The sequence below is a fragment of the Rhizobium sp. BK538 genome (assembly GCF_014197575.1).
GTDB lineage: Bacteria > Pseudomonadota > Alphaproteobacteria > Rhizobiales > Rhizobiaceae > Rhizobium.
In genome coordinates, this window is record NZ_JACIFT010000014.1 from 1 (window position 1) to 111,521 (window position 111,521).

The window sequence follows — 111,521 nt, forward strand, 5'->3', positions numbered from 1 at the left end:
GCCGGCATCGAGGCCGGCATCTCCTGCCTGAAGCGTGCCTATGGTCTGGCCCGCTGCACCTGGCGTGGGCTCGACCACTTCAAGACTTATGTCTGGTCCTCGGTGGTCGCTTACAATCTCGCCCTCTTCGCCCGCCTCAGACCGAACTGACTCCCATGTCGCCAGCCAAAACCGGACCGGCGGAACGCCGGCAGTTGCCAATGCGCGCATTTCCACCAGAAATCCTGGCCGCCGCAATTAGCACCCATAAGCCACACCGCATGGCTTCAAAGCGGCCACCAAGCGGAACCCAAACGCGCTGCAAGCACTAGAAAACCAGCCGTTTATGGACGGGCACTAGCTAGAAATCCACCACCTTGCCGTCGACGATCGTCACACGACGATCCATACGGGCGGCGAGTTCGTGGTTGTGGGTCGCAATCAGCGCTGCCAAGCCCGATTGGCGCACCAGCGCTTCCAAGGCATCGAAAACATAGCTCGCGGTTTCCGGATCAAGATTTCCCGTCGGTTCGTCCGCCAGCAGCAGACTCGGCGCATTGGCGACGGCGCGGGCAATCGCGACGCGCTGCTGCTCGCCACCGGAAAGCTCCCCGGGGCGATGGGTACCGCGATGGCCGATCCGCATGTAGTCGAGCAGCTGGCCGGCCCGCTCCTTCGCTTCCTTGCGCGGCAGGCCAGCGATCATCTGCGGCATCATGATGTTCTCGATCGCGGAGAATTCCGGCAGTAGATGATGGAACTGGTAGACGAAGCCGATTTCGTTGCGGCGGATCATGGTGCGCTTGTCGTCCGACAAGCCGTCGCAGGCATGGCCATTAATCGTCACCTCGCCGCCGTCGGGATGCTCAAGCAGGCCGGCAACATGCAGCAGTGTCGATTTTCCCGTGCCTGACGGTGCGACGAGGGCGACGATTTCGCCGCTTTTCAACGTAAAATCCGCACCTTTGAGGATCGAGAGCAGCGTCTCGCCCTGGCCATAGTGGCGCTCGACACCGGAAAGCTTGAGAACGGTATTCCGTTTCATGAACAGGGCATTCCTTATTCGTAGCGCAGGGCCTGCACGGGATCGAGCTTGGAGGCTCGCCATGCCGGGAAGATGGTGGCGAGGAAGGACAGTGTCAGCGCCATAATCACAACAGAGAGCGTCTCTCTGAGGCTCATTTCTGCCGGCAGTTGGCTGAGGAAATAGAGCTGCGGATCAAACAGCACCGTGCCGGAAACCCAGGAGAAGAACTCGCGGATTTTCTCGATATTGATACAGACAATGACGCCGAGCAGAACGCCGGCCAACGTGCCGACGACACCGATTGCCGCGCCCGTCATGAAGAAGATGCGCATGATCGCGCCGGAGCTTGCGCCCATCGTGCGCAGGATGGCGATATCGCTGCCCTTGTCCTTCACCAGCATGATGAGGCCGGAAATGATATTCAGCGCAGCAACGAGAACGATGAGCGTCAGGATCATGAACATGACATTGCGCTCGACCTGCAAGGCCGAAAAGAAGGTCTGGTTGCGTTGGCGCCAGTCGGTGATCGCAATCTGGCGGCCGGCCGCGGCTTCCACCTTCGGCCGCATATTGTCGATGTCGTCGGGATTGTCGACGAAGAGTTCAATGGATTGAACCAGCCCCTCGGCATTGAAATAGAGCTGTGCTTCCTCGAGCGGCATGTAGATGATCGTGGCGTCGTATTCCGACATGCCGATCTCGAAAATGCCCGAGACCTTATAGGATTTGACCCGCGGGTTGACGCCCATCGGCGTGATGTCACCCTCCGGTGATATCAACGTGATGCTGTCTCCAGCCTGGAGGCCGAGCTGCTCGGCCATACGCGAGCCTATCAGTACGCCTTGTCCTGCGGCGAAACCAACAAGGTCGCCGGACTTGATGTTGCCGGAGACAGTCTTCACCTTGTCCAGGTCTTCAGGCCGGATACCACGGACCAGCGCGCCCGTCCCGGCTCCGCCCTGCCCCGACGCCAGTGTCTGCCCCTCCACCAGCGGGAGCGCCAATTTTATACCCGGCACGGCAGCAAGTCTGTCGGTCAACGCCGGATAGTCGTTGAACGGCGTATCGACGGGCTGAACGATCATGTGCCCGTTGATGCCGAGAATGCGGGAGATCAGCTCCGTACGAAATCCGTTCATCACAGCCATGACGATGATGAGCGTGGCGACACCGAGCATGATGCCGATGAAAGAAAAGCCGGCGATCACCGAAATGAACGCCTCCTTGCGGCGGGCACGCAGATAGCGCCACGCCACAAGCCGTTCGAAGGCGGAAAATGGCCGGCTGGCCGGCGCCGAGCCGGATTTGGAACCCTGCTGCTGGCTCACCGCTGCATCTGCCATTTTGTCTCCCGCCTGCTCAGCCCAAGAGCTTGTTGATCGCCGCGTCGATGGTCATCGTTTCACGGGCGCCCGTCTTGCGGTCCTTCACTTCTACTTCGCCGCTCGCAACCGCCCGCGGGCCGGCGATGATCTGCAGCGGAACCCCGATCAGGTCGGCGGTCGCAAATTTCGTCCCGGCGCGATCGTCTGTATCGTCATAGAGGACATCCTTACCGGCGTTCGACAGCACCGCATAGATCTTCTCGCAGGCCGCATCGCACGCCGCATCACCGGCCTTCATGTTGATTACGACCGCATCGAACGGCGCCACGGACGCCGGCCAGATGATTCCGTTCTCATCATGCGATGCTTCGATGATGGCGGGAACAAGGCGCGTCGGTCCAATCCCGTAGGAACCCATGTGGACAGTATGTTCCTTGCCATCCGGACCCTGCACTTTCGCGCCCATCGGCTCCGAATACTTGGTGCCGAAGTAGAAGATGTGGCCCACTTCGATGCCGCGGGCGGAGAGGCGGTCGCCTTCGGGAACCGCATTGAACGCAGCTTCGTCATGCATCTCCGATGTGGCTGCATAAAGCGATGTCCACTTGTCGAAGACAGCCTTCAGGCCCTCGACGCTCTCGAAGTCGGTATCTTCGGCCGGGATATCAAAGTTCACGAAGTCCTTGTGGCAGAACACTTCGGACTCGCCGGTGTCGGCCAGGATGATGAACTCATGGCTGAGATTGCCGCCAATCGGGCCGGTATCGGCGCGCATCGGAATAGCGCGTAAGCCGAGGCGGTCGAAGGTGCGCAGATAGGCGGTGAACATCTTGTTGTAGGAGTGCTCTGCATCTTCGCGCGTCAGATCGAAGGAATAAGCGTCCTTCATCATGAATTCGCGCGAGCGCATGGTGCCGAAGCGCGGACGGATCTCGTCGCGGAACTTCAACTGGATGTGATACAGGTTGAGCGGCAGGCTCTTGTAGGACTTCACGTAGGACCGGAAGATATCCGTGACCATTTCCTCGTTCGTCGGGCCATACAGCATCGGCCGATCCTGGCGATCCTTGATGCGCAGCATTTCCTTGCCGTAGGCGTCGTAGCGCCCGCTTTCCTGCCATAGCTCAGCAGACTGCAGCGTCGGCATCGACAACTCGATCGCGCCGGCGCGGTTCTGCTCCTCGCGGATGATGTTGTTGACCTTGTCCAGGACGCGCTTGCCGAGCGGCAACCAGGAATAGATGCCCTGCGACTGCTGCCGGATCATGCCCGCGCGCAGCATCAGCCGGTGAGAGACGATCTCCGCTTCCTTGGGATTTTCCTTGAGGATGGGCATGAAATAGCGAGACAGGCGCATGGCGAATTCCAGAGCTGTTGAGACACCGCAGGTCGCGGAATCGAAGGCGATTACAGATATTGGCAGCGTTCATAACTGCTTCGCGAAAGGAAAGAAACCCGCGACGGGCTCAAGCGGCCTTCCGTTAAAGCATGTTCGCACTTGCGAAGCAGACAAAGTAAGAAAAAGGCGGAATTATAATGGTTTGTACGAAATTCTTATCAACAGAAAAAATTTGCTGGAGTGTAGCAAAAATGCAAAAAAACCTAATGACAAAGCCCAATCTTTGAGCTAGTTTTAGCCCACAAAACAGGCAGGGAGCTCAAATCCCTGTCGATTTCGCGGTCAAGTCTTGGGAGGATCAGATCTTAGGCGCGCTTGTCGCAGCCCCGGCAACGGATAAGGATCACGCGATACTTAAAACAAGGCTTTCAGCCTTGTTTTTTTTTGGCTTTTCGCTGCTCAAGAAAATTCTGGAATAGCTCGCCTGCCGTTACGCAATGCCCGTATCACGTAACGGCACCTCCATGCCGCAACTTCATGACACGTAGTATGACAGCCGCAATCTGCATCCGCCCAAAAACTGGGCAAACGCCCTTAGACGTTCGAAAATGACGGGCCGATCTGCGGCAGGGCGTCGAAGCCCCATCCGAAGTAATTCGAAGCAATATACCAAAGCGCATAGATGATGGCAGAAATGAGCGTTGTCATCGAGAAGACAAAGACAGGCCGGAACCGGGTCGGCGCGCTCGGGACGGTGCCGGGAACGACGTCGTTATCCTCTGCCTGCGTGCGCAGGCCGATCGGGAGCACGGCAAAGAGGGTGATCCACCACACGATAAAGTAGACGGCGAAGCCCTGTAGAAATATCTGCAGCATCGAATTGTCCCGCTAGGCTCTCTGCGGTTATCGCAGTTGCCGTGCTTATAGGCCGAAATACCCGTCAACTCAAAGCCGGTTCAGACCCCTTCCCAACTTTTGCGGGATTTCGGTCACTCTGCCGCAGGCTTGCTCAGACCTGCTCGAGCTCGATCAGGGTGCCGAAGAAATCCTTCGGATGCAGGAAGAGCACCGGCTTGCCATGCGCGCCGATCTTCGGCTCGCCGCTGCCGAGCACTCTTGCCCCGCGTTGGGTCAGCTGGTCGCGGGCGGCGAGGATATCGCCGACCTCGTAGCAGATATGGTGCATTCCGCCGGACGGGTTCTTGTCCAGGAAAGCCGCAATTGGCGATTCCGTTCCCAACGGCTGCAGGAGTTCAATCTTGGTATTCGGCAACTCGACGAAGACGACGGTGACGCCGTGTTCCGGTAGAGCCTGCGGGGCTGAGACGGTTGCGCCGAGTGTGTCCCGATATGCAGCCGATGCGGCCGCAAGGTCGGGAACGGCGATAGCAACGTGGTTGACCCGGCCGAGCATTCGTCAGACCTTCGTAACAAAGACTGTGACGACGGGTTTCTTCCCCCAGGTCTGGTTTGCCGCTGCGCGGATAGCACGGCGAACCGACTCCTGCAGCAGGTCGAGATCCTTGCGGCGAGCCCGCGGAATGCTTTCGATGGCACCAACTGCAGCATCATAGAGCGTGTCTTCCATCTCGTCGCCCTCGTCGTCGTAGACAGGCAGGCCGATTGCAACTAGGTCCGGATCGCCGACGATATCGTAGCGGCTGTCGATCACGACGTTGACGGCGACGTGGCCGACATAGGAGAGCTTCTTACGCTCGCCGATGCCCATTTCGTCAAAATCGCCGATCAGCGCGCCGTCCTTGTAGATGCGGCCATGCGGCGCCTCGTCAATCACCTCGACTGGTCCTGGCGCCAGACGAAGAATGTCGCCGTTGCGCACGCGCGGCACGATCGAGATGCCCGACTGCTCCGCGAGTTCCTTGTGTGCCGTCAGGTGCGTCGCCTCGCCGTGCACCGGCACGACGATCTTCGGCCTCGTCAGCTCGTACATCTTCTGCAGCTCGTTGCGGCGCGGATGTCCGGAAACGTGGACAAGAGCCTCGTTGTCGGTGATCACATGGACACCCTGCTCGATGAGGCCGTTCTTGATATCCTGAATCGCCTTCTCGTTGCCGGGAATAGCGCGCGAGGAAAATACGACGATATCGCCGGAGGCAAGCGCCACGTTGCGCATCTCGTCGCGCGAGAGTTTGGCAAGGGCCGCGCGTGGCTCACCCTGGCTTCCCGTAAGTATGACGACCACTTTGTCGCGTGGAATATAGCCGTACTCGTCTTCTGAAATGAACGGCTTGATGCCTTCCATCAGGCCGATATCGCGGGAAACGTCGACCACGCGCTTGAGCGAACTGCCGAGCAGAAGGACCTCGCGGCCTTCAGCCTCCGCCGCCTCGGCTACTGTGCGGATACGGCCGACATTCGATGAGAACGTCGTCACCGCGACGCGACCCTCGGCATTCTCGATGATCTTGCGCAGGCTCTCCGAGACGTCCTTTTCCGAGGGCGAGACACCGTCGCGCAGGGCGTTGGTGGAATCGCACATCAGCGCCAAGACGCCTTCATCGCCGAGCTGGCGGAAACGCGTCTCGTCCGTCAGCGGACCGAGAGACGGCTCATGGTCGATCTTCCAGTCACCGGTATGGATTACATTGCCGAGTGGTGTGCGGATCACCAGCGACATCGGCTCGGGAATGGAATGGTTGACCGCGACGCCCTCGACACTGAAGGGGCCGGCATTGACGGTATCGCCCGCCGTAAACAGTGTCACCGGAATCTCACCGATGGCCGACTTCTCGAAGTTTCGCTTCGCCTCGAGCAGCCCGGCGGTAAAGGCCGAGGCATAGACCGGGACATTGAGGCCCGGCCATAGATCGGCGAGCGCGCCGTAATGGTCCTCATGGGCGTGGGTGATGAAGATCGCCTTCAGGCTCTTCCGCTCGCTCGCGAGATAGCGAATGTCGGGCAGCACAAGATCGACGCCCGGCAGGTCAGGTCCGGGGAAGGTGACGCCGCAGTCGACCATGATCCACTGGCGATGGTCCGGCGGGCCGTAGCCATAAAGGGCGAGATTCATTCCGATCTCGCCAACGCCGCCCAACGGCAGAAATACCAATTCGTCCTGCTTCGCCATATTATTCTTTTTTCCAATCAACCAAAGAAGACATCGCCGGCAGCAATCGTCATCATCCTGCCTGCGCCAGTATCCAGCATCAACAGGCCATTATCATCAATTCCGGCGAAGTGGCCGGAAATCGACCGGTCCGGCAGGTTCACAGTTATCTTTTCGCCGATACCGCAGGCGACTTGGCGCCAGCGTTCGGTGATTTCGCGCACTCCACGGCCACGATCCCATGCCTCGAGGACTTCGGCCATCGACGCGAAGAGATGCGCGAAAACCTCTTCAGGGGAAGCAGAGCTCCCCTGCTCGCGTAGGCAAGTCACGGGGTAAAGCGGGTTGTCGGGCATGAAAGCGACATTGATGCCGATACCGATGACGAGCGCGTGGCGCCCGTCAGGCAGAGCTTCGGCCTCGACGAGAATGCCGCAGGTCTTCTTTCGCCCGATCAGGATATCGTTCGGCCATTTCACTTCCAGCCGCTCGGCCGTGTGCGGCAACACCTGGCGCACGGCCTGATGCACTGCGACGGCAATCGCCAGCGGCAGCGAGCCCAGACGCTCCATGGGCGCCGGATCGATAAGGAGAAGCGAGGCATAGAGATTGCCCCGCTCGGAAACCCAGGGGCGACCCCGGCGGCCACGGCCGCCGGTCTGCTTTTCCGCCGTGATCCAAAGGAGACCGCGGTCCCCTGCCCGCGCACGGGCAAGGCATTCGCTGTTGGTGGACGATGTCTCCGACAGAGCCTCGTGCCTGAAATCGTCGAGCGATATCCGGCGCCGTGCCTCGGAGTTCATCAAAAGAGCGTCGCAGCAGCAAGCTCGGCTGCGCCGCCGATCGGACCGCCGATGAGGACATAGGCGAGAACGAAGAGACCGGAGACACCGAAGACCAGGCGCAGCGAACCGGACACGCGTGCAAATTCGTCGGTGGCTTCATCGAACCACATTAGCTTGATGACGCGGAGATAGTAGTACGCGCCGACGACCGATGCGAGAATGCCGATGATGGCAAGCGCATAGAGCTTTGCCTCAATTGCAGCGACAAACACGAAGTACTTCGCGAAGAAGCCTGCGAGTGGAGGAATACCGGCCAGCGAAAACATCAGGATGGTCAGCACCGTCGCCATGAACGGATTGGTGGTCGACAGGCCGGCCAGATCGTTGACCTCCTCGACAACCGTGCCGTCCTTGCGACGCATCGACATGATGATCGCAAAGCTGCCGAGTGTCATGACCATGTAGATGACCATGTAGAGCATGACACCCGAGACGCCGGTCTGCGTGCCGGAGGCAAGACCAACCAGCGCATAGCCCATGTGGCCGATCGACGAATAGGCCATCAGGCGCTTGATGTTCCTCTGACCGATTGCGGCGAAGGAGCCGAGCAGCATGGAGGCGATCGAAATGAAGACCACGACCTGCTGCCAGTCGGCCAGAACCGGCTGGAAGGCGGTAATGACGATGCGGGTCATCATCGCCATCGCAGCAACCTTCGGGGCGCTTGCAAGGAAAGCCGTGACCGGGGTCGGCGCACCTTCATAAACGTCCGGCGTCCACATATGGAACGGAACGGCCGAAATCTTGAAGGCGATACCGGCAAGGATGAAGACAAGGCCGAAAATGAGGCCGAGCGAACGCGCGCCGTCAACGGTCAATGCCTGAGCAATCGCAGCGAACTGCGTGTGGCCGGTGAAGCCATAGACCAGCGACATGCCGTAAAGCAGCATGCCCGAGGAGAGCGCGCCGAGCACGAAGTACTTCAGACCGGCTTCCGTGGACTTGACGCTGTCGCGATTGATCGCAGCAACGACGTAGATCGCCAGCGACTGCAGTTCGAGGCCGAGGTAGAGCGAGATGAGGTCGTTGGCCGAAATCATCAGCAGAATGCCGAGCGTGCAGAGCACGAGCAGCACCGGAAACTCGAACTTGTCGAGCTGGTTTTCCCTGGCAAGGCCGAGCGACATGAAGAGCGCCACCATCGAGCCGACCAGCGCCGTGATCTTCATGAAGCGACCAAAGCCGTCCGACAGGAAGACGCCGCCATAAGCAACGCCTTCACTCGGAACGAAGATCAGCCAGAGAGCGGCCGCCGCCAGCACGATCAGCGCGAGAACGCTGACCATACGGCCGGAGCCCGAGAAGACGCCGACCATCAACAACACCAAGGCGCCGACCGCGAGGATCAACTCCGGAATGGAAAGATGCAGGCTTGCGAGAATTGTTTCAGAGGTCATGTCCCAAAAGTCCCGTCATCATTTCATCGACAGCGCAACGTCGTGCGCTGCCTGGACTGCGGCCGTGTAGCTATGGATCAGCTGGTCAACCGATGCAGCGGTCACATCGAAGACCGGAGCCGGATAGACGCCGAAGAAGATGGTCAGTGCAATCAGCGGATAGAGGATCAGCTGTTCACGCCGAGAAAGATCGAGCAGCGCCTTCAGCTTTTCCTTTTCCAGCGCGCCGAAGATGACCCGGCGATAGAGCCAGAGCGCATAGGCAGCGGAGAGGATAACGCCCGTTGCGGCGAAGAGCGCGACCCAGGTGTTGACGCGGAAGACGCCAATCAGGGTCAGGAATTCGCCGATGAAGCCCGAGGTGCCCGGCAAGCCGACGTTTGCCATCGTGAAGACCATCATCGCAACGGCGTATTTCGGCATGTTGTTGACCAGACCGCCATAGGCCGCAATCTCGCGGGTATGGGTTCGGTCGTAGATGACGCCGACGCAAAGGAAGAGAGCGCCCGAGACGATGCCGTGCGACAGCATCTGGAAGATCGAGCCCTGCAGACCCTGCGCGTTGGCCGCAAAGATACCCATCGTCACGTAACCCATGTGGGCAACGGACGAGTATGCGATCAGTTTCTTCATATCGTCTTGCATCAGGGCCACCAGCGAGGTGTAGATGATGGCGATAACAGACAGCGCAAAGACGAGCGGTGCGAAGAACTCGGAGGCAACCGGGAACATACCGAGCGAGAAGCGGATCAGGCCGTAGCCGCCTAGCTTCAGGAGCACGCCGGCCAGGATGACCGAGCCGGCCGTCGGCGCCTGAACGTGCGCGTCCGGAAGCCAGGTGTGAACCGGCCACATCGGCATCTTCACCGCGAAGGACGCGAAGAAGGCAAGCCAGAGCCAGGTCTGCATCTGTGGCGGGAACTGGTAGGCGAGCAGTGCCTGAATATCGGTCGTGCCGGCCTGCCAGTACATCGCCATAATGGCGAGCAGCATCAGAACGGAGCCGAGCAGCGTGTAGAGGAAGAACTTGTAGCTGGCGTAGACGCGATCCTTGCCGCCCCAGACACCGATGATGAGGAACATCGGAATGAGGCCGGCTTCGAAGAAGACGTAGAAGAGAACGATATCAAGCGAAACGAAGACGCCGACCATCATCACTTCCAGGATCAGGAAAGCGATCATGTAGTCCTTCAGGCGCTTCTCGATCGACAGCCAGCTCGCCAGCACGCAGAAAGGCATGAGGAAGGTCGTCAGGATCACGAAGAGCATCGAGATCCCGTCAACGCCGAGATGATAGCTGATGCCGGTGCCCAGCCAGCCATGCTTCTCGATCATCTGGAAGCCCGGGTTCGCATTGTCGAAACCGATCCAGAGGAAGAGCGAAAGGACGAACGTCGCGACCGTCGTAATCAACGAGATGTTGAGGACGTTGCGGCGGCCACTCGGACCGTTTTCATTCATCAGCAGTAGGAGCACCACGCCGACGAGCGGCAGGAAGGTGACCGTTGAAAGAATAGGCCAATCGGTCATCAGAAGGAACTCCCGAGCATCATCCAGGTAACAAGCGCCGCAACGCCGATCAGCATGGCGAACGCGTAGTGATAGAGGTAACCAGTCTGCAAGCGCACGACGCGGTTGGTGACATCGACGACGCGGGCAGCGATGCCGTTCGGGCCGTAGGTGTCGATGACGCCGACGTCACCCTTTTGCCACAAGAAGCGGCCGAGCGCCTTTGCCGAGCGTACGAACAAGAAGTCGTAAAGTTCGTCGAAGTACCACTTGTTCAAGAGGAACTGGTACAAAACCCGATGCTGCTTGGCGAGGACGCGCGGCGTCGACGGCGACTTGATGTACATGTACCAAGCGGTGACGAAACCAACAAGCATGGCGATAAAGGGGCTGAGGCCGACCCACGCTGGAACGTGGTGGAATTCTTCCAGCAGTTCATTGTGCTCGGAGGTGAAGAGCGCACCCTTCCAGAACTCAGCGTATTCCTCGCCGTAGAAACGGCCTTCGAAAAGGACACCGGCAAGAACCGCGCCGGCGGCAAGTAGGTAGAGCGGAACCAGCATGACTTGCGGAGATTCATGAACGTGGTGCATGACTTCGTGCGAAGCGCGCGGCTGACCGAAGAAGGTCAGGAACGCCAGACGCCAGGAATAGAAGCTGGTGAAGAGAGCTGCGATGACCAGAAGCGTGAAGGCAAAGCCTGCGACCGGCGAATGCGACGCGTAAGCCGCCTCGATGATCACGTCCTTGGAGAAGAAGCCCGCAAAGCCGATCGGGGTGAACGGGATGCCGACGCCGGTCAGCGCCAGCGTGCCGATCGTCATCATCCAGAAAGTGACCGGGATGTGCTTGCGCAGACCGCCCATGTAACGCATGTCCTGCTCGCCATCGACGGCGTGGATCACCGAGCCGGCACCAAGGAACAGCAGAGCCTTGAAGAAGGCGTGCGTAAAGAGGTGGAAGATGGCCGCGCCATAAGCGCCAACGCCGAGCGCGACGAACATGTAGCCGAGTTGCGAGCAGGTCGAATAAGCGATGACGCGCTTGATGTCGTTCTGCACGAGGCCGACAGTCGCGGCGAAGAAGGCCGTAATGGCACCGATCGTCGTTACGAACACAAGCGCATCTGGCGAAAGCTCGAACAGCGGCGACATGCGGGCGACAAGGAAGACACCTGCGGTAACCATGGTTGCGGCATGGATAAGTGCCGACACCGGCGTCGGGCCTTCCATTGCATCAGGCAGCCAAGTATGCAGCAGGAACTGTGCCGACTTACCCATTGCGCCCATGAAGAGCAGCAGGCAGGCGCCGGTCAGCGCTTGTGCCTTGTCCAGGTGCATACCGAAGAGGTTGAGAACGATTTCGCCGCCCTCGCCGCCGGCTTCGGCCGGAGCAAAGCTCGCAGCGTTGGCGAAGATGGTATCGAGATTGATCGCGCCGAAGAGCACGAACAGGCTGGAAATACCAAGGATGAAGCCAAAGTCGCCAACGCGGTTGACAATGAAGGCCTTGATCGCAGCGGCGTTTGCCGACGGCTTCTTGAACCAGAAGCCGATGAGCAGGTACGAAGCCAGACCAACGCCTTCCCAGCCGAAGAACATCTGGGCCAGGTTGTCGGCGGTCACCAGCATGAGCATGGCGAAGGTAAAGAGCGAGAGGTAGGCAAAGAAGCGCGGACGATGCGGATCATGATGCATGTATCCGATCGAATAGACGTGTACCAGCGTCGAGACCGTGTTGACGACGATCAGCATGACCGAGGTCAGCGTATCGATGCGCAGCGACCAGGAAACGTCAACGCCGCCGGACTGGATCCAGCGCAGGACCTCGACCTTGATCGGACCACCTTCGTGGTGGCCCATGCCGACCGTAATGAAAACGTACCACGAGAGAACGGCGGCGATGATCATCAAACCGCAGGTAACGTATTCCGATGCCTTGGCGCCGATCGCGCGGCCGAAGAGCCCGGCGATGATCGCGCCAATCAGGGGAAGAAAGACGATAGCTTTATATAAAAACATGAGCCCTCAGCCCTTCATCATATTGACGTCTTCGACGCCGATCGAGCCGCGGTTGCGGTAGAAGACGACGAGAATTGCAAGACCGATGGCCGCTTCAGCAGCAGCAACGGTCAAAATGAACAGTGCAAAAACCTGGCCGACGATGTCGTTGAGGAATGACGAGAAGGCGACCATGTTGATGTTGACCGCAAGCAGGATGAGCTCGATCGACATCAGGATGACGATGATGTTCTTCCGGTTAAGGAAGATGCCGAAGACGCCGAGCGTGAAGAGGATGGCGCTGACCGTCAGGTAATGGGAAAGTCCGATGACCATTGTGTTTGTTCCTTAAGCTCGCGCCTGCCTCAAACGCCCTGCCCCGGCTTGACTTTGACCACCTCAACGGCGGTCGCCGGATTGCGGGCAACCTGTCTGGCAATGTTCTGCCGCTTGATGTGTGTGCGATGCTTCAGCGTCAGCACGATTGCACCAATCATAGCGACGAGCAGCACGAGACCAGCGATCTGGAAGAAGTAGACGTAATTCGTATAGAGAACGTCGCCGAGTGCGGCGGTGTTGGTGCGCTCGGTCAGAGCCGGGATCGGCATCGCGACCGTCTTGGCGATCTCCGGCGAAATGACCGTGCCGCCGACGACAACGATGAGCTCCGCCGCCAGGATCAACCCGATGATCGCACCGATCGGCGCGTATTCGAGAACGCCGGCGCGCAGCTCCGTGAAGTCGATGTCGAGCATCATGACCACGAAGAGGAAGAGAACCGCCACGGCACCGACGTAAACGACGAGCAGGATCATCGCCAGGAACTCGGCGCCAAGCAGCAGGAAAAGGCCGGCCGCGTTGAAGAAAACCAGGATCAGGAAAAGAACCGAATGTACCGGATTCTTCGACCAAATGACCATGAACGCCGACGCTACCGCGACAAAGGCGAAAAGATAGAAAAATAGAGCCTGCAGACCCATGTTGGTGCCTTTTTCATCTTCCCCCGGGCAGCCGGGAGTTTCCCTGCCCGATGAAGCTTCGCGGGACGGGATCCGGCAAAGCCTCGGTGCATGTTGACCGGAAGCCACGCAACGGGCGGCACTCCGGCATTTCAATTTCGATCAACGGTACGGTGCGTCCAGCGCGATGTTGCGCGCGATTTCGCGCTCCCAACGGTCGCCGTTCTCCAGAAGCCGCGCCTTGTCGAAGTAGAGTTCTTCGCGGGTTTCCGTTGCAAATTCGAAATTCGGACCTTCGACGATCGCATCGACCGGGCACGCTTCCTGGCAGAAGCCACAGTAGATGCACTTGACCATGTCGATGTCGTAACGAACCGTGCGGCGCGTGCCATCGTTGCGGCGTGGGCCGGCTTCGATGGTGATCGCCTGGGCAGGACAGATCGCCTCGCAGAGCTTGCAGGCGATGCAGCGCTCTTCACCGTTGGGATAGCGACGCAGTGCGTGTTCGCCGCGGAAGCGCGGGCTGACCGGCCCCTTTTCGAACGGGTAGTTGATTGTTGCCTTCTGCTTAAAAATGTACCGGAAGGTCAGCCAGAACGCACTGACGAATTCCTTCAGGAACAGCGAGCTGACAGCGTTGGACAAGCCTGCCATCTTCAACCTCCAATTTTGCTTGAAACGAGGGCCGGCATGATCATGCCCAACCCGTCAGCTTCAGCACGAATGCAACGATAACGACCATGGCAAGCGACAGCGGAAGGAAGACCTTCCAGCCGAGGCGCATCAGCTGGTCGTAGCGATAGCGCGGCACGAATGCCTTGACCATCGCGAACATAAAGAACACCAGGCACGACTTAAGCGTGAACCAGATTACGCCCGGAACCCAGTTCACGAACCACACGTCGACCGGCGGCAGCCAGCCTCCGAGGAACAGGATCGTCGTCAGCGAGCACATCAATACGATGGCCGCATATTCGCCGAGCATGAACATCATGTAGAGCGAGGAGCCGTATTCGACCATGAAGCCGGCGACGAGTTCCGATTCTGCTTCCGGAAGGTCGAAAGGCGGGCGGTTCGTTTCGGCAAGCGCCGAAATGAAGAAGATGATGAACATCGGGAATAGCGCCAGCCAATGCCAGTCGAGGAACGACGACGGCAGACCGAGACGCGTGCCGAGGCCGGCCTGCTGGGCATGGACGATATCCGTCAGATTCAGCGAACCAACGCAGAGCAGCACGGTGACGATAACGAAGCCGATCGAGACCTCGTAGGACACCATCTGCGCGGCGGAACGCAGTGCACCGAGGAACGGGTACTTCGAGTTCGAAGCCCAGCCGCCCATGATGATGCCGTACACTTCGAGCGACGAGATCGCGAAGATGTACAGGATGCCGACGTTGATGTTGGCGATGACCCAGCCATCTGCCAGCGGCACGACGGCCCAGGTCGACAGCGCCAGAAGCACGGTGACGAGCGGCGCCAGCAGGAAGACCGCCTTGTTGGCGCCGGCAGGAATGACCGGCTCCTTGAAGACGAACTTCAAAAGATCGGCGAAGGACTGGAAAAGGCCCCACGGGCCCACCACGTTCGGACCGCGGCGGAGCTGCACGGCCGCCCAGACCTTGCGGTCGGCCAATAGGATGTAGGCGATAAAGACGAGCAGGCAAACCAGAAGAAGAAGCGACTGACCGACCATAAGGAGGCCGGGCAAGACATAAGTTGAAACAAACGATTCCATAGTCCCTGCCCTTACTCTGCCGCGACTTTGAAGTTATTGCGGGCCAATGCCGAGCACTCGGCCATCACTGCCGAAGCGCGCGCGATCGGGTTCGTCAAATAGAAGTCTTTGACCGGCGACGCAAACCCGGATTTGTTCATCTTGCCGGCTTTTTTCGCAACTGCGGCAATTTTGGCGCTGTCGCTTTCAGCGATCTCGTCGAGCGCTGCGAAATGCGGGAATGCCGCATAGAGCTTTGCACGCAATTCGCCAAGCGAATCAAATGGAAGCTTCTTGCCGAGCACGTCGGAAAGCGCACGCAGGATTGCCCAGTCTTCGCGGGCGTCGCCCGGCGCGAAGCCTGCGCGATTACCCATCTGAACACGACCCTCGGTGTTGACCCAGGTGCCAGACTTTTCGGTATAGGCAGCAGCCGGCAGGATGACGTCGGCATGATGGGCGCCGTTGTCGCCGTGCGAGCCGATGTAGACCGTCAGCTTTGCCTTCTTGGCGGCGAAATCAAGCTCGTCGGCGCCGAGCAGGAAGAGAACGTCCATGGACGCCAGCATCTCTGCAGCGTTGACGCCCTTTGCGCCCGGAACGAAGCCGAGGTCGAGGCCGCCGACACGCGACGCAGCAGTATGGAGGACTGCAAATCCGTTCCAGCCTTCGACAACCGCGCCGACGGTGCCGGCAAGCTTAGCTGCCGTTGCGAGAACGCCAGCGCCATCGGTGCGCGACAGAGCGCCCTGGCCGATAATGATCATCGGCTGCTTGGCATCCGTCAGAACCTTCGTGAAGGCATGGTTGCCGTCGACGAGATCCTTCAGCGTATCCGGGCCAGCGCCGAGATATTCATAGTCATAGCGCAGTTCGCCGGCTTCGCCGATCAAGCCGATCGGGAAGTTGCCGCGACGCCAGCGCTTGCGGATGCGGGCGTTGAGCACGGCCGCTTCGAAGCGTGGGTTGGCGCCGATGATCAGCAGCGCGTCCGCCTGTTCGATGCCCTCGATTGTCGGGTTGAAGACGTAGCTTGCACGCCCGAGCGACGGATCAAGTGCCGTCCCATCCTGACGACAGTCGAGATTGTCGGAACCGAGTGACTTCACCAGCTCCGACAAAGCGTACATTTCTTCGACGGATGCGAGGTCGCCGGCAATCGCGCCGACCTTTTCGCCGCTGGTCGCGGCCACGGCAGCCTTGATCGCACCGAAGGCTTCGCCCCAGGTCGCTGCCTGCAATCGGCCATCCTTGCGGACGTATGGGCGGTCGAGGCGCTGCGTCTTCAGGCCGTCCCAGATGAAGCGGCTCTTGTCGGAAATCCACTCTTCATTGATCTGGTCGTTAACGCGCGGCATCACGCGCATGACTTCGCGGCCGCGCGTGTCGACACGGATGGCGGAACCGAGCGCGTCCATGACGTCGATCGTTTCGGTCTTGCTCAACTCCCACGGACGCGCCGTGAAGGCGAACGGCTTCGAGGTCAGCGCGCCGACCGGGCAGAGGTCAACGACGTTGCCCTGTAGCTCGGAGGTCATCGCCTGCTCGAGGTAGGTGGTGATTTCGGCGTCCTCGCCGCGGCCGATCAGGCCGAGTTCGGAGATGCCGGCCACCTCGGTCGTGAAGCGAACGCAGCGCGTGCAGTGAATGCAGCGGTTCATGACCGTCTTGACGAGCGGTCCGATATATTTGTCTTCGACGGCGCGCTTGTCTTCCTGATAGCGCGAGCTGTCGATGCCGAAGGCCATCGCCTGGTCCTGCAGATCGCATTCGCCGCCCTGGTCGCAGATAGGGCAATCCAGCGGATGGTTGATCAGCAGGAATTCCATCACGCCTTCGCGGGCCTTCTTGACCATCGGCGTGTTGGTGAAGACCTCCGGAAGCTCGCCGTTCGGACCGCCGCGGATATCGCGCACGCCCATGGCGCAGGATGCCTGCGGCTTCGGCGGGCCGCCCTTTACCTCAACGAGGCACATGCGGCAGTTGCCGGCAACCGAAAGGCGCTCATGGAAGCAGAAGCGCGGAACTTCAGCACCGGCTTCCTCACACGCCTGCAGCAGCGTGAAATGATCCGGAACTTCGATCTCGTTGCCGTCAATCTTCAGTTTTGCCATCGTCACTCAGTCCTGTTTTCCGTTTGCCGGATGGCGGCAAACAAACCCACTTTGCAACAGTTTCGCTGCCAGGCCGGATTCTTGTCCCGTTGGCATCGGTGTCGCTCAAATTCTCTGCTCACCCCGAGATCCGGGATCAGCTTTCGGCCTCTGCGGTTTCGGGCCCCTGCCCTTCACTCTTCAGCCTTGACCTTGCTCCGGCCGTTCCGGCCGAAAAACTTACTTTCGTTTGCGCCCCTTGGCGGCGAGCGCCTTTGCCTGCGCTATCCAGCCGTCACGCGCAATGCGCCCATCAAAGCCGAGCTCCGCGTCAATACGTGCCACGTCCTCGTGAGACCAGGCAGCGATGGCGGTGAAGCTGCGAATACCCTTGGCGTTCAAGACCTGCTCGATCTTCGGGCCGACGCCAGAAATCTGCTTCAGATCGTCAACCTTTCGGGCACGCGATGCGGGCTTTGTAACCACCTCGGGCTTTACGTCCGGTTGCCGAGCCGGAACAACCGAAAGCTTGACGTTGGCGGTTGCCTTCTTAGCAGGCGTGGGGTGAACATTCTCCGGCCGGATCTCGACCTCTGGCTTGCCTTCATCGGGCGGCGTTTCGTCAAGTACTGCCGCCAGCTTGCTCGTTGCATCGAGCGCACCCTGCAAGGCTCCGAAAAACGCGCCGGCCATCTGTGTCGAAAAGCCGAAACCGATCGCCGTCGCCGCAGCCATTGCCGCAGCGGGGTTGACCATCACCGGCGGCACGGGCAGCGCGCGAGCGTTTTCCAGCATCTCGGCAGCAAGACGACCGAAGTCGGCCGAGAAATCAGCCGCTCCTTCCTTCTTCATGCTGTCGGACGCCTTCGTCGTCATCGCCCTTACTCTGCAGCCTCAAGAACCGCCCCGTGATCCAGCGCGCTTGCCGTATACTGGTCGATACGCGCTTCGATCTCGTGACGGAAGTTCCGGATCAGACCCTGCACCGGCCATGCAGCGGCATCACCGAGCGCACAGATAGTGTGACCTTCGATTTGCTTGGTGACCTGGAACAGCATGTCGATTTCGCGCTTCTGGGCATTGCCCTTGGCCATGCGCTCCATCACACGCCACATCCAGCCGGTGCCTTCGCGGCACGGCGTGCACTGGCCGCAGCTCTCATGCTTGAAGAAGGCCGAGATGCGAGCGATCGCCTTGACGACGTCGGTGGACTTGTCCATGACGATCGCGGCAGCCGTACCGAAGGACGAGCCGACAGCGCGAAGGCCGTCGAAATCCATCGGGCAGTCGATAATGTCCTTGGCCGGGACGATTGGGCACGATGCGCCGCCCGGGATGACGGCGAGCAGGTTGTCCCAGCCGCCGCGAATACCACCAGCGTGACGATCCACGAGTTCACGGAAGGTGATGCCCATTTCTTCTTCGACCGTGCACGGCTTGTTGACGTGACCGGAAAGCATGAAAAGCTTGGTGCCGACGTTGTTCGGACGACCAATCGAGGAGAACCAGCCCGCACCACGACGCAGGATGGTCGGAGCAACGGCGATCGACTCAACGTTGTTCACGGTCGTCGGGCAGCCATAGAGACCCATGTTCGCCGGGAACGGCGGCTTCAGGCGCGGCTGGCCCTTCTTGCCCTCGAGGCTTTCGAGCAATGCCGTCTCTTCGCCGCAAATATACGCGCCAGCACCATGATGGACGTAGATGTCAATGGGGTAGCCGAGCTTGTTGCTCTTGCCGAGCAGACCGTAGTCATAGCATTCGTCGATAGCAGCTTGCAGCGCTTCACGCTCGCGGATGTATTCACCGCGGACGTAGATGTAGGCGGCGTTCGCACCCATGGCGAAGCTTGCGATGACGCAGCCTTCGATCAGCGTATGCGGATCGTGGCGCATGATATCGCGGTCTTTGCAGGTACCGGGCTCCGACTCATCAGCATTGACGACGAGATAGTGCGGGCGTCCGTCGCTTTCCTTCGGCATGAAGGACCACTTGAGACCGGTCGGGAAGCCCGCGCCGCCACGTCCGCGAAGCCCCGAGGCCTTCATCTCGTTGATGATCCAGTCGCGACCCTTTTCGAGGATCTGCTTTGTGCCGTCCCAGTGGCCGCGGCTCATCGCGCCCTTCAGGGACTTGTCCTTAAGGCCGTAGATGTTGGTAAAGATGCGGTCTTTATCTTGTAACATGCTTCACCTTCTTACCGCGGCTTCTTACCGAAAACCTTGATATATTCCGCTTCGCCGCCCTTGGCGAGCGCCTTGGCCTGCTTGACCCAATCGTCGCGCTCGATACGGCCCTTGAAATTCAGGTAGCCGTCAACCCATTCGCGTTCGGCCTTCTTCCATACCGCGACCTGCGCGAAGGTGAAGATTCCGATCTCATGCAGGGTCGCTTCGATCTTCGGGCCGACGCCGGAGATCATCTTCAGATCGTCAGGCGTCGCGGGCTTTTCGATGCCGGCGGGGCGGTTCTTGTCGCTGAGCGAGGGCTTTGCGGCATGCTCGACCTGCGCAGCCGTGGCGGGGGCCGGCTGCTCTTCAACAGCCTTGACGTTCTTCGCGGCGGCCTTCGGATCAGTCGCCGGCGTCTTCAGCGCAGCATTCGTCTCGGCGTCGGTGCTCTTTGCACGCGCAGCTTCGGACGGCGGGACCGGTGCTGCATCGACCGTTGCAGTCACAGCTTCCGCGACCGTCTTCTTGGCAGAAGCCTTCTTTGCCTTCGGCTCTTCGCTCAGCAGCGTCGTCGGGCCGCCTTCCGGCGAGGAGAAGTGACGATCGATTTGCGGACCAACCTCGATGCTTGCGCCATTGCCGACCTCAAACGCGTCGATGATCTCTTCAAGGCGCTCAGGCGTCAGATCTTCATAAGTATCCTTGCCGATCATGACCATCGGAGCGTTGACGCAGGCCCCGAGACATTCAACTTCTTCCCAGGAAAGCGTACCCTCGGCGTTCCGCTCAAAGGGATGATGATGGATCTTGCTCTTGCAAACCGCCATCAGGCTTTCCGAGCCGCGCAGCATGCAAGGCGTCGTCCCGCAGACCTGGATATGGGCGCGCGTGCCGACCGGGTTCAGCTGGAATTGCGTGTAGAAGGTCGCGACCTCGAGAACACGGATATAGGCCATGTCGAGCATGTCGGCGATCTGTTCGATCGCGGCGCGCGTGACCCAACCATCCTGTTCCTGCGCCCGCATCAGCAGCGGAATGACCGCCGATTGCTGACGGCCTTCAGGATATTTCTTGATCGTCTTTTCCGCCCAGGCAGCGTTCTCGTCATTGAAGGCGAACGCGGCAGGCTGGAATTGATCTTCGGCTAATCGACGAACGGACATTCTTCCTCACGCCTTGTCAGTTTATGGTCCCACACTGCGATGCCGTCAGAGACTTCATCTCGCACGCGTAGGCCGACTGGTTTTTTTGCAAAAACACAACGAACTTGCCGCCGTTCGGAACGGCGGCCTTGATTTCATAGCCCTTGGACAAGAGCTCACCCAGAGAGGCCTTTGCCGCCGGTGGCTGCACCTCGTCCTGGCCCAGCTTCGGCCCCATTCCGCCGACTTCCTGGGCGAAGGCCCCGGAAGCAGCGAAAAGAACGATAGCGACAAGCCGCAACAGCTTCATCAGCGGTCTACCTCACCGAACACGATATCGAGCGAGCCGAGCACGGCTGTCACGTCAGCGAGCATGTGCCCCTTGCAGAGGAAGTCCATCGCCTGCAGGTGCGCGTAGCCCGGTGCACGAATCTTGCAGCGGTAGGGCTTGTTGCTGCCATCGGCGACCACGTAGACGCCGAATTCGCCCTTCGGCGCTTCGACAGCCGCGTAAACCTCGCCGGCCGGCACATGATAGCCTTCCGTATAGAGCTTGAAGTGGTGGATGAGCGCTTCCATCGAACGCTTCATCTCGCCGCGCTTCGGCGGAACGACCTTGCCGTCGATCGACGAGACCGGACCGGTCTTCGCACTTCCCATAAGGCGCTCGACGCACTGCTTCATGATACGAACCGACTGGCGCATTTCGATCATGCGGATCAGGTAGCGATCGTAGCAGTCGCCGTTCTTACCGATCGGAATGTCAAATTCCATATCGTTGTAGCACTCATAGGGCTGCGAGCGGCGCAGGTCCCAGGCAGCGCCCGAACCGCGCACCATCACGCCCGAAAATCCCCACGACCACGCATCCGCCAGCGACACAACGCCGATATCGACGTTACGCTGCTTGAAGATGCGGTTGTCGGTCAAAAGCCCTTCGATATCATCGAGGATTTTCAGGAACGGATCGCACCACTTGCCGATGTCCTCGACCAGTTCCGGCGGAATGTCCTGGTGGACGCCGCCCGGACGGAAGTAGGCAGAGTGCATACGGGCGCCGCAGGCGCGCTCGTAAAACACCATGAGCTTTTCGCGCTCTTCGAAGCCCCAGACCGGCGGCGTCATCGCGCCGACGTCCATCGCCTGAGTCGTCACGTTCATGATGTGCGACAGAATTCTGCCGATTTCCGAGTAGAGAACACGGATCAGCTGGCCACGAATCGGAATCTCGAGCTTCAGCATCTTTTCGACGGCGAGCGCGAAAGCGTGTTCCTGGTTCATCGGCGCGACGTAGTCGAGACGATCGAAATAGGGAACGGCCTGCAGGTAGGTCTTCGTCTCGATCAGCTTTTCGGTCCCGCGATGCAGAAGGCCGATATGCGGATCGACGCGCTCGATGATTTCACCGTCGAGTTCAAGCACGAGGCGCAGAACACCGTGCGCGGACGGATGCTCCGGTCCGAAATTGATCGTAAAATTGCGAACGTTATGTTCAGTCATAGCGACGCGCTCCGCGCTGGCAATTGGCATGAGACGGCGAACAGAGAGGCTTCAAGAAATCCGAGCTCATCTTCACTTCGCCGCCTTCTCGTCTCCCGGCAGCACGTATTCGGTGCCTTCCCAAGGGGACATGAAGTCGAAATTGCGGAATTCCTGCTTCAGCTCGACGGGTTCGTAGACAACGCGCTTGGCAGCATCGTCATAACGCACCTCGACGTAACCGGTTGTCGGGAAGTCCTTGCGCAGCGGGTGCCCCTCGAAACCGTAGTCGGTGAGAAGACGGCGCAAGTCAGCATGACCGGAGAAGGGAATGCCGTACATGTCCCAGGCTTCGCGCTCGAACCACTCGGCACCCTTGTAAACGCCGGTTGCCGACGGCACCGACTCGCCGTCAGCCACGGCGACCTTGATGCGGATGCGCAGGTTCTGCTTCGGCGACAGCAGGTGATATACGACGTCGAAGCGCTTTTCGCGCTGCGGCCAGTCGACACCGCAGATATCGATCATGCTGATGAAACCGCAGCGCGCATCGTCGCGCAGGAACGTCAGCAGCGCCAGAATCGTTTCCGGCGTCGCAGTCACGTTAAGCTCATTGTAGCTGATGGCTGCATCGACAAAGAGATCGCCCCGCATCTCGCGGAGATACGAAGACAGTTCGCTCAAGGCTTCAGTCATGACAGTCCTCCGCCCTTAGCGCTCGATCGTTCCGGTTCGACGGATCTTCTTCTGCAGAAGCAGCACCCCGTAGAGCAGCGCTTCTGCCGTGGGGGGACAGCCCGGCACGTAGATATCGACAGGAACGACACGGTCGCAACCACGCACGACCGAATAGGAATAGTGATAGTAACCGCCGCCGTTGGCGCAGGATCCCATAGAGATAACATAGCGCGGCTCAGGCATTTGGTCATAGACCTTACGGAGCGCCGGCGCCATCTTGTTGGTCAGCGTGCCGGCAACGATCATGACGTCAGACTGGCGCGGCGACGCGCGCGGAGCGACACCGAAGCGCTCCATGTCGTAACGCGGACCGGAGACCTGCATCAGGCCTTCGACTGCGCAGCAGGCAAGACCGAATTGCATCCACATCAGCGAGCCCGTACGGGCCCAGGTGATGAGATCGCGGGTCGAGGTAACGAGAAAGCCCTTATCGGCCAGTTCATCGTTGATTTCGCCGAAGAAGGCGCTGTCGCTGCCGATCGGCTTGCCCGTTGCCGGGTCGATGACGCCTTTCGGGTGCGGCGCGACGAGCGCCTTATCGCTTTGGGCTACTCCCATTCCAGGGCTCCCTTTTTCCATTCATAAATAAAGCCGATGGTCAGCACAGCGAGGAAGACCATCATGGACCAGAAACCAAACCAGCCGATCGCGCCGAACGAAACAGCCCACGGAAAGAGGAAGGCGACTTCGAGGTCGAAGATGATGAAGAGGATCGACACCAGATAAAAACGGATATCGAACTTCATGCGAGCGTCGTCGAATGCATTGAAGCCGCACTCGAAAGCCGAAAGCTTTTCCGAATCGGGCGCCTTGAAGGCAACGGCAAACGGCGCGATCAGAAGCGCCAGGCCGATTACAAGGGCGATACCAATAAAAATAGCGATCGGAATATAGGAACTGAGCAGTCCAGTCATCAGGTTCATCCCTGCTTGCGGCTGCGCCAGGAAGGCACCAGTGGGCAATTGCCCGGCAAGCGAACGTGCGTTGCAACAGAGCCGTCGTTAGCGCAGCCAGCGCCAGGGCGCAAGACTTTTAGAGCACCAATTCGACTGTCGAGGCGCGACATTATCAAGCAGATGCAATGATGTCGCGACAAATCCACACTAGTTGATTCAGACTGCATGTCAGCCCGTCGGATATTGCATGGCTCGCAACAAAGGAGAAAGTCCAAACCAAGAGAGAACTGCGAAAACCGACGCTCGCCCGGGACACCATATTATAGAAAGAGAGAAGAAAATGGCGCGAGTGACGGGGCTCGAACCCGCGACCTCCGGCGTGACAGGCCGGCACTCTAACCGACTGAGCTACACCCGCGCATCGTGGACAGAAGGACCGGACCAAGCGCCACACGGCACTCCATTTTGAAATGGCGCGAGTGACGGGGCTCGAACCCGCGACCTCCGGCGTGACAGGCCGGCACTCTAACCGACTGAGCTACACCCGCATTCATTTCAAGCGATCCGGAAGCTTTCGCGTCCGTGTCAAAGCAGCTTCGCCGCTTCGATGAGCGGCTAACTAAGGGGTTCGCATTTGAGTGTCAAGCAGCTTTGGAGACAAAACGATGACAGTCTGCGAATTGTTTTTGGAGAACGAAAATCCCTAGGCAAATTCAGTGTATTATTAGAGGAGTGCTTGTCGGGCTTGCACAAGCAATCAATCCCCGAGCCCTCACGCTGTACTCGCCGGCGGCTTTCTACAGCTCAGAAATCGCCGAGACGAAAGCCGGGTGAGCAGCTCCATTCAAAAAAATCAAAAAATCTTCACAAACACTCTTGCGGTTTGTCCGCGATCCGCATAGATCACGGCCACCGACGCGGCGGGCCGAACCGGACCGATCTCGCGAGGGCGATTAGCTCAGTTGGTAGAGCGCCTCGTTTACACCGAGGATGTCGGGAGTTCGAGTCTCTCATCGCCCACCATTTCTTTCCTACATACTCATAGTTTGCTGCTGATGATGGCAACGTATCGGATCCGCTCGAGCAGGTGGCGTGCGTTGCGTACCCCCCTCGCTGCGCCAGAGTGCTCATTTACTTCGTTTTAATTGAGCGGGCGCAGTATTGTCCTCATAAGTTGTTTGTCATACGGAGCATGATGTTCCGCGGTGGCTTTCTACATACGTCATTCTTCTGCTTTCCGGCACAGCGCAAGCGGTTGCAGGAAAAGCTTCCAGCATAGCTTGCCTGCAATAGTGACACAGCCGGCCATGGCCGCCGCTCATGTCACCCAGCCTCGTCAGTGGTAAAGACGAAGTCACGTCGGAGAGGGCATCTGGTGCAGTCCAATACGCACACGAATCTAGCCTTTCGCATTGCAACGGTTTTGCAACAACTTGGAATCGAAGGGCTGCCGCGCAACTATGAGCTCGTATTCGAGGCCCTGACTGGCAACAGTCCGGATCTCGCCCGCGAGCTAAGATCACTTGGCCCGGTAAAGACACAGGAGGCCCTGGATGGAATCGGACGCCGTTACCTGCCCCACCACTTCGAAGGCAGCCTGCTCGAGGCCCGTTCCGGCCAGGTGCAGCAGGAACTGCAGAGCATTCTCTCCCTACTCAACGAGGAAAAGTCAGCACTGACGCGCTACGGAAGTATCATCAGCCAAGCGGCCCGCGTCTTTGAAGCCAATGATGTGACAGACACGGCCGCGCTCACGCGATCGCTGCAATCGGTAAGCTCGGCAACACATACTCGCGAGGCGCAAAGTGCAATGCTCGCTTCCAAGGTGGTGGAAAAATCCCAGAAGCTCGAGGAGGTACAGCGCGAGGCCGCCGCGGCAAACGCCGCAAGATTTGTCGATACGTTGACCGGCCTGGGGAACCGTCGGGTATTCAACAAGGAACTCGCCAATGTCTATGAGAAATCAGGACTGCCTGATCTGTGCGGAATCGCCTTTGCGGATATCGACCGCTACGAGACCATTGCAGCCGTTCCAAACCTTCTTGAGCCCGTCCTCAGGAAAATCGGCGAGTTGATCCAGGCGATGTTCGGTGAAAAGGATCTGGCCTGCCGCTTCGATCGGGGGCGCTTCGGTTTCATCTTCCGAACGGCGGACGAGACGGAGATCATGCGGCTTGTCGATAGGCTCCGCGATCGGCTTAGGGGATTGCCGGTGGTGCATCCCGTATCGGGAAAACGGGCAGCGCCAATTTCATTCTCGGTCGGGATATGTATGTCGAAGGAAGCCCGGACGGCTGATGCGCTTATAGCATTCGCCGAACAGGCGCTCGGCATGGCCAAGGCATCGGGCGGAGACAACGTCTCTGTCCATGGTGTGGCCAATGTCTCGCATGTGCCCAAGGACTGGCTGATCTATCGGTAAGATCAGATCGCAGCGATCTGTCGTTGCGCCTCCCGAAGAAGCCTAGCCAACATCGCGTTGCGCTGGCTATAAGGTGGTTCCCGCGGGCCGCAAGGTCCAACAACACACGCATTATCCGAGACATCATCATGAAGACACGCGAGGAACGGCAGGCACAGCGGGCTAGTATGCCGCGCACACAGTTGAGCACGCACCATATGGAAAATGCACGGCTGCTGCCTGATCGGAGCGAATTGCTCTACCGTATCCCGAACGGCGGCATCGGCGTCGAAGTTGGAGCTGCCTTTGGGGAGTATACGGCGGAAATCCTTGAGAAGAATCGGCCTGCACAGCTTTACCTGATCGATCCTTGGAGCATGGACCGCTACAGTTCGGGGCTCGATCAAATCCACAATCAGTTCAAAGACCAGATAGAGAGTGGCCAATTGCACCTGATGCAGGGCACATCGCTCGAAAAGCTCGCCGAATTCGAAGATGACTTTCTCGACTGGGCTTACATCGACACCGATCATTCCTTCGGGCTCACCTGGCAGGAACTCCTGCTGTGCGAGAAGAAAGTGAAACGAACGGGAAGAATCGCCGGGCATGACTTTTGCACCGGCAATGCCGTTAAGCCGATCGTCTACGGCGTCGTCGAAGCGGTCACCAAGTTCTGCAAGGACTATGGCTGGCAATTCGAGTTCCTGACGGTCGAATCGCACGCTCACTTTTCCTATTGCCTGAAGCGCCTCTGAGCCGCTTCAGGCCTTTCCTGCGTATTGCTCGTCGCTGACCTGTCCCATCCAGTCGGCGGCGCTGCCGTCCAGCGCTTCATGGATCGCGATGTGGGTCATTGCGGTATCGGGTCCGGCGCCATGCCAGTGCTTTTCGCCCGGCGCGAACCAGACCGTGTCGCCGGCGCAAATTTCACGAAGGGGGCCGCCCTCGCTCTGCGCCAGCCCCTTGCCTGCGGTGACGATCAGGGTCTGCCCCAACGGGTGCGTATGCCAGGCGGTTCGAGCGCCCGGTTCGAACGTGACGCTGACCACCCTCACCCTTGCCGGGGTTGGCGCGTCCATCAGTGGGTCCTGACGGACCGACCCCGTGAAATATTCTTTCGGCGCCTTCATAGAGGGCCGCGATCCGCAGGGTTTGATCTCCATCGACGTTTCCTTTTCGAGCATGACGATCTGTCCAGGCGACCGTAAGCCAAGCGGCTTCATTGTCCAAGCGACGCATTGCTCGGTCCCAGGCTGCGTGGCCCTGACCACAGCGCCTTGTCACCAATCGGAGACAGGAGCGAATCCGACGATAACCGCGGATAGCAGAGCGCGCTCCGAATCGTGGCGTTCATGTCGCTCCGCAGAAGAAATGGCGGCGCTCCGGCGATGCCGCCCTATCTCAGCTGCAGGCGCTTGCTCCTTGCCTGGGCGACTGCTAGGGCGAGGCATTTCATCACGCGGAGGATTTCCATGAAACAGCATTCTTTCGGCCACCTGCCCCATACCGTCACGAATATCGGCTTCGGCGCATGGCAGATCGGCGGCGCCTGGGGCGATGTCAGCGAAGCCGACGGCCGCGACGCCCTGAATGCGGCGCTCGACGCCGGCATGACCTTCATCGACACCGCCGACGTCTATGGCGACGGCCGATCGGAAAAGATCATTGCCGACGTTCTTGCGAGCCGTGGCGGCGAACGGCCGATGGTTGCGACCAAGGCAGGGCGCCGGCTGAACCCGCATGTCGCCGATGGCTACACCAAGGCCAACCTCGAAGGCTTCATCGATCGCAGTCTCAAGAATCTGCGCGTCGACGGCCTCGACCTCGTGCAGTTGCACTGCCCTCCGACAGAAGTGCTTTATCGCCCGGAGGTCTTCGAAGCCCTGAATGAGCTGCAGAAGGCCGGCAAGATCATGGGCTACGGCGTCAGCGTCGAGAAGGTCGAGGAAGCGCTGAAGGCGATCGAGTATCCTGGCGTCGTCAGCATCCAGATCATCTATAACATCTTCCGTCAGCGGCCCGATCACCTGTTTTTCCAGGAGGCGCGGCGGAAGAACATCGCCGTCATCGCCCGCGTGCCGCTTGCAAGTGGTCTGCTCTCCGGAAAGATCACCCGCGATACGAAGTTTGCGAGCGACGATCACCGCAATTTCAATCGTCACGGCGAGGCATTCGATGTCGGTGAGACGTTCGCTGGCGTTCCCTTCGAGGTCGGCCTGCAGGCGGTGGAGGAAGTGCGCAAGCTCGTTCCCGCTGGCGCGACGATGGCGGCCTTCGCGCTGCGTTGGATCCTGATGAGCGATGCAGTCACCGTCGTCATTCCGGGTGCACGCAATGCCGAACAGGCACGCGCCAACGCGGCGGCGGCAAGTCTCGCGCCGCTCTCGCATGAGGTGATGGACGCCACACGCGAGATCTACGAGCGCCTCGTCGCTCCTTATGTCCACCAGCGCTGGTAAAGCAGCCGCAAGAAAAATGGCCGGGCGTAGACCCGGCCATTCTGTTTCATGCCAATCTCAGTTTGTGCCAACGAGATTGACCTGGAAGAACAGAGTTTCGCCCGAGGAATCATCGACGCCGTCATTGTCCGTGACCGCGTAGGCCTTGCCGGAGGCATCGAAAACGAAGCCCTCGAGCTTGTCGAGGACATAGCCATTGGTGGCGGTCTTCAGCTCCGGAAGGAAGTCGTGGGCTTCAATCTTCTTGACGACCGGCAGTTCGCCACCGAGCTTGGCGGGCTTCAGGTCCGATATCGCTACCTTGTAGAGCTTCTTCAGTCTCGCTGCGTCGCCGACAAGGTTATCGCGTTCGATGATGTAGACGCTATCGCCATGAGCGGAGATTTCGGAGAGACCAATCCAGCCCGCTTCGAATTTGTCGAGCGGATAGCGGACGGCACCCCACTCCTTGCTTTTCGGATTGTAGGAAACAAGTTTGACAAGGCCCTTCTCGTCATCCTTCCACTCGCGCTGGACGGCCATCCAGAGCGTCGCGTCGTCGCCGGAGCCGACGATCGTCACACCTTCGAAGCCGTAGCGGATTTCGTTCGCTGCCAATTCTTTGGGAAGTGAGATCTCTTCCTTGATCTCGCCTTTCGGATTGACGTGATAGAGAGCGTGCGGCACCAGCTTCTCAGTGTTGCCTTCGGACGCCAGCCAGAACCAGCCCTTTTCATCAACGGCCACACCCTCGATGTCGAGCTTCTGTGCCGGTTGGCCGTCGCGCTTTACGGTCAGCGTTTCGGTGATCACGGCCGGCTTCCTGGTTGCGTCGATCGTGTAGATCGTCGGCTGCATGCCGAGGACACTATCGCTGACGGCAAACAGCTGTCCCGACTTTTCCGGAACGGCAGCAAGACCGGAAAGCGCCGCGAAGCCGACCGGGTTGCTATCCTTCTCGGCCGCAACGATCTGCGGATAGGCCGCCTCGCCCTCGGCGAGTTCGTAGAGCATCACGTGCGACCGTGGGCCGCCGTCCTCGCCAAGATCGACTTCGTTGGCGGTCGCGAGGAGATTGCGCGTCGGTACGGCCACAGCGCCTTCAGGTGAAACGCCGGACGGAAGAATCTGGACCAGTTCAGGCTCCGCACCGGTATCCCTGTAGACGCCGACGACAGAGGCGCGCTCTGCGAGCAGGAATATGTATTTCTGGCCTCCGATCGTCGCCACTTCCAGACCTTCCGGCTCGACGCCCTTGGCGGATGAACGCTTGTCCGGATAGTGGCCGATATTGGCGACGGCACGTTCGAAGGAAGCACCGGATTCGTAGAGCACCTTGCCGGTCTTGTCGAAAATCGTGAAACCGCGCGAGCCGCCTTGATAGTCGCCTTCGTTGGCAACGACCAGGCGGTTATTGTCGAGCCACTTCACCGCGTCAGGCTCACGGGGGGTGCCCTTGAGTTCGCCGGTGAACTTCAGGGCACCATCGCGTTTGGTGTCGATGCCGGCCAGATCGACACTGCCAGCGGAGAAGTGCGTCTTCACCGTTGCAGTTGCCGCGTCAATGATGACGATTTCGTTGTTTTCCTGAAGGGTCAGGGCAATCTCGTTCTGGTCGTTGAACGAGACGAATTCTGGTTCCGGATCTTCGGGCGCAATGCCCGCAAGGCCTGTCAGCGTGACGTGCTTGATCGAGCTGCAATCGACCGTGCCGTTCTTGACTTGGAACACGGCGAGCTCGCCTGCCGGCATCTGTGGAATCTTGCCGTCGTTCACCTCTTCGTCACGCTCGTTTTCGATCGCGATCGCGCCGAGCGTCTTGTCCTTGTTGAGTGCGATCGAATCCGGCTGGCCGCCGAGATCGCAGGTGCTCTCGACCTTCTTGGTTGCAACGTCGACGATCGCAAGGCGCCCCGAGGGCTTCGCCCTGCTCTCTGACGTATTGACGGCCACCAGTGCCTTGCCGGCGGCGGACGTCACGGAGGTCGGCTCGCCGTCCATCATCAGCGCGCCCCCGGCCTTCGGCGCCTTGGCGTCTGAGATATCGACAAATCCGATCGCACCGAGCGGGCTATCGCTATAGATCAGCGTCATGCCGTCGTCGGTGGCCGTGATTATTTCCGCCGAAGTGGCCGAAAGCTTGTCTTTTCCCTCGGGCAGGTTGGATGCCACCGGAAAAGTTGCGATGCGGTTGAAAACGGGCTCTGCGGCGGCCGGAAACGCGGCCGTCGTCAGAAGCGCTGCAACGAGCACTGTCTTGCGCGATAGAGTTGTCATGAAATCCCCCATGAATTCAAACAAAGGGGTTTTGCGGGATAGGCATGACACCGGAATGACACTGCCGTCACATTCTGACTGCGCTAGCCGGTCTCCCGTTCCTTCTTCATTTCGTTCCTCATGATGAAGAGCGATGCACCAAGGATCAGCATCGCCCCCAACCACAAATAGCCGGTCGGCGCATAACCAAAGACCAACCAGCCGGCGAAAACATTGAGCGGCAGCTTGAGATCGTCGAAGGGCTGGATGTAGGCGGCATCGGCCGTTGAATAGGCAAGTGTCAAGAAATACTGGGCCATCACGGTGAGGAGGCCTGCCGCAACGAAAAGCAGGAGCGTCATACCGGAAGGGATGCTGAATCCCGCGGCGACCGCCAATCCGCCGTTGATGGGCGTCAGGAGAGCCAGCAGCCAGACGGTGATGGTTTCCGGCCGTTCGACCCCGGTAAGGCTCTTGGTGATCAGCGACGAGGCACCCCAGAGAAGCGCCGAGAGGATTGGAAGGAGCGCCGCCCAACTGAAGCTGTCCGACCAGGGCTGCAGGATGATCATCGCTCCGACGAAGCCGGTGCCAGTCGCCACCCACCGTGCGAGGCCGATGTATTCACCAAGGAAGATGCGTGCGCCCATGATGATGAAGAATGGCGAAGTCATTACCAGGGCGATCGCCTGCCAGATCGGCACGGACGCAAGCCCTGCGACCCAGGTCATCACACCGAAGGCTGCCAAGGCGACACGCACGACGTGACGCCAAGGATAGCGCGTTCGCATTGCTCCAAAGCCGACGCGCCGGAGAAAGGGCAACGAGAAGACCAGCGCAAAGGCATATTGCCAGAAGGCTGCAGAGGCGGAGGGGAAGGCGAGCCTCATCGTCAGCCATTGCGTGACGACATTGAGGATCGAGAAGGCGATGCCTGCAGCGACCATCCAGGCAGCGCCGATCATTGCTCGCGAAGCAGAAAATGTAGGGGAAGTCTGATTCATGTTTTCTTTCCGAAACCAACACAAATCAGGACGCATGAGCGCGATACCGCAGCCAGGACAGAATTCGCCCTCGCCCGCTCCGCTGGTAGTGTGCTGAAGGTTCTGCAAATTCTCTGAAGGAGGCGGTCATGGCAGGCTGGTGATGTTCAACGTCACCTGATTCCCTGGAAGGAACGCCACCATGACCAAGATTGAAGGTAAGACAGCCAGCGCTGCCGTCAAAGACATTTTGCTTTCGAACCCTGATGGGCTGCGCGAGGTGATCCGCACGGTGATGCAAGAGGTGCTGGAGGCGGAGATGGACGAAACACTGGGGGCTGCAAAAGGCGAGCGCACGCCGGAGCGGCTCGGCTACCGCTCGGGCCACTATGGCCGCACGCTGATCACCCGTGTTGGCAAGCTTGAACTGCGGGTTCCGCAGGATCGCTCGGGACGCTTCTCCACCGAACTATTCGAGCGCTATCAGCGCTCCGAGCGGGCGCTGGTGGCAACGTTGGCGGAGATGTATGTGCAAGGGGTTTCGACCAGAAAGGTCAAGGCGATTACCGAGGAACTCTGCGGCCATGCCTTCTCGGCATCATCGATCTCGGCGATCAACAAGCGGCTGGACGAGAGCCTGAAGGCCTTTGCCGAGCGCCCGCTTCAAGAGCCCTTTCCCTACCTGATCCTCGATGCCCGCTATGAGAAGGTGCGTGAGGCCGGCGTCGTGATGAGCCAGGCGGTGCTGATCGCCGTTGGCATCGACTGGGACGGACGGCGGCAAATTCTGTCTGTCGAGATGGCCGGTCGCGAGAGCCGCTCTGCCTGGAAGGACTTCCTCGTCAGGCTGAAAGGACGCGGCTTGAGGGGCGTCGAGCTGGTGGTCTCCGACGATCATGCCGGTCTCGTCGCGGCGATCGGCGAGGTGATCCCGGAGGCCGCCTGGCAACGCTGTTACGTTCATTTCCTGAGGAACGCCCTCGATCACCTGCCACGCAAGCATGGTGACGACTGTCTGCAGGAGCTGCGATGGCTCTACGATCGGCGCGACCTCGACGAAGCCAAGACCGACCTTTCTGCCTGGCTTGCCAAATGGTCGGCCCGGTATCCGCGTCTGACCAGTTGGGTCGAGGAGACGATCGAACAGACGCTGACCTTCTTCCGATTGCCACGCCAGCATCACAAGCACTTGAAGTCGACCAATATGCTTGAACGCCTCAACGAGGAAATCCGGCGCAGAACCTACGTCGTGCGCATCTTTCCAAATACCGAGAGCTGCTTGCGCCTCGTAAGGGCGCTCGCAGTCGAAACCCACGAAAACTGGATGGAGGCAAACCGCTACATCAACATGGATGACCTACGCGAGCACAAGAAACTCGCTCTGCGTCAAGCCGCATGACCAGCCGCATGACCGCCCAATTTTGCAGAACTTGACGCACACAACCGCTCCGCTCATTCTCTTTCATCCGGACTGTAACCGTCGGCTCCGGAATTGCACCGGATCTGCTGACCCTTTCGACACCGGCCAAAAGGCGCTCGCGGACTTGAGCCGAGGCCCTTACCGCCGGTGGGGACTTTCACCCCGCCCTGAGAACAGTATTTTCGTAAGACATACCTCGCGTGCCGACAAGTCCGCGAAATACAAAAAGGGTCCGGCCGTGGCCGAACCCTTCGAAACTTGCACCGCCGGTCTCGTTGCCCGGCCGACAAGCAAATTCATATCAGCCGTTAACGGCGTCCTTCAGGCCCTTGCCGGGCGTGAACTTCGGCACGTTGCGAGCCGGAATATCGACTTCAGCGCCGGTGGACGGGTTGCGGCCCTTCGTGGCTGCGCGATGGGAGACGGTGAAGCTACCAAAACCAGCGAGGCGAACGTCGCCCTTGCCCTTCAGTTCAGCCTGGACGACTTCGAAAACAGCATCAACTGCGGAAGCAGCGTCGGTCTTCGAGAGTCCTGCCTTTTCGGCAACTGCGGACACGAGTTCATTCTTGTTCATGTTTCCACCCCTTTCTAAATGGTTCGAAACGACTCAAATCTATAAGCTAGGCACAGAATAGAGTTCATCAGGCCCGCCGCACCCCAAAGACCCTGCAAATCAAGGAAATGCAAGCACCTGCGTGTCAATTTCACAAAAAAAGGCTGGCGAAAACACCAGCCTTTTCAGGGTTTTTAAGCAATTGGGCACGAATGTGGCAAACAAAGCTCAGTGAGCTATGGTTGCACCTGTTTCATCGAGCCCTTCGACCGTTGCAATGACCGGCGTTTCCACCGTGCCATCCCACTCGATCGCTTCCGGTCTGCGGACCAGCGCATGCTTGATCACCTCGCCCATGCGGGACACCGGGATGATCTCCATGTTGTTCTTCACGTTGTCCGGAATCTCCGCCAAATCCTTGGCGTTTTCTTCCGGGATCAGCACCTTCTTGATGCCACCGCGAAGCGCTGCGAGCAGCTTTTCCTTCAGGCCGCCGATTGGCAGAACACGACCGCGAAGAGTAATCTCACCAGTCATGGCCACATTCTTGTCGACCGGGATACCGGTCATGATCGAGACGATTGCGGTTGCCATGGCAACACCGGCCGACGGACCATCCTTCGGCGTCGCACCTTCCGGCACGTGCACGTGGATGTCGCTCTTGTCGAAGCGCGGCGGCTCGATGCCGAAATCGACAGCGCGCGAGCGGACGTAAGATGCCGCTGCGGAGATCGACTCCTTCATGACTTCCTTCAGGTTGCCGGTCACGGTCATCCGACCCTTGCCCGGCATCATGACGCCTTCGATCGTCAGCAGTTCGCCGCCGACTTCCGTCCAGGCCAGACCGGTGACCACGCCGACCTGATCTTCGCGTTCTGCTTCGCCGTGGCGGAAGCGCGGAACGCCCAGATAGTCGTCGATGTTTTCGGCCGTCACATGAACGGACTTCGTCTTGCCCTTGATGATCTCGGTCACCGCCTTGCGGGCGAGCTTCATCAATTCGCGTTCGAAGTTACGAACACCGGCTTCGCGGGTGTACTGCTGGCTGATCGCCATCAGGGCATCGTCGCTGACCGAGAATTCATTCGGCTGCAGAGCATGCTCCTTGATGGCCTTCGGCAGCAGGTGTCGCTTGGCGATCTCACGCTTTTCGTCTTCGGTGTAGCCGGCGATGCGGATGACTTCCATGCGGTCCATCAAGGGCGCCGGAATGTTCAGCGTGTTCGCCGTCGTGATGAACATCACGTCCGACAGGTCGTATTCGACCTCCAGGTAGTGATCCATGAAGGTCGAGTTCTGAGCCGGATCCAGCACCTCGAGCAGAGCAGACGACGGATCGCCGCGGAAATCCTGACCCATCTTGTCGATCTCGTCGAGCAGGAAGAGCGGATTGGACTTCTTCGCCTTCTTCATCGATTGGATGACCTTGCCGGGCATCGAACCGATGTAGGTGCGACGGTGACCGCGGATTTCAGCTTCGTCGCGAACGCCGCCGAGCGCCATGCGGACATACTCACGGCCAGTCGCCTTGGCGATAGACTGGGCAAGAGAGGTCTTGCCGACGCCCGGAGGGCCGACGAGGCACAGGATCGGACCCTTGATCTTGGTCGCGCGAGCCTGAACAGCCAGGTACTCGACGATGCGCTCCTTGACCTTGTCGAGACCGAAGTGATCGGCTTCGAGGATCTTCTCGGCGTTGTTGAGGTCCGTCTTGATCTTCGACTTCTTGCCCCACGGAATGCCGAGCAGCCAGTCGAGGTAGTTGCGGACAACAGTCGCTTCGGCCGACATCGGGCTCATTTGCCGCAACTTCTTCAGCTCGGCATCGGCCTTTTCGCGTGCTTCTTTCGACAGCTTCGTCTTGGAGATGCGTTCTTCCAGTTCGGCCATCTCGTCGCGGCCTTCCTCGCCGTCGCCGAGCTCCTTCTGGATCGCCTTCATCTGCTCATTCAGGTAGTACTCGCGCTGGGTTTTCTCCATCTGGCGCTTGACGCGCGAACGGATGCGCTTTTCGACCTGCAGGACCGAGATCTCGCCTTCCATGAAGCCGAGCGCCTTTTCGAGGCGTGCCTTGACACTGGTGGTTTCCAGCATCTCCTGCTTCTCGGTGATCTTGATCGACAGGTGCGACGCAACCGTGTCGGCGAGCTTCGAGTAGTCGTCGATCTGGCTAGCGGCGCCAACGACCTCAGGCGAGATCTTCTTGTTGAGCTTTACGTAGCTCTCGAATTCGGACACGACCGAGCGGCTGAGCGCTTCCAGTTCGACCGGATCGTCATGCGGCTCTTCGAGAACATGGCCAAGGGCTTCATAAAAGTCCTCGCGATCGGTGTAGGCGTCGATCTCGGCGCGTGCGCGACCTTCGACCAGAACCTTGACGGTGCCATCAGGCAGCTTCAGCAGCTGCAGCACGTTGGCGACGGTGCCGACATTGTGAATGGCAGAGGGTTCCGGATCGTCATCGCTCGCGTTGATCTGCGTGACGAGCATGATCTGCTTGTCCGATCCCATGACCTCCTCAAGCGCACGGATCGACTTCTCGCGGCCGACGAATAGCGGCACGATCATATGCGGGAAGACGACGATATCGCGCAGGGGCAAAACCGGATATGCGATGCTCGCAACTGACGTTTTCTTCGTCATTTTATTTCCTTTCCATCGTCCCGTTGCCGGGCTCTTCTGGCGCGGCCACTAGAACCGGGCCGCACTCCACTTGAGACAACAAGTGGAGGTTCTGACTATGCTTTTCAAGCTGCGCCATGGCCGGTGTCCCCCTGGACATGACAGCTATGCTACAACGGAACACCTTCACTCTGGAGCGCCAGGCTGGACCGGCGCTTGCCACTTCCGCGCCGGCTAACGCACAAGGCCGAAACACACCAACGGAATCATTCCATAATTGCCACGGACTTGGAAATCCGCAACGGCAGCAGAAGCGCTTTCAGACCTCTTTAGCAAGATTTATCAAGGTCGTGCACTGGTTTTGAAATAGAAAGAGGCCTGCCGACGGCAAGCCCCTTAAATTCACGGTTCGTATCGTAAAGATATCTCTAATGCCTCACGCCGAAGCGTTGGCCTTCTCGTCCTGACGATCGGCGTAGATGTAAAGCGGACGGGCGGAGCCGCGCGCCACTTCCTCGGAGATAACGACCTCACGTACGCCTTCCAGCGCCGGCAGTTCGAACATCGTGTCGAGCAGGATCTTTTCCATGATCGAGCGAAGGCCGCGAGCACCGGTCTTGCGCACGATCGCCTTGCGGGCGATCTCGCGAAGAGCGTCCTCGTGGAAGGTTAGTTCCACGTCTTCCATCTCGAACAGGCGTTGGTACTGCTTGATCAGCGCGTTCTTCGGCTCGGACAGGATCTGGATCAGCGCATCCTCATCGAGATCCTCGAGCGTCGCCAGGACCGGCAGACGGCCGATGAACTCAGGGATCAGGCCGAACTTGACCAGATCTTCCGGCTCGAGCTCGCGCAGAACTTCGCCGACGCGGCGGTCGTCCGGAGCCTTGACCGTTGCGCCGAAGCCGATCGAGGTCTTCTCGCCGCGCGCGGAGATGATCTTGTCGAGGCCGGCAAAGGCCCCACCGCAGATGAACAGGATGTTCGTGGTGTCGACCTGCAGGAACTCTTGCTGCGGATGCTTGCGCCCGCCCTGTGGCGGCACGGAGGCGACCGTGCCTTCCATGATCTTCAACAACGCCTGCTGGACGCCCTCGCCCGACACGTCGCGGGTGATCGACGGGTTGTCCGACTTGCGGGAGATCTTGTCGACTTCGTCGATGTAGACGATGCCGCGCTGAGCGCGCTCGACGTTGTAGTCAGCAGCCTGCAGCAGCTTCAGGATGATGTTTTCGACGTCCTCACCGACATAGCCGGCTTCCGTCAGCGTCGTCGCATCGGCCATGGTGAAGGGCACGTCGATGATGCGAGCGAGCGTTTGGGCAAGATAGGTCTTGCCGCAGCCAGTCGGGCCGACCAGCATGATGTTCGACTTCGCCAGCTCGACTTCGCTGTTCTTCGTGGCATGCGCGAGGCGCTTGTAATGGTTGTGAACGGCGACGGACAGGATCTTCTTCGCCTGGCGCTGGCCGATGACGTATTCGTCGAGAACCTTGATGATGTCCTGGGGCGTGGGAACGCCGTCACGGGACTTGACCATCGAGGACTTGTTCTCTTCGCGAATGATGTCCATGCACAGTTCGACGCATTCATCGCAAATGAAAACCGTCGGTCCGGCAATCAGCTTCCGGACTTCGTGCTGGCTCTTTCCGCAGAAGGAGCAGTACAGGGTGTTTTTAGAGTCGCCGCCGTTGCTGCCGCTGACCTTGCTCATATCACTTTCCTTCCAGCACGCCGCATTTCAAGGTGAAATTACGGTCCACTCATTGGCCTGCTCCACGCTTGGAGCCCCAGCCGGCCAAGGCCGTTAAGGGGTACGAACCGGTCCAAACTATGCTGTCCTGGCTCCGGCGGCAACGAATTCCCCTTCGACTGCCGATGCTATGTCATAAAAATTCAACATAGCATTAATACTTGAGATTGCCGCACCCGCCACCGGGTTTCTTCCCTTGTTCAATCACAAATGAGATAGAACTGTGGCGGATACAACACCATCCCTACTTCTCACTAGGCGGCATCGCCTTCCATCTCGACGCGAGACGTCAGAACCTTGTCGATGACGCCCCAGGTCTGAGCCTCGTCCGCATCCATGAAGTGGTCGCGGTCGAGGGTCTTTTCGACTTCCTCGTAGGTGCGACCAGTGTGCTTGACGTAAACTTCGTTGAGGCGGCGCTTCATCTTCAGAATATCGCGGGCGTGACGCTCGATGTCCGATGCCTGGCCCTGGAAGCCGCCCGATGGCTGATGCACCATGATGCGGGAATTCGGGGTGGCAAAGCGCATGTCCTTGTGGCCGGCAGCAAGCAGCAGCGAGCCCATGGAGGCGGCCTGGCCGATGCAGAGCGTCGAGACAGCAGGCTTGATGAACTGCATCGTGTCGTAGATCGCCATGCCGGCAGTTACAACGCCGCCCGGCGAGTTGATGTAGAGCGCAATTTCCTTCTTCGGGTTTTCGGCCTCGAGGAACAGGAGCTGGGCGCAGACGAGCGTGGCCATGTGATCCTCGACCGGCCCAGTCAGGAAGATGATGCGTTCCTTGAGCAGGCGCGAATAGATGTCGTAGGAGCGTTCACCGCGATTGGTCTGTTCCACGACCATTGGCACGAGGGCCATAGCGGTATCGACTGGGTTTCTCATGTGCGTCCTTTGTCAACGTCTGCCGGCTATAGCCGGGAATCAAAGAAAATGCCTTATCCCTACATAGAGCTTCCCTGCCCTCCTCTTCAAGACGCGCTGATGGATAACGTTAAGAGGGGCAGGCGTAAGGCGAACAACTTTTCGCCCGATATACGCTCATGCCTGCAAATAGCTTCGAAGAGCGAGCGGCGATCGCGCGGTCGCACAGCTTTTGTCGGTGCCAGGATGAACGAATTCTGAATCCACTTGCGACTATGCTGCGTTTACAGACCAGAAAGCCTAACCACAACTCGGCACAAAAATGCGCCGCCGAGCCAGGCGTAATTAATGAAGTTGCCAGTTTCCTCCGAGAGAATGCGCGCAATGCAAGGGGTATTGCCGTGTTCAATGTTACGACTGGATTAGCCATTTGGTGCTCGGAAGCCATGACGCTCGCGCTGGTAGCGTTCATGGCCTGGCGCCACAATGTCCGAAACAAGACCTATTTCTATTGGGGAATGGGTTTTCTTCTTAGCGGCGTGGGCTTCGCAATGGTTGCGCTGCGCGGGCAGATACCTGACATCCTCTCCATCGAGATCGGCAACACGATCGCGCTATGTGGGCAGAGCGCGTGGGTTGCCGGGTACCTGGCGCTTGACCGTCGCAAGCTCGAATGGTGGGCATTGCTGCCACCGCTCGTTTGGTTGGGTGGCGTCTTCCTGCCGTGGGTCAATGACGACTACACCAATCGCGTCATTCTCTACAACCTGGCCTCGGCCACCGGCGCGACGGCGCTAGCAATGGCAGTCTGCATGACCGGCCAGCGCAGCGAGGGCTCAAGAAGCAAACTGGGGGCTATCTTTGTGATCCAGAGCCTCCTGTGCTTCGGTACGGCGACGGCAATGGCGGTCATCGGCCCCACCGACGCGGAAGCCGCCAACTTCGCGGGCGCCGCCGCTATGGCGACGGGCTTCCTGCTGACCCTAGCGTGCGCCCTCACCTGCGTCGTCATCATGGAACGTTCGGAGAAGCATCTTCGTATGCTCAGCCTGACCGATTCGCTGACGGGCGTCTTGAACCGGCGCGGCCTTTTCGGCCGGTTCGATGACATTCAGGAGAGCGCGTTCCACAACAACCGCCAGGTCGCCGTACTGCTCTTCGACCTCGACCACTTCAAACGCGTCAACGATCGGTTCGGACACCAGGCTGGCGACATCGTGCTGACGGTCTTTGCGCGCATGGCCCGCCAGTTCGTCTCTGCCGGCGCCTTCGGTCGCATGGGCGGCGAGGAGTTTGCCGCTTTCGCGACGGTGGCCGACCAGACCGAGGCGGAAGCGCTCGCGGAATCGATCCGTGCCGAATTCTGCCGGGTCCCGGTGAGCACCGGCGACGCGATCATTCCCGCAACGGTCAGCACTGGCGTCGCCCTCGCCTCGGCCATCGAGGCCAATAGGGACAAGCTGGTTTCGGCGGCCGATCGCGCGCTATATGCCGCCAAGGCAGCCGGCCGCAACTGCACTGTCATCTTTGGTGAAGCCGAAGCGGCGGCTCCGCAGCCTCCGCAGCCCGATCAAACTAGTGGCGAACTTGTCCCAACACTTGACGACCAGATTCATGCGCTTCGCCGCGTCGGATCACTGTCCAGAGGTTGAGCCCATCTTTTCGAGGCTTGGCAAATCCGCTAAGCCTCGAAGCATGATGATCCCACCATTCCTTTCCATCGATCCCGCCACACGTCACGTCTCCCTCGACGCAAGCAATCCCGCCTTCTACAGCGATCCGAACACCGTCTACGCCGCTCTGCACGCGCACTGCCCCACATTCTATTGGGTGCAGCAGAAGCAGTGGTTCTTCACCGGCTACGACCACGTCAACAGCCTGCTTCGCGATCGCCGCTTCGGCCGCCAGATCCTTCACATAGCCTCGCGTGATGAGCTTGGTCTTCCCGAACCGGATCAGCACGTGGCGAATTTCGATCTCGCCGAACGATACTCCTTGCTAGAGCTGGAGCCACCCGAGCACACCCGTCTGCGAACGCTCGTTAACCGCGCTTTCGTCTCTCGCCACGTCGAGAAGATGAAGCCGGAGCTTGCCGAGCTCGCCGATAGGCTCATTGATGGCTTCGAGAAGGACAACGAAGTCGAGCTGCTTTCAGCATTTGCCGATATTATTCCGGTAACGATGATTGCCCGCATGATCGGCATTCCTGTGGAAATGGGACCGCAGCTCCTGAAGTGGTCCCACGCCTACATTCGCATGTATCTCTTCGGTCGCACCCGCGAGGACGAAGATGGCGCCGAGCGGGCCGCCAAGGAATTTTCGGACTATATAAAGACGGTCATCGCCGAGCGCCGCGCCAATCCGCGGGACGATCTGCTGACGCACATGATCCACACCGAGCACAAAGGCCAGTATCTGACCGAGGACGAGCTCGTCTCGACGACGATCGTACTGCTCAATGCCGGTCACGAGGCGACGGTCCACCAGATCGGTAACTCAGTTCGCATCATCTTGGAAAGCGGGCGCGATCCGACCGAACTTTTCAAGGACGAGGCAACGACCGAACGAACCGTGGAAGAGTCCCTGCGCCTCTGCGCGCCGGTTCACATTTTCCAGCGCTGGGCGCTCGAACCCGTCGAGATCGACGGCATTTCATTCAAGCGAGGCGACAAGGTGAGCCTCATTCTGGCCGCTGCCAACCTCGACCCAACAAAATTCAGCGATCCGCTGACCTTCAAGCCTGACCGCAACGAGGCTGCCAACCTCTCCTTTGGCGCGGGCATCCATTTCTGCATCGGGGCGCCGCTTGCAAGACTGGAACTGAACATCGTCCTGCCAATTCTGTTCAAGCGGCTGCCAGGGCTCAGGCTCGCCCGGACGCCCGTCGTGAAAGACGTCTATCATTTCCATGGATTGGACCGCCTGGTTCTGGCTTGGTAGGCCACAAATAAGAAAGCCCGCGCTCGGGAGAACGCAGGCTTTCCTTTTCTTTCCGGCGCCTTGCGGCGAGGCGTTATTCCGCAGCCTGCAGAGCCGGCACTCCGTCTTCCGGTTCCGGCGGCAACTTGCCGGCTAAGGCAGCAGCAAACTTCGTCTGGTCAAGCTCATTTTCCCAGCGGGCGACGACGACCGTTGCAACCGCGTTGCCGACAAAGTTCGTCAAGGCGCGGCATTCCGACATGAAGCGATCGATGCCGAGGATCAACGCCATGCCGGCAACTGGAACCGAGGGCACAACGGAGAGCGTTGCAGCGAGCGTGATGAAGCCGGCGCCGGTGATGCCGGCAGCGCCCTTGGAGCTCAGCATCGCAACCAGCAGAAGCAGGATCTGATCCGCCAGGGTCAGCGGCGTGTCCGTCGCCTGAGCGATGAAGAGGGCTGCGAGCGTCATATAGATGTTCGTGCCGTCGAGGTTGAAGGAATAGCCCGTCGGAATGACGAGACCGACAACAGAGCGTTTGCAGCCTGCCTGCTCCATCTTGGCCATGAGGCCCGGAAGTGCCGCTTCCGAAGAGGAGGTGCCGAGAACGAGTAGGAGCTCTTCCTTGATGTAGCGGATCAAGGCCAGGATCGAGAATCCGTTGTACCGCGCGACCGCGCCGAGGACGACGAGCACGAAGAGCAGCGACGTCAGGTAGAAGGTACCGATCAGCATTGCCAGATTTGCAATGGAACCGATGCCGTATTTTCCGATCGTGAAGGCCATGGCGCCGAAAGCGCCGATTGGAGCGGCCTTCATCAGGACTGCCACCAGCTTGAAGACCGGCGCGGTCAGTGCCTGCAGGAAGTCGACGACCGGACGGCCGCGATCGCCGACCATGGCAAGCGCGATGCCGAACAGGACGGAGAAGAAAAGCACCTGAAGAATGTCGCCGTCGGCAAAGGCACCAACGATGGTGTTCGGAATAATGTTCATCAGGAAGCCCGTGATGGTCGTGTCATGAGCTTTCGCCGCGTAACTTGCCACGGCCTTGGCATCCAGCGTCGCCGGATCGATATGCATGCCGGCGCCCGGCTGTATGACATTGGCGACCACCAGGCCGACCGCCAGTGCCAGCGTTGAAAAGACGAGGAAGTATAGCATCGCCTTACCGGCGACGCGTCCAACCTTCTGCAGATCGGACATGCCGGCAATGCCCGTCGCAACCGTCAAGAAGATGACGGGGGCGATGATCATCTTGACGAGCTTGATGAAGGCGTCGCCGAGCGGCTTCAGCGAGGAGCCGATGTCGGGATAGAAATGACCAAGCAGGATGCCGGCACAGATGGCGGCAAGAACCTGTACGTAAAGAAGTCGATAGAAGGGAACCTTGCCGCGCGGCTGCGCGACTGGAAGTGCTGCACCCATGATGTCCTCCATGTGCCCCAAAACCAAAGTGGCCTCCCGGGGCGATTGCGTTACCAAGTCAACAGCCCACGCGGCTGTTTGCGGAGGATTTGCAACATGCGTGCCAAGTCATAGATTTCATGACTAAATTATTGATTCAGAAATCATTTTCTGTAGAGATCGTAGGGTCGACCGGAAGACGTGAGCGTATTTTCGCACAAATTGATTTGACGCGAGTGCGGAATTGCACACAAGGTGAATAATGCTTCAGTCGACTTCGATGTCAGGTTTCGGCTCGTTCGACCGCACCGGCCGGCGGGCGCGGCGCGTGTGGATCGTGTTTGCCTCCGTTTCGGCAGTACTGGTCCTTGCCGCACTCTTTGCCGCGGACGTGTATGGGCGCCGCTCCGCCATCGATGCGATTGAGAGTCAAAGCCGAACCGACGCCAACCTCAAGGTCGCACTCCTCAACGCAGTCCTGGAGAGACCCCGCGCGCTACCGCTGCTTCTTGCCGAAGACCAACAAGTTCTCGATGGTCTCTCCTCCGAAGGCAACGATGCGATCGACATATTGAATCGGAAGCTTGAGCGGCTCGTCACGGGAACACAGGCAGCTGTGCTCTACGTCATCGGCCCCAACGGCATCGCCGTGTCCTCGAGCAATTGGCGGGAACCGATCAGCTTCGTCGGCAATGATTACACCTTTCGCGACTACTTCCGAAAGGCGATGGACGAAGGAACCGCCGAGCACTTTGCCCTGGGCAGTGTCAGCAAGCGCCCTGGCCTCTACATTTCCCGTCGTGTGGGCAGTGCCACAGCACCGCTTGGCGTCGTGGTCGTCAAGCTTGAGTTCGACCGACTTGAGAGCGACTGGCGCGACACGCATCGCCCCGTCTACGTTACGGATGATCGCGGCGTTGTTCTGATCACCAGCATCCCCTCCTGGCGTTTTATGATGAACAGGCCTGTGCCGGAGGCCGACCTTGCCGCCATTCGCAGGAGTCTGCAGTTCGGCGATGCGCCGCTGGCGACATTGCCGATCATGCGCCCACAGCCCATCGACGCCGAGGCATCGCTTGTTTCCGCTGTGCTTCCCGGTGGTGGTGAGGGTCAGTATCTGCGCCTCACGACACCCGTCCCCACCACGCCCTGGCATCTGGAATATCTTGTGCCCACTGACGCGCCGGTCGCGGCGTCGGTTCGCGAAATGCGGCTGCTGTCTCTGGCCGTGCTTCTACCGCTTCTCGCCATCGCGGCATTTCTTCTGTGGAGGCGCCAAGCGGCTGCGACGAAGATCGCGGAAGAACAAGCGATGCGCGAGGAGCTGGAACGGCGGGTCATCGCCCGAACCGATGATCTCAGTCGGGCACGCGACCGTCTGCAAGCCGAAATCTCCGATCATCGGGAAACGGAAGCAAGACTGCAGATCGTGCAGCAGGAGCTGGTGCAGGCGAACCGGCTCGCGATCCTCGGCCAAGTCGCGGCAGGCGTTGCGCATGAGATCAATCAACCGGTCGCGACCATACGCGCTTACGCGGACAATGCCCGCGTCTTCCTGGAGCGCAAGCAAACGAGTCCCGTCCACGAAAACCTCCAAGCGATTGCGGGCCTCACCGAGCGGATCGGCGCGATTACCGACGAATTGAAGGCCTTCGCGCGGAAAGGCCGTGCAGCGGCGGAGCCTGTTGAATTGCGCGGCGTTATCGACGGGGCGGTGGTTCTGCTGAAAAGCCGATTTGCCGGCCGGTTGGAGGCGCTCCACATCCGGCCGCCGCCAACGGGGCTATGCGTGCTTGGCAACCGGATCCGGCTTGAGCAGATTCTGATCAACCTGTTCCAGAACGCCTTGGAAGCGCTTGATGGGCGAGCCGATGCGAAGGTCGACGTCTTCGTAACCGAGACAGACGACGAGGTTGCAATCGAAGTCGCCGACAATGGTCCGGGCATTTCGCCTGCCATCCTGAAGTCGCTTTTCACACCATTCAACACGTCCAAGGAGAGAGGTCTGGGTCTTGGCCTCGTCATTTCCAAGGACATCGTAGCCGACTACGGCGGCCGCATCGACGTAACAAGCGATGAAACCGGAACCTGCTTCACGGTGCATCTGCGGAAGGCCAGAGCATGAGCGATGTAACACCGATCTTCCTCGTCGATGACGACAAGGACCTGCTGCGGGCAACCAAGCAGACGCTTGAACTCGCCGGCTTTGCCGTTTCCGCCTTTTCGGACGCTGGCGAAGCGCTGGCCGCATTGAACCCGGATTTCGCAGGCGTTCTCGTTTCTGATATCCGAATGCCTGAGATCGATGGCTTGCAACTCTTCGGCCGCGTGCAACAGCAGGACGAGGACCTCCCGGTCATCCTGGTCACCGGCCACGGCGACATTCCGATGGCGGTTAAAGCCATGCAGGACGGCGTCTACGACTTCATCACAAAGCCGTTCGCGACAGATCGACTCATCCAAAGCGTGCGGCGCGCTGCCGAAAAGCGCCGCCTCGTCATGGAAAACAGATCTTTGCGGAAAGCCACCGAAGACGCGCGCGACGACCTGCCGCTGATCGGCCAGACACCGGCGATGGAGCGGCTGCGCCACACCTTGCGGCAGATTGCCGATACTGATGTCGACGTTCTCCTTATGGGAGAAACCGGCAGCGGCAAGGAGGTGGTTGCAAGCCTGCTCCACCGCTGGAGCCGGCGCGCATCCGGCAATTTCGTCGCGCTCAACTGCGGGGCGCTGCCGGAGAGTGTGGTTGAAAGCGAGCTGTTCGGTCACGAGCCGGGCGCCTTCACCGGCGCGCAGAAGAAACGCATCGGGCGCATCGAACATGCAAGCGGCGGAACCCTCTTCCTCGACGAGATCGAGAGCATGCCACCGGCAACGCAGGTGCAGATGTTACGCGTCCTCGAAATGCGCGAGGTTACACCGCTCGGCACCAACGAGGTCCGGCCGGTCGATCTGCGTGTCGTTGCTGCCTCCAAGATCGATCTCGGCGACCCCCGCCAACGCGGCGATTTTCGAGAGGATCTCTATTACCGGCTCAACGTTGTGACGATCTCCATCCCGCCGCTCAAGGACCGCCGAGACGATGTTCCACTTCTTTTCGGCTACTTCGCCGAGCGCGCCGCGAGCCGCTTCAAGCGGGACGTGCCTGCGATCCCGCCGTCGATCCACCGCCATCTGCGGGAACACGACTGGCCGGGCAACGTGCGCGAACTATCGCATTTTGCCGAGCGGTTTGTACTGGGAGTCGGACACGTCTTTGGCCGTATACCAGCAGCAGCACCGGAGACGGACGAAACCCTGTCGCTGCCGGACCGGCTCGAACGCTACGAGGCTCACATCATTCGCGAAGCTCTGAACGCCAACGGTGGCGACGTGCGTCGTACCATCGCGGAACTAGGCATCCCCAGGAAGACGTTCTACGACAAGCTGCAACGCCACGGCATCGTCCGCAGCGACTTCGCGTCTTCTTCCGACAGGAGCTAGGTCTATCTAGCCCTTGGAGGACAAGACGGAAATGCGTCGACGAACTCCCTCGCCCCCCCTTCGCTCAGCCTGTTGCTGCGCTGAAATCAGAGTCTGATGACATAGTCCTTGCGAGTCGTTTCAACGACTTCCCAGCTTCCCTTGAAGCCCGGCTTGAGGATCATCCGATCGCCCGCGCGAAGATGCACGACATCGCCCCCATCCTCCGTCACGATGGAGTAACCGGAGAGCACGCTGAAATACTCCCACTCGTCATAGACGATGCGCCACTTGCCGGGGGATGCTTCCCATACGCCGGAATAGAGGCCGCCATCGGCCTCCTCGAGACTCCAGGTCTTGAACTGGGGATCCCCAACAAGCACACGGTCGGCGTCCGGGGCGCCGAACGCCGGTTCGACGCCGCTAATGTCAAAGGTCAGGTAGTTTGCCATCGTCTCAGTGTCCTTCGCAGCAAACGTTTGCATAAGCAGCTATTGAAATCGTGAGCTTTTTCGAGCGCGTTCGCAATATACGTTCGACACCTTCGCAGCATACCATTGTTCAGCTGTTGAGCTTTCGCAGCATGCCCTTGTTCAACTTTACAACCACTGGGATAATGCTGGCGTTGGCCAATCGTGCCTCCTTCGGCTGGAGCCAAGCTTGCCAGAACGATGCGGGGAACCATCAGGATCACCTCGGAAGTCCGAGGGAAGCTTGCGCCGGCCGTCCGGCTGTCCGGCCGCTGACATGTAAGACGGGAACTCACCCAGGCGGCCGAGCGCTGTGAGGGTTAGATATTGCGACGGGTCGACCATCGGACAGGGTTTACCCGTCGCACCTTATCGTGTCCGTCCCTTATGATGTTGTGGAGCCCAAATGACGACCGGCGACGACAATCGAGACCTGGACCTACGGACCACTCCTCATCGATTTGGTCGACATCATGCCGTCTGGTGGACCTTGTTTGCGATCCTGGCGATGTTGGTGGTTGGCGCTTACGCCTACGGTGAACTGCGGTCTGCGATCACGGTTCCGCCGAAACCTGCTCCCCAGGCCGAGGACATGCCGCTGTCGACTGACCACTGAGGGAACGCGCTTTCGGCAATTGACGGCGGGAAAACGTCCGGTTTTGTCTCTTCCGAAAGCTGACCAAGTACTATTGCTGGATTTGAAGCCGGCTCCGGTCGCTGCATCGCAAAAGGAGTATGTTGCGTTGCATTATAGTCCCAATCAGTTACCGTACGTTGGGGTACGGGAACAAGAAACGCCGTGGGTTACCACGAACGCATAAGGATATCAAATGCTTGATACGCCGAACTCCAAGCCGAAAGACCTCGAAGCCATTGCCCGCACAGGAGGACCTCTCCGCCGCATGGCAGCGCGTGTACCGACCTATTTGACCGACTTGCGGGAAAACCCCGCCTGGTTGCCGATGTTCGTTCTGGCCCGTACGATACCGTTTCGCCGGGCACACTGGCTGACCGCCCGCCCGGTGCCGCCGTCGGCAAAATCTGCGACGTCCATGTTTGGCGACATCAAGGCAGAAGAAGTCACTGCGGAATTAAGAAGAACGGGCATCTTTTCCGGCCTAAACCTGCCGCCGGCGATCCGTGAGGAAATCGCGAGATTTGGACACGAGACGCCGTGTTTTGGCAATTTCGAGCGCGGCCTGGAGTTTCGCGCAGGAGACCACGCAGAAGCCGAGCGCCGCTTCGGGCGCACCCTATTGAGCGGCCATCATTTCGAGCGAGTGCTGCAGTGCGAGGCAGCGGTCGCCGTGCAGCAGGACCCGCTACTCATCGACATTGCCAGGCATTATCTCGGCGGCGAGGCGAATTTGATTACCACGCGGACGTGGTGGAGCTTTCCGACGAAGTCGGCCTCGGAAGCCGACTTGAGCCGAGCCTCGTTCAAGTTTCATTTCGATCTCGATGACTGGCGGATGCTGAAGTTCTTCTTCTATTTGTCCGACGTCGATGCGGATGCTGGTCCCCATGTCTACGTCAAAGGCAGCCACAACCGTCGGCGGCTAAAACATCAATTGACGCTGCTCGTCGGACATTCAGTCGAGGAAGTGTTGGGTTTCTATGGCGAGGAGAATGCCGTCACCATGACCGGAAGGGCGGGCACAGGCTTTGTCGAGGACCCTTTCGGCTTCCATATGGGCACGCTGGCAAAGCAAACGCCGCGTCTGATGATGGAAGTCGGATTTGGCGTGTCGAAACCGTCAAAGCGCCGTTATCATGGTGAGCCGGTCATTCGATAACCGGATTAAGCGCCGAAACGAATCGCCGCCCCGCAGCGCACGCGCGAGCCACCATCTTCACACCATAGTCAATCTCTTAGAATTGGAACACGAACCGGTGCTCGCCGAAGGGACTGAGCAAGGTAATGTGCCCATTATGAGCAGTCACAATCCGAAGATAGAAATGTCTTCCGCGAGTGTGCAACGGGTTTCCAAAATAGCAATGCGCGCTAGCTCAAGAAATTCTTACTGAAGGGGTACGGGGGACCTCGGCTTTTTTTACGGCCCCCCGACGAGGTCTCTCTTGTTAGTACGACTACGGAGCAGTGACCTTCGGAGGATAGCCAGTTCCGACGGTGCGAGGATTTCTTGAATGTCGCCATCGCAACCATCGTCCACATTGGACGCCAGTCTCCTCTCTGCCAGGGCTGTGTGAACCGATGATGTCAACACGCTCGCGCAGAGAAGGAGCTTGACCACAGCCCGTAATTGGTAACTGAACGCTTCAGTCCGCGGGAGCTTCCAATGCGTTCAAGGATTACCGCACTTCGATGTTGATAGCTTTGGGGCCCTTGCCCCTTTTATCTGGCTCCGTATCGAACGACACCTTTTGTCCTTCATGAAGAGATTGGATGCCAGAATCCTGAAGAGCCGAGATGTGTACGAACACATCGTTGCCACCGCCGTCGGGGCTTATAAAGCCAAACCCCTTGTCGGCATTGAAGAATTTGACTGTACCCGTTGGCATTGCTTACCTCATCAACTGCGAGACGGCTCCAACATGTAACCGACGCTTGTCCTTCGCAAGCGAAAATACGCCTGCCGGATGTAATGCTGGTCGCGCCTATACAATTTGAAGCGGAGGTGAAGGTCGGCGTCCCTCCCAGGGAGCTGCGAGTGGCCAAGGCATGACCGCAGGTGACGCGATGCTGCCGGCGGTGGCGGCCAGCGGCCCAGATGCGATATGTCAACCAACCGAAACAAGAAGGCGTCTCGCCGTGCCGCGATCAAGGTCGATAAGAGCTCGGGGGATTTGCGATAAAATCGAGATCGTAGCGCGCGACTTTATCGGAAACAGTCTCGATTATACGCAACTTTGCTAGTCGAGCCGGCGGACATCTGCCTGCATCGCGACAGCCTTCGATCAGAACCGCCACGTCCTCGTCGTTCTTATGCCGATGATATTCGAAGAATACACAGCCCGGCTCATCGCGTGTAGACGCGACATGAGGCTCCATGGCGGCGAAGAACTCGTCCCGCATCCCCTGCCTGCAGGTCAGTCAGCCGGTTATGAACTTCATCGGCCATCTAACGCCGATAAGGCATCTATCAGCGCACCCGATTCGGCCGTCCAGCCGAATAACATCTCGATTGCGAGAAGCGACGCCTCGTGGTTGCTGCGGGGCGCATCGGCCGCGATCAACTCGGCCGTACAGTCCCTAAGTACAATGCAGCGGTAGCGTCGCGTCCCTGACCGTCGACTCAACGCATATGCTGGTCGTTGCACCAGTGAATATGAGCGTGTTGATCCGTTTGGCACGAAGAATGGTGTCAAACGACGTTTCGAAGAAAGCGCTGTATCGATGCTTGGAGACCACAACATCACCTTGTCGGGGCTCAAGTTCCGCGACGATTGCCGTATTCCAAGTATTGCGAACCAGAATTTGGCTTCGGATGCCGCTAGGTGCCTCCACTGTCGCGCCGATGTTCATGCGCCTGTGCTTGATCCGATGCGGGGAATCCTCGTTCCCCGCATCGGAGAGGTCGGAATTGTGTTCCTGCCGGGTGTAGACGACAAACAATCCCGCACGCCGTGCCGTCTCGAGCACCCGGGAAATCGGCTGAACGAGGGCCGCAATCGGCGCGACATCAAGGCCAGCACCGTCGAACATTCCTCCACGGCTACCGAAGTCATTCTGCATATCGATGACCACGACGGCCGTCCTGCGGGGGTCGAGGCTTATCGGCTCAGGCCTAGCGGTGATTGAGACTTGCGCATCCATTCCCAGCCCTCCCACATCGAGCGCGGCAACCATAGCACGGCGTGGGTGTATCGTCTGCTAGGCACCGACCGGTGCTTGCCGAAGGGACTTTTCAAACGCCCAAGATCTAACATCGAACAGAGCGCCCGACGCTGTTTGAGTCGGGGGCTGATCCTATCGTTGTATTTCGACAAAGGTAGTCTGCGAAACTACAAACGTTTGCTGCGAAGGACACTCAGATCTTTGCCAGCGACTGCTCGAGATCAGCGATGATATCCTTTACGTCTTCGATGCCGACCGATAGGCGAACGACGTCGGGACCGGCACCGGCGGCGATCCTTTGCTCGTCCGTCAACTGACGGTGCGTGGTCGACGCCGGATGGATCACGAGCGAGCGCGTATCGCCGATGTTGGCGAGATGCGAGAACAGCTCCAATCCCTCGACCAGCGTTTTGCCGGCCTCGTAGCCGCCCTTCACGCCGAAAGTGAAGACCGAACCGGCGCCCTTCGGCGAATAGCGCTGCTGTAGGGCGTAGTTCGGATCGTCTTCGAGGCCGGCATAGTTCACCCAGGCGATCTTGCTGTGTGCCTCCAACCACTTTGCGACAGCTATTGCATTATCGCTGTGGCGCTGCATGCGCAGCGGCAGCGTCTCGATGCCCGTCAGGATCAAGAACGCATTGAAGGGCGAGATGGCGGGGCCGAGATCGCGCAGACCGAGCACGCGGCAGGCGATGGCGAACGCGAAATTGCCGAAGGTCGAGTGCAAGACCACGCCATTATATTCCGGCCGCGGGGTGGACAGCATCGGATAATTACCGGACTTCGACCAATCGAAGGTTCCGCCATCGACGATGATGCCGCCCATCGAATTGCCATGGCCGCCGAGGAACTTCGTCAGCGAGTGCACGACGATATCGGCGCCGTGTTCGATCGGCCGAATGAGGTAAGGGCTGGCCATGGTGTTGTCAACGATGAGCGGCAGGCCATGCTTGTGCGCCACCGCCGCGATCGCGGCAATGTCGACGAAGGTGCCGCCGGGATTGGCGAGGCTTTCGATGAAGATCGCCCGCGTCTTGTCATCGATCTGGCTTTCGAAGCTTGCCGGGTCGGCGGAATCCGCCCAGCGAACCTGCCAGCCGAAATTATCGAAGGCATGGCCGAACTGGTTGATCGAGCCTCCGTAGAGCCGCTTCGCGGCCACGAAGTTTTCGCCGGGGCGCATAAGCGTGTGGAAGACGATCATCTGCGCCGCATGGCCGGACGCAACGGCGAGCGCCGCAGTGCCGCCCTCGAGTGCCGCGACGCGCTCTTCGAGCACGGCCTGGGTCGGGTTCATGATACGCGTATAGATATTGCCGAATTGCTGCAGACCGAAAAGGGCTGCCGCATGATCGGAGTCGTTGAAGACATAAGCCGTCGTCTGATAAATCGGCGTCGCACGTGAGCCGGTCGCGGGGTCCGGCTGTGCTCCCGCATGGACTGCCAACGTATTGAAACCCGGACCGTTCTCGGCCATGAAGCCCTCCAATTCAGTGATCGAATGGCGGCGAGCATAGCCGACGGCCGCGAAAAGTTAATCGCGTTCCATTTCAACCCAGGCACGTTATTTGAAAAATCCAACCCGTCAGCGGGCGAGCCGTGGATACTCGATAGCGGGGCATCGATCCATGACGATTTTGATGCCGGCCGCCTCGGCCCTTGCCGCTGCCGCATCATCACGCACGCCAAGCTGCGCCCATATCACCTTCGGTCGCGGGTTCATTGCCAATGCCTCATCGACAACACCCGATAGATATTCCGAGGCCCGAAAGACCTCGACCATGTCCACCGGCACAGGGACATCGGCGAGCCGGGCGTAAACCGTTTGACCTTGGATCTGCTTGCCGGCCTGGCCTGGGTTCACAGGGATGACGTTGTATCCCCGTGACAGCAGATAGCCCATCACGCCATTGCTGGGTCGAGCGGGATTCGGCGACGCGCCGGTCAGGGCAATCGTCTTCACGGAACGCAGAATGTCGAGGATGTAGTCATCCTCATATTCATCGTGATTCAAGGGCTTCGGCCTCCGATAACAATCGCGTTTATTTCGCGGTTCGCTGAAACCAGCAGTGAGTTTCGGCGTATATAGGAATTAGGACGCCGAAGGAGGATGTTCCCATGAAAAAATTGGCTGCCGTGATCGCCTTCGTTATGGCTACCTCCCCGGCGCTGGCCATTTCGCGATACAATTCGCTCACGATAAGCTGTCAGGCCGCACGTGCAGCGATCCGCAATGAGGGCGCCGTGATTTTGCGGTATCCGTCGAAGCGGGTGCCCGGCATGACACTGTTCGACCGCTACATTCGCAACAGCAATTATTGCGACGTCAACAAATACGCGGAATGGACGACCATCCCGACCAAGGACAATCCGAGGTGCCGTGTCCTGAATTGTCAGAATATCGACAACCTGAACGGGATGTTTATCATCCCATATTACTCGCTGTAAAAGCGCACTCCTGCCATACCAAATCGTGACGCGCGAGGCCTTGCCGACACAACCGTGCGCGCTGCGGGATCCGGCTGAGCGGCGGATTCCGTGATGGCTTTGTCACACTCCTGCAAAATTCGACACGGAAGAGTCGGTGCCACCGTCAGTGTTCTATGTATATCCTGTATATGTTCACATATGTTCCCGCATATGTTAGCAACGCCTCATAGTTGAATAAGAGATAACCGAATAAACACTTCTGGTGTACGTTCCTCTTTTCAGGAAATTGCGAACCAGCATCTTCAGGTTGCCTGATATATGACAGGGCGTTGTTGCGCTCCGTCACGTCGTCAACCGGGATTGCTTTTTGCCGGCAACGGCGTAGTAACAAGCATTTCACAATTGCTGTTTTCACACCGTCCGGTGGTCCTTTTTGCCGATCCACGTCATTCTGCTCGTTCTGTTTGGTGCGCTGCTGCACGCGACATGGAACGCCATGATCAAGGCGGGCACGGACAAGTCGCTGGATGCCAGCCTCATATCGGGAGGCGGCGCCGTTTGCGCCCTTCCCTTCCTGATGTTCCTGCCATTGCCGAATTCGGCGGCATGGCCCTTCATCGGCGCTTCGGCCGTCCTCCAGTTCGTGTATTTCCAGCTTGTCGCCGGCGCTTATCGTGCAGGCGACATCGGCCTCGTTTACCCGCTGATGCGCGGGTGCGCACCACTCTTGATTGCAGCCACCAGCGGTTTCATCCTGGACGAGAGGCTGTCGACAGGCGCGCTCATCGGTACGATGACGATCTGCACCGGTATTCTGACACTGGCCTTCGAGGCGCGAAAGGGCGGCGGACAAGCGATCCGGCTGGCGCTCGCCAATGCATGTGTCATCGCGACCTACACCTATGTGGACGGTATCGGCGCCCGTGTCTCCGGCAATGCGGTGTCGTATACGCTGTGGATGTCGCTGCTGCCGCCGATATTGCTCTTCGCCTGGGCGATCTCCAAGCGGGGTACTGTCGCAGTCGCCGTCCACGTCCGCTACAACTGGTGGCGCGGCCTAATCGGTGGTGGCGGATCGATTGCATCCTACGGCCTCGCACTTTGGGCGATGACCAAGGCGCCAATGGCAACTGTTGCGGCGCTGCGCGAGACGTCGATCCTCTTCGCGCTGCTGATCTCAGTGATCGTGCTGAAGGAAAAAGCCAGCCCGTGGCGCTATCTCGCCGGCGCAATCATCGCGCTCGGCGGACTGATCCTTAAACTCGGTTAGCTATTCGCCCGTCCACTGCGGCATGCGCTTGGAAAGGAAGGCTCCAATCCCCTCTTCGGCATCGGCCGTCAGCATGTTATCGACCATGACCTGAGCGGCGTAGCTGTAGGCTTCCTCGATCGGCATTTCGAGCTGGCGGTAGAACGCTTCCTTGCCGATCTTCAACGTCAGCGGCGATTTGCTCGCAATGACGGAGGCGTATTTGGTGACGACCTGCGTCAGGTATTGCTTCGGCACGATGCGGTTCACGAGGCCGAAATCCTTGGCGGTCGAGGCGTCGATCGTCTCGCCGGTGAGCAACATTTCCATCGCCTGCTTGCGATGCGCTGCCCGCGAGACCGCCACCATCGGCGTCGAGCAGAAGAGGCCGATATTGGCGCCCGGCGTGCAGAAAGTCGCCGTATCGGTGCAGATCGCAAGGTCGCAGGAGGCGACAAGCTGGCAGCCGGCGGCGGTGGCGAGCCCGTCGATCTCGGCAATAACAGGCTTCGGCAGGCGCGTGATCTCGAGCATGAGGTCGGCTGCCAGCGCGAAGGTTTCTTCGAAGAATGCCTCGCCGCCGTCCTCATCGGCCCGATGCGCGGTTAATTCCTTGAGGTCGTGACCTGCGGAAAAGACATTGCCCGTCGACGCGATGATGACTACGCGAACAGCAGCGTCATTCGCAGCGCTCTGGAGTTCACCGATCAGGGTTTCCATGACGGCGATCGAGAGTGCATTCGCAGGCGGATTGCTGAGCGTCAGCCGCAGGATGCCGTCGCTCAACTGCGGAATGACGAGCGCGCCCTCGCCGGCTTTGCTCGGGTCCTTCCGGAAGGATACGACTTCGGCCATGGTCTAACTCCCTGCATTGCTTTTTCATGCTAATTGTTCTGCCACAGGCGACAAGCAATTTCGAGGCAAAGTCATGCAACCGATCATGACGATCGACGAGCTCCACCATTTTCTGGATACGGATTTTCCACAGATCCACACGGATGGGCGCGTGTTCACGATTACCGATATCAAACCTGGCAGCGTCTCGATGCGGCTCGACCCAAGCGAGAGGCATTTGCGTCCTGGTGGCACCGTCTCTGGCCCCGCCCTCTTCACCCTAGCGGATGTAACGGCCTATGCGGCAGTACTCGCGCATATCGGGCCGGTTGCGCTGGCGGTTACGACCAATCTCAACATCAATTTCCTGCGCCTGCCGAAGCTTGTTCCAACGACATGCACCTGCAGGATTCTCAAGCTTGGCAAGCGGCTCGCCGTCATCGACGCCTCCGTTTTCCAGGAGAATGCAGATGAGCTGATCGCTCACGCGACTGCGACTTACTCTATCCCGCCACGTGAAATTTGAGGTACCAAAATACCACATAACTAACATATTGATTTTGCTTATGTATTTTTACGGTGCGCAAATCTGACAATATTGACCGCAGTCCGCTTTGCCTCTATACACACCGCCAGAAATGCAGCCTTTCCGGGCTGCTTTCTTTTTGGCGCGTCTTCGAACAGCCAAACCAAGCAACAAGAAACGCCCTCTCGCCTTCGGGCCGAGGGATCCAAAAGAGAGTAACAACTATGGCAACCTTCTCCCAGAAGCCTGCAGAGGTGGAGAAGAAGTGGGTCATCATCGACGCCGAAGGGCTCGTCGTTGGTCGTCTCGCTTCCATCATCGCTATGCGCCTGCGCGGCAAGCACAAGGCAACCTTCACGCCTCACGTTGACGACGGCGACAACGTTATCGTCATCAACGCCGACAAGGTCGTTTTCACCGGCAAGAAGTATTCCGACAAGGTTTACTACTGGCACACCGGTTATGCCGGCGGCATCAAGGAGCGTACCGCTCGCCAGATCATCGAAGGCCGCTTCCCGGAGCGCGTTCTCGAGAAGGCTGTTGAGCGCATGGTTCCGCGCGGCCCGCTCGGCCGTCGTCAGATGAAGAACCTCCGCGTTTACGCTGGTTCCAATCATCCTCATGAAGCACAGCAGCCTGTCGTTCTCGACGTCGCAAAGCTGAACAAGAAGAACGTAAGGAGCGCCTAAGAATGGCTGACCTCTCCTCCCTGAAGGATCTCGGCACGTCCGAAGCAGCTGCTGCTCCGGTTCACGTCCGCAAGGTCGACTCGCTTGGCCGTTCCTACGCAACCGGCAAGCGCAAGAACGCTGTTGCTCGTGTATGGGTCAAGCCGGGCTCCGGCAAGATCGTCGTCAACGGCAAGGAATTCACGGAATACTTCGCGCGCCCGGTTCTGCAGATGATTCTGCGTCAGCCGATCGTCGCGGCTGCCCGTGACGGCCAGTTCGACATCGTTGCAACGGTTGCTGGCGGCGGCCTCTCCGGCCAGGCCGGTGCCGTTCGTCACGGTCTTTCCAAGGCTCTCACCTACTTCGAGCCGGGCCTGCGCTCGGTCCTGAAGAAGGGTGGCTTCCTGACCCGCGACAGCCGCGTTGTTGAACGTAAGAAGTACGGTAAGGCCAAGGCCCGCCGTTCGTTCCAGTTCTCCAAGCGTTAATCACTTCGGAATACGGGAATGCGAAGGCCGGGCTCTTGCCCGGCCTTTTCTGTTGGCGGCCGCTTGAAGCGGCTCGTTCCCTTGCCAGTTCTACTGCATTCTATCTATGCGCTTCACGCGCAGGCCAAGGGAGGCAGGAATGACCAAGCAAGCAATCTATGTCGAACTGAAAGCAAGATCCGGCAAGGAAGAAGAAGTGGCTGCGTTCTTGAAAAGCGCACAGGCTCTTGTCGCGCAGGAGCCTGGCACGGTGGCATGGTTTGCCGTTCGCTACGACCAGAGCACATTCGCCATCTTCGATGCCTTCGATGACGAGGCAGGCAGACAGGCGCATTTGAATGGCAAAGTGGCCGCGGCGCTGATGGCCCGAGCCGAGGAACTGCTGGCCGAGGCTCCGCAGTTGAGGACTCCCGAAGTCCTGGCGGACAAGTTGCCGGGCTAGACCAGCCTTGGCCAAGCGACCGGCTTTGCCCATTCGGTTTGAGATTTGTTTCTGGTAGGCATAGCGGACAAAACACTCTCGAGGAGAATCTCTTGGCCAACAAGTCGATCGATCATGCTTTTACGGCTACGAACCTGACCTCGGCAGCCAGCGACCCGACCTTTGCCGGCGCGCTATCGTTCATGCGCCGCCGTTTTACCAAGGACCTGACCGGCGTGGATGCCGTGGTCTGGGGTATTCCCTTCGATGCCGCGACCTCCAATCGGCCGGGGACGCGATTCGGGCCGCAGGCGATACGGCGTGCGTCGGCGATCTTCGATAACGACCCGCAGTATCCCTTCAAGCGGGATCTTTTTGCCGATATGGCCGTGATCGACTACGGCGACTGCCTGCTCGACTACGGCAACCACCACGAGACGCCGGCCGCGATCGAGCGGCAGGCCAAGACGATCATCGATAGCGGCGCGTTCATGCTGACCCTCGGCGGCGACCATTTCGTCACCTGGCCGATCCTCAAAGCGCATGCCGCCAAGCACGGGCCGCTGGCTCTCGTCCAGTTCGACGCGCATCAGGACACCTGGTTTGACGACAACAGACGGATCGACCACGGCTCGTTTGTCGCGCGGGCTGCGCGAGACGGCATCATCGATCCGGATCGTTCTATCCAGATCGGTATCCGCACCCATGCGCCCGAGGATTTCGGCATTCATATTCTCTATGGTCATCAACTGGAGGAGATGAGCGCGGGAGACATCGCCTCGACGATCATCTCGCATACCCGTGGGGCGCCATCTTATCTGACCTTCGATATCGATTGCCTCGATCCCGCCTATGCGCCCGGCACGGGAACGCCGGTGTCGGGCGGTCCCTCGAGCGCCAAAATCCTCTCAATTTTGCAGCGCCTCCACCAACTGGACATCAGGGGCGCCGACGTCGTCGAGGTCTCGCCGCCCTACGACCATGCGGATATCACTGCCATTGCGGGGGCGACGGTCGCGATGTATATGCTGGGGCTGCATGCCGAGCGCCGCGCGAGCGCGTCACGCGGCTGACTCATCCTTCTTACAAAGTGATTCCGGACTTCTTTCTAACCTATTGAAAGTGTGAGCAAGACAATGGCACCGAAGATCTTCATCGATGGCGAACACGGCACGACGGGCTTGCAGATCCGCACGCGCATGGCCGGTCGTCGCGATGTCGAGCTTCTGTCGATCCCGGAATCGGAGCGTCGCAATGCCGCGATGCGCGAGGATATGCTGAACGACGCCGACATCGCCATTCTCTGCCTACCGGACGACGCTTCGAAGGAAGCCGTGCACATGGTCTCGGGCAACAACAATGTCCGCGTCATCGACACCTCCACGGCGTTCCGCGTCAATCCTTCCTGGGCCTACGGCTTTGCGGAAATGGATAAGGAGCAGGCAGAGAAGATCAAGTCCGCGCGCTTCGTCGCCAATCCGGGCTGCTACCCGACCGGTGCGATCGGCCTCATTCGGCCGCTGCGCGCTGCGAGCATCCTGCCTGATGCCTACCCGGTCACGGTCAATGCAGTCTCCGGCTACACTGGCGGCGGCAAGCAGATGATTGCGCAGATGGAGGATCAGAGCCGCGACGATGCAATCCCCGCGCCACATTTCCTTTATGGCCTGACGCTGACGCACAAGCACGTACCTGAGATGAAGATTCACGGCCTACTCGATCGCGAGCCGATCTTCTCGCCGTCGGTCGGCAAGTTCCCGCAGGGCATGATCGTTCAGGTGCCGCTGCATCTCGGCCATCTGGCCGAAGGCACGACGCTCGAAAACATCCACGCTGCTCTCGTGGCCCACTACGCGGGTCAGGACATCGTGACTGTTGTGCCGCTGGAAGAGAGCCGCAAGCTCCCCCGTATCGATGCCGTCGAGCTTGCCGGCAAGGACACGATGAAGCTCTTCGTGTTCGGCACGCCGGGCGCTTCGCAGGTCAATCTCGTGGCGTTGCTCGACAACCTCGGTAAGGGTGCGTCGGGAGCGGCTGTCCAGAACATGGACCTGATGCTCGCCTCGTAATCCCGGAACTGATCGATGTCGCTTGATACGCTGCAGGCGAACACGAGCGCGTGGTTTGTCGCCTCCTTGCCGGATCATGGCATTTTATCACTTGTCGTCATCGCTTTCATTGCGGGACTGGCGCGCGGCTTCTCGGGGTTCGGGGCGGCGCTGATCTTCATTCCGCTTGGCGGCGCAATCATCGGTCCGAAGCTGATTTCGCCGGTCCTGCTTGTCATAGACGGCCTTGCGACGCTGGGTATGATCCCTCCAGCCTGGCGCAGCGCCAGCCGGCGCGAAGTCTTCACCATGGCTGCGGGCGCGGTGCTGGGCGTGCCCGCCGGTACGGCAGCTCTGGCGTGGGTGGATCCCCTGACATTGCGCTGGGCGATCACGGCGATTGCGATTTGCCTGCTTGCATTGCTTGTTTCCGGGTGGCGATACCATGGCGAACCACGGACATCGCTGACCTCCATCACGGGTCTCGTTGCCGGCCTCTTCAGCGGCGCCGCTCAGCTCGGCGGGCCGCCGGTCGTCGCCTACTGGCTGGGCGGCAAGGCCAATTTTGCCCGGGTGCGGGCGAACATCATTCTATATTTCGGGATCTCAACTTGCTTCAGCGTCGTCAGCTACCATTTCGGCGGGCTCTTTGTTCAAGCCGTCTTCGCTCTGACGATCGTGATCCTGCCGAGTTATGCCGTCGGCCTATATGCCGGCTCGAAGCTGTTCGGTCTCGCCAAGGAAAGCACGTTCCGAACGATCTGCTATCTGCTGATCGCAGCCTCCGCCATCTTGGGAATGCCGGCGCTCGACGGGCTCCTCCGATAGGTCCAGCCTCTCAAAACAGCGGAGCGACGCGCGACACCGCCGGCCTCCGGATAGGAGCATCCGCACCTAGCGAGCCATCAGGGGCGAGCGCGCCTTCACGACCAGCGTGTCTCCTGGACCGTGCACGGCGGCAAAAAGCAAGCCGGCAAGGAAGGTGAAGTGATCGATAAAGAATCCGAACTCGGCTTGATTGCCGCTCCAGTGGCTTGGGCCATGGAACGCGAAAGCCAGAAAGACCACGTAGATTCCGGCCAGAACCGAGGCTTCCGAGAAGAAGGCTCCTGTCAGGAATGCCAGCGTCAAGCCAAGCTCGAAGAAAGCCGCTACCCACGCCAGAAAGAGTGGGAAGGGAAAGCCTGCCGCGGCGATATAGCTTGCCGTGGACTGCATATCCATGAACTTGAAGCTCATGGCTATCGCGAACACGGCTGCGAAGATCAGTCGCGCCAGCAGAATTGCAATTGTCTTGCTCATGTCATCTCTCCCTCGGCCCAAAGCCGTTCAGCATCATTGTCCAGATTTCCGGCTTCCTGCATCTGCACTTGCCGATGCCGTCAGCTTTCCCCCAAAGGACGCCGCAAGATGTTCCCTCCCGACAAGCGGCCGCCATTCTTTCAACTGAACGATCGTGAGGCGCATCAGGTCCAAGCCAGGTGATCGGCCAGCACATCATCGACAACCTGCCACGACTTCTCGACGTCTACGGGATTTGCGCCGGCCATGTCGGCGACGACTATCAGGGCCTTCCATAACGTCCATCCGCGGCCGCGCGCCCACGTCCCCGCATCCAGAGGGCGTGCATTGCGAAAGACCTCACGGCTTCGCCCCTCGAACAGGTGCCAGGCGATCGCGAGATCGCAGGCAGGGTCGCCAACGCCCGACGTTCCGAAATCGATGACGGCATCGAGCCGACCGTTCTTTACCAGAAGGTTGCCATAGGCCACGTCGCCATGGAACCAGACAGGCGCACTTTGCCAAGATGTTGAAAGCGCGGCTTCCCAAACCTCCTTTGCCAGTTGCGTGTCGATCCGGCCATCCAGCAGCACAAGCGCCTGGCGCGTTTGCGCGTCATACACATCCAGCGATCCGCCGCGAAAGAAGTTGTGCGAGCCGGGCGGAGGTCCTCCCGTGGCGTCGGATGCCTGCAGGGCATCGAGGAAGCCAGCCAGCGTGGTGGCGAACTCGCTGAGATCGTCGATGCGTTCCACCAGCGCCGTCTCACCGTCACGCCACTCGTAGATGGACCAGGGCCAGGGATAGGTCTCGTCCGGCCTTCCCATCGCCAGAGGCACGGGTATCGGCAGAGGCAGTTGCTGTGCAAGGATCGGCAGCCACCGGTGCTCCTTGGCGACCTGATCGGCATAGCGAGCAGCGCTCGGCAGCCGAACCGTCATCCCGGCGCCGAGGTGGAATGTCCTGTTGTCCCATCCGCCGAACTCAACGGGCCTGATCGGCAGAGCCGCCCACTCGGGAAATTGCGTGGCAATCAGCCGCCGCACGAGTGCGGCATCGATAACTGGGCCATCCATTGTCCTGACATTCCTCCCGGATAAGGGGATATATTGTTCGCGTTTCGGCGACGAGATCAACCCTGGGTTTGCCTTCGGCCCTGCGGACTTTGAATCAAGTTCCTAAGAAGATAATTCGGGATTTTCCAATAACCATCTGCAATTTCAGAAATTTTCTCCGGAGTGAATGCCTTCGGCGGGTCGCTCCTTTATGCGATTTCTATATCTGCGCACTTGCCCACGAATGGAATTCCTACCGTGAACGGCGTTAGCCTTCCCGTGAAATGCGAAGGTTGAAAGCTATGCGAGACTTCATGCTACGCAATGCCCCGATCACCCGCCCGCGCCGCCCTGCACCGAAACGACAGATGCGCGAGCGACGTACGGCCCAGGCGCTGATCCTGTTCGGCGTCATGCTTGCCGCAGTCGAACTCTACGTCATCCTAGGCGGCCTTTGACATGCCAGCAAACAAAGTATTGCGCCTCGGCGCCACAACGACGGCGCTTGTTACGCCGTTTCGTGACGGAGCGCTCGACCTTTCCGCGCTGGAACGACTTGCAGAGCGACAGATCCACGGTGGCGTTGACGGACTTGCTGTCTGCACACTGACCGGGGAAGGATCGACGCTCACCAGAAGCGAGCGCGCCGCAGTTATCTTTACCTGCGTCCGCGTCGCCGGCGGGCGTGTTCCCGTGATGCCGCAACCGGCACGAATGCGACGGCAAGCACGATCGCCTTGACGCGCGACGCTGAAGAACTGGGAGCAAGCGCGGCCCTTGTGACACTGCCCTACTATTCGAAGCCGGGACAAGAGGGGATTGTTGGCCACTTTACTCAGCTTGCGGCAGCAACGACCTTTCCCCTGATCGTGGAAAGCAACCCGCTGCGCACGGCAATCGATATGACCTCGCCGACGCTTGCTGCGCTCGCCGATATCCCATCAGTCGTCGGCCTGCTCCTTGCCGACGGCAGCGCCGCTGCACGCGCCTTGCAGCCGGACTGGCGTCAGCGCCTCTTGCTTCTTTCCGATTGCGACGCAACGGCCCTCTCGTTTCTGAACAGTGGTGGCAGCGGGATCATCTCGGCCGGTGCGAACGTGTGCCCGCGTTTGTATGCATCGCTGCAACAAGCGGCCCGCGGCGGCAACCTCTCGGCTGCGCGCTTGCTCGAGGATCGGCTCGCTGCGTTGACAGCGGCCTTGGGTGCCGAGAGCGACCCCGCAGCGATCAAACACGCCTTGCAGACTCTGCTGCAGACCGATCCGGAGGTCCGTCTGCCGCTTCTGGCTCTCGATGCCGATGAAAAGCTGTCGGTATCGCAAGCGCTGGCGCGCGCCTCCGACGCCCGCGATGTAGCTTTATCCATATGATATTTTTATATTTCTCGAGCTCGAACCAATGGAAGACGCATGCGAGCGCCATTAATTTCATGCGTGTGGCACTGCCCTGTTAGGGCAGAAGACAATTCGAAAGGAAAATCGATGCCCTCTCTTCAATCTGCTTCCGCAATCGAACCCCTCCAACGCCGGAGTTCAGCACGCTTTATCATCGGTCAGGATCGAAATGGTCGCTGGGTGGTGCAGGATCAAAGGGGGCTTGTCGGAGGCGTATTCATCAGTGAGTACGCCGCACGCCATTTCGCAGCCGACGAGTGTGACCATCATCCCGAGCAGATTTGCCGCGCCGCCGATGGCATCGTCCTGCAGTTCGGCGCGCTCGACCGGAGCGATAGCGAAATCCACTGACGTCGCCGCCATTGGCGGCCGGATCGCTTCCCGCCGCCAATGGCGAACGCTTCCTTAACTGGAATGCGCCTATGGTACGGGCACGAGACCAGCCACGCCGAAGACCGATGCCGAAACCGAATTTTCGTTTTACCCACTACGATCTCAACGAGCAGCGCGCCGGGACGATCATCGAGGTGACATTGAACGCGGTCGCGAATGTACGTCTGATGACGTCGCCGAACTATCAGCGCTTTACTGAAGTCCTCGACTTCAAATATGTCGGCGGCGTCGCGCGGAAATCTCCCATCCGTCTTTCCATTCCCGAGAGCGGCCACTGGCATCTCGTCGTAGATATGGAAGGCCATCACGGTCTTGCGGAATCAGCCGTCAAGCTCGTCGCCCCTGCAGGGCAGATGCGCGCATCCTGATCAACGCTGGTTGCGCTCTTTCCTGAGCTTCGCCCACCATTCAAGACGCTTGCGGATATCCCGCTCGAAACCACGCTCCGGCGGATCGTAGAAGGTCTGCCGGCCCATCTTTTCCGGGAAATAGTCCTGGCCGGAAAAGGCATCCGGCTCGTCATGATCATAGCGATAGCCCTCGCCGTAGCCCTCACCCTTCATCAGCTTCGTCGGCGCATTCAAGATGTGCTTCGGCGGCAGCAGAGAGCCATTCTGCTTGGCGGCCATCGTCGCGGCCTTGAAGGCTGTGTAGACGGCGTTCGACTTCGGTGCGGTAGCCAGATAGACGCAGGCCTGTGCCAGCGCCAGTTCGCCCTCAGGCGAACCGAGGTAGTCATAGGCATCCTTCGCGGCATTGCAGATTACCAGCGCCTGCGGATCGGCGAGGCCTATGTCTTCGACAGCCATACGAACCAGCCGCCGACCGAGATAGAGCGGATCCTCGCCGGCGTCGAACATGCGGGCGAGATAGTAAAGCGCGGCATCGGGATCGGAACCGCGAACGGATTTATGCAGTGCGGAGATGAGATTGTAATGCCCGTCCTGGGCCTTGTCATAGACGGGAGCGCGGCGCTGCACAATGCGCGTCAGGCCTTCCGTGTCGAAGGTCTCTTTCTCGCGCGCAGCACGCCATACTTCCTCCGCAAGTGTCAGCACGGCGCGTCCGTCACCGTCCGCCATTCGCAACAGACTTGCACGCGCATCGTCCGTCAGCGGCAGCGCTTTGCCCTCCGCCGCTTCGGCACGCTTCAGCAACTCCTCGAGGCTTTCATCGTCGTGTGACTTGAAGGTCAGCACGCGTGCACGCGACAGCAAAGCCGCGTTGAGTTCGAACGACGGGTTCTCCGTAGTGGCGCCGACAAGGATGACGGTGCCGTCTTCCATGACAGGGAGGAAGCTATCCTGCTGTGCCCTATTGAACCGATGGATTTCGTCGACAAAAAGCAACGTCTGCCGGCCGTCCATCCGCCGCAGGCGCGCAGCTTCGAATACCTTCTTGAGATCCGCCACACCGGAAAAGATGGCCGAGATCTGCTCGAATGCCAGGCCAGCTTCGCCCGACAGCAATCGGGCAACGGTCGTCTTGCCGGTCCCGGGCGGCCCCCAGAAAATCATTGAGCCGAGCGAACCGCTCTCGATCATGCGCCGCAATACGCCATCCTCGCCGGTCAGATGCTCCTGACCGGTCACTTCCGAAAGCGTGCGTGGCCGCAGGCGATCGGCAAGAGGCCGCCGATTGGCGACCTCCTCGGGAATACGCGGTGCAAATAGATCGTCACTCATCGGAAGAACTGTCTAATGCGTTGGCCGTCGCGCTCGATCTCGACGCGCCAGAAGCTCGGATCCTCGTCGGCGATCCCGGCAAGCTCCTTCGTGTTTTTCACTTCCGTGCCGTTAATCGAAATGATGATGTCCTTCGGCTCAAAGCCGAGGCGAGCGGCAAGGGAATCCTCTTTCACCTCGGAAACAACGACGCCGGTGGATTCGGACGGCATACGAAGCTCATCGGCGACGCGAGGCGACAGGTTTTCGACCACGGCGCCGGTAAAGGGCGTGCGGCCTCCAATCGTGCGTTGATCGCGTGGTGCCGTCTCGGGCGCTCTGGCGAGCGCCAGCGGGATCTGCTGCTCGTGGCCGTTCTCAAGCACGGTCAATTGGACCGATTTGCCAAGCCCTGCCGTTGTCACGCGATAGAGAAGCGCATCCGGGTGCTCGACCGCAATGCCATCGACGGCGGTCACGATTTGACCTGCCTTCAATCCGGCTTTTGCGGCCGGGCTGCCATCGGTCACCTTGACGACGAGAGCGCCCCGCGCCTTGTTAAGCCCGAGCGCTTCGGCAACCTCGGATGTCACCGCATCGAACGTGGCGCCGACATAAGGGCGCTCGAAGGATTTTACGCCGGCATCGGCCGAGGCAAGGAACACCTTGACCAGATTGGCCGGGATTGCAAAGCCGATGCCGTTCGAGCCGCCGCCGCGCGAAAAGATCGCCGTGTTGATGCCGATCAACTCGCCCTTCATGTTCATCAGCGCACCGCCGGAATTGCCGGGGTTGATCGACGCGTCGGTCTGGATGAAGAAACCGAACTCGTTCTTGACGACCTGATTGCGTGCCAGCGCCGAGACGATGCCGCTCGTGACCGTTTGGCCAACACCGAAGGGATTGCCGATCGCCAGCACGAGATCGCCGACTTCGACGGCATCGGAATTGCCGAGCGGAAGTGTCGGGAAACTTTCCTTCGTATCGACCTTGAGAACCGCGAGATCGACACGGTCATCCCTCAAGACGACCTTGCACGGAAATTCCCGCCCGTCGGAGAGTGCAACCTTGATATCATCGGCGCCTTCCACGACGTGATTGTTGGTGACGATCGTTCCGTTCGCTTCAACGATGACGCCGGATCCCAACGACGATTGCTTCTCGCTACGGTTCGGCATCTGCTGACCGAAGAACTCCTCGAAGAAGGGATCGCCGGCAAAGGGAGACTGCCTGCGGACCGTCTTCTCCGCATAGACGTTTACGACGGCGCCGGACGTTTGTTTGACCAGCGGCGCAAAGGAAAGCTGCATTTCCATCTGGCTCTGCGGCACAGTCTTGGCCGTCTGAGCGTTAGCGGAAACCGGCAGCGCGAGCACTAAAGCCATGAGAGGCAGGGCGGCGCGCTTCAACAGGTCATGCATGGGGAGTCCTTCTGAAATTCTCTTGTGAACACGTTTTAGCGCCGGACGCTAGAAAGGAAAGAGGGCGGAAGCATGGAAGAGTAAGGCAGCTCACGAACTGCTGATCACGCCTCTCAAACTGATTCAGGAAGGAGTTCCATGCGACTGATATCTAAGGGCAAAGGAAGATCATAGTCACCCATGGGAGACATCCTGACTCTACGGATGGCAGCTTACGACCAGCCCTTCTCGGATGGCTCCGTTCTTGCCGAAGCCATGGTGTGCATCATCTACCCATCGCAGATCCAAAGCCAATGGACAGGAACTCATGCATGGGACGTTTCCGCGGCACACTTCTCCCTTTCGCGACATTTATCCTTTGCACGGGCCTAGCCAGCGCTTCCCATGCCGCGAGCTTCGACTGCGAGGCCAAAGAGTTGAAGCCGGACGAAAAGGTGATCTGCGAGAACCGCGCACTGAACGACGCCGATGTGAAGATGGTGACGACCTTCGATCTGCTGTCCGGGCTGATGGCCATGGGCTCGCGCGGCACCTTGCAGGATGAGCAAACGGCCTGGCTGAAAAAGCGCCAGGAATGCGCCGCAGACGCTGCCTGCATCAAGGCCGCCTATGACGAGCGCCTGAAACAGCTGGACGAAACCTACAAAAAAATAAACCGGCCGCTTTAGCGACCGGTCCATTTTACATTTGCTTTTGATACGGAGACTTAGCGGCTGCCTAGGTCGCGCACCGCGCCGCGGTCGGCGCTGGTTGCGAAGGCCGCATAGGCCTTCAGCGCGGTCGTGACGTTGCGCTTGCGATGTTCAGCCGGATGCCAGCCCCTCTCCTCCTGCTCGGCGCGGCGGTTCGCCAGCTCCTTGTCATCGACGCGCAGGCTGATGATGCGGTTCGGGATGTCGATGTCGATCGTGTCGCCCTCGCGAACCAGGCCGATCGTGCCGCCGTTTGCGGCTTCCGGCGAGACGTGACCGATGGAAAGGCCGGAGGTGCCGCCAGAGAAGCGTCCGTCGGTGATCAGCGCGCAGGCCTTGCCGAGACCCTTCGACTTCAGGTAGCTCGTCGGATAGAGCATTTCCTGCATGCCGGGACCGCCCTTCGGGCCTTCGTAGCGGATAACGACGACATCGCCGGCGACAACTTCGTTCGAGAGGATGGCCTTCACCGCCGCGTCCTGGCTTTCGTAAACCTTGGCCGGACCGGAGAACTTCAGGATCGATTCGTCGACACCCGCCGTCTTCACGATGCAGCCGTCTAGCGCGAGGTTACCCTTAAGAACCGCAAGGCCGCCATCCTTCGAGAACGGATGTTCCACAGAACGGATAACGCCCTTTTCACGGTCCATGTCGAGTTCGTCCCAGCGTGCCTCCTGGCTGAAGGCAACCTGGGTCGGGACGCCGCCGGGTGCTGCACGATAGAACTTGCGGACGGTCTCGCTGTTGGTGCGGGTGATGTCCCAGCGGTCGATCGCGTCGCCGAGCGTTTCGGCATGGACCGTCGGGCACTCGCGGTTGAGCAGGCCACCCTTATCCAGTTCGCCCAGAATCGACATGATGCCGCCGGCACGGTGAACGTCTTCCATGTGGACGTCGTTCTTTGCCGGCGCGACCTTGGAGAGGCAAGGAACGCGGCGCGACAGCGCGTCGATGTCGGCCATCGTGAAATCGATCTCGCCTTCGTGCGCGGCCGCCAGGATGTGCAGAACCGTATTCGTCGAGCCGCCCATGGCGATATCGAGCGCCATCGCGTTCTCGAAGGCCTGTTTGGAGGCAATCGTGCGCGGCAGAGCCTTGACGTCGTCCTGCTCGTAGTAGCGGCGGGCGAGATCGACGATCAGGTGACCAGCCTCGACGAACAGGCGCTTGCGGTCGGCATGCGTTGCGAGCGTCGAGCCGTTGCCGGGCAGCGACAGGCCAAGCGCTTCCGTCAGGCAGTTCATGGAATTGGCGGTGAACATACCCGAGCAAGAGCCACAGGTTGGACAGGCAGACCGCTCGATCACCTTGACGTCTTCGTCGCTGATCTTGTCATCGGCGGCCGCGACCATAGCGTCGACGAGATCGAGCGCGTGGGTCTTGCCGTGCAGGACAACCTTGCCGGCTTCCATCGGGCCGCCGGAAACGAAAACCGTGGGGATGTTGAGGCGGAGCGAGGCCATCAGCATGCCGGGGGTGATCTTGTCGCAGTTCGAGATGCAGACCATTGCGTCGGCGCAATGGGCATTGACCATGTATTCAACGCTGTCGGCGATCAGTTCGCGAGACGGCAGCGAATAGAGCATGCCGTCATGGCCCATGGCGATACCGTCGTCGACGGCAATGGTGTTGAACTCCTTGGCGACGCCACCGGCGGCTTCGATTTCGCGGGCGACGAGCTGGCCGAGGTCCTTGAGGTGGACGTGGCCGGGCACGAACTGGGTGAAGGAATTCACCACCGCAATGATCGGCTTGCCGAAGTCCGAATCCTTCATGCCCGTGGCGCGCCAAAGGCCGCGCGCACCCGCCATGTTGCGGCCATGGGTCGTGGTTCTGGAACGATAAGCTGGCATTGGTGTATTCCTCACGCGTCGGAAATCGTTAGCGATGCGGGGCGGCAACGGGATTGTGCGGCCGGGCTATTGCTGCTTTTTGGAATTGTCCTAATCCAAACGACCTGTACTGTCACTACCGGGAAGCCCAAAACCGGTACGCCTGCGCCGCCGGGCGCATCGACCATATACGGTCGCCGCGGTCATTTTGTTACAAACTATTCCATCAAACAGCGTACACAAAAAGTTGGCTTTCCGCAGCCGTGCCGGTGGGCATAAACAATGATCCAAGGACGCACTTGATGCGTTGAAGGTTCATGCCAAGCTCCAATGCTCAGGAGGTTTCCGATGCCAGCCTATCGTCCCCCCAAGATCGCATCTTCGGAGATCACGCCGCAACAGCTCTATCTCAGGCGCCGCGAATTCCTCGGCGCCGCGACGCTAGGCGCCATGGCGCTGTACGGAGCCAGCAAAGCCAGCGCCGCGGCACTTTCGGTCATTGAAGGCAAATACACAGTCGACGAGAAGACGACGCCGCTGAAGGATGTCACCACTTACAATAATTTCTACGAATTCGGTCTGGATAAGGGCGATCCTGCCGCACTCTCCGGCGATTTCAAGCCGCTCCCCTGGACGATCAAGGTCGACGGTATGGTCAACAAGCCCGGCACGTTCGATGTCGAGGCGCTGATGAAGCAATTCCCGATCGAAAACCGCACCTACCGCATGCGCTGTGTCGAGGCGTGGTCGATGGTCATTCCATGGGACGGCTTCCCGCTTGCCTCCCTCCTCAACAAGGTGGAGCCACTTGGCAGCGCCAAGTACGTCGCCTTCGAAACGGTGGTACGGCCGGACCAGATGCCGGGGCAGAAAGGCATCTTCCAATCGCTCGACTGGCCCTATGTCGAAGGCCTTCGGCTCGACGAAGCGCGCCATCCACTGACGCTGCTTGCCGTCGGTCTCTATGGCGAAACCTTGCCGAACCAGAACGGTGCGCCGATCCGGCTGGTCGTGCCCTGGAAATATGGCTTCAAGGGCATCAAGTCGATTGTGCGGATCACTCTGACCGACCAGGAGCCGAAGAACACGTGGCAGGTCACCAATCCGCAGGAATACGGCTTCTACGCCAATGTCAATCCGGAGGTCGATCACCCGCGCTGGAGCCAGGCGACGGAACGGCGCATCGGCGAAAGCGGCTTCTTCGGCGCCAGCCGCCATCCCACCCTGCCGTTCAACGGCTATGCCGACGAGGTGGCCAGCCTCTACAGCGGCATGGATCTCCGGAAGAATTTCTGATGACGGCCCTCTCGTTCAGTCTCCCGAAGCGCTGGCAGTCGGCCTCCGTTTGGGCTCTCTATGCCATCGGGCTGCTGCCCGCTGCTTGGACCTTTTATCTCGGCGCCACGGATCAGCTCGGCGCCGACCCCGTAAAGACCTTCGAGCTGTTCCTCGGCCTCTGGACGATCCGCTTCCTCATTCTGACGCTGGCCGTCTCCCCTGCCCGCGATCTCTTCGGCTGGAATTATCTTCGCTATCGCCGAGCGCTCGGCCTTCTGACCTTTTACTATGCCCTGATGCATTTCACGGTCTACATGGTGCTCGATCAGGCATTGATCATTCAAGCCGTCGTCGATGACGTCGTGAAGCGGCCTTTCATCATGTTCGGCATGGCCGGGTTCGCGCTGCTCATCCCGCTTGCGCTGACTTCCAATAACTTCTCAATCCGCCGGCTCGGGCCGAACTGGGTGCGGCTGCACCGCCTCGTCTATATCGTCGCTGCCGCTGGTGCTGTGCACTTTGCGCTATCGACGAAAGTTCTCGGCCTCGAGCAATCCGTCTATATCAGCCTGCTGATCCTCTTGATCCTCTACCGCTCCTACCGGCCCATCGCGCGCAGCAGGAAGGCCAAGAATGGGCGCGGACGGCCGGCACAGCAGGCGGCCGTGCGCCAGCAGCCCGGCTGACCGAATTGCTATCGGTGGCAAAATCCGCCACCATGTGCGGATGGAAACACCCTGCCCAGTCCATCTCTACCGCGACCCGAATTTTTCGGCGTTAGACGAAACCTTTGCTGCAGCAGCACAGCTTAAAGAGGTCATTTCCGTCTATGGCGGCGGAGGCCCAGTTGGTGAAGGCGGGTTCAGTGCGGCGTTCAGGGGAGCGGTCGTCTTCAAGCAGGAGGACACCGGCCAGTATTTCCTTGGCGTATGGGGGAGACGGAACACAGCACGCTTTAGAGCAGCGCTGCGAAGTGTCGGTGAGATCGCTATCATCGCGGAGCCGCCACCTGCCCGTCTGATCCATTTTAACAAGCAATGCGAACGGCCGAAGCGTGGCGAGCCGAAAGGCTGATCCCTAAACGAAAACAGCCGGGCTTGGCCGCCCGGCTGTTTTGCTTCCGGCGAACCGGAAAGGATTAAGCGGCTTCAGCTGCAGCGGCTTCGGCTTCAACGCGAGCCTTGTCGGCTGCGCCCTTGGCGTAGGTGTCGCGGTCAACGAATTCGATGACAGCGAGAGCAGCGTTGTCGCCCTGGCGGAAGCCAGCCTTCATGATACGCAGGTAGCCGCCGTTGCGGGTTGCGTAGCGCGAAGCGATCGTGTCGAAGAGCTTTGAAACGACAGCGGCGTCGCGGATCTGCGAGATCGCCTGACGACGAGCGTGCAGGTCGCCGCGCTTGCCGAGGGTGACGAGCTTTTCAACGATCGGACGGATTTCCTTTGCCTTCGGCAGGGTGGTCACGATCTGCTCATGGGTGATGAGCGAAGCCGCCATGTTGGCAAACATTGCCTTGCGGTGGCTAGCGGTTCTATTCAGCTTGCGGCCGGCTTTACCGTGGCGCATGGCTATTCTCCTTCACTTGCAGGCATCCGCCTGCCGTTTGAATGTTAGTACTGGTCTTCGTAACGCTTGGCGAGATCTTCGATGTTCTCAGGAGGCCATGCCGGCACTTCCATGCCGAGGTGCAGGCCCATGGAAGCGAGAACTTCCTTGATTTCGTTCAGCGACTTGCGACCAAAATTCGGCGTGCGGAGCATTTCTGCTTCGGTCTTCTGAATGAGGTCGCCGATGTAGACGATGTTGTCGTTCTTCAGGCAGTTTGCCGAGCGAACAGACAGTTCGAGTTCGTCTACCTTCTTGAGGAGTGCCGGGTTGAAAGCGAGTTCGGTGACTGCTTCCTCTTCGGTTTCCTTCTGCGGCTCGTCGAAGTTGACGAACACGCCAAGCTGATCCTGGAGGATGCGAGCCGCGAAAGCGACGGCATCTTCGCCAGAGATCGAACCATCGGTTTCGATCGTCATATTCAGCTTGTCGTAGTCGAGAACCTGTCCTTCACGGGTGTTTTCCACCTTGTAGGACACCTTCTTGACCGGCGAATAAAGGCTGTCGACCGGGATGAGACCGATCGGAGCATCTTCCGCACGATTGCGATCGGCCGGAACGTAGCCCTTGCCGTTGTTGACGGTGAATTCCATGCGGATTTCGGCGCCCTCGTCGAGCGTGCAGATCACATGCTCGGGATTGAGGATCTCAATGTCGCCGACCGTCTGGATGTCGCCAGCCGTTACAACGCCCGGGCCCTGCTTACGCACGACCATGCGCTTAGCGTCATCGCCATCCATCTTGATGGCGATTTCCTTGATGTTGAGGACGATGTCCGTAACGTCTTCGCGGACGCCCGGGATCGACGAGAACTCATGCAGCACGCCATCGATCTGCACGGCCGTCACTGCAGCACCGCGCAGCGAGGACAGCAGAACGCGGCGGAGCGCGTTGCCGAGGGTGAGGCCGAAACCGCGCTCCAGTGGCTCAGCTACGAGCGTCGCCTTGGTGCGCGAGCTCGAAGAGAACTCGACCTTGTTCGGCTTGATCAATTCCTGCCAGTTTTTCTGAATCATATTTTTGCCTTCCGTTCGTTGCCACCATCCAATCGTGGCAACCGAGCTTGAGAAGCACCGGAGCGAAAATCCGCTCACCGGTGTTGTGAATGGCGATGATCAGACGCGGCGCTTCTTGCGCGGGCGGCAACCATTGTGCGGGATCGGCGTCACGTCGCGGATGGACGTGATCATGAAACCAGCAGCCTGGAGCGCGCGCAAAGCGGATTCACGACCCGAACCCGGACCGCAAACTTCGACTTCCAGCGACTTCATGCCATGTTCCTGGGCCTTCTTGGCGCAGTCTTCAGCAGCAATCTGAGCAGCGAACGGGGTCGACTTGCGCGAGCCCTTGAAGCCCTTGGCGCCAGCCGACGACCAGGCAATCGCGTTGCCCTGTGCGTCGGTAATGGTGATCATCGTGTTGTTGAAAGTCGAATTGACGTGGGCAACACCCGACGAGATGTTCTTACGTTCGCGACGACGAACGCGGACGGCTTCCTTGGCCATTTAAATCCCTTTCTTGGATCTCTGCACCGCCGTAATGCCAGCGGCTACACCGGAACGAGACCTTACGGCCCTGCCCCAAACTCAAAAGAGGCCGGCGCAGACCGCCAGCCCCCTCACCTCCGGATTCCCGGAAATTACTTCTTCTTACCAGCGATGGCCTTTGCCGGACCCTTGCGAGTACGAGCATTGGTGTGCGTGCGCTGACCGCGGACCGGAAGGCCACGACGATGACGCAGGCCACGGTAGCAACCGAGGTCCATCAGACGCTTGATGTTCATCGAGGTTTCGCGACGCAGGTCACCTTCGACCTGATAATCACGGTCGATGGTTTCGCGGATCTGCAGGACTTCGGAGTCCGTCAGCTGATGGACGCGCTTGTCAGCCGGAAGGCCAACCTTTTCCATGATTTCCTGCGCGAATTTTGAACCGATCCCGTGAATATAGGTCAGCGCGATAACGACGCGCTTCGCAGTCGGGATGTTGACGCCAGCGATACGTGCCACGCCTATTCTCCTTGCGTTCCCGTTGCCATCCGGCAAGAGGCTTTTCGTTATGCGACCGAACCGGCCGCTCGTTCAAATTTGGGTTCGTACATGTCAAAACGACCGAACCCGGACTTCCTTTGGAAATCCGCGCCGATCGCATAAATGTCGCGAGTTGGCGCGGTGTTTAGCGGAATCAGTGCTGAAAAGCAACCGCTTCCGCCAAGTTTATTTTCAAAGACTAAAGCTTCGAAAGTATCTTATCGATCTCGCCGGTGACGTGATCGATGTCCGCCATGCCATCAACCGACTTCAGCTTGCCTTTGGCATAGTAGTAGCCGATCAGCGGAGATGTTTCCTTGTAGTAAGCCTGTAGGCGCGTGACGACCGTCTCCCGATTGTCGTCAGGCCGGCGCTTGAAGTGAGTCGAGCCGCAACGGTCACAGACACCTTCTTCCTTCGGCTTGACGTTGGTGTCATGGTAGCCTGCACCGCAGTTCGCGCAGGTGTAGCGCCCCGAGACACGGTCCGCGAGGACGTTGTCGTCCACCTGAATCTCGATCACGGTCGAGAGCTCGAGGCCCTTGCTCTTCAGCATGGTCTCCGTCGCGTCGGCCTGAACCAGCGTGCGTGGAAAACCGTCGAGGATAAACCCCCTGGCGCAATCCGGGGCATCCAGACGCTCGGAGACGATGGCATTGACGATCTCATCGGAGACAAGCTTGCCGGCGTCCATGACGGCCTTTGCCCGCCTGCCTACCTCCGTGCCAGCCGCAACGGCAGCACGAAGCATGTCACCCGTGGAAAGTTGCGGAATTCCGTACTTCTCCACGATCCGCTGAGCCTGGGTCCCCTTACCCGCGCCCGGCGGCCCTAACAGTATGAGTCTCATCGCCCCCTCTTTCCTCCGCGCAACTTCGATTTCTTGATCAAGCCTTCGTACTGCTGTGCGATCAGATGACCCTGAATCTGTGCCACCGTATCGAGAGTTACGCTAACCACGATCAAGAGCGAAGTGCCACCCAGGGACAACGGAATGCCCGTTTGCGACACAAGAATTTCAGGCAGAATGCACACGAAAACGAGGTAGATCGCGCCAATCACCGTAATGCGGGTCAGCACATAGTCGATATATTCTGCAGTCCGCTCGCCCGGACGGATACCGGGAATGAAGCCGCCATGCTTCTTCAGATTGTCGGCGGTGTCCTTCGGATTGAAGACGATAGCCGTGTAGAAGAAGGCGAAGAAAGCGATCAGCATACCGTAGAGCAGCATGTAGAGCGGCTGGCCATGGCCGAGCGCTGCCACAACCGCGGTTGCCCATGCCGGCAAGGATGTGGTGTTCGCGAAGCCGGCGAGCGTCGCCGGCAGCAACAGCAGCGAAGACGCGAAGATCGCCGGGATAACACCCGAGGTGTTGAGCTTCAGCGGCAGGTGCGAAGTGTCACCCTGGAACATTCGATTGCCCACCTGACGCTTCGGATACTGGATCAGGAGGCGGCGCTGCGCACGCTCAACGAAAACGATGATGCCGATGATGGCAATCGCAATGACGATAACCGCGAGAATCAGCGTCGTCGACAGGGCGCCGGTCCGGCCGAGCTCGAGGGTGCCGGCGAGAGCCTGCGGAAGGCCGGCTGCGATACCTGCGAAGATGATCAGAGAAATGCCGTTACCAATGCCGCGCGACGTGATCTGTTCGCCGAGCCACATCAGGAACATCGTGCCGCCAAGCAGCGTAACAACCGTGGAAACGCGGAAGAAGATGCCGGGATCGACAACGAGCCCGTTGCCGCTCTCAAGACCGACGGCGATGCCGTAGGCCTGAAGCGCTCCAAGAAGCACCGTGCCGTAGCGCGTGTACTGGTTGATGATCTTGCGGCCCTGCTCGCCTTCCTTCTTCAGGTTCTCAAGCGCCGGGACGACCGAAGTCATCAGCTGCACAATGATCGAAGCGGAAATGTAAGGCATGATGCCGAGCGCAAAGATTGCCATGCGCTGTACGGCGCCGCCCGAGAACATGTTGAAAAGGCCGAGAATGCCGCCAGCCTGGCCGCGGAAGGCCTGGGCATAAGCTTCTGGATTAAGGCCCGGGAGCGGAATGTGGGTACCGAGCCGGTACACGAGGAGAGCTGCCAGTGTGAACCACAGGCGCTTCTTGAGATCCTCGGCTTTGGCGAAGGTCGAGAAATTGAGGTTGGAAGCCAACTGTTCCGCTGCAGACGCCATGCGATTCTCCGCGCTACCAATTTCGGGCTCAAGCCAAGCGAGGTGCAGGACCCGGAATCAGCATTCTGAATTATTCAAAAGCGGGCTTCGGACGGATTGCGGACGCAACCTATGCCTCACCCTTGTGTTCGTTCCTACCGTTTATGACGCACGTGCGTCCAGCCGGTTTTTGTGAGGCTCACATATGGGAGCAAAATCGCCCGGTGTGAAGCACCCCGGGCGACTTATCATAAGATTAATTATTCTGCAGCTGCGGCAGAAAGAAGCGTGACGGAACCGCCAGCCTTTTCGATCTTTTCGATTGCCGGCTTGGAAGCGCCAGCAACTTCGAACTTGACCTTTGCCTTCAGCTCGCCGTCGGCGAGAACGCGAACACCGTCCTTGACGCGACGGATCACGCCGGCAGCCTTGAGAGCTGCTGCGTCGACAGTTGCCTTGGCGTCGAGCTTGCCGGCATCGATGGCAGCCTGAACACGCTCAAGCGACACGACGACGAAGTCGGCCTTGAAGATGTTGTTGAAGCCGCGCTTCGGCAGGCGACGGTAGATTGGCATCTGACCGCCTTCAAAACCGTTGATGGCGACGCCGGAACGGGACTTCTGACCCTTCACACCGCGACCACCGGTCTTACCCGAGCCCGAACCAATACCGCGGCCGAGGCGCTTGCGGCTGTGGGTCGAACCTTCGTTGTCTTTGATTTCATTGAGTTTCATAGCGAATCTCCCGGCTTACTTCTCGTCGACGACGCGAACGAGATGCTGGACAGCACGGATCATGCCACGAACGGAAGGGGTATCTTCCAGCGTGCGGCGACGGTGCATCTTGTTGAGTCCGAGGCCGATCAGCGTGCGTTGCTGGACGTCCGGACGACGAATGGGGCTGCCGATCTGTTCGACAGTAACCGTCTTCGCTTCAGTCTTCTTGGTAGCCTTAGCCATCTGTCAGACTCCTCTTATTCTTCAGAGGCATTGCCAGAAGCGGCACGGCGAGCCTGGAGCGTTGCATACTTGATGCCGCGCTGAGCTGCGATGTCCTTCGGGTGAACCTGGTGCTTTAGAGCGTCGAAGGTAGCGCGAACCATGTTGTATGGGTTCGAGGAACCGGTCGACTTGGCGACAACGTCGTGAACGCCGAGCGTTTCGAAAACGGCGCGCATCGGACCGCCGGCAATGATACCGGTACCGACCTTGGCCGAACGAAGCAGAACTTTGCCGGCGCCATGGCGGCCATGAACGTCATGATGCAGCGTACGGCCGTCACGCAGCGGTACGAAGATCAGTTCGCGCTTGGCAGCTTCAGTCGCCTTGCGGATTGCTTCCGGCACTTCGCGTGCCTTGCCGTGACCGAAGCCAACGCGGCCCTTCTGGTCACCAACGACGACGAGAGCGGCGAAACCGAAACGGCGGCCACCCTTAACAACCTTAGCAACGCGGTTGATCGCGACCAGCTTGTCGACGAATTCGCTATCGCGCTCTTCGCGGGCCTGGCGGTCTTCCCGCTGCGGCCTTCTTTCCTGTGCCATTGTCCTCTTCCTTTTTCTTTTCCGGGTGCAATCGGCAAACAAAACGAGGACCGCATCGGCCTCCCCTTTCGGGACGCCTGCGGTCCGGTGATATCCGGCCGGTGCCTTTAGGCTGCCGGCCGGAAACTTTATTAGAAGGACAGACCGCCTTCGCGGGCTGCTTCTGCCAGGGCCTTGATGCGGCCGTGGTAGATGAAGGCGCCGCGGTCGAATACGACGTCCTTGACGCCGGCCTTCGAGGCGCGCTCAGCAACGAGCTTGCCTACGAGGGCAGCTGCTGCCGTGTCAGCACCGGTCTTCAGAGAACCGCGCAGATTCTTGTCGAGGGTCGAGGCAGACGCGAGCGTCTTACCGGCGACATCGTCAATGATCTGAGCATAGATGTTCTTCGACGAGCGATGAACCGACAGGCGCGGACGGCCATTGGCCACCGACTTGAGGTGACGACGCACGCGGTTGGCACGACGTGCAAGTGCTTCTTTCCTGCTAGCCATTTCGCGTGATCCTTACTTCTTCTTGCCTTCTTTGCGGACGATCCGCTCTTCGGCATACTTGACACCCTTGCCCTTGTAAGGCTCAGGACCGCGGTATTCGCGGATTTCAGCGGCAACCTGGCCGACCTGCTGCTTGTTGATGCCGGAAACGACGATTTCCGTCGGCTTCGGCACAGCGATCGAGATGCCCTGCGGCGGCTCATAAACAACGTCATGGCTGAAGCCGAGCGCCAGCTGCAGGTTCTTGCCCTGCAGAGACGCGCGGTAACCAACGCCGTTGATTTCGAGCTTGCGCTCGTAGCCATCCTTAACGCCCTTGAAGATGTTCTCGATCATCGTGCGGGACATGCCCCACTTTGCACGAGCATCCTTCGTCTGGGTGAGCGGCGTTACGACAACCGCATTGTTTTCGAGCTTTACGCCGACTTCGTCGTTTGCGACGAAGAACAGCTCGCCCTTCGGGCCCTTAGCGGTAACCTTCTGGCCATCGACCGTAGCCGTGATCCCAGCAGGTACCTGAACGGGCTTCTTACCGATACGAGACATGTTTCAATCCTGTCTGTTCGCCATGGAGATCCTTGCCCAGTCTTAGAAGACCGAGCAAAGAACCTCGCCACCAACGTTCTGTTCGCGAGCCTGGTGATCGGCCATCACGCCCTTCGGGGTCGAAAGGATGGTGATGCCGAGGCCGTTCGCGACCTGCGGAATGGACTTGACCGAGACATAAACCCGGCGGCCCGGCTTGGACACACGGCCGATCTCACGGATCACCGATGCGCCTTCATAGTACTTGAGTTCGATGTTGAGCTCCGACTTGCCATTGCCGAAATCGACAACGGAATAGCCACGGATGTAGCCTTCGGACTGCAGAACATCGAGAACGCGTGCACGGAGCTTCGAAGCAGGCGTCGAGACCGACGACTTGCGGCGAGAAGCGCCGTTGCGGATGCGAGTGAGCATATCGCCCAACGGATCAGTCATTGTCATCTAACCTGCTCCTTACCAGCTCGACTTGACGATACCCGGCACCTTGCCGAGATTGCCGAGTTCACGCAGCGCGATACGCGACATGCGCAGTTTGCGGTAGTATGCGCGCGGACGGCCCGATACTTCGCAACGGTTGCGAATGCGGGTCTTGGATCCATCGCGCGGCAGGGATGCCAGCTTGATCGAGGCCTTGAACCGCTCTTCGATCGGAAGAGCCTGGTTCATGATGATCGCCTTTAGAGCTGCGCGCTTGGCAGCCTGGTTGGCGACCGTAGTACGGCGGCGCTTGTTCTTTTCAACTGCGCTTGTCTTCGCCATGTGCGGTTCCTTTTCTACGCTCGTCGTTACGGTTACTGACGGAACGGGAAGTTGAACTCTGTCAGCAGAGCCCGTGCTTCGTCGTCCTTCGTTGCCGTCGTGCAAACGATGATGTCCATGCCCCACATCTGATCAACCTTGTCGTAGTTGATCTCAGGGAACACAATGTGCTCCTTGATGCCCATGGCGAAGTTGCCACGGCCGTCAAAGCTTTTCGGGTTCAGGCCGCGGAAGTCGCGAACGCGCGGAAGCGCGATGTTCACGAGACGGTCCAGGAACTCGTACATGCGAGCGCCGCGCAGGGTGACCTTTGCGCCGATCGGCATCTGTTCGCGGACCTTAAAGCCAGCGATGGAGTTGCGTGCACGGGTGATGACCGGCTTCTGACCAGCGATAGCGGCCAGGTCAGCTGCGGCAACAGTTGGCTTCTTCGAATCAGCCGTCGCTTCGCCAACACCCATGTTGATGACGATCTTGTCGAGCTTCGGGATCATCATCTCGTTGGCGTAGGAGAACTTCTCCTGCATAGCCGCACGAATGCGCTCGACGTATTCCTTCTTGAGCCGCGGCTCGTACTTTGCCTCAGCCATCAGATCACCTCACCGGAACGCTTGGCCACACGGACCTTCTTGCCGTCAACAACCTTGAAACCAACACGGGTCGGCTTGCCGTCCTTGTCGATGATTGCAACGTTGGACAAATGAACCGAGGCTTCCTTGGTGATGATGCCGGCTTCCTGGGTCTGCGTCTGGCGCTGGTGGCGCTTTACGACATTGACGCCACGAACAACGGCGCGATCTTCCTTGGGCAGAACCTGAAGGACTTCGCCGGTACGGCCCTTGTCCTTGCCTGCGAGCATGACGACCTTGTCGCCCTTACGAATCTTTTGCATCGTTCGCGCTCCTTACAGTACTTCGGGAGCCAGCGAGATGATCTTCATGTGGTTCTTGGCGCGAAGTTCGCGCGGAACCGGTCCGAAGATACGGGTGCCGATCGGCTCTTTCTTGTTGTCGATGAGGACTGCTGCATTCGTGTCGAAGCGGATGATGCTGCCATCAACGCGACGGATTTCCTTGGCGGTACGAACGACCACCGCCTTCATCACGTCACCCTTCTTCACGCGGCCACGCGGGATCGCCTCCTTGATCGAAACGACGATAACGTCGCCGATCCCGGCATACTTGCGCTTCGAGCCGCCCAGCACCTTGATGCACATGACACGACGTGCGCCGGAATTATCCGCCACGTCGAGGTTTGTTTGCATCTGAATCATATCAGGTCGCCTTCTTGGTTTACCGGAATGGTTGGGCTACGAGCCCCCTTCCCCGGCTTATGAAAATTGTCAGCCGGCCGCTTGCTACGAGAGCAGGCGAAAACACGGCATAGCTTGAATAGCGCGGGATCGATCGTGCCAGGGTGGTTTCCCAACGGGACCTTCCGTGCGCTCAAAGCAAAAGAACGCCCGACGAACGAGCGTTCTGACGCTGCTTCATACAGATATTTCCGCGAGACGCAAGGCCTCGCGCAAAAATCTTACTTGGCCTGGGCGGAAACGACCGTCCAGCGCTTATCCTTCGAGATCGGCGCGCATTCCTCGATGGATACGGTATCGCCGATCTTGTACTGGTTGTTTTCGTCGTGAGCCTTGTACTTCTTGGAACGACGAACGGTCTTCTGGAGCAGCGGGTGAGCGAAACGACGCTCAACGCGAACTACGACAGTCTTCTCGTTCTTGTCGCCAACGACAACGCCCTGCAGAATGCGCTTCGGCATGATCTTTTCCTTTACGCCTTTGCTTCTGCCGCCTTTTGGCGGGCAATGGTTTTCACGCGGGCGATGTCCTTGCGAACTTCGTTGATGCGCGAGGACTTTTCCAGCTGACCGGTTGCCTTCTGGAAGCGCAGGTTGAACTGCTCCTTCTTCAGGTCGGCGAGCTTGTCCTTGAGCTGGTCGGCCGTGAGGCCGCGTACTTCTTCGGCTTTCATCTGCCTTGCTCCTTACTCTGCAATGCGCTGAACGAAGCGCGTCTTGACCGAGAGCTTGGCAGAGCCGAGGCGAAGCGCTTCGCGAGCAATTTCTTCGCTGACACCGTCGATTTCGAACATCATACGGCCTGGCTTGACCTTGCATGCCCAATATTCAACAGAGCCCTTACCCTTACCCATACGGACTTCGGTCGGCTTTGCGGTTACCGGAACATCCGGGAACACGCGGATCCATACACGGCCGGCGCGCTTCATGTAACGCGTGATCGCGCGGCGGGCCGCTTCGATCTCGCGCGCATTCACGCGGTTCGGCTCTTGAGCCTTAAGGCCGAATTCGCCGAAGGCCAGGTCTGAACCACCCTTGGCGACGCCCTTGATGCGGCCCTTAAATTGCTTGCGGTACTTGGTACGCTTTGGCTGCAACATTTTCTTATTCTCCGAACTTATCTGCCACCAACGCTATTAAGCGTTGTCGCGGCGACGATCGCGATCACGGCTTGCCGGACCCTGAGCGTCACCCTCGAGTGCGCGGCGCTCGGAGGCCATCGGATCGTGCTCAAGGATTTCGCCCTTGAAGATCCAAACCTTGATGCCGCAGATGCCAAAAGCGGTCTCCGCTTCAGCCGTACCGTAGTCGATGTCAGCGCGCAGCGTGTGCAGCGGAACGCGACCTTCGCGGTACCACTCCGTACGAGCGATTTCAGCACCGCCGAGACGGCCTGCGCAGGTGATCTTGATGCCTTCGGCGCCAAGACGCATCGCAGACTGAACGGCACGCTTCATAGCGCGACGGAAAGCAACACGACGCTCGAGCTGCTGAGCGATCGACTGTGCGACGAGCGTAGCGTCGACTTCCGGCTTGCGAACTTCAACGATGTTGAGGTGCGTTTCGGAATTCGTCATCTCCGACAGCTTCTTGCGGAGCTTGTCGATGTCTGCGCCCTTTTTGCCGATGATCAGTCCCGGACGAGCCGAGTGGATCGTGACGCGGCACTTCTTGTGCGGACGCTCGATGACCACTTTGGCGATACCGGCCTGCTTCAGTTCGCTCATCACGAACTTGCGCATCTTCAGGTCTTCGTGCAGCAGCTGGCCGTACTCGGCATTGTCCGCAAACCAGCGGCTATCCCAGGTACGGTTGATGCCAAGACGGAAACCGATTGGATTAATTTTCTGACCCATTATGCGGCCTCCTCTTGTGCCTGCACTTCGCGGACAACGATCGTGAGGTGCGCGAACGGCTTCTCGACACGAGATGCACGGCCACGGCCACGAGCGTGGAAACGCTTCATGACGATCGACTTGCCTACGTAGGCTTCTGCGACAACCAGCGTGTCAACGTCGAGATCGTGGTTGTTCTCGGCGTTTGCGATCGCAGATTCGAGCGTCTTCTTGACAGCGCCTGCGATGCGCTTGCGGGAGAATTCCAGCTCAGCGAGTGCACGATCGACCTTCTTGCCGCGGATAGCCGCAGCAACGAGGTTGAGCTTCTGTGGGCTGACGCGGAGCGTACGGGCGACTGCTTGCGCCTCGTTGTCCTTCAGCCGGCGTTCGGCTTTTGCCTTGCCCATGATTACTTCCTCTTTGCCTTCTTGTCCGCACCGTGACCGTAGTAGGTCCGGGTCGGAGAGAATTCACCGAATTTGTGACCGACCATGTCTTCATTGACACTGACCGGAACATGCTTGCTGCCGTTGTAGACGCCGAAGGTGAGACCGACGAACTGCGGCAGAATCGTGGAGCGACGGCTCCAGATCTTGATTACTTCTGCACGTCCGCCTTCACGAACCTTCTCAGCCTTCTTGAGAAGATAGCCGTCAACGAACGGACCTTTCCATACTGAACGAGCCATTGGAGACTTCCTCTCTTACTTCTTACGCTGATGACGCGAGCGCATGATCATCTTGTCAGTCGACTTGTTCGACCGGGTGCGCTTGCCCTTGGTCGGCTTACCCCACGGAGTAACCGGGTGACGACCACCAGAGGTACGGCCCTCACCACCGCCGTGCGGGTGGTCGACCGGGTTCATGACAACACCGCGGTTATGCGGACGCTTGCCGCGCCAAACCGTACGACCGGCCTTGCCGTCGTTGATGTTGGCGTGATCAGGGTTCGAAACCGCACCGATCGAAGCGAGGCAAGTGCCGTGCACGAGGCGCTGCTCGCCAGAGTTCAGGCGAAGGATCGCCATGCCCTGGTCGCGGCCGACGAGCTGTGCATAGGAACCAGCAGAGCGAGCGATCTGACCACCCTTGCCAGGCTTCATTTCCACGTTGTGGATGATGGAGCCGACCGGGATGAACTGCAGCGGCATGGTGTTGCCGGGCTTCACGTCGACAGCCTTCTCCGAAGCGATGACCTTGTCGCCGGCAGCAAGGCGCTGCGGAGCGATGATGTAGGCCTTTTCGCCGTCAGCATAGGTCACCAGCGCGATGAACGCGGTACGGTTCGGATCGTATTCGATGCGCTCGACGGTGCCCTCGACGTCAAACTTGCGACGCTTGAAGTCGACCAGACGATAAGTGCGCTTGTGACCGCCGCCGATGAAGCGGGCGGTGATGCGGCCGAGGTTGTTACGACCGCCGCTCTTGGTCAGACCTTCCGTCAGCGCCTTGACCGGCTTGCCCTTGTAGAGCGAGGAGCGATCAACGATGACCAGCTGACGCTGGCTCGGGGTCGTCGGATTGAATGTTTTCAATGCCATTTTTTTATTCCTCAGAGACCGGTGGAGACGTCGATCGTCTGGCCTTCAGCCAAAGTCACGATTGCCTTCTTCACGTCCTTCTGCTTGCCGGCAATACCGCGAAAACGCCTGGTCTTGCCCTTGCGGAGCAGAGTGTTGACGGCCGTGACCTTGACGCCGAAGAGCGCCTCGACTGCAGCCTTGATTTCCGGCTTCGACGCCGTCTTGGCGACGTTGAAAACAACCTGGTTGTTTTCCGATACCAGAGTGGACTTTTCGGTGATCGCCGGCGAGACGATCACATCATAGTGGCGAAGATCGGTCACTTGAAACGCTCCTCTAGAGCTTCAACGGCAGCCTTGGAAAGCACGAGCTTGCCGCGGCGCACGATGTCATAAACGTTGATGCCCTGGATCGGCAGAACATCGATATTCGGGATGTTCTTGGCTGCGAGCTTGAAGTTGCCATCAAGTTCAGCGCCACCGATGAAGAGAGCGTTGGTCAGGCCGAGCGTCTCGAAAACGGAAGCCAGTGCCTTGGTCTTTGCTTCTGCAGCAACCAGGTTGTCGATGATGATGACATCATCGGACTTCAGCTTGGCCGAGAGGGCGTGCCGCAAACCGAGAGCACGAACCTTCTTGGGAAGATCGTGTTCGTGGCTGCGAGCGACCGGGCCGTGGGCCTTACCACCGCCGCGGAACTGCGGAGCGCGAGCAGAATGGTGACGAGCGCGGCCCGTACCCTTCTGCTTGTACATCTTGGCGCCGGTGCGCGAAACGTCCGCGCGGCCCTTTGCCTGGTGCGTGCCCTGCTGCTTCTTGGCAAGCTGCCAGCGGATCACGCGGGCAAGAATGTCTTCGCGGGGCTCAAGGCCGAAAATCGCGTCAGAAAGAGAAACCTTCCCTGCGTCTTTTCCCTCGAGGGTCTTGACGTTGAATTCCATTGGTCTGGCTCCCTTACTTCGCGGCCGACTTGACGGCGTCGCGCACAATGATCCAGGCACCCTTGGAACCGGGTACTGCACCCTTGATCAGAATCAGACCGCGATCTTCATCGGTCGAAACCACTTCAAGGTTCTGAGTCGTAACGCGCGTCTGGCCCATGTGACCAGCCATCTTCTTGTTCTTGAAAACCTTGCCCGGATCCTGGCGTGAACCCGTCGAACCATGCGAGCGGTGCGAAACAGACACACCGTGCGTGGCGCGAAGACCGCCGAAACCGTGACGCTTCATGGCGCCCGCAAAGCCCTTACCGATCGTCGTACCCGTCACATCGACGAGCTGACCAGCTGCGAAGTGACCAGCCTTGAGCTCGGTGCCAACCTCGAGGAGGTTGTCTTCCGTGACGCGGAATTCCGCCAGCTTGGCCTTCGGCTCGACGTTGGCAACAGCGAAGTTACCGCGCATCGCCTTCGACGTATTCTTGACCTTCGCCGTGCCAGCACCGAGCTGAACTGCGGCGTAGCCGTTCTTTTCCACTGTGCGCTGGGCTACAACCTGGCAGCCTTCCATACGCAGTACTGTTACCGGAACATGTTCGCCGGCGTCGTTATAGACGCGGGTCATGCCGACCTTCTGTGCAATCACACCTGAACGCATCGGTTCAATCCTTCCAACTCAGCTCGAGCTAGGCTCAGAGCTTGATCTCAACATCGACACCAGCGGCGAGATCGAGCTTCATCAGCGCGTCTACCGTCTGCGGTGTCGGGTCAACGATGTCGAGAAGGCGCTTATGCGTGCGCATCTCGAACTGCTCGCGGCTCTTCTTGTCGATGTGTGGGGACCGGTTGACCGTAAACTTCTCGATGCGAGTCGGAAGCGGAACGGGGCCCCGGACGCTAGCTCCGGTGCGCTTCGCCGTCGACACGATCTCGCGCGTCGAAGCGTCGAGAATGCGGTGATCGAACGCCTTCAGGCGAATGCGGATATTTTGGCCGTTCATTCGACGTTATCCTTGTGTTTGTTATCCCGTGCGCCTTTCGGATAGGCACGGGCTGTTTTTATTCCTAAGGCGGACCACCGGTTTCAAAGATCGAGAGAGGCGCCGGGTTACGGTGTCCCTATCCAGTCTTCAGGCCTTCCAGCCCACCTTATTGTTTGCTGTAGTCACCCGCTTCGACGAGCGAAGCAGGGCGCAAATCGCGCTCGCGCGCCATTTGCAACATTTTGCTGTAATAAGCAAGCGGCTAGAGCCGCTTGCATCATAATAATGTCATCGAATCGGCCGCCTCAGGCGAAGTGGCCGGCTCTCGATTACTCGACGATGGAGGCAACGATGCCTGCGCCGACCGTACGGCCGCCTTCGCGGATAGCGAAGCGCAGCTTTTCTTCCATCGCGATCGGAACGATCAGCTCGACGTCAACCGTGACGTTATCGCCAGGCATAACCATTTCCGTGCCTTCCGGCAGGGTGACGATGCCGGTCACGTCCGTCGTGCGGAAGTAGAACTGCGGACGGTAGTTGGTGAAGAACGGCGTATGACGGCCGCCTTCTTCCTTCGTCAGGATGTAGGCTTCAGCCTTGAACTTCTTGTGCGGCTTGACAGAGCCCGGCTTGCACAGGATCTGACCACGCTCGACGCCGTCACGGTTCACACCGCGAACCAGTGCACCGATGTTGTCGCCAGCCTGGCCCTGGTCGAGCAGCTTGCGGAACATTTCAACGCCGGTAACCGTCGTCTTCGAGGTCGGGCGGATGCCGACGATTTCGACTTCTTCACCAACCTTGACAATGCCACGCTCGACGCGGCCGGTCACGACCGTACCACGGCCGGAGATCGAGAACACGTCTTCGATCGGCATCAGGAACGGCTGGTCGATCGGGCGCTCAGGCGTCGGGATGTAGGCGTCAACAGCCGCCATCAGCTCGCGGATCGCGTCTTCGCCGATCTTCTTGTCGGAGTCTTCCAGAGCGGCAAGAGCCGAGCCCTTGATGACCGGAATGTCGTCGCCCGGGAAGTCGTAGGACGACAGAAGCTCGCGCACTTCCAGCTCGACGAGTTCGAGAAGCTCGGCGTCGTCAACCTGGTCAACCTTGTTGAGGAACACGACGATCGCCGGAACGCCAACCTGGCGAGCCAGCAGGATGTGCTCGCGGGTCTGCGGCATCGGGCCGTCAGCTGCCGAGCACACCAGGATCGCGCCGTCCATCTGGGCGGCACCGGTGATCATGTTCTTGACGTAGTCGGCGTGGCCGGGGCAGTCAACGTGGGCATAGTGACGGTTCGGCGTCTCATATTCGACGTGCGCCGTCGAGATGGTGATGCCGCGGGCCTTTTCTTCCGGAGCCGCGTCGATCTGGTCGTACGCCTTGAACTCGCCGAAATACTTCGTGATCGCTGCCGTCAGAGACGTCTTGCCGTGGTCAACGTGGCCGATCGTGCCGATGTTAACGTGCGGCTTGTTGCGCTCAAACTTACTCTTTGCCATGTGGGCTCTCCACTCTTTTAAGGTCCCCTGAGGGATCTAATTCTTGTTATCGGTCAATTGGTATTCCGGTCACTTCTGGCCGGAATACTTTGCCTGGATTTCGGTTGCGACGTTCGAGGGGACCGGTGAATAGTGATCAAACGTCATCGTGTACTGCGCGCGGCCCTGAGACATGGAGCGCAGGTTGTCGACGTACTTGAACATGTTCGCCAGCGGGACGTTCGCGTTGATGACAACCGCGACGCCACGGCTTTCCTGACCTTGGATCTGGCCACGGCGAGAGTTCAGGTCGCCGATCACGTCGCCGACGTAATCTTCCGGCGTGACAACTTCGACCTTCATCATCGGCTCGAGCAGCTGAGCGCCGGCCTTCTTGGCTGCTTCACGGAAGCAAGCGCGAGAAGCGATTTCGAACGCGAGGACAGACGAGTCAACATCGTGGAAGGCACCGTCGATGAGCGTCGCCTTGACGCCGAGCATCGGGAAGCCCGCCAGCGGACCGGAGGACAGAACGCTTTCGATACCCTTCTGAACGCCCGGAATGTATTCCTTCGGAACAGCACCGCCGACGATCTTGGATTCGAACTTGAAGTCGTCGCCTTCCGGGTTCGGTTCGAAGACGATCTTGACGCGCGCGAACTGACCGGTACCACCGGACTGCTTCTTGTGCGTGTAGTCTTCTTCGTGCTGGCGCGTGATGGTTTCGCGGTAAGCAACTTGCGGCGCACCGACGTTTGCTTCGACCTTGAACTCGCGACGCATACGGTCGACGATGATGTCGAGGTGAAGTTCGCCCATGCCGGCAATGATCGTCTGGCCGGATTCCTGGTCGGTCTTGACGCGGAAGGACGGATCTTCAGCAGCCAGGCGGTTGAGCGCGAGGCCCATCTTTTCCTGGTCGCCCTTGGACTTCGGCTCGATCGCGATCTGGATGACCGGCTCGGGGAATTCCATGCGCTCGAGAATAACAGGCTTCAGCGGATCGCAGAGCGTGTCACCCGTGGTGGTTTCCTTGAGACCGGCGAGAGCAACGATGTCGCCTGCGAAAGCTTCATCAATGTCTTCACGCGAATTCGAGTGCATCTGCAGCATACGGCCGACACGCTCGCGCTTGTCCTTGACCGTGTTCAAAACCGACGAACCCTTTTCGAGCTTGCCGGAGTAGATGCGTGCGAAAGTCAGCGAACCGACGAAGGGGTCGTTCATGATCTTGAACGCGAGCATCGAAAGCGGCTCGGAGTCGTCAGCATGGCGTTCGATTTCGGCTTCGGTCTTGAAGTCGATGCCCTTGATCGCCGGAATGTCGAGTGGCGACGGCAGGTAGTCGACAACCGCGTCGAGCAGCGGCTGAACGCCCTTGTTCTTGAAAGCGGTGCCGCAGAACATCGGATGGAACTTGACGTCGATCGTACCGCGACGGACGAGCGCGCGGATCTGATCGTTGTCAGGCATGTTGCCTTCGAGGTAGGCTTCCATCGCGGCTTCGTCGATCTCGACAACGGTCTCGATCAGCTTTTCGCGATATTCTTCAGCCTTAGCCTTCAGGTCTTCCGGGATTTCGACGACGTCCCACTGAGCGCCGAGTGATTCATCGCGCCATACGAGAGCGTTCATCTCGATCAGGTCGACGACGCCCTTGAAGTCGCTTTCTGCGCCGATCGGCAGCTGCATGACGACAGCCGTTGCGCCGAGACGGGTCTTGATCATCTCGACCGAGCGGTAGAAGTCCGCACCGGTCTTGTCCATCTTGTTGCAGAAGATCATACGCGGAACGTTGTACTTCTCAGCCTGACGCCAGACGGTTTCCGTCTGCGGCTCAACACCTGCGTTGGCATCAAGAAGAGCAATAGCACCGTCGAGAACGCGCAGCGAACGCTCGACTTCGATGGTGAAGTCGACGTGGCCGGGGGTGTCGATGATGTTGAAGCGGCGCATCTTGCCGTCACGGCCCTTCCAGAAGGTCGTGGTGGCAGCGGAGGTGATCGTGATGCCACGCTCCTGCTCCTGCTCCATCCAGTCCATCGTGGCCGCGCCATCGTGCACTTCGCCGATCTTGTGCGACTTGCCGGTGTAGTAAAGGATACGCTCGGTCGTCGTCGTCTTGCCGGCGTCGATGTGCGCCATGATACCGAAATTACGGTAGTCTTCGATTTTATATTCGCGAGCCATTGTGGACTGCCTTTCGAACCCGTTCGGGATTACCAGCGATAATGCGAGAACGCACGGTTGGCATCAGCCATCTTGTGCGTGTCTTCGCGCTTCTTGACCGCGGAACCACGGTTGTTGGATGCATCGAGAAGCTCGCCCGACAGTCGGTCGACCATGGTCGTTTCGTTGCGCTTGCGCGCAGCAGCAATCAGCCAGCGGATCGCCAGGGCCTGACGGCGCTCCGGACGAACATCAACCGGAACCTGATAGGTTGCACCACCAACGCGGCGCGAACGGACTTCAACGTGCGGAGCAACGTTGTCCAGAGCCTGATGGAACACGCCGAGCGGCTCCTGCTTGGACTTGCCCTGCACGGCGTCGAATGCGCCGTATACAATGCTCTCTGCGACAGACTTCTTGCCGTCAAGCATGATTGCATTCATGAACTTGGTAACAACCAGATCGCCGAACTTCGGATCCGGGTTGATCTCGCGCTTTTCTGCTCTGTGACGTCGGGACATACTTCTCGTCTCTTCAATGGTTTAGACGCTCTACCACGCGGAGGACCTCGCGCAGCGCCGGGATTTCAAAACCGAATTACTTCGGACGCTTCGCACCGTACTTCGAACGGCGCTGCTTGCGGTTCTTGACACCCTGGGTATCGAGAACGCCGCGAATGATGTGGTAACGGACACCCGGAAGGTCCTTAACACGGCCGCCACGGATCATGACGACAGAGTGTTCCTGAAGGTTGTGACCTTCACCGGGAATGTAACCAATGACTTCGAAGCCGTTGGTCAGACGGATCTTTGCGACCTTACGGAGAGCCGAGTTCGGCTTCTTCGGCGTCGTCGTGTAGACGCGGGTGCAAACGCCGCGCTTTTGAGGGTTTTCCTGCAGGGCAGGAACCTTATTACGCTTTACGTTCGCCTGACGCGGCTTGCGGATAAGCTGGTTTACGGTAGGCATTCAACCATCCCTTACGTTTATATCTCAATCCCTTGCGGGCGTAACTCGCGCCGTCTCCGGCAAGATCACACGCTTGTCTCAATGCGCAAAACGTGGCCCGATCCGCTTTCGCAGATGGACCACTGAGAGCAGAGGACGCAAAAGACATGCGTCATGCGTGCAGGCATCATATCTTCAACGTGCGTTTCGAACCTTGTTTGAGGTGATCTCCGGGGCGCGTCGCCCCGAATGGCCATGCCTCACATGGGTCCGGATGGCGCGGGTACTACTGGTTTCCCGCCGTCTCGTCAAGGCCGTTAACAAATAAACTTCGGCGGAACGCCTTGAAACCGGGCCATTGCGCGCTCTTTTGGGCCTTCTAGGCGAATTCGCCACCGACCGCCAAGATAAACTTGAGCATTGGAGCAAAAAGCAGCTATGGAATCGCTGATTGCAGCCGCTAAGCGCATGAAATCAGATTCAAATCTCGAATCGAAGGACCTCCGATGATTACCGCTCCCGACAATGACAACAATTCCGAAGGACCGATGGTCTTCATCATCATCGGCAAGGGCTATCAGTCCGATGACAGCGACGGCGTCGACCTCCACATCATGCTCAAGGCCGCCGATGACGACAGCGCCGTGCGCGAGGCCCTGAACGCTCTCGCCGAAGAAGGCTTCATCGAGGCGGACCTCGACCAGATCGGCATGCTGACCGAAGTCCCGGAAGAGGAGCCGCATGCCTCCGCCTACCAGGGCGCCGTCGACGGCGAAGTCGCGATCATCCGCTTCAGCTGAGACCCCGATGGAGCCGGATGCGCTCAAGGTGCTGATCTATGCCACCTGGCGCGACCGGCTGCTGGGTTTCGATGAGCCCGACTTCCCGGAGGTCGCGCTTCAGGTTCCGGGGGGCACGGTGGAGACTGGCGAAGATATCGCCGCCGCGGCACTTCGCGAGTTCTCGGAAGAGACCGGGATCCTGCCCGAAACTCCCCTCGCCCGCTCATCTTTCATGACTATCGCTTTTCCAAGGACGGAACCGAATTTTGTCACCGGCGGCACTACTTCCACATTCCCGTCGAAGGTGAGCAACCCGCCAGCTGGTTGCATCGCGAAATGACGCCGTTCAGCGGCGGAAGTCCGATCCTGTTCTGCTTCTTCTGGCTTGGCTTCGACGACGCCCGCACACGGCTGGGCTACGGCATGGAGCACTTCTTACCGCTACTTGGCTGAGCCTCTCGTACTCACCCTGACAAAAAACGCGAAAACAAAAGCCGCCCGGATCACTCCGGGCGGCTTTTTAATTCAATTCTGAGAACCAAGCTGCCGACTATTCGGCAGCCGGTGCGCTCTCACCCGCGAGATCCTGCAGCATCGGGGTGGCAACATCGGCGCCCGTGCCCTTGCGGCGTTCTTCGAGGATCATCTCGTCGCGCGACGTAGCGATGCGGCGGATCTGCGTCATCGTGCCACCGGTACCGGCCGGGATCAGGCGACCAACAATGACGTTTTCCTTCAGACCCTGTAGGCCGTCGGTCTTGCCGGCGATCGCAGCTTCCGTGAGAACCTTTGTGGTCTCCTGGAACGAAGCAGCCGAGATGAACGACGGGGTCTGCAGCGACGCCTTGGTGATACCCAGCAGAACCGGATCGCCGTAAGCAGGCTTCTTGCCCTGTTCGATCAGCGTATCGTTGACGTCTTCGAGCTCGATACGGTCGACGTTGTCGCCGACGATATAGGTCGAGTCGCCGGCATCGGTGATTTCCACCTTCTGCAGCATCTGACGGACAATCACTTCGATGTGCTTGTCGTTGATGACAACGCCCTGCAAGCGATAGACTTCCTGGATTTCGTTGACGAGGTACGAAGCCAGAGCTTCGACGCCCTTGATCGCCAGGATGTCGTGCGGAGCCGGGTTACCGTCGAGGATGTAGTCACCCTTTTCGATATAATCGCCTTCCTGAAGGTGGAAGGGTTTGCCCTTCGGGATCAGGTATTCAACAGGCTCAACACCGTCTTCTGCCGGCTCGATGATGACGCGACGCTTGTTCTTGTAGTCGCGGCCGAGGCGGATCGTGCCATCGATCTCAGCGATGATGGCGTGGTCCTTCGGACGACGAGCTTCGAACAGTTCAGCAACACGCGGCAGACCACCGGTGATGTCCTTGGTCTTGGCGCTTTCGAGCGGCGAACGTGCAAGCACGTCACCCTGCGACACCTTCGTGCCCGGCTCGACCGACAGGATCGCGTCGACCGACAGCAGGAAGCGGGCGTCACCACCGCGGGACAGCTTCATGACATTACCACTGGCATCCTTGATGACGATTGCCGGCTTGAGGTCCGAACCACGCGGGGTCGAACGCCAGTCGATAACCTGACGCTTGGTGATACCTGTGGATTCGTCGGTCGCTTCGAGAACCGAGAGACCGTCGACCACGTCTTCGAACTGAACGGTACCAGCCACTTCCGTCATCATCGGACGGGTGTAGGGATCCCACTCTGCCAGACGCTGACCACGCTTGACCTTGTCGCCATCGTCGACATGCAGCTTCGAACCATAGGCAACGCGCTGCGAGGAGCGCTCGACGCCACGCTCGTCCAGGATCTGGACGGTCATGTTGCGGCCCATGGCAACGAGGTTGCCATCCGAGTTGCGCAGCAGGTTGCGGTTCTTGATCTGAACCGTGCCTTCATACGAAGCTTCCAGGAACGACTGGTCGACCACCGTTGCCGTACCACCAAGGTGGAACGTACGCATGGTGAGCTGAGTGCCCGGCTCGCCGATCGACTGAGCAGCGATAACACCGACCGCTTCGCCCATGTTGACAGGCGTACCGCGTGCAAGGTCACGACCATAGCAGACCGCGCAAACACCCGTCTGGATTTCACAGGTCAGGGCCGAGCGGATGCGGATCGACTGGATACCAGCCTTTTCGATCTCGATGACATCGGGCTCGAGGATCATCTTGCCGGCATCGACGATACGCTCGCCGGTGACCGGATGATCGATATCATCCAGCGCGGTACGGCCGAGGATACGAGCGCCGAGCGAGGCCACGACCTGACCGGCATCGACGATGGCGGTCATGGTGAGGCCCTTGTCGGTGCCGCAATCCACCGAGTTGACGATGCAATCCTGTGCGACGTCGACGAGACGACGGGTCAGGTAACCAGAGTTCGCGGTCTTCAAGGCGGTATCTGCGAGACCCTTACGGGCGCCGTGCGTCGAGTTGAAGTACTCGTTGACGGTCAGGCCTTCCTTGAAGTTCGAGGTGATCGGCGTTTCGATGATTTCGCCCGACGGCTTGGCCATGAGGCCGCGCATGCCGCCCAGCTGGCGCATCTGGTTCGGAGAACCGCGGGCGCCCGAGTGCGACATCATGTAAATGGCGTTCATCGGCTTCTGGCGACCGGTCTTTTCATCGAATTCGACGGCCTTGATGCGGGCCATCATGTCTTCGGCGACCTTCTCGGTGGCCTTGCCCCAGGCGTCGACAACCTTGTTGTACTTTTCGCCCTGTGTGATGAGACCGTCGTTGTACTGCTGCTCGTATTCCTTGACCAGGTTTTCGGTGTCACCAACGATCTTCGCCTTGGTGTCCGGAATGACCATGTCGTCCTTGCCGAACGAAATGCCGGCGCGGCAGGCATGGCTGAAGCCGAGCTGCATGATGCGGTCGCAGAAAATGACTGTGTCCTTCTGGCCGCAATGGCGGTAGACCGCGTCGATCATCTTGGAGATGTTCTTCTTGGTCATTTCCTGGTTGCAGACGTCGAAGGTCACCTTGCCGTTCTTCGGCAGGAGTTCACCGATGAGCAGACGGCCCGGAGTCGTTTCGTAGATCTTCGAGTACGGCTTGCCGTCCTCACCGATCGACTTGAAGCGGCCGCGGATCTTGGTGTGCAGCGTGACGACCTTGGTCTCAAGCGCATGATGCAGTTCGCCGAGGTCGGAGAAGGCCATACCTTCGCCCGGCTCGTTCTGGTTCATGATCGAGAGATAGTAGAGGCCGAGAACCATGTCCTGTGACGGAACGATGATCGGTGCACCGTTTGCAGGGTGCAGGATGTTGTTCGTCGACATCATCAGAACGCGGGCTTCGAGCTGAGCTTCGAGCGATAGCGGCACGTGAACCGCCATCTGGTCACCGTCGAAGTCGGCGTTAAAGGCCGTGCAGACGAGCGGATGCAACTGGATCGCCTTGCCTTCGACCAGGGTAGGTTCGAAGGCCTGGATGCCCAGACGGTGCAGCGTCGGTGCTCGGTTCAGGAGAACCGGATGCTCGCGGATGACCTCGTCGAGGATATCCCAAACCTCAGGCTTTTCCTTTTCCACCAGCTTCTTCGCCTGCTTGACGGTCGAGGAATAACCCTTGGCGTCGAGGCGGGCATAGATGAACGGCTTGAAGAGCTCGAGCGCCATCTTCTTCGGAAGACCGCACTGGTGCAGCTTGAGTTCCGGACCGGTCACGATGACGGAACGGCCGGAGTAGTCGACGCGCTTGCCGAGCAGGTTCTGACGGAAGCGGCCCTGCTTGCCCTTCAGCATGTCGGACAGCGACTTCAGCGGACGCTTGTTGGCGCCGGTGATGACGCGGCCGCGACGGCCGTTGTCGAACAGCGCGTCTACAGATTCCTGCAGCATGCGCTTTTCGTTGCGGATGATGATGCCCGGAGCGCGCAGTTCGATCAGGCGCTTCAGACGGTTGTTACGGTTGATGACGCGGCGGTACAGATCGTTGAGGTCCGACGTCGCGAAACGACCACCGTCGAGCGGAACCAGCGGACGCAGATCCGGCGGGATCACCGGAACGACCTTCATGATCATCCATTCCGGACGGTTGCCCGACTCCATGAAGTTCTCGACGATCTTCAGGCGCTTCATCAGCTTCTTCTGCTTGAGATCCGACGTCGTGTCGGCAAGCTCCGAGCGCAGATCGCCCGCGATCTTTTCGAGGTTCATCGAGGCCAGCATCTCGTAGATAGCCTCAGCGCCGATCATGGCCGTGAACTGGTCTTCACCGTATTCGTCGACGGCCAGCATGTACTCTTCTTCCGAGAGGAGCTGGTGCTCCTTGAGGGCGGTGAGGCCCGGCTCGGTGACAATGTAGTTTTCGAAGTAGAGAACGCGCTCGACATCCTTCAGCGTCATGTCGAGCAACGTCGAGATGCGTGATGGCAGCGACTTCAGGAACCAGATGTGGGCGACCGGAGCGGCGAGCTCGATATGGCCCATGCGCTCACGGCGAACGCGCGACAGCGTAACTTCAACGCCGCACTTTTCGCAGATGATGCCCTTGTACTTCATGCGCTTGTACTTGCCGCACAGGCACTCGTAGTCCTTGATCGGTCCGAAGATGCGCGCGCAGAAGAGACCGTCGCGTTCCGGCTTGAACGTACGGTAGTTGATGGTTTCCGGCTTCTTGATCTCACCGTAAGACCAGGAAAGAATCTTCTCCGGAGAAGCAATCGAAATCCGGATGGAATCGAAGTTCTGTGCAGGCACCTGCGGATTGAAAAGATTCATGACCTCTTGGTTCATGCCTGTCTCCTTCATGGGCGGATGCGCCCTTAGCTTGCATGGACGGCGGCAAATCCCGGGAGCCGCGCCAACGCTCAAAACGACAATAACCGCAGAATGCGGCGAAATCGTCCCTGCTCGGCCGACACACACGGGGCCAGAGCGGGAACGGTGTGCGCTGCGTTGCAGCGCACACCCTATCAGTGGTTACTCGGCGGCGTCCGGCAACTGGCTGGCCTGCTGCTCATCGACCTTCGAATTCTCGAGTTCGACAGAGAGACCAAGCGAGCGCATTTCCTTGACGAGAACGTTGAAGCTTTCCGGAATACCGGCTTCGAACGTATCGTCGCCACGGACGATGGCTTCGTAGACCTTGGTACGGCCGGCGACGTCATCCGACTTCACCGTCAGCATTTCCTGCAGCGTGTAGGCTGCACCATATGCTTCCAGAGCCCAGACTTCCATTTCGCCGAAGCGCTGACCGCCGAACTGCGCCTTGCCGCCCAGCGGCTGCTGGGTAACGAGCGAGTAAGGACCGATCGAGCGAGCGTGGATCTTATCGTCGACCAAGTGGTTCAGCTTCAGCATGTAGATGTAGCCGACCGTCACCTGGCGGTCGAACTGCTCACCAGTACGGCCGTCGTACAGCGTCGACTGACCGCTTTCCTTGAGACCGGCCAGAGCCAGCATCGCATTGACGTCACCTTCATGAGCGCCGTCGAAGACCGGCGTTGCAATCGAAACGCCGCGCTTCCACTGGTCAGCCAGACGAAGGACCGAGTCATCGTCGAAGTCCTTGACCTGTTCGGCCTTCGGACCGTCGCCGACAACGTCGCCGATCGTCTTGCGCAGCGGCTCGATGTTGCCGCTGGCCTTGTAGGCTTCCAGCATGTCACCGATCTGGCGGCCCATGCCGGCACAAGCCCAGCCAAGGTGCGTCTCGAGGATCTGACCGACGTTCATGCGAGAAGGCACGCCCAGCGGGTTCAGAACGACGTCGACGTGCGTACCATCTTCCAGGAACGGCATGTCTTCGACCGGAACGATACGCGACACGACACCCTTGTTACCGTGACGGCCTGCCATCTTGTCGCCTGGCTGGATCTTGCGCTTAACAGCAACGAAGACCTTAACCATCTTCATGACGCCCGGAGGCATTTCGTCGCCGCGCTGGACCTTCTCGACCTTGTCCATGAAGCGCTGTTCAAGGCGCGACTTGGATTCGTCGTACTGGCCGCGGAGAGCTTCGAGTTCGCCCTGGACCTTTTCGTCCTCAACAGCAAACATCCACCACTGCGAGCGGGGATATTCGGAAACGACGTTGTTCGCCAGTTCGGTGCCCTTTTTGAAGCCCTTCGGGCCAGCAATCGCGACCTGGCCGCGCAGCATGTCGACCAGACGGCCGTAGACGTTACGGTCGAGGATCGCCTGCTCGTCATCGCGGTCCTTTGCAAGACGCTCGATCTCTTCGCGCTCGATCGCCATCGCGCGCTCGTCCTTCTCAACGCCGTGGCGATTGAAGACGCGCACTTCGACGATCGTGCCGTAGGTGCCGGGCGGCATGCGCATGGAGGTGTCGCGGACGTCCGAGGCCTTTTCACCGAAGATGGCGCGCAGAAGCTTTTCTTCCGGCGTCATCGGGCTTTCGCCCTTCGGCGTGATCTTGCCGACGAGGATATCGCCCGGCTGAACTTCGGCGCCGATGTAGACGATACCGGCTTCGTCGAGGTTCTTCAGCGCTTCTTCCGAAACGTTCGGAATGTCGCGCGTGATTTCTTCCGGACCAAGCTTTGTATCACGGGCCATCACTTCGAACTCTTCGATGTGGATGGACGTGAACACGTCGTCAGCAACGATGCGCTCGGAGAGCAGGATCGAGTCTTCGTAGTTGTAGCCGTTCCACGGCATGAACGCGACGAGCGCGTTACGGCCGAGAGCGAGATCGCCCAGGTCCGTCGACGGACCGTCGGCGAGGATGTCGCCACGGTTGACAACGTCACCGACGGTTACCAGCGGGCGCTGGTTGACGCAGGTGTTCTGGTTCGAACGCTGGAACTTCTGCAGACGGTAAATGTCGACGCCGGACTTGCCAGCTTCGAGGTCTTCCGTCGCACGGATAACGATACGCGTCGCGTCGACCTGGTCGACCACGCCGCCGCGGCGGGCGCCGATAGCAGCACCGGAGTCGCGGGCGACAACCGGCTCCATGCCGGTACCGACAAACGGAGCTTCAGCACGCAGCAGCGGAACGGCCTGACGCTGCATGTTCGAGCCCATGAGAGCGCGGTTGGCGTCGTCGTTTTCCAGGAACGGGATGAGAGCCGCAGCAACCGAAACGACCTGCTTCGGCGAAACGTCCATCAGGTTCATGCTGTCGCGCGGAGCGAGCATAACTTCGCCGGCGTGACGGCAAACGACGAATTCGTCGACGAACGAGCCGTCGGCAGACAGTTCGGCGTTAGCCTGAGCGACGTAGTACTTCGCTTCTTCCATTGCAGAGAGGTAAAGAACGTCGTTCGTCACCTTGCCGTCAACGATGCGACGGTACGGGCTTTCGATGAAGCCGTACTTGTTGACGCGTGCGAAGGTAGCCAGCGAGTTGATCAGACCGATGTTCGGGCCTTCCGGCGTTTCGATCGGGCAAATACGGCCGTAGTGGGTCGGATGAACGTCGCGGACTTCGAAGCCTGCGCGCTCGCGGGTCAGACCACCCGGGCCAAGTGCCGAAAGACGGCGCTTGTGGGTGATTTCCGAAAGCGGGTTCACCTGGTCCATGAACTGCGAGAGCTGCGAGGAGCCGAAGAATTCGCGAACGGCAGCAGCTGCCGGCTTCGCGTTGATCAGGTCCTGCGGCATGACCGTGTCGATTTCGATCGAGGACATGCGTTCCTTGATCGCGCGCTCCATACGGAGCAGGCCGAGACGGTACTGGTTTTCCATCAGTTCGCCGACGGAGCGAACGCGACGGTTGCCGAGGTTGTCGATGTCGTCGATTTCGCCCTTGCCGTCGCGCAGTTCGACCAGCATCTTGACCACGGCCAGGATGTCGTCCTTGCGCAGGATGCGGACAGTGTCTTCGACGTCGAGGTCGAGACGCATGTTCATCTTCACGCGACCAACGGCGGAGAGATCGTAGCGCTCCGCATCGAAGAACAGCGAGTTGAACATGGCTTCGGCCGATTCCATCGTCGGCGGTTCACCGGGACGCATGACGCGGTAGATGTCGAACAGAGCGTCCTGACGGTTCTCGTTCTTGTCTGCAGTCAGCGTGTTGCGGATGTAGGCGCCGACGTTGATGTGGTCGATGCCGAGGACCGGGATCTCTTCGAAACCGTTCTGCAGGATGATCGGCAGCGTCTTCTCGTCGATCTCATCACCTGCCTCGAGGTAGATTTCACCCGTCGAGTAGTTGACGATGTCTTCGGCGAGGTAGTTGCCGTACAGGTCTTCGTCGGTTGCCTTCAGAGCCTTGAGGCCCTTGTCGGCGAGCTGGCGGAGCAGACGCGGCGTCAGCTTCTTGCCGGCTTCGACAACGACTTCACCGGTGTCGGCGTCAACCATTTCGGTGATCGCCTTGGCACCCTTGAGGGTTTCGGGCTTGAACGGAATGCGCCAGCCCTTGCCGTCGCGCTGATAGTCGGACTTCGTGTAGAAGGTCGACAGGATTTCTTCGCCGTCCATGCCAAGCGCCATCAGCAGCGATGTCACGGGGATCTTTCGGCGGCGGTCAATACGGGCATAGACGATGTCCTTGGCGTCGAACTCGATGTCGAGCCAGGAACCGCGATACGGAATCACGCGGGCAGCGAAGAGCAGCTTGCCGGACGAATGGCTTTTGCCCTTGTCGTGATCGAAGAAGACGCCCGGCGAACGGTGCATCTGAGACACGATAACGCGCTCGGTGCCGTTGACGATGAACGTACCGTTGTTGGTCATGAGCGGCATGTCGCCCATGTAGACCGACTGTTCCTTGATGTCCTTGATGGACTTCGCGCCCGTATCTTCATCGATATCGAACACGATAAGACGGAGAGTAACTTTCAGCGGCGCGGCGTAGGTCAGGTCGCGCTGGCGGCATTCATCGACGTCGAACTTCGGCGGTTCGAACTCGTAGGACACGAATTCCAGCATGGAAGCGCCGGAGAAATCCGTGATCGGGAAAACGGACTTGAAGACAGCCTGAAGGCCCTCATCAGGGCGACCGCCCTTGGGCTCTTCAACCATCAGGAATTGATCATACGATGCCTTTTGAACCTCGATGAGGTTTGGCATTTCTGCGACTTCTGGGATCTTACCGAAAAACTTGCGTACGCGCCTACGACCATTGAATGAAAGGGTCTGAGCCATCGTCGCTCCTTCAAAATTGCATCCGGGCCTGCAACGGACGGGAACCGATGGCCAGTCGACCCCGTCAATCAATGAGTAGTTCAATCTCGTCTCACTTCCCGAACTGCGAGGCCGGATCGCCTGCGCGTCTCGGTTCGAGACCATCCTCTTGAAGAACCCATTACCCAAAAGCCGTTTTTAAGCGGCTTTTGGGTAATTCGTTCCAGAAAACGGCAAATGGGAGGCGGGAAATCCCACCTCCCAAATGCAGTTCAAGATTACTTAACGTCAGCCTTAGCGCCGGCGTCTTCAAGCTTCTTCTTGATGTCAGCGGCTTCAGCCTTGGAAACGCCTTCCTTGACAGCCTTCGGAGCGGCCTCAACGAGGTCCTTAGCTTCCTTCAGGCCGAGACCAGTGATGGCGCGGACTTCCTTGATGACGTTGATCTTGTTAGCGCCGGCGTCAGCCAGGATAACGTCGAACTCAGTCTTTTCTTCTTCAACAGCAGCAGCAGCACCTGCACCACCAGCAGCGGCAGCAACAGCTACCGGAGCAGCGGCGGAAACGCCCCACTTTTCTTCAAGAAGCTTAGAAAGCTCTGCTGCTTCCAGAACGGTCAGCGAGGAGAGGTCGTCTACGATCTTTGCGAGATCAGCCATGTTATCAGTTCCTTTTGTTCGGTTCGAACCGGTGTTTTATAAACAGCAAAAAACCGCCTTATGCGGCTTCGTCCTTCTTGGCGTAAGCCGAGAACACGCGAGCAAGCTGGCTTGCCGGTGCTGCAACAACGCCTGCAATGCGGGTAGCCGGTGTCTGGATCATGCCCAGCAGCTTCGCACGCAGTTCGTCCAACGACGGCAGGGTCGCAAGCGACTTGACTGCATCGGCGTTGAGCGTGGTTGTTCCCATGGCGCCGCCGAGTACAACGATCTTGTCGTTGCCCTTGGCGAAATCCACGACGACTTTCGGAGCGGTGATCGGATCAGTGCTGTATGCAATCAGCGTCTGACCGGTGAAGAGATTGGAAATCCCTTCCGCTTCCGTACCCTGAAGGGCGATCTTGGCCAGGCGGTTCTTCGCGACTTTGACGGTACCGCCAGCTGCGCGCATCTTCGAACGGAAGTCGTTCATCTGCGCGACTGTAGCACCAGCATAGTGGGCCACGACAACCGAGCCCGAAGCCTTGAAGACTTCGTTCAGTTCCGTGACGAATTCGCGTTTTTCCGCTCTTTCCACTGCCTATCTCCAGTTGGCAGGACCTTTTGACGGGGCCTACCGGGTTGCCTTTGCCTCCTGGGATCAGAGGAGATCCCAAGCGACGCTTGAGGATCCTGTCCCCTCGCGCTTCGCGCCAAAGAAAGGCCGAAGGCACAAGGCATCCAAGGCTCGAACCAAATTCCTAGAAGCAGTACTTCATGCAATTCGGGTCTTACCCGTCTCATGCAGGCGAAGTGATTAAGGGAAAACCACCTGCAATCTCGGACAGGATTCCGGATTTCTCCGGAATACTCCGGCCCCTTGCGGGACCGGAATTCTTTATAGCCGGGCAGAAGCCCGGCGAACTTGTTAAGCGGCCGGAGCCGTAACGGACGACGGGTCGATCTTGACGCCCGGGCCCATGGTCGAGGAGATCGCTACGCGCTTGACGTAGTTGCCCTTCGCACCAGCCGGCTTTGCCTTGATGACTGCATCAGCGAAGGCACGGATGTTCTCTTCCAGAGCCTTGGCATCGAAGGATGCCTTGCCAACGCCAGCATGAACGATACCAGCCTTTTCGACGCGGAACTCGACAGCGCCGCCCTTGGATGCCTTGACGGCACCAGCAACGTCCATCGTAACCGTACCAACCTTCGGGTTCGGCATCATGCCACGCGGGCCGAGAACCTTACCGAGGCGGCCGACGAGCGGCATCATGTCCGGGGTCGCGATGCAGCGATCGAAATCGATCTTGCCGCCCTGGACGATTTCAACGAGCTCTTCAGCGCCGACGATATCGGCGCCAGCTGCCTTGGCTTCATCAGCCTTGGCGCCACGAGCGAAGACAGCAACGCGAACGTCGCGGCCCGTGCCGTTCGGCAGGTTGACAACGCCGCGGACCATCTGGTCTGCGTGACGGGGATCAACGCCGAGGTTCATAGCGACTTCGATGGTTTCATCGAACTTCGCAACCGCGCGCTCCTTGACCATGCCGATTGCAAGGTTCAGAGCGTAGAGCTTTGTGGGATCAACACCTTCGTTGATCTTCTTGGTGCGCTTGCCAGCCATGGTCTTATCCTACCACTTCCAGGCCCATGGCGCGGGCAGAGCCCTCGATCATCGCCATTGCACCTTCGATGTCCGCTGCATTCAGATCCTTCATCTTGGCTTCTGCGATCGACTTGATCTGAGCCTTGGTGAGCTTGCCGGCGACGGCGCCCTTGCCAGGCGTCTTCGAACCAGACGTGATCTTCGCTTCCTTCTTCAGCCAGTAGCTGACCGGCGGCTGCTTCATCGCGAAGGTGAAGGACTTGTCCTGGTAGTAGGTAATGACGACCGGGATCGGCATACCCTTTTCCATTTCCTGCGTAGCGGCATTGAACGCCTTGCAGAATTCCATGATGTTAATGCCACGCTGACCAAGCGCCGGGCCGATTGGCGGGGACGGGTTTGCCGATCCTGCCTTGACCTGAAGCTTGAGCTGGCCTGCAACTTTCTTAGCCATATCTCTCTGCCTTTCATTGATGACCGGTTGCCCGGCCAGTGATGCCGGATGTCTCCGGCGGCTGCGGTTGCGTGGTGCGGATCACAGGGTCCGGCTAAGACCCCTCACCTTCCACGCGGTTCGCGGTTCACACCGCGCCCGCTCAGACCTTTTCGACCTGAGCGTATTCCAGCTCGACCGGCGTAGCGCGGCCGAAGATCGACACTTCAACCTTCAGGCGCGAACGCTCTTCGTCCACATCCTGAACCGTGCCGTTGAACGAAGCGAACGGACCATCCGAGACACGGACCTGCTCGCCGATCTCGAAGGTAACGGATGCCTTCGGCCGCTCGACACCTTCCTGAACCTGACCGAGAATACGCTCAGCTTCATAGTCCGGAATCGGAACCGGCTTATTGTCGGAGCCGAGGAAACCAGTGACCTTCGGCGTATTCTTGATCAGGTGGTAGGCTTCATCCGTAAGATTGGCACGAACAAGAACGTAACCCGGGAAGAACTTGCGCTCGGAATCAACCTTACGGCCGCGACGCACTTCAACCACCTTCTCGGTCGGAACGAGAATTTTTTCGAACAAATGCTCGAGGCCCTTCTGCCGAGCCTTATTCTCGATGTCTTCCGCGACCTTCTTTTCAAAATTCGAATACGCGTGGACGATGTACCAACGTGCCGCCATGTTACTGCTCCACCCGATCAATTGCCGACGTTAAGCACGAAGCTCAACAGCCAGCCAATGAGCTGGTCAGCGGCAAAAAAGAACAGCGCGGCAAAGATCACCATTACAAGCACCATGACCGTCGAGATCATCGTCTCGCGGCGCGACGGCCAGGTAACTTTCGACGTCTCGGAGCGAACCTGCTGCAGAAACGCAAACGGATTGGATTTGGATGCCATCGACTGCCCACGCAATTACGGCGCGTAAAGCTGAACATATCAGCCCCACGCACCGCGTGTCTGTTGAACCCTACATAAACATCGATTCCCAATTGCACAAGAGGGAAACCGAAGTTTAACGAACTTAGCCATACGTCGCCTTTCTGTCCCGAACCGCCGCGAGATATCCGCGCCACTCGTTCAAGAAAGATGGCAGGGGCAGAGGGGCTCGAACCCCCGACCTGCGGTTTTGGAGACCGCCGCTCTACCAGCTGAGCTATACCCCTTTACGCTTTACATTCAGCTTCTTGACCGACTGGCCGCGAAGCGCAACTGCAAGCATGGCGCTCCCTTTAAGGCGGCAGCACAGGATTGGCAAGTGCGTTTTTCTATTTTTCCAATCCTGCGTCGCGGGAAAGGCCTGCGATCAGACTTTCACGTATTTGCGCCAGTCGTGCTCTTCCTTGAATCCAAGTACTTCGCGGATCTTGCGGTTGGAGAGCAGCCCCTCGTATTCGCCGATTTCGCGCGTGAACGGCACGTTCGGATAGAATCGCTTAGCAAGCTCCCTCGACGGCGTATTGGCCGAGACCGTGTCATTCGCGGCGTTGAAGACCTGGAAACCCAAGCCGTCCTTCTCAATGCAGAGATGGCAGATCTGCCCGAGGTCGCGGGCGTCGATATAGCTCCAGGCGATACGCTTACGCATTTCAGGATTAGCGAAATAGGTCGGGAACCTCTCGTACTCGTGCGGCTCGATGACATTGCCGATGCGCAGCGCGTAGATGTCGAAGCCGGAGCGTTCGGCAAAGGCGCGGGCCGTCGTCTCGTTCAGCACCTTGGAGAGACCATAGGAATCCATCGGATTGACGTCGTAGTCCTCCTCCAACGGAAACTGGTGGAAGTCGCGATGGCCTTCCGCAAAGCAGACGCCGTAGGTCGTCTCGCTCGAGGCGACGATGATCTTGCGGATGCCGAGCTTCACCGCCGCTTCGATGACGTTGTAGGTGCCCATCGTGTTGATGCGGAAGGTCTCGTTGTCAGGCTTGATGAGGATGCGCGGGATCGCCGCGAAATGCACTACTGCGTCGAAAGGCTGGACGCCCTTCCCTGCATCCATGTCCGGAAAGTCGCGATGCATCGAAAGCGCATTGAAGACCTGGCCGCTGTCGGTGATGTCGGCAATCAGATTGGTCACACCGGGGCTATCAAGCGGCACCAAGTCGACGTTGTGAACCTCGTAGCCGGCGTTAACCAGCCACGGCACCGAATGGCGCCCCGCCTTGCCCGAACCGCCTGTGAAGAGAATACGCTTTTTCATAGTGTCCTCCGCATATGAAATCGGAGGGATAGATAAACGCTTTGCACCCAAGCGCAAGACCACTGCTCGCATTGCGTTGGCACCATGGGCGACTTCCCCATTCACAAGAGCAGGCAAAGGAAAAGCCCCGCTGTTTCCAGCGGGGCCTTCTTAAATCCAGATAATCCGAAGATTACTCGACGATGGAGGCAACGATGCCTGCGCCGACCGTACGGCCGCCTTCGCGGATAGCGAAGCGCAGCTTTTCTTCCATCGCGATCGGAACGATCAGCTCGACGTCAACCGTGACGTTATCGCCAGGCATAACCATTTCCGTGCCTTCCGGCAGGGTGACGATGCCGGTCACGTCCGTCGTGCGGAAGTAGAACTGCGGACGGTAGTTGGTGAAGAACGGCGTATGACGGCCGCCTTCTTCCTTCGTCAGGATGTAGGCTTCAGCCTTGAACTTCTTGTGCGGCTTGACAGAGCCCGGCTTGCACAGGATCTGACCACGCTCGACGCCGTCACGGTTCACACCGCGAACCAGTGCACCGATGTTGTCGCCAGCCTGGCCCTGGTCGAGCAGCTTGCGGAACATTTCAACGCCGGTAACCGTCGTCTTCGAGGTCGGGCGGATGCCGACGATTTCGACTTCTTCACCAACCTTGACAATGCCACGCTCGACGCGGCCGGTCACGACCGTACCACGGCCGGAGATCGAGAACACGTCTTCGATCGGCATCAGGAACGGCTGGTCGATCGGGCGCTCAGGCGTCGGGATGTAGGCGTCAACAGCCGCCATCAGCTCGCGGATCGCGTCTTCGCCGATCTTCTTGTCGGAGTCTTCCAGAGCGGCAAGAGCCGAGCCCTTGATGACCGGAATGTCGTCGCCCGGGAAGTCGTAGGACGACAGAAGCTCGCGCACTTCCAGCTCGACGAGTTCGAGAAGCTCGGCGTCGTCAACCTGGTCAACCTTGTTGAGGAACACGACGATCGCCGGAACGCCAACCTGGCGAGCCAGCAGGATGTGCTCGCGGGTCTGCGGCATCGGGCCGTCAGCTGCCGAGCACACCAGGATCGCGCCGTCCATCTGGGCGGCACCGGTGATCATGTTCTTGACGTAGTCGGCGTGGCCGGGGCAGTCAACGTGGGCATAGTGACGGTTCGGCGTCTCATATTCGACGTGCGCCGTCGAGATGGTGATGCCGCGGGCCTTTTCTTCCGGAGCCGCGTCGATCTGGTCGTACGCCTTGAACTCGCCGAAATACTTCGTGATCGCTGCCGTCAGAGACGTCTTGCCGTGGTCAACGTGGCCGATCGTGCCGATGTTAACGTGCGGCTTGTTGCGCTCAAACTTACTCTTTGCCATTTGAATGCTTCCTGTGAACGAAATGGATGACCCCGGCGAACCGGTTTAGTGCCGCCGTTTAAGGCTTTCGTGGAAATTGCGCAAGACCTAATTGCGGACCGTATTCGCAGCCTGCGGGCGCATATGGGAAGGAGGTGCCGGATCGGCAATATCCACCGCAGATGGCAGCGAAAATATATTCGCGAAGAACGGGCGCGACCGGGACCAAGGATATGATACTATTTCATTTACTGCTCTCACGGGGAAGCACTGTCTGGAGACAACGCAATGGAACCAAAGGAAATTGCAAAGCGATCCGCGGGCAACTTTCTGATCTTTGCCGCTTGCGCATTCATATTGTGGATTCTTGCAGCTGCGATCGACTGGGTCGCGCAGATTGTACGCCTCTCCTCGCCTGAGCGGCTTCCAGCTTTGGCGACCTCGATCGTCAGTTCCTCGACGCTGCAGGCGATCGTCGCGATATGGCTGCTTACGGCGGCCTTCGCGATCGCCTTTCCGAAGATGCTGACGCCGCTTTCGACCACGACAATGCTGATGTTCGACGTCGGATACGGCATTCTCGGCGCGCTTACCGGTTTCGGTATCGCCATCGGTCTCTTCGGCGGCGGCTGGTCGATCCTGCTGCGCGCCGTGATCTACAGCGCACTGATTGCGATCGGGTTCATTGCCGTTCGCATCTGGCTTTCAAGGGAAGACCTCAGCGCTTACGGGCAGAGGCGATGGATGATCGCCGGCATCATCGCGCTCGCCTCGCCTTTTGTGCTTCTGTGGGGCTAGCAGCGCAAATCACACGCGCAGGTGCCGCGACAGCACTCTCCATATTCGGAATGAAATCAAGAAGGCGGACAGCCGAGAATAAGATGCTCGTTCTCTACCTATTTATTCCAGGTGCAACCGCAGTCTTTGCGGCGATGGGAATTGCCGCAATTTCCGGTCGCGCGACGGCGCTTCAGATCGCCGTTTATAGATTCGGTCTTATGCTTACCGCAGCGGTGGCTTGCTATGCCTTCGAAGGAGCCCGCGTGGTTCTCACAGTATGGCTCTTGTTCTGTCTGCCGGGTGCAGCGTTATTGATTTTCAGTAAAAAGGCGCTGGACTCTTCGGCACTCTATAAAATGACCGCAGCCTTTAAGGTGAGCCGCTTTGTTTGGAGAGGGTTTAGCAGTCGCGCTGGCGGGCGAGTTGTTCGCTGGTCTCGTCAGAGAGACACGCCGATCTAGGTTGACGGCAGCGCTCAGATCGCTAATCGCTCTCTATCACAGCGCCAATGGTTTCTGCAAAACTACTAAAGGTTGGAGCGGGTAGCGGGAATCGAACCCGCGTATTCAGCTTGGAAGGCTGCTGCTCTACCATTGAGCTATACCCGCGGGGTGGTTCCGATCCAATGACGAATGGTGGAGAGAGTTGGATTTGAACCAACGTAGGCTGAGCCAACGGATTTACAGTCCGTCCCCTTTAACCACTCGGGCATCTCTCCAGTCTTCTCGTCCGGATCGCGAGACCAAGCTCGTCAGACTTTCGAAGCGTTGCCGCCCCTCGGTCTGCGCCGCGTATATGACCGGACGATTTCCGCATGTCAACACGATGACGATGGAAAAAATGTGAAAAATTTCATCGACCGTGGAAAGCCGGGCTCTTGAAAGAAATCCTATGCGGAAAGAAGTGCCCTCGCTATAAAGCCGCATGAGCAAAGACAACAAAATCGGTGGCAAGCCCACCAACGACAAGTCCGCCAAGGACACACATTACGCAACCCTGCGCCGTGCGCATCGCGACAGCAAGCGCGAACGCGGCGAGATTCCGACACCTCCGCCGCAGAAGCGCCGGCGCGGCGCCGAGGACTGGAAGCCGCCGACACTCGCACCCGAGCAGGTCTATCTCTACGGCCTCCACACGGTTCGTGCAGCGCTCGACAACAAAGAGCGCAAGAACGTCAAATTGTCGGTGACCCAGAACGCGCTTGCCCGTCTCGAGATCGATGCCGATCAGCTCGGCATTCCGCTCGAGATCGTCGCTCCGCACGATATCGACAAGCTTCTCGGTCCTGACGCGATCCATCAGGGCGTCATGCTGGAAACGCGGCCCCTTCCCGTTCGCCGGCTCGAAGCGCTGAAAGACAGTCCGCTGCTTCTCGTGCTCGACCAAGTGACCGATCCGCACAACGTCGGCGCCATCATGCGTTCCGCCGTGGCCTTCAATGCCGGTGCCGTCATTACCACGCAACGCCACAGCCCGACCGAATCAGGCGTGCTGGCGAAATCAGCCTCCGGCGCGCTGGAACTCATCCCCTATATCCAGATCACGAACCTTGCGGACGCGCTTGGCGAACTGCACAAGCTCGGCTTCTTCACGATCGGCCTTGATTCGGAAGGTCCCGCCCCGCTCGAAGGTACATTCTCAGGTGAGAAGGTGGCGCTGGTGCTGGGCTCCGAGGGCAAAGGGCTGCGGCAGAAGACACGCGAAACCGTCAGCGCACTTGCAAGGCTCGACATGCCGGGCGCCATCAAGTCCTTGAATGTGTCCAACGCGGCGGCGATTGCTCTCTATGCGGCAAGGCTGCATTTGAAAGTATGATGCAATCGGCGGCGGATCGCGGCAACACGGGAATGCCACGATCCGCCTCGTTCTTCGATCGGCGGCGCTCTTTCTTGCCAATTTGCGCGCTGAGCGACGAGGCAAACGCGAACAGCAATCTCGCCCTGTCGCCGGCCGGAGACTGCGCGACAGCCATTGCAAGGCTCGATCCTTGATCTTCCACATTGAGGGCTTCCGGCTCGTACTGATGAGCGCCGACAGAGCATCCCTTTCATCATGGGGAACCACCGCAGCTTCGGGAAAAGCAAGGAGGAAGGCGGCAAACCATTGCTGATGATCAGAAAAAAGCTGACTCGCCTCGGTTTTGACTCTGCCGTTTTCTATAGCTGTCCCGTACGCGAACAGGAGGAACGTACCCCATATGGCCATCCGCTCCCTCATAGTCGGCACTCTCTTCGTCGCTGTATTCGTCGCCATCATTCTCAGCATCGCTTGGATCGACAAGTCGCAGCCAACGCACGAACCCGCTCCGCTGGCGCCCGCCCCTGAACGCCCCATTCCAACACCCACCCAATAGATCGTCGAGTCGTCGGGGAACCGACGGTCGCCCCCCCCCCCGAGTTTGCCACGCACGATTTTCAGGGAGAGAACCGTGCAGTGGTGATGGCCGTCATTGTTTCATGGTTGCCTCGGTGCTGAGCATCGCAATCATGTCGCCATCAGGAGCCAGTGAGACAGGCCCTGGAGACGCGTTGCAAGCAAGCGTGCGGCAAACTGCTCAGAATTGGGCTTGCGAAACCGACGCCGTCTATCTCGTTGCGCTTGCCAATCTCCGGCGGTCAGGTGGCACCCATGAAATCAACATCGCGCCGATTTCTTCTTTACAGGACGGCAGAATCTGGTACTTGGCAGGCATCGCCCTTGTAGCTCAGTTGGTAGAGCACCTGATTTGTAATCAGGGGGTCGCGGGTTCGAACCCTGCCGGGGGCACCATCTCTTGAGGAGACCGGCATCCTATTCCGGATGTCGTGATCTTCTCGGTCGTCTCGAAGAAGCCACGGATTTCGTTCCGTGGCTTTTTTCGTTGCGGGCGAGAAGCGATCAATGTCTCGACCGCACTGCCGGGAGAACCGACAAGGAATCCATTTTACGCCGATGGAGACAAAGCCTTTGTAGCTTCACGGCTATGGGTCGTCGCTTCACCAAATCGTGGCTTTCGAACTCAAAAACGTAGCGATTTCAGGGTTTGCATTTTACGGATTTGGGCCAACCTTCATCTCTTATTGCAGCCGTGGTTGTCCCAATCTCTGAAAGTAAGACAGGATCCGTTCAAAGTGGTAGCGCGTGTCCTCTAAACTGGTAGACTCTACCAACGGAGCCATCGTAGTCGGATGACGGGCTCGCCCAGGGGCCGAAAGCTCTCATCGTTGCCTGACATTTCCGCGGTAAAGGTTCTGGGTTCACTTGCTTGCGTGAGAGTGACCACGCGCGCGGAATCTGACCGATGAACTGGGAGGCCAGAGGATGTTTCAAAAAATAGTAGCGTCGGTCGTGATCGCGATGTTTGTTGCAAGCTGCACAGCCGTTTCGGGCTCCTATCAGTCGGAAGGCTACGCGCCTATTCCCGGCAGCATCACTTACGGCGGCCAGCCTCGAACGAAGATCACGAGGTCGCCGATCGGCTCTTCGTTCCCCCATACGTTCACGGATCAGACAGGGCGCGAGGTCGAGGAGATCTATATCATCCAACCGGATCGAACTCTGCTTATCGCCCAGCGACACTATCGGCCATTTTTGGCCTGGAGCAGGAACTAGGGGGCCGTGCCTCAGAGGCAAGCGCCCCCGAACGTTC

General features: G+C 59.2%; 115 protein-coding genes, 7 tRNA genes, 3 pseudogenes and 1 riboswitch. Of the genes and pseudogenes, 36 read left to right on the plus strand and 89 right to left on the minus strand.

The genetic code is table 11. The annotated features are described in order from the left end of the window. A pseudogene (locus FHX09_RS18140) lies at positions 1–150 on the plus strand (ISNCY family transposase); the annotation flags it as partial. A 190-nt stretch (positions 151–340) separates the two neighbouring features. On the opposite strand, the gene FHX09_RS18145 reads toward FHX09_RS18140, so the two are convergent. The 25 genes from FHX09_RS18145 to FHX09_RS18265 form a co-directional block, all read right to left on the minus strand. Next, positions 341–1,024, minus strand: coding sequence for an ABC transporter ATP-binding protein (locus tag FHX09_RS18145; protein ID WP_007789702.1), 684 nt, complete (start codon positions 1,022–1,024; stop codon positions 341–343). 14 nt (positions 1,025–1,038) lie between these two features. Then, positions 1,039–2,349, minus strand: coding sequence for a lipoprotein-releasing ABC transporter permease subunit (locus tag FHX09_RS18150; RefSeq protein ID WP_007789700.1), 1,311 nt, complete (start codon positions 2,347–2,349; stop codon positions 1,039–1,041). 16 nt (positions 2,350–2,365) lie between these two features. Further along, positions 2,366–3,688 carry a proline--tRNA ligase gene (gene proS, locus FHX09_RS18155; protein WP_132593996.1) on the minus strand — a complete coding sequence of 441 codons (1,323 nt, stop codon included), beginning with the start codon at positions 3,686–3,688 and terminating at the stop codon, positions 2,366–2,368. A 576-nt stretch (positions 3,689–4,264) separates the two neighbouring features. Then, the gene (locus FHX09_RS18160) at positions 4,265–4,546 is read right to left on the minus strand and encodes a DUF1467 family protein (protein ID WP_007789695.1); all 282 of its coding nucleotides are present in this window, start codon (positions 4,544–4,546) and stop codon (positions 4,265–4,267) included. A 133-nt stretch (positions 4,547–4,679) separates the two neighbouring features. After that, entirely contained in the window at positions 4,680–5,084 is a 405-nt protein-coding gene (mce, locus tag FHX09_RS18165; protein ID WP_132593994.1) for a methylmalonyl-CoA epimerase, read from the minus strand. 3 nt (positions 5,085–5,087) lie between these two features. After that, complete coding sequence (locus FHX09_RS18170; protein ID WP_132593992.1) at positions 5,088–6,758, minus strand: ribonuclease J; 1,671 nt, start codon at positions 6,756–6,758, stop codon at positions 5,088–5,090. 17 nt (positions 6,759–6,775) lie between these two features. After that, the gene (locus tag FHX09_RS18175) at positions 6,776–7,540 is read right to left on the minus strand and encodes a biotin--[acetyl-CoA-carboxylase] ligase (protein WP_007789682.1); all 765 of its coding nucleotides are present in this window, start codon (positions 7,538–7,540) and stop codon (positions 6,776–6,778) included. After that, the gene (nuoN, locus tag FHX09_RS18180; protein ID WP_184450493.1) at positions 7,540–8,979 is read right to left on the minus strand and encodes an NADH-quinone oxidoreductase subunit NuoN; all 1,440 of its coding nucleotides are present in this window, start codon (positions 8,977–8,979) and stop codon (positions 7,540–7,542) included. Before nuoN ends, FHX09_RS18175 begins: the two co-directional genes overlap by 1 nt. A gap of 18 nt (positions 8,980–8,997) precedes the next feature. Beyond that, positions 8,998–10,509 (minus strand): NADH-quinone oxidoreductase subunit M, encoded by a 1,512-nt coding sequence (locus FHX09_RS18185; protein WP_007789678.1) that lies wholly within the window; start codon positions 10,507–10,509, stop codon positions 8,998–9,000. Continuing rightward, a complete protein-coding gene (gene nuoL, locus FHX09_RS18190) occupies positions 10,509–12,509 on the minus strand; it encodes an NADH-quinone oxidoreductase subunit L (RefSeq protein WP_007789675.1) in 2,001 nt (666 codons plus the stop codon). Before nuoL ends, FHX09_RS18185 begins: the two co-directional genes overlap by 1 nt. A gap of 6 nt (positions 12,510–12,515) precedes the next feature. Beyond that, positions 12,516–12,824, minus strand: coding sequence for an NADH-quinone oxidoreductase subunit NuoK (gene nuoK, locus FHX09_RS18195; protein WP_007531803.1), 309 nt, complete (start codon positions 12,822–12,824; stop codon positions 12,516–12,518). A 29-nt stretch (positions 12,825–12,853) separates the two neighbouring features. After that, positions 12,854–13,468, minus strand: coding sequence for an NADH-quinone oxidoreductase subunit J (locus FHX09_RS18200; RefSeq protein WP_007789673.1), 615 nt, complete (start codon positions 13,466–13,468; stop codon positions 12,854–12,856). Between the two features lie 141 nt (positions 13,469–13,609). Next, complete coding sequence (gene nuoI, locus FHX09_RS18205; protein ID WP_007789671.1) at positions 13,610–14,101, minus strand: NADH-quinone oxidoreductase subunit NuoI; 492 nt, start codon at positions 14,099–14,101, stop codon at positions 13,610–13,612. A gap of 40 nt (positions 14,102–14,141) precedes the next feature. Further along, the gene (gene nuoH / locus FHX09_RS18210) at positions 14,142–15,185 is read right to left on the minus strand and encodes an NADH-quinone oxidoreductase subunit NuoH (RefSeq protein WP_007789669.1); all 1,044 of its coding nucleotides are present in this window, start codon (positions 15,183–15,185) and stop codon (positions 14,142–14,144) included. 11 nt (positions 15,186–15,196) lie between these two features. Beyond that, positions 15,197–17,278, minus strand: a complete 2,082-nt coding sequence (nuoG, locus tag FHX09_RS18215; RefSeq protein ID WP_132593988.1) for an NADH-quinone oxidoreductase subunit NuoG — start codon at positions 17,276–17,278, stop codon at positions 15,197–15,199. A gap of 219 nt (positions 17,279–17,497) precedes the next feature. After that, positions 17,498–18,133: a helix-hairpin-helix domain-containing protein gene (locus FHX09_RS18220; protein WP_132593986.1), complete on the minus strand. Its 636-nt coding sequence runs from the start codon at positions 18,131–18,133 to the stop codon at positions 17,498–17,500. Positions 18,134–18,138: 5 nt separating this feature from the next. Continuing rightward, positions 18,139–19,443, minus strand: coding sequence for an NADH-quinone oxidoreductase subunit NuoF (gene nuoF / locus FHX09_RS18225; protein WP_007789664.1), 1,305 nt, complete (start codon positions 19,441–19,443; stop codon positions 18,139–18,141). Between the two features lie 11 nt (positions 19,444–19,454). Further along, positions 19,455–20,591, minus strand: coding sequence for an NADH-quinone oxidoreductase subunit E (locus FHX09_RS18230; RefSeq protein WP_132593984.1), 1,137 nt, complete (start codon positions 20,589–20,591; stop codon positions 19,455–19,457). 16 nt (positions 20,592–20,607) lie between these two features. Continuing rightward, a complete protein-coding gene (locus FHX09_RS18235; RefSeq protein ID WP_132593982.1) occupies positions 20,608–20,880 on the minus strand; it encodes a hypothetical protein in 273 nt (90 codons plus the stop codon). Then, positions 20,880–22,070, minus strand: a complete 1,191-nt coding sequence (locus FHX09_RS18240) for an NADH-quinone oxidoreductase subunit D (RefSeq protein WP_007789658.1) — start codon at positions 22,068–22,070, stop codon at positions 20,880–20,882. Before FHX09_RS18240 ends, FHX09_RS18235 begins: the two co-directional genes overlap by 1 nt. 72 nt (positions 22,071–22,142) lie before the next feature. Continuing rightward, positions 22,143–22,745 (minus strand): NADH-quinone oxidoreductase subunit C, encoded by a 603-nt coding sequence (locus FHX09_RS18245; protein WP_183723019.1) that lies wholly within the window; start codon positions 22,743–22,745, stop codon positions 22,143–22,145. A gap of 15 nt (positions 22,746–22,760) precedes the next feature. Beyond that, complete coding sequence (locus tag FHX09_RS18250) at positions 22,761–23,345, minus strand: NADH-quinone oxidoreductase subunit B (RefSeq protein WP_007789655.1); 585 nt, start codon at positions 23,343–23,345, stop codon at positions 22,761–22,763. Further along, positions 23,336–23,701, minus strand: coding sequence for an NADH-quinone oxidoreductase subunit A (locus tag FHX09_RS18255; RefSeq protein ID WP_007789653.1), 366 nt, complete (start codon positions 23,699–23,701; stop codon positions 23,336–23,338). Before FHX09_RS18255 ends, FHX09_RS18250 begins: the two co-directional genes overlap by 10 nt. 323 nt (positions 23,702–24,024) lie before the next feature. Continuing rightward, positions 24,025–24,101: transfer RNA gene (locus FHX09_RS18260), tRNA-Asp, on the minus strand. A gap of 53 nt (positions 24,102–24,154) precedes the next feature. Next, positions 24,155–24,231 (minus strand) — tRNA-Asp (locus FHX09_RS18265). Between the two features lie 399 nt (positions 24,232–24,630). Between FHX09_RS18265 and FHX09_RS18270 the strand changes: the two genes are divergently transcribed. From FHX09_RS18270 to FHX09_RS18280, 3 genes are all read left to right on the plus strand, one after another. Next, positions 24,631–24,706, plus strand: a tRNA-Val gene (locus FHX09_RS18270). Between the two features lie 352 nt (positions 24,707–25,058). Continuing rightward, a complete protein-coding gene (locus FHX09_RS18275) occupies positions 25,059–26,105 on the plus strand; it encodes a GGDEF domain-containing protein (RefSeq protein WP_132593976.1) in 1,047 nt (348 codons plus the stop codon). A 128-nt stretch (positions 26,106–26,233) separates the two neighbouring features. Then, entirely contained in the window at positions 26,234–26,839 is a 606-nt protein-coding gene (locus FHX09_RS18280) for a class I SAM-dependent methyltransferase (RefSeq protein ID WP_132593974.1), read from the plus strand. Positions 26,840–26,845: 6 nt separating this feature from the next. Here the strand turns inward: FHX09_RS18280 and FHX09_RS18285 are convergent, their stop codons facing one another. After that, the gene (locus FHX09_RS18285; RefSeq protein WP_132594000.1) at positions 26,846–27,247 is read right to left on the minus strand and encodes a cupin domain-containing protein; all 402 of its coding nucleotides are present in this window, start codon (positions 27,245–27,247) and stop codon (positions 26,846–26,848) included. A gap of 309 nt (positions 27,248–27,556) precedes the next feature. On the opposite strand from FHX09_RS18285, the gene FHX09_RS18290 reads away from it, so the two are divergent. Next, positions 27,557–28,543, plus strand: coding sequence for an aldo/keto reductase (locus tag FHX09_RS18290; RefSeq protein WP_132593972.1), 987 nt, complete (start codon positions 27,557–27,559; stop codon positions 28,541–28,543). A 57-nt stretch (positions 28,544–28,600) separates the two neighbouring features. Here FHX09_RS18290 and FHX09_RS18295 read toward each other — a convergent pair whose 3' ends face one another. Then, a complete protein-coding gene (locus FHX09_RS18295; RefSeq protein WP_184450504.1) occupies positions 28,601–30,811 on the minus strand; it encodes an esterase-like activity of phytase family protein in 2,211 nt (736 codons plus the stop codon). A gap of 71 nt (positions 30,812–30,882) precedes the next feature. Beyond that, complete coding sequence (locus FHX09_RS18300) at positions 30,883–31,782, minus strand: DMT family transporter (protein WP_007792117.1); 900 nt, start codon at positions 31,780–31,782, stop codon at positions 30,883–30,885. A 181-nt stretch (positions 31,783–31,963) separates the two neighbouring features. Here FHX09_RS18300 and FHX09_RS18305 point away from each other — a divergent pair, with 181 nt between their 5' ends. Next, complete coding sequence (locus FHX09_RS18305) at positions 31,964–33,160, plus strand: IS256 family transposase (RefSeq protein ID WP_183722117.1); 1,197 nt, start codon at positions 31,964–31,966, stop codon at positions 33,158–33,160. 51 nt (positions 33,161–33,211) lie between these two features. Next, positions 33,212–33,360: riboswitch (FMN riboswitch) on the minus strand. A 122-nt stretch (positions 33,361–33,482) separates the two neighbouring features. Here FHX09_RS18305 and hupB read toward each other — a convergent pair. The 4 genes from hupB to clpP all read right to left on the minus strand — a co-directional run bounded on the left by hupB (position 33,483) and on the right by clpP (position 38,996). Next, entirely contained in the window at positions 33,483–33,758 is a 276-nt protein-coding gene (gene hupB, locus FHX09_RS18310; protein ID WP_007531759.1) for a DNA-binding protein HupB, read from the minus strand. Positions 33,759–33,965: 207 nt separating this feature from the next. Next, complete coding sequence (lon, locus tag FHX09_RS18315) at positions 33,966–36,380, minus strand: endopeptidase La (RefSeq protein ID WP_007792121.1); 2,415 nt, start codon at positions 36,378–36,380, stop codon at positions 33,966–33,968. Between the two features lie 415 nt (positions 36,381–36,795). Then, on the minus strand, positions 36,796–38,073 hold the full coding sequence (clpX, locus tag FHX09_RS18320) for an ATP-dependent Clp protease ATP-binding subunit ClpX (RefSeq protein WP_007792128.1): 1,278 nt from the start codon (positions 38,071–38,073) through the stop codon (positions 36,796–36,798). Positions 38,074–38,366: 293 nt separating this feature from the next. Continuing rightward, on the minus strand, positions 38,367–38,996 hold the full coding sequence (gene clpP / locus FHX09_RS18325) for an ATP-dependent Clp endopeptidase proteolytic subunit ClpP (RefSeq protein ID WP_007792131.1): 630 nt from the start codon (positions 38,994–38,996) through the stop codon (positions 38,367–38,369). A 425-nt stretch (positions 38,997–39,421) separates the two neighbouring features. On the opposite strand from clpP, the gene FHX09_RS18330 reads away from it, so the two are divergent. Together FHX09_RS18330 and FHX09_RS18335 are read left to right on the plus strand one after the other, a co-directional pair. Further along, on the plus strand, positions 39,422–40,627 hold the full coding sequence (locus tag FHX09_RS18330) for a GGDEF domain-containing protein (RefSeq protein WP_132593968.1): 1,206 nt from the start codon (positions 39,422–39,424) through the stop codon (positions 40,625–40,627). A gap of 43 nt (positions 40,628–40,670) precedes the next feature. Beyond that, positions 40,671–41,915, plus strand: coding sequence for a cytochrome P450 (locus FHX09_RS18335; RefSeq protein ID WP_184450494.1), 1,245 nt, complete (start codon positions 40,671–40,673; stop codon positions 41,913–41,915). A 73-nt stretch (positions 41,916–41,988) separates the two neighbouring features. Here FHX09_RS18335 and FHX09_RS18340 read toward each other — a convergent pair whose 3' ends face one another. After that, positions 41,989–43,323 (minus strand): dicarboxylate/amino acid:cation symporter, encoded by a 1,335-nt coding sequence (locus FHX09_RS18340; RefSeq protein ID WP_007792139.1) that lies wholly within the window; start codon positions 43,321–43,323, stop codon positions 41,989–41,991. Between the two features lie 241 nt (positions 43,324–43,564). Between FHX09_RS18340 and FHX09_RS18345 the strand changes: the two genes are divergently transcribed. Both FHX09_RS18345 and FHX09_RS18350 read left to right on the plus strand, forming a co-directional pair. Continuing rightward, the gene (locus FHX09_RS18345) at positions 43,565–45,427 is read left to right on the plus strand and encodes an ATP-binding protein (protein ID WP_184450495.1); all 1,863 of its coding nucleotides are present in this window, start codon (positions 43,565–43,567) and stop codon (positions 45,425–45,427) included. After that, entirely contained in the window at positions 45,424–46,788 is a 1,365-nt protein-coding gene (locus FHX09_RS18350) for a sigma-54 dependent transcriptional regulator (protein ID WP_184450496.1), read from the plus strand. The genes FHX09_RS18345 and FHX09_RS18350 overlap by 4 nt, the downstream gene beginning before the upstream one ends. An 86-nt stretch (positions 46,789–46,874) precedes the next feature. On the opposite strand, the gene FHX09_RS18355 is transcribed toward FHX09_RS18350, so the two are convergent. Beyond that, a complete protein-coding gene (locus FHX09_RS18355) occupies positions 46,875–47,219 on the minus strand; it encodes a cupin domain-containing protein (RefSeq protein WP_007792149.1) in 345 nt (114 codons plus the stop codon). A gap of 424 nt (positions 47,220–47,643) precedes the next feature. On the opposite strand from FHX09_RS18355, the gene FHX09_RS18360 reads away from it, so the two are divergent. After that, positions 47,644–47,853: a hypothetical protein gene (locus FHX09_RS18360; protein WP_132593958.1), complete on the plus strand. Its 210-nt coding sequence runs from the start codon at positions 47,644–47,646 to the stop codon at positions 47,851–47,853. 214 nt (positions 47,854–48,067) lie between these two features. Beyond that, the gene (locus tag FHX09_RS18365; protein ID WP_184450497.1) at positions 48,068–49,033 is read left to right on the plus strand and encodes a hypothetical protein; all 966 of its coding nucleotides are present in this window, start codon (positions 48,068–48,070) and stop codon (positions 49,031–49,033) included. Between the two features lie 517 nt (positions 49,034–49,550). Here the strand turns inward: FHX09_RS18365 and FHX09_RS18370 are convergent. The 5 genes from FHX09_RS18370 to FHX09_RS18390 form a co-directional block, all read right to left on the minus strand. After that, positions 49,551–49,760 carry a cold-shock protein gene (locus FHX09_RS18370; RefSeq protein ID WP_007792156.1) on the minus strand — a complete coding sequence of 70 codons (210 nt, stop codon included), beginning with the start codon at positions 49,758–49,760 and terminating at the stop codon, positions 49,551–49,553. Positions 49,761–50,019: 259 nt separating this feature from the next. Then, complete coding sequence (locus FHX09_RS30500; RefSeq protein WP_348649179.1) at positions 50,020–50,274, minus strand: antibiotic biosynthesis monooxygenase; 255 nt, start codon at positions 50,272–50,274, stop codon at positions 50,020–50,022. A 177-nt stretch (positions 50,275–50,451) separates the two neighbouring features. Then, entirely contained in the window at positions 50,452–51,048 is a 597-nt protein-coding gene (locus FHX09_RS18380; protein WP_246699467.1) for an isochorismatase family cysteine hydrolase, read from the minus strand. A 181-nt stretch (positions 51,049–51,229) separates the two neighbouring features. Then, positions 51,230–52,513, minus strand: a complete 1,284-nt coding sequence (locus tag FHX09_RS18385) for an O-acetylhomoserine aminocarboxypropyltransferase (protein WP_184450498.1) — start codon at positions 52,511–52,513, stop codon at positions 51,230–51,232. Between the two features lie 108 nt (positions 52,514–52,621). Beyond that, a complete protein-coding gene (locus FHX09_RS18390) occupies positions 52,622–53,050 on the minus strand; it encodes a CoA-binding protein (protein ID WP_007792168.1) in 429 nt (142 codons plus the stop codon). 104 nt (positions 53,051–53,154) lie between these two features. Here FHX09_RS18390 and FHX09_RS18395 point away from each other — a divergent pair, with 104 nt between their 5' ends. Together FHX09_RS18395 and FHX09_RS18400 are read left to right on the plus strand one after the other, a co-directional pair. After that, positions 53,155–53,484 carry a hypothetical protein gene (locus FHX09_RS18395; protein WP_007792171.1) on the plus strand — a complete coding sequence of 110 codons (330 nt, stop codon included), beginning with the start codon at positions 53,155–53,157 and terminating at the stop codon, positions 53,482–53,484. Between the two features lie 415 nt (positions 53,485–53,899). After that, entirely contained in the window at positions 53,900–54,736 is an 837-nt protein-coding gene (locus FHX09_RS18400; protein WP_183723123.1) for an EamA family transporter, read from the plus strand. Here the strand turns inward: FHX09_RS18400 and FHX09_RS18405 are convergent, their stop codons facing one another. Then, the gene (locus FHX09_RS18405; RefSeq protein WP_132593950.1) at positions 54,737–55,570 is read right to left on the minus strand and encodes an enoyl-CoA hydratase; all 834 of its coding nucleotides are present in this window, start codon (positions 55,568–55,570) and stop codon (positions 54,737–54,739) included. A 73-nt stretch (positions 55,571–55,643) separates the two neighbouring features. Here FHX09_RS18405 and FHX09_RS18410 point away from each other — a divergent pair, with 73 nt between their 5' ends. The 7 genes from FHX09_RS18410 to FHX09_RS18440 all read left to right on the plus strand — a co-directional run bounded on the left by FHX09_RS18410 (position 55,644) and on the right by FHX09_RS18440 (position 60,531). Continuing rightward, positions 55,644–56,075, plus strand: a complete 432-nt coding sequence (locus FHX09_RS18410; protein ID WP_007792179.1) for a PaaI family thioesterase — start codon at positions 55,644–55,646, stop codon at positions 56,073–56,075. A 224-nt stretch (positions 56,076–56,299) separates the two neighbouring features. Continuing rightward, the gene (gene rplM / locus FHX09_RS18415; RefSeq protein WP_007531725.1) at positions 56,300–56,764 is read left to right on the plus strand and encodes a 50S ribosomal protein L13; all 465 of its coding nucleotides are present in this window, start codon (positions 56,300–56,302) and stop codon (positions 56,762–56,764) included. 2 nt (positions 56,765–56,766) lie between these two features. Next, positions 56,767–57,234, plus strand: a complete 468-nt coding sequence (gene rpsI / locus FHX09_RS18420; protein WP_007531723.1) for a 30S ribosomal protein S9 — start codon at positions 56,767–56,769, stop codon at positions 57,232–57,234. Positions 57,235–57,373: 139 nt separating this feature from the next. Continuing rightward, entirely contained in the window at positions 57,374–57,676 is a 303-nt protein-coding gene (locus FHX09_RS18425) for an antibiotic biosynthesis monooxygenase (RefSeq protein WP_132593946.1), read from the plus strand. Between the two features lie 92 nt (positions 57,677–57,768). Continuing rightward, positions 57,769–58,728: an agmatinase gene (gene speB / locus FHX09_RS18430; RefSeq protein ID WP_132593944.1), complete on the plus strand. Its 960-nt coding sequence runs from the start codon at positions 57,769–57,771 to the stop codon at positions 58,726–58,728. Positions 58,729–58,791: 63 nt separating this feature from the next. Beyond that, on the plus strand, positions 58,792–59,724 hold the full coding sequence (argC, locus tag FHX09_RS18435; protein ID WP_132593942.1) for an N-acetyl-gamma-glutamyl-phosphate reductase: 933 nt from the start codon (positions 58,792–58,794) through the stop codon (positions 59,722–59,724). A 15-nt stretch (positions 59,725–59,739) separates the two neighbouring features. Then, positions 59,740–60,531 carry a sulfite exporter TauE/SafE family protein gene (locus FHX09_RS18440; RefSeq protein ID WP_132593940.1) on the plus strand — a complete coding sequence of 264 codons (792 nt, stop codon included), beginning with the start codon at positions 59,740–59,742 and terminating at the stop codon, positions 60,529–60,531. A gap of 66 nt (positions 60,532–60,597) precedes the next feature. Here the strand turns inward: FHX09_RS18440 and FHX09_RS18445 are convergent, their stop codons facing one another. Then, positions 60,598–61,005: a DoxX family protein gene (locus FHX09_RS18445; protein WP_132592296.1), complete on the minus strand. Its 408-nt coding sequence runs from the start codon at positions 61,003–61,005 to the stop codon at positions 60,598–60,600. 164 nt (positions 61,006–61,169) lie between these two features. Further along, a complete protein-coding gene (locus tag FHX09_RS18450; RefSeq protein ID WP_183723118.1) occupies positions 61,170–62,060 on the minus strand; it encodes an aminoglycoside phosphotransferase family protein in 891 nt (296 codons plus the stop codon). Between the two features lie 293 nt (positions 62,061–62,353). Here FHX09_RS18450 and FHX09_RS18455 point away from each other — a divergent pair, with 293 nt between their 5' ends. The 4 genes and pseudogenes from FHX09_RS18455 (at position 62,354) to FHX09_RS18470 (ending at position 64,194) form a co-directional block, all read left to right on the plus strand. After that, on the plus strand, positions 62,354–62,497 hold the full coding sequence (locus tag FHX09_RS18455) for a hypothetical protein (RefSeq protein WP_165933143.1): 144 nt from the start codon (positions 62,354–62,356) through the stop codon (positions 62,495–62,497). A gap of 1 nt (position 62,498) precedes the next feature. Continuing rightward, a pseudogene (gene dapA / locus FHX09_RS18460) lies at positions 62,499–63,409 on the plus strand (4-hydroxy-tetrahydrodipicolinate synthase). A gap of 111 nt (positions 63,410–63,520) precedes the next feature. Beyond that, positions 63,521–63,784, plus strand: a complete 264-nt coding sequence (locus FHX09_RS29980; protein WP_081498991.1) for a hypothetical protein — start codon at positions 63,521–63,523, stop codon at positions 63,782–63,784. Between the two features lie 107 nt (positions 63,785–63,891). After that, positions 63,892–64,194 carry a DUF1883 domain-containing protein gene (locus FHX09_RS18470; protein ID WP_007787720.1) on the plus strand — a complete coding sequence of 101 codons (303 nt, stop codon included), beginning with the start codon at positions 63,892–63,894 and terminating at the stop codon, positions 64,192–64,194. On the opposite strand, the gene FHX09_RS18475 is transcribed toward FHX09_RS18470, so the two are convergent. Further along, entirely contained in the window at positions 64,195–65,511 is a 1,317-nt protein-coding gene (locus FHX09_RS18475) for a replication-associated recombination protein A (protein ID WP_007787722.1), read from the minus strand. Further along, positions 65,508–66,911, minus strand: coding sequence for a DegQ family serine endoprotease (locus FHX09_RS18480; RefSeq protein ID WP_007787723.1), 1,404 nt, complete (start codon positions 66,909–66,911; stop codon positions 65,508–65,510). Before FHX09_RS18480 ends, FHX09_RS18475 begins: the two co-directional genes overlap by 4 nt. A gap of 311 nt (positions 66,912–67,222) precedes the next feature. Between FHX09_RS18480 and FHX09_RS18485 the strand changes: the two genes are divergently transcribed. Continuing rightward, complete coding sequence (locus tag FHX09_RS18485) at positions 67,223–67,579, plus strand: lysozyme inhibitor LprI family protein (RefSeq protein ID WP_007787724.1); 357 nt, start codon at positions 67,223–67,225, stop codon at positions 67,577–67,579. A 38-nt stretch (positions 67,580–67,617) separates the two neighbouring features. Here the strand turns inward: FHX09_RS18485 and ilvD are convergent, their stop codons facing one another. Continuing rightward, positions 67,618–69,456, minus strand: a complete 1,839-nt coding sequence (gene ilvD, locus FHX09_RS18490) for a dihydroxy-acid dehydratase (RefSeq protein ID WP_007787725.1) — start codon at positions 69,454–69,456, stop codon at positions 67,618–67,620. 327 nt (positions 69,457–69,783) lie between these two features. Here ilvD and msrP point away from each other — a divergent pair, with 327 nt between their 5' ends. From msrP to FHX09_RS18505, 3 genes are read left to right on the plus strand one after another with little or no spacing between them, the layout of a single operon-like run. Continuing rightward, the gene (gene msrP / locus FHX09_RS18495; protein WP_183723112.1) at positions 69,784–70,731 is read left to right on the plus strand and encodes a protein-methionine-sulfoxide reductase catalytic subunit MsrP; all 948 of its coding nucleotides are present in this window, start codon (positions 69,784–69,786) and stop codon (positions 70,729–70,731) included. Beyond that, positions 70,731–71,399 (plus strand): protein-methionine-sulfoxide reductase heme-binding subunit MsrQ, encoded by a 669-nt coding sequence (msrQ, locus tag FHX09_RS18500; protein ID WP_132592290.1) that lies wholly within the window; start codon positions 70,731–70,733, stop codon positions 71,397–71,399. The genes msrP and msrQ overlap by 1 nt, the downstream gene beginning before the upstream one ends. A 40-nt stretch (positions 71,400–71,439) precedes the next feature. Then, positions 71,440–71,787, plus strand: a complete 348-nt coding sequence (locus FHX09_RS18505; RefSeq protein WP_132592288.1) for a hypothetical protein — start codon at positions 71,440–71,442, stop codon at positions 71,785–71,787. Positions 71,788–71,851: 64 nt separating this feature from the next. On the opposite strand, the gene rplQ is transcribed toward FHX09_RS18505, so the two are convergent. The 31 genes from rplQ to rpsL form a co-directional block, all read right to left on the minus strand. Further along, on the minus strand, positions 71,852–72,277 hold the full coding sequence (rplQ, locus tag FHX09_RS18510; protein WP_007531696.1) for a 50S ribosomal protein L17: 426 nt from the start codon (positions 72,275–72,277) through the stop codon (positions 71,852–71,854). Positions 72,278–72,321: 44 nt separating this feature from the next. After that, the gene (locus FHX09_RS18515) at positions 72,322–73,332 is read right to left on the minus strand and encodes a DNA-directed RNA polymerase subunit alpha (RefSeq protein ID WP_007787729.1); all 1,011 of its coding nucleotides are present in this window, start codon (positions 73,330–73,332) and stop codon (positions 72,322–72,324) included. A 99-nt stretch (positions 73,333–73,431) separates the two neighbouring features. Further along, on the minus strand, positions 73,432–73,821 hold the full coding sequence (rpsK, locus tag FHX09_RS18520; RefSeq protein WP_003547577.1) for a 30S ribosomal protein S11: 390 nt from the start codon (positions 73,819–73,821) through the stop codon (positions 73,432–73,434). A gap of 134 nt (positions 73,822–73,955) precedes the next feature. After that, a complete protein-coding gene (rpsM, locus tag FHX09_RS18525; protein WP_024314765.1) occupies positions 73,956–74,324 on the minus strand; it encodes a 30S ribosomal protein S13 in 369 nt (122 codons plus the stop codon). 220 nt (positions 74,325–74,544) lie between these two features. Next, the gene (locus tag FHX09_RS18530; protein WP_007787731.1) at positions 74,545–75,195 is read right to left on the minus strand and encodes an adenylate kinase; all 651 of its coding nucleotides are present in this window, start codon (positions 75,193–75,195) and stop codon (positions 74,545–74,547) included. Further along, a complete protein-coding gene (gene secY, locus FHX09_RS18535) occupies positions 75,192–76,532 on the minus strand; it encodes a preprotein translocase subunit SecY (protein WP_007787732.1) in 1,341 nt (446 codons plus the stop codon). Before secY ends, FHX09_RS18530 begins: the two co-directional genes overlap by 4 nt. Before the next feature lie 239 nt (positions 76,533–76,771). Next, complete coding sequence (gene rplO, locus FHX09_RS18540) at positions 76,772–77,245, minus strand: 50S ribosomal protein L15 (protein WP_007787733.1); 474 nt, start codon at positions 77,243–77,245, stop codon at positions 76,772–76,774. Positions 77,246–77,260: 15 nt separating this feature from the next. After that, the gene (gene rpmD, locus FHX09_RS18545; protein ID WP_007531681.1) at positions 77,261–77,470 is read right to left on the minus strand and encodes a 50S ribosomal protein L30; all 210 of its coding nucleotides are present in this window, start codon (positions 77,468–77,470) and stop codon (positions 77,261–77,263) included. Between the two features lie 14 nt (positions 77,471–77,484). After that, positions 77,485–78,054: a 30S ribosomal protein S5 gene (rpsE, locus tag FHX09_RS18550; protein ID WP_007531680.1), complete on the minus strand. Its 570-nt coding sequence runs from the start codon at positions 78,052–78,054 to the stop codon at positions 77,485–77,487. A gap of 131 nt (positions 78,055–78,185) precedes the next feature. After that, positions 78,186–78,548 (minus strand): 50S ribosomal protein L18, encoded by a 363-nt coding sequence (rplR, locus tag FHX09_RS18555; RefSeq protein WP_132592286.1) that lies wholly within the window; start codon positions 78,546–78,548, stop codon positions 78,186–78,188. 12 nt (positions 78,549–78,560) lie between these two features. Next, positions 78,561–79,094, minus strand: a complete 534-nt coding sequence (gene rplF, locus FHX09_RS18560; RefSeq protein WP_007787735.1) for a 50S ribosomal protein L6 — start codon at positions 79,092–79,094, stop codon at positions 78,561–78,563. Between the two features lie 42 nt (positions 79,095–79,136). Continuing rightward, positions 79,137–79,535, minus strand: coding sequence for a 30S ribosomal protein S8 (gene rpsH, locus FHX09_RS18565; RefSeq protein ID WP_004674934.1), 399 nt, complete (start codon positions 79,533–79,535; stop codon positions 79,137–79,139). Between the two features lie 12 nt (positions 79,536–79,547). Next, complete coding sequence (gene rpsN, locus FHX09_RS18570) at positions 79,548–79,853, minus strand: 30S ribosomal protein S14 (RefSeq protein ID WP_003573787.1); 306 nt, start codon at positions 79,851–79,853, stop codon at positions 79,548–79,550. Positions 79,854–79,885: 32 nt separating this feature from the next. Then, on the minus strand, positions 79,886–80,443 hold the full coding sequence (rplE, locus tag FHX09_RS18575; protein WP_007787736.1) for a 50S ribosomal protein L5: 558 nt from the start codon (positions 80,441–80,443) through the stop codon (positions 79,886–79,888). Further along, on the minus strand, positions 80,443–80,745 hold the full coding sequence (rplX, locus tag FHX09_RS18580) for a 50S ribosomal protein L24 (protein WP_007787737.1): 303 nt from the start codon (positions 80,743–80,745) through the stop codon (positions 80,443–80,445). The genes rplE and rplX overlap by 1 nt, the downstream gene beginning before the upstream one ends. A gap of 12 nt (positions 80,746–80,757) precedes the next feature. Beyond that, the gene (gene rplN / locus FHX09_RS18585; protein WP_007787738.1) at positions 80,758–81,126 is read right to left on the minus strand and encodes a 50S ribosomal protein L14; all 369 of its coding nucleotides are present in this window, start codon (positions 81,124–81,126) and stop codon (positions 80,758–80,760) included. 260 nt (positions 81,127–81,386) lie between these two features. Beyond that, the gene (gene rpsQ / locus FHX09_RS18590) at positions 81,387–81,626 is read right to left on the minus strand and encodes a 30S ribosomal protein S17 (RefSeq protein ID WP_007787739.1); all 240 of its coding nucleotides are present in this window, start codon (positions 81,624–81,626) and stop codon (positions 81,387–81,389) included. Between the two features lie 11 nt (positions 81,627–81,637). Then, positions 81,638–81,838, minus strand: coding sequence for a 50S ribosomal protein L29 (rpmC, locus tag FHX09_RS18595; RefSeq protein ID WP_007531673.1), 201 nt, complete (start codon positions 81,836–81,838; stop codon positions 81,638–81,640). Between the two features lie 12 nt (positions 81,839–81,850). Further along, on the minus strand, positions 81,851–82,264 hold the full coding sequence (gene rplP / locus FHX09_RS18600) for a 50S ribosomal protein L16 (protein WP_003573792.1): 414 nt from the start codon (positions 82,262–82,264) through the stop codon (positions 81,851–81,853). A gap of 36 nt (positions 82,265–82,300) precedes the next feature. Continuing rightward, positions 82,301–83,020 (minus strand): 30S ribosomal protein S3, encoded by a 720-nt coding sequence (gene rpsC, locus FHX09_RS18605; RefSeq protein ID WP_007531669.1) that lies wholly within the window; start codon positions 83,018–83,020, stop codon positions 82,301–82,303. Continuing rightward, on the minus strand, positions 83,020–83,409 hold the full coding sequence (rplV, locus tag FHX09_RS18610) for a 50S ribosomal protein L22 (RefSeq protein ID WP_007787740.1): 390 nt from the start codon (positions 83,407–83,409) through the stop codon (positions 83,020–83,022). Before rplV ends, rpsC begins: the two co-directional genes overlap by 1 nt. A gap of 2 nt (positions 83,410–83,411) precedes the next feature. Then, positions 83,412–83,690 carry a 30S ribosomal protein S19 gene (rpsS, locus tag FHX09_RS18615; RefSeq protein WP_007531666.1) on the minus strand — a complete coding sequence of 93 codons (279 nt, stop codon included), beginning with the start codon at positions 83,688–83,690 and terminating at the stop codon, positions 83,412–83,414. 15 nt (positions 83,691–83,705) lie between these two features. Beyond that, the gene (gene rplB / locus FHX09_RS18620) at positions 83,706–84,542 is read right to left on the minus strand and encodes a 50S ribosomal protein L2 (protein WP_007787741.1); all 837 of its coding nucleotides are present in this window, start codon (positions 84,540–84,542) and stop codon (positions 83,706–83,708) included. Between the two features lie 11 nt (positions 84,543–84,553). After that, positions 84,554–84,847 carry a 50S ribosomal protein L23 gene (locus FHX09_RS18625; protein ID WP_007787742.1) on the minus strand — a complete coding sequence of 98 codons (294 nt, stop codon included), beginning with the start codon at positions 84,845–84,847 and terminating at the stop codon, positions 84,554–84,556. Next, entirely contained in the window at positions 84,844–85,464 is a 621-nt protein-coding gene (rplD, locus tag FHX09_RS18630) for a 50S ribosomal protein L4 (RefSeq protein WP_007787743.1), read from the minus strand. Before rplD ends, FHX09_RS18625 begins: the two co-directional genes overlap by 4 nt. A gap of 13 nt (positions 85,465–85,477) precedes the next feature. Next, positions 85,478–86,119 carry a 50S ribosomal protein L3 gene (gene rplC, locus FHX09_RS18635; RefSeq protein ID WP_007787744.1) on the minus strand — a complete coding sequence of 214 codons (642 nt, stop codon included), beginning with the start codon at positions 86,117–86,119 and terminating at the stop codon, positions 85,478–85,480. Between the two features lie 34 nt (positions 86,120–86,153). Next, positions 86,154–86,462: a 30S ribosomal protein S10 gene (gene rpsJ, locus FHX09_RS18640; RefSeq protein WP_003547547.1), complete on the minus strand. Its 309-nt coding sequence runs from the start codon at positions 86,460–86,462 to the stop codon at positions 86,154–86,156. A 311-nt stretch (positions 86,463–86,773) separates the two neighbouring features. Continuing rightward, complete coding sequence (tuf, locus tag FHX09_RS18645) at positions 86,774–87,949, minus strand: elongation factor Tu (protein WP_018857113.1); 1,176 nt, start codon at positions 87,947–87,949, stop codon at positions 86,774–86,776. 69 nt (positions 87,950–88,018) lie between these two features. Then, a complete protein-coding gene (gene fusA, locus FHX09_RS18650; protein ID WP_007792018.1) occupies positions 88,019–90,118 on the minus strand; it encodes an elongation factor G in 2,100 nt (699 codons plus the stop codon). 29 nt (positions 90,119–90,147) lie between these two features. Continuing rightward, the gene (gene rpsG, locus FHX09_RS18655) at positions 90,148–90,618 is read right to left on the minus strand and encodes a 30S ribosomal protein S7 (protein ID WP_007531641.1); all 471 of its coding nucleotides are present in this window, start codon (positions 90,616–90,618) and stop codon (positions 90,148–90,150) included. A 76-nt stretch (positions 90,619–90,694) separates the two neighbouring features. Next, on the minus strand, positions 90,695–91,066 hold the full coding sequence (gene rpsL / locus FHX09_RS18660) for a 30S ribosomal protein S12 (protein ID WP_003547537.1): 372 nt from the start codon (positions 91,064–91,066) through the stop codon (positions 90,695–90,697). Between the two features lie 485 nt (positions 91,067–91,551). Here rpsL and FHX09_RS18665 point away from each other — a divergent pair, with 485 nt between their 5' ends. Both FHX09_RS18665 and FHX09_RS18670 read left to right on the plus strand, forming a co-directional pair. Next, positions 91,552–91,845: a hypothetical protein gene (locus FHX09_RS18665; RefSeq protein WP_007792012.1), complete on the plus strand. Its 294-nt coding sequence runs from the start codon at positions 91,552–91,554 to the stop codon at positions 91,843–91,845. Between the two features lie 7 nt (positions 91,846–91,852). After that, positions 91,853–92,280: pseudogene (locus FHX09_RS18670) on the plus strand (NUDIX domain-containing protein). Between the two features lie 97 nt (positions 92,281–92,377). Here FHX09_RS18670 and rpoC read toward each other — a convergent pair. The 11 genes from rpoC to tuf (FHX09_RS18725) all read right to left on the minus strand — a co-directional run bounded on the left by rpoC (position 92,378) and on the right by tuf (FHX09_RS18725) (position 107,134). Continuing rightward, positions 92,378–96,589 carry a DNA-directed RNA polymerase subunit beta' gene (gene rpoC, locus FHX09_RS18675; protein WP_007792006.1) on the minus strand — a complete coding sequence of 1,404 codons (4,212 nt, stop codon included), beginning with the start codon at positions 96,587–96,589 and terminating at the stop codon, positions 92,378–92,380. Positions 96,590–96,775: 186 nt separating this feature from the next. Further along, the gene (gene rpoB, locus FHX09_RS18680; RefSeq protein WP_007792003.1) at positions 96,776–100,915 is read right to left on the minus strand and encodes a DNA-directed RNA polymerase subunit beta; all 4,140 of its coding nucleotides are present in this window, start codon (positions 100,913–100,915) and stop codon (positions 96,776–96,778) included. A gap of 257 nt (positions 100,916–101,172) precedes the next feature. Beyond that, positions 101,173–101,553: a 50S ribosomal protein L7/L12 gene (gene rplL, locus FHX09_RS18685; RefSeq protein ID WP_007792000.1), complete on the minus strand. Its 381-nt coding sequence runs from the start codon at positions 101,551–101,553 to the stop codon at positions 101,173–101,175. A gap of 58 nt (positions 101,554–101,611) precedes the next feature. Further along, positions 101,612–102,130, minus strand: a complete 519-nt coding sequence (gene rplJ, locus FHX09_RS18690; protein ID WP_007791997.1) for a 50S ribosomal protein L10 — start codon at positions 102,128–102,130, stop codon at positions 101,612–101,614. A gap of 330 nt (positions 102,131–102,460) precedes the next feature. Beyond that, positions 102,461–103,159: a 50S ribosomal protein L1 gene (gene rplA, locus FHX09_RS18695; RefSeq protein WP_007791995.1), complete on the minus strand. Its 699-nt coding sequence runs from the start codon at positions 103,157–103,159 to the stop codon at positions 102,461–102,463. Between the two features lie 4 nt (positions 103,160–103,163). Then, positions 103,164–103,595, minus strand: coding sequence for a 50S ribosomal protein L11 (gene rplK, locus FHX09_RS18700; protein WP_007791992.1), 432 nt, complete (start codon positions 103,593–103,595; stop codon positions 103,164–103,166). Between the two features lie 142 nt (positions 103,596–103,737). After that, complete coding sequence (gene nusG / locus FHX09_RS18705) at positions 103,738–104,268, minus strand: transcription termination/antitermination protein NusG (protein ID WP_007791989.1); 531 nt, start codon at positions 104,266–104,268, stop codon at positions 103,738–103,740. Positions 104,269–104,285: 17 nt separating this feature from the next. Continuing rightward, the gene (gene secE / locus FHX09_RS18710) at positions 104,286–104,486 is read right to left on the minus strand and encodes a preprotein translocase subunit SecE (RefSeq protein WP_132592284.1); all 201 of its coding nucleotides are present in this window, start codon (positions 104,484–104,486) and stop codon (positions 104,286–104,288) included. 190 nt (positions 104,487–104,676) lie between these two features. Next, positions 104,677–104,752 (minus strand) — tRNA-Trp (locus tag FHX09_RS18715). Between the two features lie 140 nt (positions 104,753–104,892). After that, positions 104,893–105,786 (minus strand): NAD(P)-dependent oxidoreductase, encoded by an 894-nt coding sequence (locus FHX09_RS18720; RefSeq protein WP_007791986.1) that lies wholly within the window; start codon positions 105,784–105,786, stop codon positions 104,893–104,895. 172 nt (positions 105,787–105,958) lie between these two features. Continuing rightward, positions 105,959–107,134 carry an elongation factor Tu gene (gene tuf / locus FHX09_RS18725; RefSeq protein ID WP_018857113.1) on the minus strand — a complete coding sequence of 392 codons (1,176 nt, stop codon included), beginning with the start codon at positions 107,132–107,134 and terminating at the stop codon, positions 105,959–105,961. A gap of 267 nt (positions 107,135–107,401) precedes the next feature. Here tuf (FHX09_RS18725) and FHX09_RS18730 point away from each other — a divergent pair, with 267 nt between their 5' ends. Next, positions 107,402–107,911 carry a hypothetical protein gene (locus FHX09_RS18730; protein ID WP_132592282.1) on the plus strand — a complete coding sequence of 170 codons (510 nt, stop codon included), beginning with the start codon at positions 107,402–107,404 and terminating at the stop codon, positions 107,909–107,911. 83 nt (positions 107,912–107,994) lie between these two features. After that, entirely contained in the window at positions 107,995–108,354 is a 360-nt protein-coding gene (locus FHX09_RS18735) for a hypothetical protein (protein ID WP_132592280.1), read from the plus strand. Positions 108,355–108,427: 73 nt separating this feature from the next. Here the strand turns inward: FHX09_RS18735 and FHX09_RS18740 are convergent. Both FHX09_RS18740 and FHX09_RS18745 read right to left on the minus strand, forming a co-directional pair. Further along, positions 108,428–108,501 (minus strand) — tRNA-Gly (locus FHX09_RS18740). Positions 108,502–108,526: 25 nt separating this feature from the next. After that, a tRNA-Tyr gene (locus FHX09_RS18745) sits at positions 108,527–108,611 on the minus strand. A gap of 206 nt (positions 108,612–108,817) precedes the next feature. Here FHX09_RS18745 and rlmB point away from each other — a divergent pair. From rlmB to FHX09_RS18760, 3 genes are all read left to right on the plus strand, one after another. Then, positions 108,818–109,708, plus strand: coding sequence for a 23S rRNA (guanosine(2251)-2'-O)-methyltransferase RlmB (rlmB, locus tag FHX09_RS18750; RefSeq protein WP_132592278.1), 891 nt, complete (start codon positions 108,818–108,820; stop codon positions 109,706–109,708). 878 nt (positions 109,709–110,586) lie between these two features. Continuing rightward, positions 110,587–110,662, plus strand: a tRNA-Thr gene (locus tag FHX09_RS18755). A gap of 531 nt (positions 110,663–111,193) precedes the next feature. Next, positions 111,194–111,484, plus strand: coding sequence for a hypothetical protein (locus tag FHX09_RS18760; RefSeq protein ID WP_007791497.1), 291 nt, complete (start codon positions 111,194–111,196; stop codon positions 111,482–111,484). Positions 111,485–111,521: the final 37 nt, after the last annotated feature.

What these genes read in the sequence shown, in the direction of transcription:
- argC (WP_132593942.1), top strand. Translation starts at nt 58,792, where the DNA reads ATGGCACCGAAGATCTTCATCGATGGCGAACACGGCACGACGGGCTTG.
- nuoF (WP_007789664.1), bottom strand. Translation starts at nt 19,443, where the DNA reads ATGTTACAAGATAAAGACCGCATCTTTACCAACATCTACGGCCTTAAG.
- tuf (WP_018857113.1), bottom strand. Translation starts at nt 87,949, where the DNA reads ATGGCAAAGAGTAAGTTTGAGCGCAACAAGCCGCACGTTAACATCGGC.
- FHX09_RS18175 (WP_007789682.1), bottom strand. Translation starts at nt 7,540, where the DNA reads ATGAACTCCGAGGCACGGCGCCGGATATCGCTCGACGATTTCAGGCAC.
- rpsL (WP_003547537.1), bottom strand. Translation starts at nt 91,066, where the DNA reads ATGCCTACCGTAAACCAGCTTATCCGCAAGCCGCGTCAGGCGAACGTA.
- rpsQ (WP_007787739.1), bottom strand. Translation starts at nt 81,626, where the DNA reads ATGCCGAAGCGCATTCTGCAGGGCGTTGTCGTTGGCGACAAGAACGAG.
- FHX09_RS18475 (WP_007787722.1), bottom strand. Translation starts at nt 65,511, where the DNA reads ATGAGTGACGATCTATTTGCACCGCGTATTCCCGAGGAGGTCGCCAAT.
- FHX09_RS18720 (WP_007791986.1), bottom strand. Translation starts at nt 105,786, where the DNA reads ATGAAAAAGCGTATTCTCTTCACAGGCGGTTCGGGCAAGGCGGGGCGC.
- rpsG (WP_007531641.1), bottom strand. Translation starts at nt 90,618, where the DNA reads ATGTCCCGACGTCACAGAGCAGAAAAGCGCGAGATCAACCCGGATCCG.
- rpsC (WP_007531669.1), bottom strand. Translation starts at nt 83,020, where the DNA reads ATGGGTCAGAAAATTAATCCAATCGGTTTCCGTCTTGGCATCAACCGT.
- FHX09_RS18385 (WP_184450498.1), bottom strand. Translation starts at nt 52,513, where the DNA reads ATGGCCGAGAACGGTCCGGGTTTCAATACGTTGGCAGTCCATGCGGGA.
- secE (WP_132592284.1), bottom strand. Translation starts at nt 104,486, where the DNA reads ATGGCATCCAAATCCAATCCGTTTGCGTTTCTGCAGCAGGTTCGCTCC.
- rplO (WP_007787733.1), bottom strand. Translation starts at nt 77,245, where the DNA reads ATGAAACTCAATGAAATCAAAGACAACGAAGGTTCGACCCACAGCCGC.
- rlmB (WP_132592278.1), top strand. Translation starts at nt 108,818, where the DNA reads ATGAGCAAAGACAACAAAATCGGTGGCAAGCCCACCAACGACAAGTCC.
- FHX09_RS18340 (WP_007792139.1), bottom strand. Translation starts at nt 43,323, where the DNA reads ATGGGTGCAGCACTTCCAGTCGCGCAGCCGCGCGGCAAGGTTCCCTTC.
- FHX09_RS18380 (WP_246699467.1), bottom strand. Translation starts at nt 51,048, where the DNA reads ATGGTTGCCGCGCTCGATGTGGGAGGGCTGGGAATGGATGCGCAAGTC.
- rpmC (WP_007531673.1), bottom strand. Translation starts at nt 81,838, where the DNA reads ATGAAAGCCGAAGAAGTACGCGGCCTCACGGCCGACCAGCTCAAGGAC.
- rpoB (WP_007792003.1), bottom strand. Translation starts at nt 100,915, where the DNA reads ATGGCTCAGACCCTTTCATTCAATGGTCGTAGGCGCGTACGCAAGTTT.
- FHX09_RS18285 (WP_132594000.1), bottom strand. Translation starts at nt 27,247, where the DNA reads ATGGAGATCAAACCCTGCGGATCGCGGCCCTCTATGAAGGCGCCGAAA.
- nuoH (WP_007789669.1), bottom strand. Translation starts at nt 15,185, where the DNA reads ATGGAATCGTTTGTTTCAACTTATGTCTTGCCCGGCCTCCTTATGGTC.
- rplP (WP_003573792.1), bottom strand. Translation starts at nt 82,264, where the DNA reads ATGTTGCAGCCAAAGCGTACCAAGTACCGCAAGCAATTTAAGGGCCGC.
- ilvD (WP_007787725.1), bottom strand. Translation starts at nt 69,456, where the DNA reads ATGCCAGCTTATCGTTCCAGAACCACGACCCATGGCCGCAACATGGCG.
- FHX09_RS18470 (WP_007787720.1), top strand. Translation starts at nt 63,892, where the DNA reads ATGCCGAAACCGAATTTTCGTTTTACCCACTACGATCTCAACGAGCAG.
- FHX09_RS18350 (WP_184450496.1), top strand. Translation starts at nt 45,424, where the DNA reads ATGAGCGATGTAACACCGATCTTCCTCGTCGATGACGACAAGGACCTG.
- FHX09_RS18365 (WP_184450497.1), top strand. Translation starts at nt 48,068, where the DNA reads ATGCTTGATACGCCGAACTCCAAGCCGAAAGACCTCGAAGCCATTGCC.
- FHX09_RS30500 (WP_348649179.1), bottom strand. Translation starts at nt 50,274, where the DNA reads ATGCGGGACGAGTTCTTCGCCGCCATGGAGCCTCATGTCGCGTCTACA.
- FHX09_RS18505 (WP_132592288.1), top strand. Translation starts at nt 71,440, where the DNA reads ATGGAAACACCCTGCCCAGTCCATCTCTACCGCGACCCGAATTTTTCG.
- FHX09_RS18220 (WP_132593986.1), bottom strand. Translation starts at nt 18,133, where the DNA reads ATGACGACGAAGGCGTCCGACAGCATGAAGAAGGAAGGAGCGGCTGAT.
- FHX09_RS18240 (WP_007789658.1), bottom strand. Translation starts at nt 22,070, where the DNA reads ATGACTGAACATAACGTTCGCAATTTTACGATCAATTTCGGACCGGAG.
- FHX09_RS18440 (WP_132593940.1), top strand. Translation starts at nt 59,740, where the DNA reads ATGTCGCTTGATACGCTGCAGGCGAACACGAGCGCGTGGTTTGTCGCC.
- tuf (WP_018857113.1), bottom strand. Translation starts at nt 107,134, where the DNA reads ATGGCAAAGAGTAAGTTTGAGCGCAACAAGCCGCACGTTAACATCGGC.
- rpsE (WP_007531680.1), bottom strand. Translation starts at nt 78,054, where the DNA reads ATGGCACAGGAAAGAAGGCCGCAGCGGGAAGACCGCCAGGCCCGCGAA.
- nuoK (WP_007531803.1), bottom strand. Translation starts at nt 12,824, where the DNA reads ATGGTCATCGGACTTTCCCATTACCTGACGGTCAGCGCCATCCTCTTC.
- FHX09_RS18295 (WP_184450504.1), bottom strand. Translation starts at nt 30,811, where the DNA reads ATGGGGGATTTCATGACAACTCTATCGCGCAAGACAGTGCTCGTTGCA.
- FHX09_RS18425 (WP_132593946.1), top strand. Translation starts at nt 57,374, where the DNA reads ATGACCAAGCAAGCAATCTATGTCGAACTGAAAGCAAGATCCGGCAAG.
- FHX09_RS18160 (WP_007789695.1), bottom strand. Translation starts at nt 4,546, where the DNA reads ATGCTGCAGATATTTCTACAGGGCTTCGCCGTCTACTTTATCGTGTGG.
- FHX09_RS18665 (WP_007792012.1), top strand. Translation starts at nt 91,552, where the DNA reads ATGATTACCGCTCCCGACAATGACAACAATTCCGAAGGACCGATGGTC.
- FHX09_RS18345 (WP_184450495.1), top strand. Translation starts at nt 43,565, where the DNA reads ATGCTTCAGTCGACTTCGATGTCAGGTTTCGGCTCGTTCGACCGCACC.
- rplX (WP_007787737.1), bottom strand. Translation starts at nt 80,745, where the DNA reads ATGCAAAAGATTCGTAAGGGCGACAAGGTCGTCATGCTCGCAGGCAAG.
- FHX09_RS18360 (WP_132593958.1), top strand. Translation starts at nt 47,644, where the DNA reads ATGACGACCGGCGACGACAATCGAGACCTGGACCTACGGACCACTCCT.
- FHX09_RS18245 (WP_183723019.1), bottom strand. Translation starts at nt 22,745, where the DNA reads ATGACTGAAGCCTTGAGCGAACTGTCTTCGTATCTCCGCGAGATGCGG.
- rplQ (WP_007531696.1), bottom strand. Translation starts at nt 72,277, where the DNA reads ATGCGCCACGGTAAAGCCGGCCGCAAGCTGAATAGAACCGCTAGCCAC.
- FHX09_RS18735 (WP_132592280.1), top strand. Translation starts at nt 107,995, where the DNA reads ATGCTCGTTCTCTACCTATTTATTCCAGGTGCAACCGCAGTCTTTGCG.
- FHX09_RS18370 (WP_007792156.1), bottom strand. Translation starts at nt 49,760, where the DNA reads ATGCCAACGGGTACAGTCAAATTCTTCAATGCCGACAAGGGGTTTGGC.
- FHX09_RS18145 (WP_007789702.1), bottom strand. Translation starts at nt 1,024, where the DNA reads ATGAAACGGAATACCGTTCTCAAGCTTTCCGGTGTCGAGCGCCACTAT.
- rplB (WP_007787741.1), bottom strand. Translation starts at nt 84,542, where the DNA reads ATGGCATTGAAAACATTCAATCCGACGACCCCGAGCCAGCGTCAGCTG.
- rpsN (WP_003573787.1), bottom strand. Translation starts at nt 79,853, where the DNA reads ATGGCGAAGACAAGCGCAGTTGAAAAGAACAAGCGCCGCCGTACTACG.
- proS (WP_132593996.1), bottom strand. Translation starts at nt 3,688, where the DNA reads ATGCGCCTGTCTCGCTATTTCATGCCCATCCTCAAGGAAAATCCCAAG.
- rpsH (WP_004674934.1), bottom strand. Translation starts at nt 79,535, where the DNA reads ATGACAATGACTGATCCGTTGGGCGATATGCTCACTCGCATCCGCAAC.
- msrQ (WP_132592290.1), top strand. Translation starts at nt 70,731, where the DNA reads ATGACGGCCCTCTCGTTCAGTCTCCCGAAGCGCTGGCAGTCGGCCTCC.
- clpX (WP_007792128.1), bottom strand. Translation starts at nt 38,073, where the DNA reads ATGAGCAAGGTCAGCGGCAGCAACGGCGGCGACTCTAAAAACACCCTG.
- fusA (WP_007792018.1), bottom strand. Translation starts at nt 90,118, where the DNA reads ATGGCTCGCGAATATAAAATCGAAGACTACCGTAATTTCGGTATCATG.
- nusG (WP_007791989.1), bottom strand. Translation starts at nt 104,268, where the DNA reads ATGGCGGCACGTTGGTACATCGTCCACGCGTATTCGAATTTTGAAAAG.
- FHX09_RS29980 (WP_081498991.1), top strand. Translation starts at nt 63,521, where the DNA reads ATGCCCTCTCTTCAATCTGCTTCCGCAATCGAACCCCTCCAACGCCGG.
- rplK (WP_007791992.1), bottom strand. Translation starts at nt 103,595, where the DNA reads ATGGCTAAGAAAGTTGCAGGCCAGCTCAAGCTTCAGGTCAAGGCAGGA.
- FHX09_RS18250 (WP_007789655.1), bottom strand. Translation starts at nt 23,345, where the DNA reads ATGGGAGTAGCCCAAAGCGATAAGGCGCTCGTCGCGCCGCACCCGAAA.
- FHX09_RS18515 (WP_007787729.1), bottom strand. Translation starts at nt 73,332, where the DNA reads ATGATTCAGAAAAACTGGCAGGAATTGATCAAGCCGAACAAGGTCGAG.
- secY (WP_007787732.1), bottom strand. Translation starts at nt 76,532, where the DNA reads ATGGCGTCTGCAGCGGAACAGTTGGCTTCCAACCTCAATTTCTCGACC.
- FHX09_RS18730 (WP_132592282.1), top strand. Translation starts at nt 107,402, where the DNA reads ATGGAACCAAAGGAAATTGCAAAGCGATCCGCGGGCAACTTTCTGATC.
- hupB (WP_007531759.1), bottom strand. Translation starts at nt 33,758, where the DNA reads ATGAACAAGAATGAACTCGTGTCCGCAGTTGCCGAAAAGGCAGGACTC.
- rpsS (WP_007531666.1), bottom strand. Translation starts at nt 83,690, where the DNA reads ATGGCTCGTTCAGTATGGAAAGGTCCGTTCGTTGACGGCTATCTTCTC.
- nuoG (WP_132593988.1), bottom strand. Translation starts at nt 17,278, where the DNA reads ATGGCAAAACTGAAGATTGACGGCAACGAGATCGAAGTTCCGGATCAT.
- rplM (WP_007531725.1), top strand. Translation starts at nt 56,300, where the DNA reads ATGGCAACCTTCTCCCAGAAGCCTGCAGAGGTGGAGAAGAAGTGGGTC.
- FHX09_RS18335 (WP_184450494.1), top strand. Translation starts at nt 40,671, where the DNA reads ATGATGATCCCACCATTCCTTTCCATCGATCCCGCCACACGTCACGTC.
- rpoC (WP_007792006.1), bottom strand. Translation starts at nt 96,589, where the DNA reads ATGAACCAAGAGGTCATGAATCTTTTCAATCCGCAGGTGCCTGCACAG.
- FHX09_RS18450 (WP_183723118.1), bottom strand. Translation starts at nt 62,060, where the DNA reads ATGGATGGCCCAGTTATCGATGCCGCACTCGTGCGGCGGCTGATTGCC.
- FHX09_RS18280 (WP_132593974.1), top strand. Translation starts at nt 26,234, where the DNA reads ATGAAGACACGCGAGGAACGGCAGGCACAGCGGGCTAGTATGCCGCGC.
- rplE (WP_007787736.1), bottom strand. Translation starts at nt 80,443, where the DNA reads ATGGCTGAGGCAAAGTACGAGCCGCGGCTCAAGAAGGAATACGTCGAG.
- FHX09_RS18255 (WP_007789653.1), bottom strand. Translation starts at nt 23,701, where the DNA reads ATGACTGGACTGCTCAGTTCCTATATTCCGATCGCTATTTTTATTGGT.
- FHX09_RS18760 (WP_007791497.1), top strand. Translation starts at nt 111,194, where the DNA reads ATGTTTCAAAAAATAGTAGCGTCGGTCGTGATCGCGATGTTTGTTGCA.
- rplR (WP_132592286.1), bottom strand. Translation starts at nt 78,548, where the DNA reads ATGGCTAGCAGGAAAGAAGCACTTGCACGTCGTGCCAACCGCGTGCGT.
- FHX09_RS18330 (WP_132593968.1), top strand. Translation starts at nt 39,422, where the DNA reads ATGACGCTCGCGCTGGTAGCGTTCATGGCCTGGCGCCACAATGTCCGA.
- rpmD (WP_007531681.1), bottom strand. Translation starts at nt 77,470, where the DNA reads ATGGCTAAGGCTACCAAGAAGACTGAAGCGAAGACGGTTACTGTCGAA.
- FHX09_RS18485 (WP_007787724.1), top strand. Translation starts at nt 67,223, where the DNA reads ATGGGACGTTTCCGCGGCACACTTCTCCCTTTCGCGACATTTATCCTT.
- FHX09_RS18405 (WP_132593950.1), bottom strand. Translation starts at nt 55,570, where the DNA reads ATGGCCGAAGTCGTATCCTTCCGGAAGGACCCGAGCAAAGCCGGCGAG.
- rplN (WP_007787738.1), bottom strand. Translation starts at nt 81,126, where the DNA reads ATGATTCAGATGCAAACAAACCTCGACGTGGCGGATAATTCCGGCGCA.
- rpsJ (WP_003547547.1), bottom strand. Translation starts at nt 86,462, where the DNA reads ATGAACGGCCAAAATATCCGCATTCGCCTGAAGGCGTTCGATCACCGC.
- rpsI (WP_007531723.1), top strand. Translation starts at nt 56,767, where the DNA reads ATGGCTGACCTCTCCTCCCTGAAGGATCTCGGCACGTCCGAAGCAGCT.
- FHX09_RS18410 (WP_007792179.1), top strand. Translation starts at nt 55,644, where the DNA reads ATGCAACCGATCATGACGATCGACGAGCTCCACCATTTTCTGGATACG.
- FHX09_RS18300 (WP_007792117.1), bottom strand. Translation starts at nt 31,782, where the DNA reads ATGAATCAGACTTCCCCTACATTTTCTGCTTCGCGAGCAATGATCGGC.
- FHX09_RS18185 (WP_007789678.1), bottom strand. Translation starts at nt 10,509, where the DNA reads ATGACCGATTGGCCTATTCTTTCAACGGTCACCTTCCTGCCGCTCGTC.
- FHX09_RS18445 (WP_132592296.1), bottom strand. Translation starts at nt 61,005, where the DNA reads ATGAGCAAGACAATTGCAATTCTGCTGGCGCGACTGATCTTCGCAGCC.
- FHX09_RS18150 (WP_007789700.1), bottom strand. Translation starts at nt 2,349, where the DNA reads ATGGCAGATGCAGCGGTGAGCCAGCAGCAGGGTTCCAAATCCGGCTCG.
- FHX09_RS18170 (WP_132593992.1), bottom strand. Translation starts at nt 6,758, where the DNA reads ATGGCGAAGCAGGACGAATTGGTATTTCTGCCGTTGGGCGGCGTTGGC.
- rplC (WP_007787744.1), bottom strand. Translation starts at nt 86,119, where the DNA reads ATGCGTTCAGGTGTGATTGCACAGAAGGTCGGCATGACCCGCGTCTAT.
- rplD (WP_007787743.1), bottom strand. Translation starts at nt 85,464, where the DNA reads ATGGAATTCAACGTCAAGACCCTCGAGGGAAAAGACGCAGGGAAGGTT.
- nuoI (WP_007789671.1), bottom strand. Translation starts at nt 14,101, where the DNA reads ATGGCAGGCTTGTCCAACGCTGTCAGCTCGCTGTTCCTGAAGGAATTC.
- FHX09_RS18395 (WP_007792171.1), top strand. Translation starts at nt 53,155, where the DNA reads ATGAAAAAATTGGCTGCCGTGATCGCCTTCGTTATGGCTACCTCCCCG.
- rplV (WP_007787740.1), bottom strand. Translation starts at nt 83,409, where the DNA reads ATGGGCAAGGCAAAAGCCGAACGCCGGCTGAAGGACAACGAGGCGCAA.
- rplF (WP_007787735.1), bottom strand. Translation starts at nt 79,094, where the DNA reads ATGTCTCGTATCGGTAAGAAGCCCGTTCAGGTACCTGCTGGGATCACG.
- msrP (WP_183723112.1), top strand. Translation starts at nt 69,784, where the DNA reads ATGCCAGCCTATCGTCCCCCCAAGATCGCATCTTCGGAGATCACGCCG.
- FHX09_RS18530 (WP_007787731.1), bottom strand. Translation starts at nt 75,195, where the DNA reads ATGAGACTCATACTGTTAGGGCCGCCGGGCGCGGGTAAGGGGACCCAG.
- FHX09_RS18235 (WP_132593982.1), bottom strand. Translation starts at nt 20,880, where the DNA reads ATGAAGCTGTTGCGGCTTGTCGCTATCGTTCTTTTCGCTGCTTCCGGG.
- nuoL (WP_007789675.1), bottom strand. Translation starts at nt 12,509, where the DNA reads ATGTTTTTATATAAAGCTATCGTCTTTCTTCCCCTGATTGGCGCGATC.
- FHX09_RS18230 (WP_132593984.1), bottom strand. Translation starts at nt 20,591, where the DNA reads ATGTCCGTTCGTCGATTAGCCGAAGATCAATTCCAGCCTGCCGCGTTC.
- FHX09_RS18200 (WP_007789673.1), bottom strand. Translation starts at nt 13,468, where the DNA reads ATGGGTCTGCAGGCTCTATTTTTCTATCTTTTCGCCTTTGTCGCGGTA.
- FHX09_RS18355 (WP_007792149.1), bottom strand. Translation starts at nt 47,219, where the DNA reads ATGGCAAACTACCTGACCTTTGACATTAGCGGCGTCGAACCGGCGTTC.
- rpsK (WP_003547577.1), bottom strand. Translation starts at nt 73,821, where the DNA reads ATGGCCAAGGAAGCCGTCCGCGTTCGTCGTCGCGAACGTAAGAACATC.
- FHX09_RS18480 (WP_007787723.1), bottom strand. Translation starts at nt 66,911, where the DNA reads ATGCATGACCTGTTGAAGCGCGCCGCCCTGCCTCTCATGGCTTTAGTG.
- FHX09_RS18290 (WP_132593972.1), top strand. Translation starts at nt 27,557, where the DNA reads ATGAAACAGCATTCTTTCGGCCACCTGCCCCATACCGTCACGAATATC.
- lon (WP_007792121.1), bottom strand. Translation starts at nt 36,380, where the DNA reads ATGACGAAGAAAACGTCAGTTGCGAGCATCGCATATCCGGTTTTGCCC.
- rplL (WP_007792000.1), bottom strand. Translation starts at nt 101,553, where the DNA reads ATGGCTGATCTCGCAAAGATCGTAGACGACCTCTCCTCGCTGACCGTT.
- FHX09_RS18305 (WP_183722117.1), top strand. Translation starts at nt 31,964, where the DNA reads ATGACCAAGATTGAAGGTAAGACAGCCAGCGCTGCCGTCAAAGACATT.
- rplA (WP_007791995.1), bottom strand. Translation starts at nt 103,159, where the DNA reads ATGGCTGGCAAGCGCACCAAGAAGATCAACGAAGGTGTTGATCCCACA.
- FHX09_RS18455 (WP_165933143.1), top strand. Translation starts at nt 62,354, where the DNA reads ATGCTACGCAATGCCCCGATCACCCGCCCGCGCCGCCCTGCACCGAAA.
- clpP (WP_007792131.1), bottom strand. Translation starts at nt 38,996, where the DNA reads ATGAGAAACCCAGTCGATACCGCTATGGCCCTCGTGCCAATGGTCGTG.
- mce (WP_132593994.1), bottom strand. Translation starts at nt 5,084, where the DNA reads ATGCTCGGCCGGGTCAACCACGTTGCTATCGCCGTTCCCGACCTTGCG.
- nuoN (WP_184450493.1), bottom strand. Translation starts at nt 8,979, where the DNA reads ATGACCTCTGAAACAATTCTCGCAAGCCTGCATCTTTCCATTCCGGAG.